Raw genomic sequence first — 88,236 nt, 5'->3', positions numbered from 1 at the left:
ATACAAGCAAAAACTTTCTCACTGGCTGTCACCCTTGCTGGAACCGGGTGAAGATGTTTATCAGCTTTCGGGTAACGATCTCGCGCTGCGACTGAATACAGAATCGCACCAGGAACGCATTACCGCACTGGATAGTCATCTCAAGCAATTTCGTTTCTTTTGGGATGGGATGCCGATGCAACCGCAGATTGGCGTCAGTTACTGCTATGTGCGCTCGCCAGTGAATCATATCTACCTGCTGCTGGGAGAGCTAAATACGGTCGCCGAACTTTCCATCGTGACCAACGCCCCGGAAAATATGCAGCGTTGCGGGGCAATGTATTTGCAACGCGAATTGAAAGATAAAGTCGCGATGATGAATCGACTACAGCAGGCGCTGGAACACAACCATTTTTTCCTGATGGCCCAGCCGATTACCGGTATGCGTGGTGATGTTTACCATGAAATTCTTCTGCGCATGAAAGGTGAGAATGATGAACTGATCGGCCCCGATAGCTTCTTGCCGGTCGCGCACGAATTTGGTTTATCGTCGAGTATCGACATGTGGGTCATTGAGCATACGCTGCAATTTATGGCTGAAAACAGAGCGAAGATGCCCGCTCACCGTTTTGCTATTAATCTGTCTCCAACCTCGGTATGTCAGGCTCGTTTTCCTGTTGAAGTCAGTCAGTTGCTGGCTAAATATCAGATTGAAGCGTGGCAACTTATTTTTGAAGTCACCGAAAGTAATGCTCTGACCAATGTTAAGCAGGCGCAAATCACCTTGCAGCATCTTCAGGAATTAGGCTGCCAGATTGCGATTGATGATTTCGGCACCGGCTACGCCAGCTATGCACGGCTTAAAAATGTGAATGCCGATCTGCTTAAAATTGACGGCAGCTTTATCCGCAATATTGTGTCAAATAGTCTGGATTATCAGATTGTGGCGTCGATTTGCCATCTGGCGCGAATGAAGAAAATGCGGGTAGTGGCAGAGTACGTTGAAAACGAAGAGATCCGCGAGGCGGTGCTCTCTTTGGGGATCGATTATATGCAGGGTTATCTTATTGGTAAGCCGCAACCGTTAATTGATACGCTGAATGAAATCGAACCCATTCGCGAAAGTGCCTGAATAATGCGGGCCGACATTTCTCGTCGGCCCGCAAAGCATTAAGCGGCGATTTCTGGGGTACTTTCTTCTTCAATTTTCAACCGCCAGCCAGCCACGCCTTCCCAGTATTCTTGCTCCTTTTCCAGATCAAGCAGTACCAGCGCATTCTGACTAAACCAGTCATGCGGGAAACGCAGTGTCCAGTGACTGTCATCAGTAATCAGTGTCAATGTTGGCGGTGTGGTGGTTGCCTGACGTTGATTGTTTAGTAATACGCCAAGGCGCAATAGCTGTATCAGTGGCAGGAACTGTTTCTTCTTAAACAAGGTAAAGCGCGGCAGATCGTCGAGCTTAATCGCTTTACGGTGATAGCGCACTAGTGTCGCCATCATCAGCTGCTGTTCCTGATTAAAACCCGGCAAGTCACTGTTTTGCAGAATATAAGCGGAGTGGCGATGCAAACCGCTGTGGTTGATATTCAACCCGACCTCATGCAGCATGGCGGCCCATCGCAGTAGCGCCTCCAGTTGCGGATGCGCCAGCTTCGGTTGCTGTTCCCGCCACTGTTCGTACATTTGCATAGTGGTATCCAGCACTCGTCGGGCCTGTTCGCTGTCTATGTGATACTGGTTGGCGAGGCTGCTGGCGGTGCGACTACGCACATCCTGATGACGGAAACGTCCTTCCATTTCATACAGTACGCCTTCGCGTAACGCCCCGTCAGAAAGGCGCAGTTCACGGATGGCTAAAGCATCAAACACACCAAATAAAATCGCCAGTCCAGGAACGAAGACTGTTTTCCGCTCTTCGGAAAGACCCGGTAAACTCAGCGATGCGAAATTACGGTGACGTAAAATTTCTTTTACCAGTTTTTCCAGACGTTCCGGGGTAATTATCCCGTCTTTCTCGCCCATTTCCATTAACACTTCATGGGCGGCTTTTATGGTACCGGAAGCGCCCATTGCAACGTTCCAGCCCTGAATACGGAATTGCCAGGTTAAAGTTTCCAGTTTTTGTGCTGCCGCCATGCGAGCGCGCTGAAAATTCTCTTTATTGATGACCCCGCCAGGAAAATAAAGCTGGGCAAAGCTGACACAACCCATCCGGCGGCTTTCAACGAGAATAGGTTCGAAATTTTCACCAATCACCAGTTCCGTAGATCCGCCGCCAATATCAATAACCAGTTTGCGACCTTTTTCCGGTTGGGTATGTTCCACGCCCATAAAAATCAGACGGGCTTCTTCATTACCGGAAATAATTTCAATCGGGTAGGGAATGACCTTTTCCGCGCGTTTCAGAAAGTCAGTGGCGTTCAGCGCCTGACGCAGCGTATGGGTGCCGACTATACAGACGCTGGCAGGAGAAAACCCTTGTAGCCGTTCGGCAAACAGCGACAGACAGTTCAAACCGCGCGTCATTGCCTCTTCACTCAACATATTATCTGGCCCCAGGCCGTCCGCCAGATGCACCCGCTGTTTCAGGCGGCCAATAATCTGCATGGCACCATCTACCACACGGGCTATGACCATGTGAAAACTGTTTGAACCAAGATCGACCGCAGCAAACTCCTGCGGACGAGGGGATTTATCGTGTATTGGCATAGGGTTATTCAGGTTGTTCGAGTGATTTGATGTAGTCGTAAATCGCCAACTGCGCCCGTACTTTGCGGCGATTGCCGCGGGGAACGTAGCGATTACTGAGTTCTTTATCGATATAACGTGCTTTGACCGTATCGCTGAACAATATGTCGATGATGTCCAGCACCCGCTGCTTCAGGCGCGGATCGAGCAGCGGTGTCGCCACTTCAATACGATAATCAATATTGCGCGTCATCCAGTCGGCGGAAGAAAGGTAGACCTTTTTATCGCTGCCATTTTCAAAAATATAAACCCGGTCATGTTCAAGGTAACGGTCAACAATACTGATGGCACGAATGTTGTCGCTAATGCCTTCCAGATTGGGGATCAGCGAACACATTCCGCGAACCAGCAGATTAACCGGTACGCCGGAGCTGGAGGCCGCATACAGACGATCAACCAGGCCTTTATCGACAAGGTTATTTAGCTTCAGGGTGATACCACTGGGCAGCCCTTGCTGCGCGTTGGCGATTTCGCGGTCTACCATTTCATATAACAGACGGCGAGAGTTTTGCGGTGACACCATTAAATAATCAAATGTCACCGGGCGGTATGGGTTTTCAATAAAGTTAAATACCCGCCGTACTTCGTTGGTGATACGCGCATCTGCGGTCAGCAACGAATAGTCAGTATAAAGACGCGCGGTTTTTTCGTTAAAGTTCCCGGTCCCGATGTGTGCGTAACGGACCACTTCACCGTTTTCTTTACGTGAAATCAGGAACAGTTTGGCGTGAATTTTCAGCCCCGGCGCAGAGAAGATAACGTGCACGCCTGCTTCGGTCAGGCGCTTCGCCCAGTGAATGTTGGCTTCTTCGTCGAAACGCGCCTGTAACTCAACCACCACAGTGACTTTCTTACCGTTATGTGCGGCGTGGATCATCGAGTCGATGATGCGTGAATCTTTCGCCACGCGGTAAATGTTAATTTTAATCGCCAGTACGCTCGGGTCGAACGAAGCCTGACGCAGCAGTTCCAGCACATGCTCAAAGGTGTGATAAGGATAATAGAGCAACACATCGCGTTCGCGAATGGCATCAAAACCATTGCGGAACTGGGCTTTATCAAACCAAATATGGCGTAAACGCGGCAGTGGTTTGTTCACCAGATTGGCTTTGCCGACATTGGGGAAATTAATAAAGTCTTTAAAATTATGATAACGACCGCCGGGGACGATGGAGTCGTAGCGGGAAATAGTCAGTTTTTCGCGTAACACTTCAACCAGCGCATTGGGCATATCGCGCTGATAAACAAAACGCACCGGCTCAGCAGTTAAACGCTGCTTGAGACTGGAAGACATCAACTCCATCAGGCTGGCTTCCATCTCATGCACTAAATCGTATTCGGCATCGCGGGTCATCTTCATTGAATAGGCATTCAGCGCGTCATAATCAAAGAAGCCTTTGAAAATATCATCAAGGCAGTAACGCAGAATATTATCCAGAAGAATCATCGGCTTGCGTCGACGCGGCGCTTCTGGCGGTAAATTCACAAAGCGCGGCACTTTATCTGATGGGATCTCCAGCAGCGCGTAACGGATGCTATCGCTACGGATAATTTCCACCGCCAGATAGGTGTAATCATCTTTCAGGAACTGCACTAAGTCAGTGTCAGGATTGATTAAAATCGGCGTAATGTGCTGACGCAGATACTGCTTAAAATAATGACGCAGCCAGTTTTGTTGATTGACGGAGAGCTGGCGTTCATTAATCAGGAAGATCTGGTTGCGCGCCATCTCCAGCAATAGCTCGTTGTAGAGGCCGTCGAATTCCTGATCGGCTTTCAGCACCCGGGACTGAATTTTGCCCAGTAAATGGCGGGAATGAGCGTTGGAGCCTTGTTCTTCGCTAATAATGATGCGTCGCTTCAGTTCAGCGAAGCGGACTTTATAGAACTCATCAAGGTTATTGGAATAGATCCCCAGGAAACGCATCCTTTCAATCAGCGGGTTAGATTTGTCCGCCGCTTCCTGAAGCACGCGTTCATTGAACGATAACCAACTGAGCTCTTTTTCGATGTATAGCTTTTCCTGACCCATTACCACTTTTACTCCGTTTTATTCACGGGACACTGCTTGGATATTATGGCGAGCAATATTGGCAGATGTCCAACTATGCCAGAAAAGGGGGAAAAAAACTGCTGGAGCTTGCGATTTACAGGTGAATTGAAAAACGCCAGCGGCAGAGCTGGCGCTTTAACTACGGGGGCATTACTCGTCGGCAGCGTAGCCCTGCGGCGGCAGACGTTGACCATCCAGCCACGCGGCGTTTTCGTGCATTTTCAGACGACCATCGGCAAACCAGCTAATCACCAGTGGATAAATAGCGTGTTCCTGGGTTTGCACGCGGGCGGTGATGTCATCTTCCGTATCACCAGCAAATACCGGGACTTTCGCCTGTAAAATAACCGGGCCACCGTCCAGTTCATCGGTGACGAAATGCACCGATGTACCGTGCTCTTCATCGCCATTTTCCAGCGCCTGACGATGGGTGTGTAATCCGGGATATTTCGGCAGCAGAGAAGGGTGAATGTTCAGCAAACGCCCGGCATAGTGGGAGACAAACGCCGGGCTGAGAATGCGCATAAAACCAGCCAGCACGACCACATCGGGTGCGTACATGTCGATTTCATGAATCAACTCCCGGTCATAGGCTTCACGACTGTCAAACGCGCTGGCGATGAGCGTATGCGTTGCAATACCCGCCTGGCGGGCGCGTTCAAGGCCGAACGCGTCGGCCTTATTGCTGAAAACTGCCCGTACGGTGCCTTTAATTTTGTTGGTTTTACAGGCGTCAATAATTGCCTGTAAATTACTTCCGTTGCCGGAAATAAGCACCACAATATTCATTATTCGATAACCACGCGTTGTTCGGAATCAGAGGCTTTGATGATACCGATTTTCCACGCGTTTTCACCGTTGGCATTTAGCAGGGCGAGGGCTTTGTCCACTTCCGGAGCAGGCAGGGCGATAATCATCCCGACGCCGCAGTTGAAGGTGCGATACATTTCATGGCGCTCAACGTTACCTGCCGTTTGCAGCCAGTTGAACACTTCCGGCCACTGCCAGGAAGATTCATCAATCACTGCCTGGGTATTATCTGGCAATACGCGCGGAATGTTTTCCCAGAAGCCGCCGCCGGTCAGGTGCGCAATGGCATGCACATCGACCTTTTCAATCAACTCCAGCACTGACTTCACGTAAATGCGGGTCGGTGCCAGCAGATGATCGGCTAATGGCTTACCATCAAGTTCGGTGGTTTGCGGATCACAACCGCTGACTTCAAGAATTTTGCGCACCAGCGAATAGCCGTTCGAGTGCGGACCGCTGGAACCGAGTGCAATCAGCACATCGCCGTCGCTGACTTTAGAGCCGTCGATGATTTCTGATTTTTCTACCACGCCCACGCAGAAACCCGCGACATCGTAATCTTCACCGTGATACATCCCCGGCATTTCTGCCGTTTCGCCACCCACCAGAGAACAGCCCGATTGCAGACAACCTTCTGCGATGCCGCTGATCACCGCTGAAGCGGTATCAACATCCAGTTTTCCGGTTGCGTAATAGTCGAGGAAAAACAGCGGTTCCGCACCTTGCACCACCAGGTCATTAACGCACATGGCGACCAGATCAATACCAATGGTGTCGTGACGTTTTAAGTCCATTGCCAGACGCAGCTTGGTACCTACGCCGTCAGTGCCGGAAACCAGCACGGGTTCACGATATTTTTGCGGCAATGCACACAGCGCACCGAAGCCGCCCAGACCGCCCATCACTTCCGGACGACGCGTTTTCTTCACTACGCCTTTGATTCTTCCAACCAGAGCATTACCCGCGTCAATATCAACACCGGCATCTTTGTAGCTAAGAGAGGTTTTATCGGTCACTGCTTGGGTCCCCACGCGTTACTTGCGGTAGAAAAATAAAATTCGGCGCAATTCTAACAGGGAAGGCAAACGTTTGCGAGACTGTTTTACACAACCTTTTTGCACGTCTTTTCCCCGGGCGCGCGGCGAAAGAAGACTTGTGCCAGGGCAAAGGTTAGTTTTCGGATGGAATAATCTTCTTTCATAACCATTTGAATATAAAATAACTTTATCTCAAACTGTTATCATTTTGACTAAAGTCAACGAAAATAATATTGCCGCCTTGAAGAAAGGAGGTATAATCCGTCGATTTTTTTTGTGGCTGCCCCTCAAAGGAGAAAGAGTATGAAGATCGTGGAAGTCAAACACCCACTCGTCAAACACAAGCTGGGACTGATGCGTGAGCAAGATATCAGCACCAAGCGCTTTCGCGAACTCGCTTCCGAAGTGGGTAGCCTGCTGACTTACGAAGCGACCGCCGACCTCGAAACGGAAAAAGTAACTATCGAAGGCTGGAACGGCCCGGTAGAAATCGACCAGATCAAAGGTAAGAAAATTACCGTTGTGCCAATTCTGCGTGCGGGTCTTGGTATGATGGACGGTGTGCTGGAAAACGTTCCGAGCGCGCGCATCAGCGTTGTCGGTATGTACCGTAATGAAGAAACGCTGGAGCCGGTACCGTACTTCCAGAAACTGGTTTCTAACATCGATGAGCGTATGGCGCTGATCGTTGACCCAATGCTGGCAACCGGTGGTTCCGTTATCGCGACCATCGACCTGCTGAAAAAAGCGGGCTGCAGCAGCATCAAAGTTCTGGTGCTGGTCGCTGCGCCAGAAGGTATCGCTGCGCTGGAAAAAGCGCACCCGGACGTCGAACTGTATACTGCATCGATTGACCAGGGACTGAACGAGCACGGATACATTATTCCGGGCCTCGGCGATGCCGGTGACAAAATCTTTGGTACGAAATAAAGAATAAAAATAATTAAAGCCGACTTTAAGAGTCGGCTTTTTTTTGAGTAAAGCGCCTATAACACATAATACAGAGGATAATACTATGACGCGCCGTGCTATCGGGGTGAGTGAAAGACCGCCACTTTTACAGACAATCCCGCTTAGTTTGCAACATTTGTTCGCCATGTTTGGTGCAACCGTCCTGGTGCCCGTCTTATTTCATATTAACCCGGCGACTGTACTGTTATTTAACGGTATTGGAACGCAGCTGTATCTCTTCATCTGTAAAGGGAAAATTCCGGCTTATCTTGGTTCCAGCTTTGCCTTTATTTCACCGGTATTGTTACTGTTGCCGTTAGGGTATGAAGTCGCGCTGGGCGGCTTTATTATGTGCGGCGTGCTGTTCTGCCTGGTTTCTTTTATCGTGAAGAAAGCGGGGACCGGCTGGTTGGACGTGCTGTTTCCACCTGCGGCAATGGGCGCAATCGTTGCCGTCATCGGTCTGGAGCTGGCGGGCGTAGCTGCCGGTATGGCGGGTTTACTCCCGGCTGAAGGGCAAACGCCAAACTCCAAAACCATCATCATCTCTATTACCACCCTGGCGGTCACGGTTTTAGGTTCCGTGCTGTTTCGTGGTTTCCTGGCAATTATCCCGATTTTAATTGGCGTGCTGGTGGGGTACGCGCTCTCTTTCGCAATGGGAATTGTCGATACCACGCCGATTATTAATGCTCACTGGTTTGCACTGCCAACCCTCTATACGCCGCGCTTCGAGTGGTTTGCCATTCTGACTATTCTGCCAGCGGCGTTAGTGGTTATTGCCGAACACGTAGGGCACCTGGTAGTAACGGCTAATATCGTCAAAAAAGATCTGCTGCGCGATCCAGGTCTGCACCGTTCGATGTTTGCTAACGGCCTGTCGACCGTGATCTCCGGCTTCTTTGGCTCTACGCCAAATACCACTTACGGAGAAAACATTGGCGTGATGGCGATCACCCGTGTTTACAGTACTTGGGTTATCGGCGGGGCGGCGATTTTCGCTATCCTGCTTTCCTGCGTCGGTAAACTGGCTGCCGCTATCCAGATGATCCCATTGCCGGTGATGGGCGGCGTTTCGCTGCTGCTTTATGGTGTCATTGGTGCTTCCGGTATTCGTGTTTTGATCGAATCGAAAGTGGATTACAACAAAGCACAGAACCTGATCCTGACTTCCGTGATTTTGATCATCGGCGTCAGTGGCGCGAAGGTAAACATCGGCGCGGCGGAGTTAAAAGGTATGGCGCTGGCGACCATCGTCGGTATCGGCTTAAGTTTGATTTTCAAACTGATCAGTGTGCTGCGCCCTGAAGAAGTGGTGCTGGACGCAGAAGACGCGGATATAACAGACAAATAATGTACCGACCGGGCAGTGTTGCTGCCCGGTTCAAACATCATGGGATTCTGTGGTAAACTTCTCGCGATTTTGTGAAATCCTGGTTGAGGTATCTCTGAACACACCGGCACAGCTCTCTTTGCCACTTTATCTTCCTGACGACGAAACCTTTGCAAGTTTCTGGCCGGGGGATAACTCCTCTTTACTGGCCGCGCTGCAAAACGTGCTGCGTCAGGAACATAGCGGTTACATCTATCTCTGGGCACGCGAAGGCGCGGGGCGCAGCCATCTGCTGCACGCGGCTTGCGCGGAATTGTCGCAGCGTGGCGATGCGGTGGGCTATGTCCCGCTGGATAAACGCACCTGGTTTGTTCCGGAAGTGCTCGACGGTATGGAGCATTTGTCGCTGGTCTGTATCGACAACATTGAGTGTATTGCAGGCGATGAGTTGTGGGAGATGGCGATTTTCGATCTCTACAATCGAATTCTGGAATCGGGCAAAACACGGTTGTTGATCACCGGCGATCGTCCACCGCGGCAGTTGAATCTGGGATTACCGGATCTCGCGTCGCGTCTCGACTGGGGGCAGATCTACAAATTGCAGCCACTTTCTGATGAAGATAAGTTGCAGGCGCTACAGTTACGCGCGCGTTTGCGTGGTTTTGAACTGCCGGAAGATGTGGGGCGTTTCTTGCTGAAGCGGCTCGACAGAGAAATGCGCACGCTATTTATGACGTTGGATCAGTTGGATCGTGCGTCGATTACCGCGCAACGTAAGCTGACCATTCCGTTTGTGAAAGAAATTCTGAAGTTGTAGATAAGGTGTTTATTGTCGGATGCGGCGCGAACGCCTGACCTACGCGAAGTTAATCCATAGTATTCGTAGGCCGGATAAGACGTGGCAAGCGTCGCATCCGGCAATGTGCTTCAACTAGCGATGGAGCACATCTTAACCCACGATTTCCAGTACCTGCTCCGGTGGACGACCAATCCGCGCTTTGCCATTCGCGACCACAATCGGGCGCTCCATCAGCTTCGGATTATCCACCATTGCCTGAATCAGCGCCTCTTCGCTAAGCGAACTGTCAGCCAGGTTTAGTTCTTTATAAAGATCCTCTTTCTGGCGCATCAATTCACGGGCGCTATTCATCCCCAGCATTTTCAGCAAATCGCGCAGCGTTGCCGCATCGGCGGGTGTCTCAAGGTAGAGCACCACTTCTGGCTCCACGCCGTTTTCTTTCAGCAGGTTCAGCGTTTCCCGGCTCTTTGAACAGCGTGGGTTATGGTAGATTTTTACCTGTTTGGTCATTGTTCTTCCTTTAATGCGAATTACATCTTGGTATAAGGCTTAAAGCGTTCCTGCAGCTGGCGCAACTGGTCGATGCGCGCATCGTAACGCGCTTGTTGCAGGCTGCCTAATTTCACCTGCGAACTGGCGCTACTCAACAGCGAAATGGCCTGATCGAGTCGTCCGGCGAGCGCATAACCTTCTGCTCGCGCAGCCAGCTCCTGATCGCGGTTATTTAGCGCGGCTTCCGCCTGTGCCAGCAAATCCCAGCCGTTGCTGTCATCTTTATTATTAAAGGTGTAGCGATTCAGAATATTGGCCGCTTCTTGTGGTTGACCGCCTTGCAGATAAGCGTTCGCCAGGTTGAGCTGCAACACCGGATTGGTGCGTAAATCGCGGGCATTTTTCAGGCGATTGATTGCCTCATTGGCTTTGTTTTGCCCAAGATCGATATCGGTAGCCAGATCGAGATACCATGCGTTGCTAGGTTCTGCCGCCAGTAACGGTTGCAGCGTTTTACGCGCCTCGTCGTATTTATTGGCTTCCATCGCCTGTAAAGCACGACCATATTGCGCCGCTCGTTGCTGACGAACGTTTCCTTTCGCCCATTCATCCAGCAAATCACTGGTGAGCTGGTTACGTCCGGAATTATACATCCCCAGTGTGCGCGCTTTCGCCAGATAGAAATCTTCCGACGACTGCACCACCATCGGGCGCATCTGATTAGCACGGTTGCGGGCATCTGCCAGACGACTTTCCGGCAACGGGTGAGTCAATAAAATTTCCGGCGGGCGCGAGGAGTAACGCGCCTGATCGAGCAATTTTTCCAGGAAGGTCGGCATCGCCTGTGGATCGAATCCCGAGCGTTGCAGCACCTGAATACCAATGCGGTCCGCTTCCTGTTCATTTTGCTGGGTGAAACTGATCATCCCCTGGCGCGTTCCCGCCAGTGTACCGGTCAGCGCCGCCATCCCCGCCTGCGGACTGGCCATCGCCAGTAAAATAGAACCTAACGCGCCGACCCAGGTCAGCGGCGCGCTGCGTTGTTGATCTTCCATCGCTCGCGCCAGGTGACGTTGGGTGACGTGGGAGATTTCGTGCGCCATAACTGAAGCCAGTTGACTTTCGTTATCGGAATAACGGAACAGGGCAGAGTGCAGCACCACGTTGCCGCCAAAGAAAGCAAAGGCGTTAATTTCGTCGTTGTTGATCAGAAAAAAATGAAACGGTGTCTTAACCGAATTGGCATGCGAAACCAGACGCATCCCCAGCGAATTAATATATTGCGTTAACAGCGGGTCATTAATTAACGGCGCGCTGCCGCGTAGCTGGCGGACATAATAGTCGCCCATCTGCATTTCCTGACCAATGGAAAGCGTGCTTCCTGCGGAGGTTCCCATATCCGGCAAGGTGTCTGCGCTGTCGGCAAACGCCGGGGCTACCTGACCAATGGTCATAGCAGCAATGAGGGTTGCAACCAGGTTTTTTTTCAACTGCCTGAACATAACCTCTATCCTGTATTTCTGAAGATAGTCATTTGACCGATACTGTGAAATATCGTTCCCACCTCGCCGCCTTTGAGTGTAACGGCGAAGATTAGCCCACTCAAATGACTTTTCAGTTTCCTGAATCCGTCATAAAAAGCGAAGTCTTTTTTGTGACATTTCGATACAATTGCGGATCGCAATCCCGCTCTTGAGGTTCAGGGAAGGTCTTTATGCTCGAAATGTTGATGCAATGGTATCGCCGCCGTTTTAGCGACCCGGAAGCGATTGCCTTGCTGGTTATTTTAGTTGCCGGATTTGGCATTATCTTTTTCTTTAGTGGCCTGCTTGCTCCGTTGCTGGTGGCTATTGTGCTGGCTTATTTGCTGGAATGGCCAACCGTGCGCCTGCAATCTATTGGCTGCTCCCGCCGCTGGGCGACGTCGATTGTATTGGTGGTTTTTGTCGGTATATTGCTACTGATGGCGTTCGTGGTACTGCCTATCGCCTGGCAACAGGGCATCTACTTAATCCGCGATATGCCGGGGATGCTCAATAAGCTTTCTGACTTTGCCGCCACGTTGCCGCGCCGCTATCCGGCGTTAATGGACGCGGGCATTATTGATGCAATGGCCGAAAATATGCGCAGTCGGATGCTGACCATGGGCGATTCGGTGGTGAAAATTTCCCTCGCCTCGCTGGTCGGTTTGCTGACCATAGCCGTCTATCTGGTGCTGGTGCCATTGATGGTCTTCTTCCTGCTGAAAGACAAAGAGCAGATGCTGAACGCCGTTCGCCGGGTGCTGCCGCGTAACCGTGGGCTGGCAGGACAGGTGTGGAAGGAGATGAATCAACAAATCACCAACTATATCCGCGGCAAAGTGCTGGAGATGATCGTGGTGGGGATCGCCACCTGGCTGGGGTTCTTGCTCTTCGGGCTGAACTATTCGCTGCTGCTGGCAGTGCTGGTCGGCTTCTCGGTTCTTATTCCGTACATTGGCGCATTTGTGGTGACCATTCCGGTGGTTGGCGTGGCGCTATTCCAGTTTGGCGCAGGTACTGAATTCTGGAGCTGCTTCGCGGTGTATCTGATTATTCAGGCGCTGGACGGCAACCTGCTAGTACCGGTGTTGTTCTCCGAAGCGGTTAACCTGCATCCGCTGGTGATTATTTTATCGGTGGTGATCTTCGGTGGTTTGTGGGGATTCTGGGGCGTATTCTTCGCCATTCCATTGGCGACGCTGATCAAAGCCGTGATCCACGCCTGGCCCGATGGGCAAATCGCGCAAGAATAATCTTCAGCCCGACGAACTGTTTCGCCGGGCTGATTTTTCAGGATTCCTGACGTAAATAAATAGCCCGATAACAAATACTCACCAGCACTACACCGCCGATAATATTACCCAGCATCACCGGGAGCAGATTGGCGGTAATAAAATGGCTGACCGTCAGTGCCGGAAAATTGTCTGCGCTACTGTGCGCCAGTTGCCAGAAGGAGGTAGGGGCGAAATGGCGAATGGCAATGGCGAACGGAATCACAAACAAATTGGCGATACAGTGCTCAAAGCCACTGGCGACAAACAGGGTGATGGGCAAAATCATGGCGACGATTTTGTCGCATAACGAACGTCCGCAATAACTCATCCACAGCGCCAGGCAAACCATCAGATTGCACATAATGCCGAGGCTGACAGATTCAGTAAATGTATGATGCATTTTGCCCTCGGCGCAGTGTAAAATCGCGACTCCCCACATCGCGTTTTCACTCATCACCAGCCCGGAAAACCAGATTAACAAACTGAAACAGGCAATACCTGCCAGATTACCGCAGGCCACCAGAAGTGCGTTAATCAGCCAAGTTCGCCAACTAATAACGCCCCGACTTTTTGCCATTACCGTCATTACCGACGAGGTGAACAGGCTGGTGCCGCAAACCGCCAGCAAAATAAAGCCAAGTGTAAAGCAAAGGCCGCCCACCAGATGGGTTAATGCCTATGAAGACGGGGCATCGGCGATAACGGAAAGGTAAAAAGTAAATCCGATCGCCATAAACACGCCAGCGGACATCGCCATTAAAAAGACCGACACTTTACTGCGGGCAATTTTATGGGCGGCAATCCGTTCAGCGATTGCCGCTTTTCTGGCGCTCAACTGCAAGTCGAAAGAGAGTTTGTTTCTCATGCATACTCCTGCAAAAGCAGATTACAACACCTCGCGAACCGAGATTCCCAGACGCTGCATTCGTGACAGCAGCGTGGTGCGCTTCATCCCTAATCGTGTCGCCGCGCCACGGGGCCCGGCAACAATGCCATTGGTTTCTCGCAATACCTGAACAATGCGCTGACGTTCTTCTTCGTCATTCTCTGGCGTCGTCGGGTGCAGCAACTGCGCCATTGAACTGCGAAGCGCTGAATCTTCATTTAGCGTCGGCAGTAAACGGCTTTGTCGGACATTAAGATGTAAATTCAGACTGTTACCGCGAGTCAGCAGTACCGCTCGCTCAATCACGTTTTCCAGCTCGCGCACGTTGCCCGGCCAGTCCCACGACATCAACTGGCGTAGCGCCTCGGTCGGGATGGCGTCAATTGAACGATTCATATGGCGCGCCATTTTTTGCGTGAAATGCTTTGCTAAAAGAGGGATATCTTCCGGACGGTCGCGCAGCGGAGGCAATTCCAGTGGGAAGACATTCAGGCGATAAAAGAGATCGCTGCGAAACTGGCGATCTTCAACCATTTGCCACAAATCACGGTTGGTGGCGGCAATGACTCTGACATTTACCGGGATCGTTCTACTCCCGCCGAGACGCTCAATCTCCCGTTCCTGCAATACGCGCAGCAGTTTAGGCTGAAGTTCTAACGGCAGATCGCCAATTTCATCGAGAAACAACGTGCCGCCATCGGCAATTTCAAAACGACCACGATGGGTATTAATCGCACCAGTAAACGCCCCTTTGTCATGACCGAATAACTCACTTTCCAGAAGACTGGCGGGGATGGCAGCGCAGTTGATTTTGACCAGCGGCTTGTCGTGTCGCGGGCTAAGTTGATGGATCGCTCTGGCGATCACCTCTTTGCCGGTTCCGGTTTCACCGCAAATCAACACCGTACTGTCGCTCTTCGCCACAATATCTACCTGCTGGAGCAGGTCTTCCATTGCCTGGCTTTGATAGATAATGTCACCGACGCCCAGATTCGAAAGGAGCTGCTCGCTAAGCTGGTGGTTTTCTTGCTGCAAACTTTCCTGCAAATCGGTCATTCTACGGCAGGCATCGGCATTGCCAACGGCAATAGCGATGCGATCGGCTATGTGTTGTAGTAGCTGGCAGTTTTCCTCACTAAAGAGAGTGGAAGAGGTATGCGCCAGCAACAATGCACCCGGTGTATGGTTGCCAAAGGTAAGCGGTATAAGGAGCGCAGATTCGCAGCCGTTAGATGCAAGTAAGAGTAATAACGGGTCGCGTTGCCAGAGAAACAGATCATCTGCACGGTGCGTCAAGGTCGGTTGTCGGGTTTGTAGCGTTTGTGTCAGCAATACACTGTCGCCAGGCATATTGTGTGGCAGACACGCACAATGTGAGGCAGAAAGATCGCTGCACCACAGGCTGAACTTCTCGTTCTTTCGATGATCGCCCAGTACCATACTGACTGAAGCCAGACCGAAAAAATGATGGATCTCACGAGCGACGTCAGCGATCAGATCGTCGAGATCAAGATGTGACAGCACTGCATTAGTGATATCCACCAGTACCCGATGATGATCGCGATCTTTCTCCAGCAAACGCAGCGCCACCTGCTGTTCTTCATCATTGAGCCATGATTGCAGAACCGGGGTGATAATGCGTGCCAGCCAGTTAAACAGTGTGCAATCCTGGGGAGTAAAACGGCTGCCGTGGGTACGAATAAAGCGTAGCTCCGCCATTCCACTACTGCCGAGAAGGACGGCGTGACGCGAATAATCGACCATCTCGCCCTGATACTCTGTTGTTGCCGTCACATCGCTGCCATCATCATGGTAGCGGTAATAGAAGTTGCTTTTGAGAACATGCAGTTCAATAAGTTGTACCGGGCTGAACGGCGGCGGCAGCGGGATGAAGGCGCGTAATAAAGACGCCTTGCCGTGTTTCTGCGCTAACCGCTCCGCGAGCATTCCGTTTACCGCTTCAATTGTTATTCCTTGCGGCGGGGCAAACATCGCTTCGTCTGACATAGCCATCAACAGTCCTTATTAATGAGAAATCCTTCTCACGCAATTTTTCTGGCCATCAGATAGATAGCCGGTTCCAGCACAATTTCATCCAACAGATGAATGAATTGAATGCTACGCGCTTGCCACACAGACGTCGCGTCATCTGCCAGTGGTGCGAATGCCCGGGTCAACAGGGCGGTGTGGCTGGCGTCAATAACAATCTCACCAAAAGTCATCACCCCCAGCATCTTACGTCGGGCTTGCTCCTCTTCGACCAGTGCAAGCCAATCTTCGTATTCCGTCAGTGGGCAGCGGAAGGCGACATTCAGACAATCAATCACGCCAACGTGATGACCGATAGCCAGCGAGTAATACATTACCTGAGAGCTGTGTTCCGGCATCTCGTCGCTACTGGCGACAAACTTTTTTCGCAGCGTCCAGAAAACAATTTCCCCGCACTCTTCAGTCATGTAACCCCCGGAGTACGCGAAAGAGTTGCTGAACGATACTATTGAGACGTGGATCGTCGGCATCGCGCAACCAGGTGTTAACCCGATTTCCTGTAGGATCGTCGCTTAAATGGCGCAGGAGCCGATCGCAAATTTCTCGCCCCTGACGATAGCCCGCCAGCCGCCGCGCTTCTCGCTCAATGGCGATACGCTGTGATGGCGGGATCTGCGGCCACAACGGTTGCATAGTCACCCCGGTGGGATCGCGATAATCCACCGCGTGAATCTTCTGTTGCAGCAAACCGAGCGCCACGGCGAAACCGTGAATGGTGGCGGCCGGTGTTGGCGGGCAGCCGGGGATCCAAACATCAATGGGGACAATGGTGTCGCTGCCGCCCCAGACGCTGTAGAGATCGTGGAAAATACCGCCGCCGACACCGCACGCGCCGTAGGAAACACAGATTTTATGATCGGGGGCAGACTCATACGCCCGAAGTGCAGGCATACGCATCGCTCGGGTGACTGCGCCAGTAAATAACAAAATATCGGCGTGACGCGGTGATGAAACAACCTTAATGCCAAAACGTTCTGCGTCGAATACGGGGGTGATGGCAGCAAAAATTTCGATTTCACAGGCGTTGCAGCCGCCGCAATCGATGCGATAAACGTAAGCCGAGCGACGGATATCCTGTAGCAAATGCCGCTTCATCTTTTGCGTTTGCTCGTCCAGCGTGATGGGCTGGCTGACATATTGCGTAAGCACTGGACTCATAGCTGCTCCTTAGCCACCAGCGGTACATCTGTATCGTCGTTGATCAGCGTCGCGCGTTGTTTGCACTCCGGGTAGACGCTCGCTTGCGCCCATAACATTTCGCGGTTTTGTGGCGCATTTTGTTGCTGTGCCAACAATTCAGCAGCCAGTGCGACGGTTTTTTGCGGGGCAAACGGTCGTTCGCAACGGCTGCAACGTTGTAGATGGAACGTCGCGTGGGTATAGAGATCGGCTTTATGGGTGACGCTCAGTTCAAAGTTATTGGTAAGCTGGATGGCTCTGGTCGGGCACACTTCTTCACAACGTCCGCAGTAAATACAACGCCCCAGATAGAGCTGCCAGGTGCGCGAATTTTGCTGGTCGTCGGTCTGGATAGTCAGCGCATTTGCCGGACAAGCACAGGCGCAGGCACCGCAGGCAATACATTGGCTGGGCATCAGGTCCGGTTTCCCGCGAAAGCCTGGGCTGACCTCCAGTGGCGCGAAGGGATATTTCACCGTCGCGGTTCCGGCGCGCATAATAGTTTTCAGTAACTTCAGCATCTTCTGTCCTTACTTCAGCGGCGAACGGTTACGATCAATGCCGTAGCGTTCGATCTCTTTATACGGCACGGTTTTTGACTGGCGCTTGCGCACATCTACCAGCGTCACACGGTCGGTACAGGAGTAGCAGGGATCAAGGCTACCGATAATCAGCGGTGCGTCAGAAACGGTATTGCCGCGCAGCATGTAACGCAACACCGGCCAGTTGGCGTAGGTGGCGGCACGACAGCGCCAGCGGAACAATTTTTGGTTATCACCGAGCATGCTCCAGTGCACGTCTTCACCGCGTGGCGCTTCAACAAAGCCCAGCGCGAATGCGTGAGGTTTATAGCTAAAGCCTTCGGTCAGCAGTGGGGTATCCGGCATGTTGTCGAGGGCAAATTCCAGCATTGCCAGCGAATCAAACGTCTCTTTGACACGGACCATCACGCGGGAGAAAACATCGCCGCCGGTAAAGGTAAACAGTGTTTTTGGAATATTGCCGTAGTCGGCGTAGGGGTGATCAAAGCGCAAATCACGGGCAAAACCACTGCGCGGATCAGCGGCCCTACAGGGCTATAATCACGGGCGATTTGTCGGTCGAGAATGCCAATGCCCTGAGTGCGTTGTTCCATATTCGGCGTAGCAAGCAGCATCTCTACCAGCTCCGACACGTCGGCGCGCATCTCGCGCACCAGTTTCAGCGTTTGCAGACGTTGCTCTTTGAGAATATCGCGGCGAACACCACCAATCAGATTCAGACCGTAGGTTTTACGCGACCCGGTCAGCAATTCCGCCATCGTCATCGACTGTTCCCGCACGCGGAAAAATTGCATAAAGCCGGTATCAAAACCAACAAAATGGCAGGAGAGGCCAAGGTTGAGCAAATGACTGTGTAGCCGCTCGACTTCCAGCAGAATCGAGCGAATAGTATGTGCTCGTTGCGGCACCTCAATCCCCAGTGCATTTTCAACCGAGTTGGTATAGGCCACACTGTGGGCAAAACCGCAAATCCCACACACGCGGTCCGATAAGAAGGTCACTTTGTTGTAGCCCATCCGCGTTTCTGCCAGTTTCTCCATGCCGCGATGGACATAAAACAGGCGGTAATCAGCATCGACAATTTGCTCGCCATCCACAAACAAGCGGAAGTGACCCGGTTCATAGGAGGTGATATGCAGCGGGCCGACAGGGAGCACCCGCGCATCGCTGTTGCCCTCATTGATAAACGCATACGTTTCGGAATCTGTCGTCGGTTCAGGGCGCAGTCGATAATCCATCGCATCTTTGCGCAGCGGATGCATATCTTCCGGCCAGTCATCGGGCAACACCAGGCGACGCTGATCCGGCAGGCCAACCGGAATCAGCCCGTACATATCGCGAATTTCTCGCTCGCCCCAGACCGCGGCAGGGACGCGCGGTGTGACTGACGGAAACTCCCGACTGTCGGCATCGACCAGTGCCTTCACCACGATCCAGCATTTTTCGGCCCCTTCCATTGAAAGGGCATAATAAACCGCGTAATGACCGTTAAGTGTCCGCTCGTCGTTGCCAAACAGGACTGGAAGCCAGCCATCATGTTGATAATAAAGATAATGTACAACGTCAGGCAGCAGATTGATTTTCACCGTAATGGTGACCTGTTCAGGCGTTTGTCGCTCTTCATCCAGCACCGCGCCGGGGAACTGCGTTTTCAGGGCGGCGAGAATCGCTTCGCCACGATTTGACGATGAATTAACGTTCACTGTGTTTCTCCGAAACAGATGCGGTGCCTGAAGGCAAAAAATCATGCCAGGTGCTACGTTGTGCAGGCAGGTCGTGCGTCCCTGAGAGGACTATAGTGGAAGCGCCCGCCAGGATCCTGATGACAGGTTGTGGAATATGCGTTCCCATCGCCAGCATCATGACCAGCAGAATCACCATTGGCGAGGTGGTCAACCAGCCGAGATCACCCCGGTTAACGGCCTGCGGCGGTTTCGCCATTAACACCCGCGCAGCCATCCGTACCAGGCCCGCCAGTACCAGCGTTAACAGCAATAACAGCAGGACGATAATCAGCAGGTGATTACGTGCCAGTCCTGCGGTAACGGTCATAAATTCGCTAAGAAAAATGTTGAAGGGCGGCATCCCTGCCAGCGCCAGCGCACCGCCGCCAAACAGCACGGCGGTAAATGGCATGATTTTGAGCATCCCACAGACGACGTTGAGATCGCGCGTGCCGTACTTGAGCAGTACATTGCCGGAACCGCAGAACAGCAGCGTTTTTGCCAGACTGTGGTTTAAGGTGTGCAGCAGCGCGGCAAAAATTCCCAGCGGCCCGCCAATGCCTAGCGCCACCGCGACCAGCCCCATGTTCTCCACGCTGGAGTACGCCAGCAGACGCTTAATGTCCCGCTGTACCAGAATGAAAAATGCCGCCACGGCAACCGACAACATGCCGAAGATGAGCAACAACCGGTTGGGGAAATCGCTGCCGATGGCCTGGCAAATAATGATGTAATAGCGAATCAGCACCAACAGCGCGCAGTTCAGCAATACGGCGGAGAGCAGGGCGCTGACCGGACTCGGCGCTTCACTGTGAGCATCCGGCAGCCAGGCGTGCATGGGAAATAGCCCGGTTTTGGTACCAAAGCCAATTAGCACAAACACAAAGGCCAACAGCATTAATGTTGGGTCAAGCAAGGACGATTGCTTAAGAACCTCGCTCCAGAATATCGCCATTTCTGCCTGCGGCATAACGCTGGCGGCGTTGGCGTATACCAGCACGGTACCGAACAGACCAAAAGCGACACCAACAGTACAAATAATGATGTACTTCCATGCTGATTCCAGCGATGAACGCTGACCGTAAATGCCTACCAGAAACGCCGAGCTTAAGGTGGTGGCTTCGATCGCCGCCCACATCACAATCAGGTTATTGCTGGTAACAACCAGCAGCATGGTGAACAAAAACAGATGGAAGAAACCGTAGTAATCGCACAGTGTAACGGGTGAAAGCTCGCCGTGTGCCACTTCATGACGCATGTAGCCAATCGAGTAAACACCGGTGAGAAAGCCAATCACACCAAGAATGGCGAGGAACAAACCGCCCAGACCATCAATATGAAGCCACAGTCCCGCAGCGAATATTTCTCCTGCATCAGCGGCAGTTTGGACCACCCAGAGTGCCAAAATCAGCAGCAGTGTGATCCCTAAGCTATGTAATACAGTCACCGTACAAGTCGCAGAGAGCCCCCGTTTCCGGCAGGCAAAACAGAGCAGCGAAAAAAGCAGCGGCGTGAGCAGGAGTAAAGCGAACATCACAGAATAACTCATCTCATTATCCCTTCAGCGCGGTCAAGTTGTTCACGTCCAGCGTGCCGTGGGTACGCCATATTTTTCTTGCCAGTAACACCATCACAATGACGGCGAAGATGGCGTCGGTAGCGATACCTATTTCCACCAGTTCCGGTGCTCGCCAGGCAAGAAGCGCCAGCACCAGATGGGAGCCGTTTTCCATCAGGCAGTAACCAAAAATTTGCCGCAGGATATTGCGCTGGCTGACAATGCACAGCAGGCCAAGCAGAAAATGACCTAACGCTACCGCCAGCGCCGGTTTCAGCCCGGTAGCCATCGGTAGCTTCACGGGCTGAACGACAAATGCGCAAAGCAGGACAATTAACGCCGCGAGCAGTGCCATCATTGCCGGACCGAATAACGCTTTTTCCGGGATGTTCTGGGGAATATTTCGTGCAGCGTAAGTCATGATTAACGGTACCAGCAGCACTTTGGTGATAAAGGCGCTGGCGGACCAGATCAGCAGTTGCTCTGCGGCGAACAGGCACGAGAGAGTGGCGAAAATAGACACCAGCACCAGCGACTGGCAGGCGTAAAATCCGCATGACAGGCGATAGCTTTTGACGCTAATCACAAACAGCGATGTCAGCATCATCAGTCCCGCCAGATTATTTACGATCATAGAACCGGTCATTCATCATCTCCTTACTGCAACTAGGTCGCGGCGATTACGCTGGAAATCAGCGACATCACAATCAGTACAATCAACACCAGGCGCATTGACCCTGGCAGCGGTGCGGCATCGGCGACGGCCTCGCTCGGTTTGCCCGGCACGACGCGACCAAACCAGCGAATAAACCAGGCGAAACTGGCGACCGATTCAATCATCAGCAGAATCATGGCGGGCAGCAGGATCCAGTACTCCACTGACAACGCAAAACCGGCGGCAAACAGCGGGAATTTACTGAAGAAGCCGTTGAACGGCGGCACACCGGTAATTGCCAGCGCTGCCACGCAGAAACCCACGCCTGGCAACGGCAGGGTGTGCAATACGCCACGCAGACGCGGCAACAAGCGCGTGCCGCAGCTGTAACTCAGCGCACCTGCTACAAGGAAAAACAGGCTTTTAGCGAACGCGTGGTTGACGATGTAGGCGATGCTACCCTCCAGCGCCAGCCGCGAGCCGAAGATGGAGAGCGACAAGCCGAAGAACATCCAGCCAAGTTGAGTGATGGTCGACCAGGCCAGCAACCGCTTCATATCCTGCTGTGGCAAATACATCAGAAAGCCATAAAGAATGGTGACCAGTGCCATGACCATGCCAACACCGCCAATCACATGCGGGATATTGCCGCCGTCGATAATGGCGCGGGCAAAAATGTAAACGCCCACTTTCACCATCGATGCGGCGTGGAGATAGGCGCTGATCGGTGTTGGCGCTTCCATTGCGTCCGGTAGCCACGCTTGCATCGGTAGCTGGGCCGATTTCCCCCACGCGGCAAACAGGATGCCGCCATAAACCAGATAACGTGCGTCGCCATGTAACTCGCTCATCGCGCTAAGCACAAACGTTCCGGTCTGCAAAAACAGCGTGGCGGCGGCAAGATACAACCCCAACGAACCGATATGGGTGATAAGCAACGCTTTTAGTGCTGAACGCTGCGCTTTATCGCTCTGGTAATAACTGATCAACGCCCAGGAGCAGCCGCCCGTAATTTCAAAAAACAACAACTGACCGAGCAGCGTCGAGGAGAGTACCAGTCCCGCCATCGCGCCGATAAACACCAGCAAAAATGCGTAATAACGATTCGTGCCGTTATGCGGGTGTTCGCGATTTTTATCCGCCAGATAACCCGTGGAGTAGATCGTGACCAGCAAACCGAGAAACACCACCACAAACAGAATCAGCGTACTCACGCGATCAATGACCAGGCCAAACAATGCCACATCTCCCACGTTGACCAACGTCAACGTGACGGCAACTTTATCGGCCTGATAAAACGCGGAGATCAGCGACAACATGCACAGCGTGGTCAGCGCGGCGAACAAAACCCCCCATTCGGCGGCCCGACGTTGTGGCGAAAACGAAACGACCAGTGCGCCGATAAAAGGCAGCATTAACGTCGTCAGAGCAAGATTTTCCATATTCCGTCAGTGCTCCTTACAGACCGGTTAACCAGAAGACCCATGCAAGCGCAGCAAGGCTGAAGCCAAGCCAGGTCACATGGTGAATGAGTAAAAAACGCCCGCGTGCCAGCGTGTTTTCTGCGATTGAGGCCAGTACAAAAATCAGCAAAACCTTGAGCAGCGTAACGACAAGTGAAGTCAGCAGGCAGGCGAGAGAAAGTTCTTGCGCGCGCCCAAAGGGCAGAAACAGGGCCACAAACAGTGCTGCCATCACGACCTGTTTCAGCCCCAGCCCCCATTTCGCTAGCGCCAGCCCGGCACCGGAATATTCGGTCAGCGGGCCTTCCTGTAATTCCTGTTCTGCTTCAGCAACATCAAAGGGAATTTTTCCCATCTCAATGAAGCAGGCAAAACCACAGGCCAGTAACGCCAGTACGGTGGTTAGCGGCGAGTTCCAGCCCATCGCCAGCGTATTGCTGATCATCTCGATATGCGTGGAACCTGCTATCAGCGCCAATACCAGCAGTGAGAGAATAAGCATTGGTTCGACCAGAATGCCGAGCGTCAACTCGCGACTGGCACCGACTCCCGCAAACGGACTTCCGGTATCCAGCCCGGAAAGAGCAAAGAAAAAACGAAACAGGGCAGGAAGATAGATAAGGGTGATCAGATCGCCGCCGCCCGCAAAAGGGGAAACGGTAATAAATAGTGGTAAGGCCATCGCCAGCACCAGCATGCTGCTGATTAATACCCACGGCATCAGGCGGAACATCAGACCTGAAGATGTCGGCGCAACTTCCTGGCGTTTAAACAGTTTGTGGATATCGCGATAATCCTGCCAGATCCCCGGCCCGCGGCGGGAGTGCATACGCGCGCGTATCTGCCGGGAAATACCCGTAAAAAGTGGGGTTAGCATCAGCAGAATCACGGCCTGTGCTAACGCAAAAATGACCAGATATCCGTCGCAAAGAGTTTGTCTCATGGTGATTTCCTTAGACGGCAATAGCGATTAGCAGCACAACCAGTGCGGCGACCACATACAGGCAATAGAGACGAAAGTCGCCGCTTTGCAGATGCTGTATTTCTTTGACCAGCCGTTGGGTGGCGCTCACGATGGGGCGGATCACCCGCTCATCCCAGAAGGGTTCTGTGCTCTGAGCCCTGGCGGTGACGTGCGCAAGACCTTTATTTAGCCTCAGCGTAGGGTCGAGCTGTTGTCGTAGACGAAATAACGCAGAGAAGACCACACGCAGCGGCTGCATCACGCCATTGCCTGACGGAGCCATCGCGTTTTCCCAGCCGTAGCCGCATGCCCAGGCATCTCCTGTGCGACGAAACGCTGCGCGGCGCGAACGACACCACAGCCAGTAAAGGCCAGGCAGCAAAGGCATCGCCAGTAGTAACAGCAACAGTAATGAAGGAGTGACCCGTGTATGAAACGTGCCGGGTACAAGTGCTATTCCGCTGGCGACAGTGACGGGAGGGGTATTGGTAAACGCATGGGCAATATGCATTATCTTCGGTGCCAGCCAACTGGCACTAAGCGCAATTAATACGCAGAGTGCCGCGAGCAGTAGCATGGCGACGATCATCGTATTTGGCACTTCCTGTGCCTCTTCAGCGTGTGTACTGCGCGGCGCACCACAGAAAGTAATACCGTACATTTTGACGAAGCACATTACTGCCAGCCCACCAGTGACTGCCAGCATTACCATAGCAATAGGACCCGCAAGTTGTAGCGCTACGGCTTCCACACGACTTAGTGAGAACAGCGACTGCCAGGTGTACCATTCGCTGATAAAACCATTCAGCGGAGGAATGGCTGATATCGCGAGGCAACCAATCAGGCATGCTGCGGCTGTCCACGGCATCCGTTTCGCCAGTGCCCCCATTTTTTCCATGTCGTGGGTATGCAAACGCGAAATAATCGCGTCCGCGCCGAGAAATAGCAGCCCTTTGAACAGCGCATGGTTGAGCAGATGAAACAGTGCGCCGAGCAGTCCAACCACGGTGAGCAGCGGGTCGTGCAGTGACAGACCGTCTATCGCCACACCGACTGCCAGCAAAATAATGCCGACGTTTTCGACGGTACTCCAGGCCAGCAGCCGTTTGATATCCTGTTCCGCCAGCGCATATAGCACGCCCAGGAGCGCGGAGATTGCGCCGATCGCCATCACCAGAATGCCCCACAACAGAGGCAAACCCGTTTGCGCCAGCAGATCCATCGCTACTTTCAGGATGCCGAAAATACCGATTTTGACCATTACGCCAGACATCAACGCCGAAGCGTGCGATGGTGCGGCAGGGTGAGCGCGCGGCAACCAGCTGTGCAACGGCATCATCCCGGCTTTCGCGCCAAAACCGAAAAAGGCCAGCAGAAACACCGCCGACGCCAGCCCCGGAGAAAGTGAAAGCGTGCGAAACTGGCAAAATCGAGGCTGCCGCTTTCGCGCCCCATCAGCAAGAAGGCGATCATAATCAGCACCGATCCGGCGTGGGCGATAAAAAAGTAGAGCATGCCAGCGTTGATCGACGTTTTATCCTGCCTGGCAATGACCAGAAACCAGGAAGACAGCGACATCATTTCAAACAGCACGATGAACCAAAAAGCGTTGTCCATCACCAGCAGGGCAACCATCGATGCGATGAAAAGATTCATAAAGAAGCCCATCGCCGCCGCGCCTTTGCCCTCGTATTCGCGCATATAAGTCAATGAATAGAGCGAACAAACCACCACCAGCAAGGAGATAACCAGCACCATAAATGCCGAGAGGCTATCCATTCGCAGGGTTAAATCGGCAAAGTCAAAAGGGGTGGCAAAATGGGCGACTAAAGTTACACCAGCATGTAATTGCGTAATTCCGCTGATGATGCCAATCACGCCGCCCACCAGCGATGTGATGCCGGAAAGCTTAATAGCCAGTCTGTCCAGACCGAGTAAAAACAGCGAAGCCAGACTGGCAAACAGATAGAGGATCAGCGACCAGGTTAATAATTGCAGGGCATCCATTAGTGTTGCTCCTGAGTGAGGGAAAGGGGATCCTCCCCGCCATTGGCAAACCAGCTTGCGGCAAGGCGCTGTTTTTCTTTCATCTGACGTTGCAGGCTATCGTCGGTGATCAGCCGTAACGCCTGATTCGGGCAAGCGCGAACGCAGGCCGGACCTTCTGGCAAGAAATCACACAGGTCGCATTTCACCGCGACGGTCTGGACACCCGGTTCCCAGCGCAGCAACGCATGTTGGGGCGGCACGTTTTCTTCGCCGTCTTTGAGTGAGCCTTCAGCCTGAAAAACATATTGCGCATGGGCATTCACCGGACGGCTTCCTGAAGCGCTGATTGCGCCAAATGGGCAGACCACGGCGCAAAGCTTGCAGCCAATACAGAGGCTTTCGTTGAGTTGGATCGCATCATCCCTCTGAGAGATGGCATTGACCGGGCAGACCTGCAGGCAAGGGGCTTCCTCACAGTGATGACACACGACAGGGGCAGTGATTGTTGACGTCTTCGCCAGGGCCAGGCGCGGGTGTTGCTGTAAACTTTGCGTTTTATGCACGTCCGAACAGGCAGCGAGACAGGTATTACATCCTGTACACCACAGTGGTTCGGCCACCACAAAGCGGTTCATGTCGGCTCCTTGAAAATGATATGAAACATTGCATTTCATATTGCATAAAGGATGCCATTCTGATTAACTCAATCTATTCAATAAGTTATGAATTAACTGGATTCTGAACGGTACAAAAATGATGGTCATTAACGTTCAGCAAAAAATGGATTCGACACCCGTGTCGCAGGGGAAAGCGAGAATGTGATCTTGATCACGAGAAGTGAGGTATGCTGGCCGCAAGCGCAGCCAGCACGGAATGGAGCAAAGTAATCAGGCGTGTTCTTTCAGCCAGTTCAGCACAACGTCGTGGTGATTGCTGGTTTTGAAATCGTCAAAGACATGTTCGATTTTGCCATCAGCGTCAATCAGGAAGCTGATGCGATGAATACCATCGTAGGTTTTGCCCATGAAGGACTTTTCACCCCAGACGCCGAATTGTTCGCACACCTGGTGGTCCTCATCAGACAGGAGCGTAAAGTTAAGCAGCTCTTTTTCCGCAAAACGGGAGAGTTTTTCGGGTTTATCGGTGCTGATACCCAGCACATCAACGCCCGCTTTTTTCAACTCATCCATGTTATCGCGTAAGCCGCAGGCCTGTACGGTACAGCCGGGGGTCATGGCTTTCGGGTAGAAATAAACCAGAACACGCTGTCCCTGGAAGTCGGTCAAATTAACTTGTTCTCCGTCTTGATCCGGCAAGCTAAATTTCGGTGCGATATCACCGGCTTTCAGTGGATTCATTACTTAACTCCATCCTGTTCATCATGTTGGGAATAATTGACGACGTTAATACTGCCTTGTGCATTGAGTTCTGTACATAGGGCTTTGAACGCTTGCTCAATATTTGCTGCGTCCGCAGATGCGGGGCTGTGGGCGGTTATCTGAATATGCAACTGCGCAGCCCGTTCATTTTCAGCAGGTTGTGTGCGCGACACCAGCTCCGCAATGTTCATATGATGCGCGTCGAAAAGTGCTGTGAAGCGTTCAATTAAATGCGGGGAGTCTGCAACATCGACCTGAACCCAGACAGATGCTGGCATTGGCGGACGCGGACGCGCCGTCGTGCGCTTCATCACGATTAAAAGATCCAGTTCGGCACCTTTCAACGGTAACGTTGATTCAATCAGAGTGATGGCATTCCATGAACCGGAAAGCAGCATGATAAACGTGAACTCTTCTCCCAGCATCGCCAGGCGACTGTCTTCAATATTACAGCCGCAACTACTGACATTACGGGTGATGGTGTTCACAATTCCAGGGCGATCGGCACCCAACGCAGTGATCACCAGATAATGTTGCGATGACAGTGTCAAACTGGTTATTCCTTTAAGGGGTGAGTTGTTCTTAAGGAAAGCATAAAAAAATCATGCATACAACAATCAGAACGGTTCTGTCTGCTTGCTTTTAATGCCATACCAAACGTACCATTGAGACACTTGTTTGCACAGAGGATGGCCCATGTTCACGGGAAGTATTGTCGCGATTGTTACTCCGATGGATGAAAAAGGTAATGTCTGTCGGGCTAGCTTGAAAAAACTGATTGATTATCATGTCGCCAGCGGTACTTCGGCGATCGTTTCTGTTGGCACCACTGGCGAGTCCGCTACCTTAAATCATGACGAACATGCTGATGTGGTGATGATGACGCTGGATCTGGCTGATGGGCGCATTCCGGTAATTGCCGGGACCGGCGCTAACGCTACTGCGGAAGCCATTAGCCTGACGCAGCGCTTCAATGACAGTGGTATCGTCGGCTGCCTGACGGTAACCCCTTACTACAATCGTCCGTCGCAAGAAGGTTTGTATCAGCATTTCAAAGCCATCGCTGAGCATACTGACCTGCCGCAAATTCTGTATAATGTGCCGTCCCGTACTGGCTGCGATCTGCTCCCGGAAACGGTGGGCCGTCTGGCGAAAGTAAAAAATATTATCGGAATCAAAGAGGCAACAGGGAACTTAACGCGTGTAAACCAGCTCAAAGAGCTGGTTTCAGATGATTTTGTTCTGCTGAGCGGCGATGATGCGAGCGCGCTGGACTTCATGCAATTGGGCGGTCATGGGGTTATTTCCGTTACGGCTAACGTCGCAGCGCGTGATATGGCCCAGATGTGCAAACTGGCAGCAGAAGGGCATTTTGCCGAGGCACGCGTTATTAATCAGCGTCTGATGCCATTACACAACAAACTATTTGTCGAACCCAATCCAATCCCGGTGAAATGGGCATGTAAGGAACTGGGTCTTGTGGCGACCGATACGCTGCGCCTGCCAATGACACCAATCACCGACAGTGGTCGTGAGACGGTCAGAGCGGCGCTTAAGCATGCCGGTTTGCTGTAAAGTTTAGGGAGATTTGATGGCTTACTCTGTTCAAAAGTCGCGCCTGGCAAAGGTTGCGGGTGTTTCGCTTGTTTTATTACTCGCTGCCTGTAGTTCTGACTCACGCTATAAGCGTCAGGTCAGTGGTGATGAAGCCTACCTGGAAGCGGCACCGCTTGCGGAGCTTCATGCCCCGGCTGGAATGATTTTGCCGGTGACCTCCGGTGATTATGCAATCCCGGTGACCAACGGTAGTGGTGCTGTCGGTAAGGCGCTGGACATTCGTCCACCAGCCCAGCCGCTGGCACTGGTTTCTGGCGCGCGTACCCAGTTCACGGGCGATACCGCTTCATTGCTGGTGGAAAATGGTCGTGGCAATACTCTGTGGCCGCAGGTGGTTAGCGTGCTGCAGGCGAAAAACTACACCATCACCCAACGTGATGATGCTGGTCAGACACTGACCACCGATTGGGTACAATGGAACCGTCTGGACGAAGACGAGCAGTATCGTGGTCGTTATCAAATCTCTGTTAAGCCGCAGGGTTATCAGCAGGCGGTTACGGTTAAACTGCTGAACCTGGAACAGGCGGGCAAACCGGTTGCAGACGCGGCTTCCATGCAGCGTTACAGCACGGAGATGATGAACGTTATTTCCGCCGGTCTGGATAAATCTGCCACTGACGCCGCGAACGCTGCGCAAAATCGTGCCTCCACCACTATGGACGTACAAAGTGCAGCTGATGACACCGGTTTACCAATGCTGGTCGTACGCGGGCCGTTCAATGTGGTTTGGCAACGTCTGCCAGCGGCGCTGGAAAAAGTGGGCATGAAAGTGACCGACAGCACCCGTTCGCAGGGCAACATGGCCGTAACTTATAAGCCGCTGTCTGACAGCGACTGGCAGGAACTGGGCGCGAGCGATCCAGGCCTGGCATCCGGTGACTATAAACTGCAGGTTGGCGATTTAGATAACCGCAGCAGCCTACAGTTCATCGATCCGAAAGGTCATACTCTGACTCAGGGGCAGAACGACGCGCTGGTAGCTGTCTTCCAGGCTGCGTTTAGCAAGTAAAAATACAGGGCTGGAATCATCCGGCCCTTTTTTCTGATATGATACGCAAACGTGTGCGTCGGCAGGAAAACGCGATTTTAGCGGTAATTCGCACGAAATTTGTTTGTCGGACGTAGTTCGGATAAGGCGTTCACGCCGCATCCGACAAAATATCCGGCACACCAGACAGCAAAAGATTTTAAAACGTTAATTCACACCCAGGAGTGATAAAGATGCAAAAGCAAGCTGAGTTGTATCGTGGTAAAGCGAAAACCGTATACAGCACGGAAAACCCGGACCTGTTGGTGCTCGAATTCCGCAATGATACGTCAGCAGGGGATGGCGCGTGCATTGAGCAGTTTGATCGCAAAGGTATGGTGAACAACAAGTTCAACTACTTCATTATGAGCAAACTGGCTGAAGCGGGTATCCCGACTCAAATGGAGCGTCTGCTCTCCGATACCGAATGTCTGGTGAAAAAGCTGGATATGGTGCCGGTTGAGTGTGTCGTGCGTAACCGTGCTGCTGGCTCTCTGGTGAAACGTCTTGGAATCGAAGAAGGTATTGAGCTGAACCCGCCGCTGTTCGATCTGTTCCTGAAAAACGATGCCATGCACGATCCGATGGTCAACGAATCTTACTGCGAAACCTTTGGCTGGGTGAGCAAAGAGAACCTGGCGCGTATGAAAGAGCTGACCTACAAAGCGAACGACGTGCTGAAAAAACTGTTCGATGATGCTGGTCTGATTCTGGTCGACTTCAAGCTGGAGTTTGGTCTGTACAAAGGTGAAGTGGTACTGGGCGATGAGTTCTCCCCGGACGGCAGCCGCCTGTGGGACAAAGAAACACTGGAGAAAATGGACAAAGACCGTTTCCGCCAGAGCCTCGGTGGCCTGATCGAAGCCTATGAAGCCGTCGCCCGCCGCCTGGGTGTACAGCTGGACTGATTTTTCTGTTCATCATCTTGCCGTGCAGCTGGCACGGCAAGACAACCGCTCTCGGAATATATGCATTGAACGCTCATTCCTCCGCCATTTCATCCCGCTTTCCTGTGGTAATCTTCCTCTGAACCACCTACGATCATTTCTATAATGAATATATTGTTGAGGTATCTATGCGTTGGCAAGGGCGACGTGAAAGTGACAATGTTGAAGACAGGCGCAACAGCTCTGGCGGTCCGTCAATGGGCGGTCCCGGTTTCCGTCTGCCGAGCGGTAAAGGCGGGCTGATTTTACTGATAGTCGTGCTGGTTGCAGGCTACTATGGCGTTGATTTAACCGGGTTGATGACCGGGCAGCCGGTTTCTCAACAACAATCAACGCGGTCAATTAGCCCTAATGAAGACGAAGCCGCAAAATTCACCTCGGTGATTCTGGCAACCACGGAAGACACCTGGGGACAACAGTTCGAAAAGATGGGTAAGACCTATCAGCAACCGAAGCTGGTCATGTACCGTGGAATGACGCGCACCGGCTGCGGGGCGGGCCAGTCCATTATGGGGCCGTTCTATTGCCCGGCGGATGGCACAGTTTATATCGATCTCTCCTTCTATGATGACATGAAAGACAAACTTGGCGCGGATGGCGATTTTGCCCAGGGGTACGTTATCGCCCATGAAGTCGGTCATCATGTGCAGAAACTGTTAGGCATCGAGCCGAAAGTTCGTCAACTGCAACAAAACGCGACGCAGGCGGAAGTAAACCGCTTATCTGTGCGTATGGAACTCCAGGCCGACTGTTTTGCCGGTGTCTGGGGGCATAGTATGCAGCAGCAAGGCGTTCTGGAAACTGGCGATCTGGAAGAGGCGCTGAATGCGGTGCAGGCCATCGGCGATGACCGTTTACAACAGCAAAGTCAGGGGCGAGTAGTACCAGACAGTTTCACACATGGCACTTCTCAGCAACGCTACAGCTGGTTTAAACGTGGTTTCGACAGCGGCGATCCGGCACAATGCAATACTTTTGGTAAAAGCATTTAATTTCCGGGGCAGGGATGGCTGAACTGACTGCGCTTTACACATTAACAGCGCAAATGAAACGTGAAGGGATCTGCCGCTTGCTGGTGTTGAGCGGGGAAGAGGGTTGGTGTTTTGATCATGCTCTTAAGTTGCGTGATGCCTTACCTGGCGACTGGCTGTGGATTTCGCCGCAGCTAGATGCTGAAAACCACTGTTCACCCTCGGCGCTACAAACTTTACTTGGGCGCGAGTTCCGGCATGCGGTATTCGACGCCCGCCACGGCTTTGATGCCGCTGCCTTTGCAGCACTTAGCGGAACGTTGAAAGCGGGAAGCTGGCTGGTTTTGTTACTCCCTGTATGGGAAGAGTGGGAAAACCAACCTGATGCCGACTCGCTGCGCTGGAGTGATTGCCCTGACCCTATTGCGACGCCGCATTTTGTCCAGCATCTCAAACGCGTACTTACGGCGGATAACGACGCTATCCTCTGGCGGCAAAACCAGCCGTTCTCGTTGGCGCATTTTACTCCCCGTACTGACTGGCACCCCGCGACCGGCGCACCACAACCAGAACAACAGCAACTCTTACAGCAGCTACTGACCATGCCGCCGGGCGTGGCAGCGGTAACGGCTGCGCGTGGGCGCGGTAAGTCGGCGTTGGCAGGGCAACTTATTTCTCGTATTGCGGGCAGTGCGATTGTCACCGCGCCCGCAAAAGCGGCAACGGATGTACTGGCACAATTTGCGGGCGAGAAGTTTCGCTTTATTGCACCGGATGCCTTGTTAGCCAGCGATGAGCAAGCCGACTGGCTGGTGGTCGACGAAGCCGCAGCCATACCTGCGCCGTTGTTGCATCAACTGGTATCGCGTTTTCCTCGAACGTTGTTAACCACTACGGTGCAGGGCTACGAAGGTACCGGACGTGGTTTTTTGCTGAAATTTTGCGCTCGCTTTCCGCATTTACAGCGTTTTGAACTGCAACAGCCGATCCGCTGGGCACAGGGATGCCCGCTGGAAAAAATGGTTAGTGAGGCACTGGTTTTTAACGATGAAAACTTCACCCATACACCACAAGGCAATATCGTCATTTCCGCATTTGAACAAACGTTATGGCGAAGCGAGCCAGAAACGCCGTTAAAGGTTTATCAGTTATTGTCTGGTGCGCACTACCGGACCTCGCCGCTGGATTTACGCCGGATGATGGATGCACCAGGGCAACATTTTTTACAGGCGGCTGGCGAAAACGAGATTGCCGGGGCGTTGTGGCTGGTGGATGAGGGCGGATTATCTCAAGAACTCAGTCAGGCGGTATGGGCAGGTTTTCGTCGCCCGCGGGGTAATCTGGTGGCCCAGTCGCTGGCGGCGCACGGCAGCAATCCACTGGCGGCGACATTGCGCGGAAGGCGGGTTAGCCGGATAGCAGTTCATCCGGCTCGTCAGCGGGAAGGCACAGGGCGGCAACTTATTGCTGGAGCTTTGCAATATACGCATGACCTCGACTATCTTTCGGTGAGTTTTGGTTACACTGGGGAGTTATGGCGTTTCTGGCAACGCTGCGGTTTTGTGCTGGTGCGGATGGGTAATCATCGGGAAGCCAGCAGCGGTTGCTATACGGCGATGGCGCTGTTACCGATGAGTGATGCGGGTAAACAGCTGGCTGAACGTGAGCATTACCGTTTACGTCGCGATGCGCAAGCTCTCGCGCAGTGGAATGGCGAAATGCTTCCTGTTGATCCACTAAACGATGCCATCCTTTCTGACGACGACTGGCTTGAACTGGCCGGTTTTGCTTTCGCTCATCGTCCGCTATTAACATCGTTAGGTTGCTTATTGCGTCTGCTACAAACCAGTGAACTGGCATTACCGGCGCTGCGTGGGCGTTTACAGAAAAACGCCAGTGACGCTCAGTTATGTACCACACTTAAACTTTCAGGCCGCAAGATGTTACTGGTTCGCCAGCGGGAAGAGGCCGCGCAGGCGCTGTTCGCACTTAATGAGGTTCGCACTGAGCGTCTGCGCGATCGCATAACGCAATGGCAATTTTTTCACTGACTCCTTCAATTTTCTCCCATGGTCATTGTGAGTCAGCGGCGTAAAATTAATGACATCAGTTAAGGAGTTCGCCATGAAACATGACCATTTTGTTGTTCAAAGCCCGGATAAACCTGCACAACAGTTGTTACTGCTTTTCCACGGTGTCGGGGATAACCCGGTGGCAATGGGGGAAATAGGCAGCTGGTTTGCACCGCTGTTTCCTGATGCGCTGGTGGTGAGTGTCGGTGGCGCGGAGCCGAGCGGTAATCCGGCGGGGCGTCAGTGGTTTTCAGTGCAGGGTATTACGGAAGATAATCGCCAGGCGCGTGTGGATGCCATCATGCCGACGTTTATTGAAACGGTACGCTACTGGCAGAAACAGAGCGGAGTAGGGGCTAACGCCACGGCGCTAATTGGTTTCTCACAAGGCGCGATTATGGCGCTGGAGAGCATTAAAGCCGAACCGGGCCTTGCTTCGCGCGTCATTGCCTTTAACGGACGCTATGCGAGCCTGCCGGAGACCGCGTCTACAGCCACGACAATTCACTTGATTCATGGTGGTGAAGATCCGGTTATCGATCTGGCGCATGCAGTTGCGGCGCAGGAAGCGTTAATCAGTGCCGGTGGTGACGTGACGCTGGATATCGTGGAGGATTTAGGCCATGCGATCGACAATCGCAGTATGCAATTTGCCCTGGATCACTTGCGTTATACCATTCCGAAACATTATTTCGACCAAGCGCTAAGTGGCGGTAAGCCTGGCGATGATGATGTGATTGAAATGATGTAAAAGACAGATTACCTGGCCTGATAAGACGCGTGAGCGTCGCATCAGGCATCGTTCACCATTGCCGGATGCGGCGTTAACGCCTTATCCGGCCTACGGTTGAGCACTCAGCTTACTTCTTCGGTTGATCCTTTTTCGGCCAGTCGTCGTCATCGTCCCACTTATCGTTGAAATCACGATGCGGGGGAAGCTCCGGCTTGTTGGCGAGAAATTTCTTATGGTCGACGCGCTTGAGATCTTTAATCACGTTCAGCAGGACGCCTACCAAAAAGACAATCACCAGAATCCACCAATATTTAGCCAGCCAGTCCATGCTTATTTCCTCTTGCAGAACCACTCATCACGCGACGAGCTGTTCCATGATACGTTGATACATACGGGCAAGTAGCTGCAGGTCGGCAGCGTTCACACATTCATTAATTTTATGAATAGTGGCATTGACCGGCCCGAGTTCCACCACCTGCGCCCCCATGCGAGCAATAAAGCGCCCGTCGGACGTTCCGCCTGTGGTCAGTAGCTGCGGTTTAATTTCATTATAGTGCTCAACCGCGTTAACGACCGCATCCACCAGTTTACCGCGCGTGGTCAAAAATGGCTGCCCGGAAAGCCACCAATCCACCGTATAGCGCAGTTGATGTTTTTCAAGCAGGGCAAGTACCTGCGCTTTGATCATCTCATCAGTCAGTTCGGTGCTGAAGCGGAAGTTAAACTGCACAAACAGTTCACCCGGAATAACATTGTTACTGCCCGTTCCCGCCTGAATATTGGCAATCTGCATACTGGTCGCCGGGAAGAATTCATTGCCCTGATCCCACTCAATAGCCACTAATTCATTAAGGAAAGGTGCTGCGCGATGTACCGGATTGTCAGCCAGATGTGGGTAGGCAACATGCCCCTGAACGCCATGAATGGTGAGGTTGCAGGTTAACGATCCGCGACGACCATTTTTCACCACATCACCTACCACTTCGATACTCGACGGTTCGCCGACCAGGCAGTAATCGAGACGCTCATTACGTGCCATTAACGCCTCGACGACTTTTACCGTACCGTTGTGGGCACTGGCTTCTTCATCAGAAGTGATCAGAAATGCCAGTCGCCCCGTATGGTTGGGATGTTGTGCGACAAAACGTTCTGCTGCTACCACCATCGCCGCCAGCGAGCCTTTCATATCTGCCGCACCGCGCCCGAATAACATGCCGTCACGAATGGTGGGTTCAAACGGCGGATTGATCCAACGATCGGCGTCGCCAGGCGGCACCACGTCGGTATGCCCGGCAAAGGCTAACGTTTCACCTTGCCCACGCCATGCCCAAAAATTCTGCGTATCGGCAAAATCCATGCGTTCAACGGTAAAACCGATCGCCTGCAAACGTTCAATCAACAAAGCCTGACATCCTGCGTCATCAGGACTCAGGGAAGGGCGGCGAATAAGCTGTTGTGTCAGCTCAATAACCGGGCACGACATAGACTACACCTCATGGAAAAATTGCTGATAACTGGAATCACTGAAACCCAGCAGCATAGGCTTACCAGGCGCGCAGAGCAATGGACGTTTGATAATTGCAGGCATTTCAGTCATTAATGCCGCCGCAGAGGCCGCATCGGTGATTTTATTGCGGGTAGTTTCGTCCAGTTTACGCCAGGTTGTACCACGGGTGTTGAGTAACGCTTCCCAGCCTAATTCGTTGATAAAACCGTTCAATAATTCGCTGTCCAGCCCATCGACGCGGTAATCATGAAAACGATAGTCGATGTTATTGGCTTCCAGCCAACGGCGAGCCTTTTTAATGGTGTCACAATTTTTGATGCCGTAAAGTGTAACCATAATGAATCCTTTTTCGATTTATGAGAATAAATACTCATTTAAGGGTGAAAACATTTTGCCTGCAAATGATTATCAGAAAATATAACATTATCGAAGTATTCAAATTAACAACTATTAAATAATATTAAACATTTTTAACGTAAACATTAAGAACATTCATCTTGTTATCTGTCTGTATTTTAACCAGAATTAAATCAGTATTAGATGCCGTATGAATATCTCGAAATGTTGCTGTGTATCACATACAAATTATCACCGCAGGACCATAGTATTTACATAAGGTTTGTCCCCCGGAGGTAGTCATCGCAGCAATCGAGTAAATTAGCTTCACCACGGTATATTGTTTCCGTAGAATACCCATAATTATAAGAGAGGTTGTTATGATTGAACGTGAACTGGGGAACTGGAAAGACTTTATCGAAGTTATGCTTCGTAAGTAATTCCTGAGACAAAGTATAAACAGCAAGAACCCGCTGAGCAGGTTCTTAATCGGAAAGTTGAAAAAGGCGACACATTGGCATGTCGCCTTTTTTATTGCTTATTCCGGGCGCGGCTTCAGCGGGAAGCGGCGGCGCACCAGCACAAAGAACAGCGGCACGAAGTAAATAGCCAGAATAGTAGCTGAAATCATCCCGCCCATTACGCCAGTACCCACCGCATGCTGACCACCGGAACCGGCACCCGTGCTGGTTGCCATTGGCAATACGCCGAAGATAAATGCCAGCGAGGTCATCAGAATCGGGCGTAAACGCTGACGGCAGGCGTGGAGCGTCGCTTCAAACAGGTCGTGGCCTTTTTGGTTCATCTCGTTAGCAAACTCGACGATCAGGATGGCGTTTTTCGCCGATAAACCAATGACCGTTAACAGGCCCACCTGGAAGTAAACGTCGTTTTCCAGCCCGCGCATCCTGGTTGCCAGCAGCGCGCCGATTACCCCCAGAGGCACGACCAGCATTACCGAGAACGGTACCGACCAGCTTTCATACAATGCCGCCAGACACAGGAATACCACCAGCAAGGAAATGGCGTACAGCGCCGGAGCCTGCGCGCCGGAAAGCCGCTCCTGATACGACATCGCCGTCCATTCCAGACCAAAGCCGTTTGGCAGCTGCTTCACTAACGATTCCATAATATCCATCGCCGTACCGGTACTGACCCCCGGTGCGGCTTCCCCAACAATCTCAACCGCAGAATAACCGTTATAGCGTTCCAGACGCGGCGAGCCTGTTTCCCAGCGTGAGGTCGCGAAAGCAGAGAAGGGCACCATGCCGCCATCTTTATTTCGGACATACCAGAGATTGATGTCATCTGGCAGCATGCGATACGGCGCAGCTGCCTGCACATAGACTTTCTTCACGCGACCGCGATCCATAAAGTCATTCACATAGCTCGAACCCCAGGCGGTTTGCAGTGTGTCGTTAATATCGTCGATATCAACGCCCAGCGCCTGAGCTTTACGCTGGTCGATATCAATCTGCAACTGCGGACTGTCATCGAGGCCGTTATGGCGCACACGGGTTAGCTCCGGGTTTTCCGCCGCCAGCGCCAGCAACTGATTACGTGCTGCCATCAGCGCATCGTGACCCGCTCCAGCGTGGTCCTGCAACTCCATATCAAAACCTGCAGAACTACCAAGACCGCTAATTGCTGGTGGGCTGCTGGCGATAACGCGAGCTTCTTTAATTTGGTTAAACGCCTTCGTTGCACGCTCGATAATGGCAAACGAGGTGCCGGTCTTACTGTCGCGTTCGCTCCAGTCTTTCAGGCGGATAAACATTCTCGCCACGTTTTGCCCGTTACCCCCAGGGCCAGAACCAACGGTGGCAAACACCGACATGATGTTGTCTTTTTCATGGGTGAAGTAATATTTCTCGATTTGCTCAACGACTTTCAGGGTCTGTTGTTGGGTTGAACCGCTGGGCAATTGTACCGAGGTAGTAAACATGCCCCGGTCTTCCAGCGGTAAGAACGACGTCGGCAAACGCAGGAACAGGAACACCATGCCGCCAAGCAGCAGGACATAAATCACAATCCAGCGTAGGCTACGGTGGAGAATTTTCGCCACCCCTTTTTCGTAGCGTTCGGCGTTGCGGTTAAACATCTGGTTAAACCAGGCAAAAAAACCTTTTTGCCCGTGATGCTCACCTTTTTTCAGTGGCTTAAGTAGCGTGGCACACAGAGCCGGAGTGAGGATCATCGCTACCAGTACTGACAGCACCATCGCCGCAACAATGGTAATAGAGAACTGGCGATAGATGGCACCGGTGGTGCCGCCGAAGAAGGCCATTGGTACAAATACCGCCGAAAGCACCATCGCAATCCCGACCAGTGCCCCCTGGATCTGCCCCATCGATTTACGTGTGGCTTCGCGAGGAGTGAGTCCTTCCTCACTCATAATACGTTCGACGTTTTCCACCACCACGATGGCGTCATCCACCAGCAGACCGATCGCCAGCACCATCGCGAACATGGTTAAGGTGTTGACGCTGTAACCGAAGGCGTAAAGTACGGAGAAGGTTCCCATCAACACCACCGGCACGGCGATAGTGGGTATCAGCGTGGCGCGGAAGTTTTGCAGGAACAGATATATAACGAGGAAAACCAGAGCGATAGCTTCCAGCAGCGTTTTCACTACGTCTTCAATGGAGGCTTTAACAAACGAGGTGGTTTCATACGCCACCTTGTATTCCAGTCCGTGCGGGAAATACTGCGCCAGCTCGTCGAGACGATTGAGCACCAGCTCCGCTGTCGCCATTTCGTTTGCGCCGGAGGCCAGTTTTACCCCCAACCCGGAGGCTGGCTTACCATTGAAGCGGCTAAGATAATCGTATTTCTCCGCCCCCATTTCGACGGTGGCGACATCGCCCAGCCTTACCTCTGAGCCGTCCTGATTCACCCGCAAGGTGATATCGCGGAACTGTTCTGGTGTTTGCAGCAGTGACTGGGCGTTAATGGTGGCGTTGAGCGCCTGCTTATCGACGGAAGGTGTACCACCAAGTTGCCCAACCGCAATCTGCGCGTTCTGTGACTCAATGGCATCAGTGACATCTTTAGCCGTCATCTGGAAACTGTTGAGTTTCGCCGGGTCCAGCCAGATACGCATGGAATATTGCGAACCATAGGCATCGATATCCCCGACGCCATTCACGCGGCTTAACGGGTCCTGAATATTACTGGCAACATAATCAGCAATATCCTGTTTATCCATCGAGCCATCGGTAGAGACGAAGGCAATGGTCAGAATGTTGGTATCGCCGGTTTTACGCACCGTCACGCCCTGATTTTGCACCGCCTGCGGTAACTTTCGCATGGCTGATTGCAGCTGGTTTTGTACTTGCTGCACGGCTTCGTCCGGATCGGTGCCTGCTTTAAAACTTAAAGTGACAGATGCCTGACCGGTGCCACTGCTCTGAGATGACATATACATCAGATTATCGAGGCCGGTCATATTTTGCTCGATAACCTGGGTCACGGTGTTTTCCAGCGTCTGGGCCGATGCGCCGGGATAGTTAGCGGTCACTCGCACATTCGGTGGCGCGAGATCGGGGTATTGTTCAACGGGCAATGAAAAAATCGCCAGGGTACCTGTCAGACACAACAGGATTGCCAGCACCCAGGCAAAAATGGGGCGATCAATAAAGAAATTCGCCATTAAAAGAGGACCTCGTGTTTCTGCGTATTGTTGTAGGCTTGACTTGCTTCACTGTAGCGGCAAGGTACGAGCCAATCGTGGAGAAAAAAAGGAGTTAATGTAAATTATCATGAGATTGCTGACACACTCGCTTACAGGTCAATATGGGCACGTTTTTCCCTCTCGCCTTTAAAGGGAGAGGGCCGGTGTGAGGGTAATTATTTACACCTCAGCCGGCGTGTTCCCCTTCCCCTCACCCTCTGCGGAGCGAAAGCTAATACTCACTAACGTGCCGCCGCCGGAAGGTTGTGAAAAAGTCAGCGTCCCGCCCAGCCGTTCCGCGCGTTCGCGCATGATATTCAGTCCATAATGACCTTCGGGTTCTTTCGGTTCACCGATACCAATCCCGTTATCACGGATATAAACCGTGTGATTGCCGTCCGGCGCGGTGACGCAACTGATGGCGATTTCGCTAGCGTTGGCGTGCTTCATCGCATTCAGCACCGCTTCGCGAATAATTTGCAACAAATGCACCTGCATTTGCGCATCCAGTGCCAGGGTTGGCAGACGGCAGTCGAGGGTCAGTTTAGCGCTGGTTTGATTTTGTAACGTATCCAGCATTTCCCTCAACGCGGAGGGGAGATCCGCCTGCTGCAGCGTCAGGCGGAAAGTAGTCAACAGCTCGCGTAACTGCCGATAAGCATCATTCAACGCCTGGGAAAAATCGGCCATGATACTTTGTGCGGTGGCGTTATCTTCCGGTATCGAACGCTTCAGTAACGTCAACTGGATACGTAAGTAAGAAAGCACCTGAGCCAGCGAGTCGTGCAATTCGCGGGCGATGGTCGCACGTTCTTCCATCAACAATAACTGCTGAAAATGCTTCTGCGCCTGATTAAAGTATAAACCGCGTCCCAGCATCGATGAAACACTGTTAAGCAGCGGTTCTGATGATGAAACGTGACTATTTTGCCAGTGCAGTTCGCCGTAAACCGTCTCTTGCATTGTCACCGGTAAAATCTGCATTGGCAGCTCAGGGTTTGGCTTCCCTTCGCTAATCCGCCAGTTATCCCCAACGTTCAGCTCCAGATATTCAGCTGCTTCATTGTCGCGAACAATCTGCAAAATATGGCGGAAACAATGCACATCAATCTGGCTGGTGTTCAGCGCCTGGGAACACTGCACTGATACAACACCTCCAGACGACGCTTGGCCTCGTGGAGATCGCGGGTCTTTTCTTCTACTGACGCCTCCAGCGAAAGGTACAATTTATGCAGCTCGCTCGACATTTGGTTAAAGGTTTTTGCAAGCAGACCAAGCTCATTCGGCAGACTGGTATCCAGCGGCGGCGAGTCGAACTGCCCGTGTTCAATACGCTGACTGGCGGTAACCAGCTGATTCAGCGGGGCAACCACCTGATGGCGTATGCGGCGCAAAGTAAAAAAGACCAGCGTGAAAATACCGATACCGCCAGCCAGGGAAATCGCCACCACCAGCAGCATTTTGCGTTCAGCGTAGTGCTGTAAAGCCAGCACGAACAGGTCTATCTGATTAACATAATTATTAATATTGGCCTGATACCACGGCAAATCGCCCTTGCTGAGCCGATTATTCATCTCCAGCCAGTTGGCATTCAGATGCGCATAGCGAGTTTTTACTGCTTCTGGCACATACCAGACGTTGAGGTTGGTTAATACCGGTGAATGCAGTGCCTGCTGAAACAACTGGCGATGTGCATTGAGTTGTGGACTGCCACTTTGCAAGTCGTAGCCCAGGCGGTAACTCTGCATACGCAGCGATCCGGCAATATTGATAGCCTCAGCGTCGCGCAAACTGCTCGCCAGAGTTAGCAGAGCGATACCCGTGGAAAGAATCGACAGCAGCACAATGTAAAAAAAGGCCCGGGCCAGACTGGCCGAGACGGGTCGTTTAACAATCACACGCGTCTTCTCCACAAAAAATCATTAATGTTCCAGTTCGCTGAAACGCAATTTAGTCAGTGATGGGATTATTTGATCTGCCACAGTTTATAGCGAAATAGTTACTTATTCTGGGCACATGAACATTGCCGGTTCCCCTGTAAGTCGGGTAATAACAAAACTCATATAAAGAATAAGGTTTTTACAACCAAAAAAGAAGGTCGTTATGAATCGTTTTATTATGGCCAACAGTCAGCAATGTCTGGGTTGTCATGCTTGTGAAATCGCCTGTGTCATGGCTCACAATGATGAGCAACATGTCCTGAGCCAACACCATTTTCATCCCCGAATTACGGTTATCAAACATCAGCAGCAACGTAGTGCAGTGACCTGTCACCATTGTGAAGATGCGCCCTGCGCCCGTAGCTGCCCTAATGGCGCAATCAGCCACGTTGATGACAGCATTCAGGTCAATCAGCAAAAGTGTATTGGCTGTAAATCCTGCGTGGTGGCCTGTCCGTTTGGTACGATGCAAATCGTCCTGACACCCGTCGCGGCAGGAAAAGTAAAAGCCACGGCGCATAAATGCGACCTTTGTGCAGGGCGCGAAAACGGTCCTGCCTGTGTCGAGAATTGCCCGGCGGACGCGCTGCAACTGGTCACTGACGTCGCACTCTCCGGCATGGCGAAATCCCGCCGCTTGCGCACCGCACGTCAGGAGCATCAACCGTGGCATGCCAGTACCGCTGCACAAGAAATGCCGGTAATGAGTAAAGTCGAACAAATGCAGGCAACGCCCGCGCGTGGCGAGCCGGATAAACTGGCGATTGAAGCGCGCAAAACCGGTTTTGATGAAATTTATCTGCCATTTCGCGCCGACCAGGCACAACGGGAAGCCTCGCGCTGCCTTAAGTTCGGCGAGCACAGCGTTTGTGAATGGACCTGCCCGCTGCATAACCATATTCCGCAGTGGATTGAACTGGTGAAAGCCGGAAACATCGACGCCGCCGTCGAGCTTTCTCACCAGACCAACACCCTGCCGGAAATTACCGGACGCGTTTGTCCGCAAGACCGTTTGTGTGAAGGTGCCTGTACTATTCGCGATGAGCACGGCGCGGTAACTATCGGCAACATTGAACGCTATATTTCAGATCAGGCGTTGGCGAAAGGTTGGCGTCCTGACTTAAGTCATGTCACCAAAGTGGACAAGCGGGTGGCGATTATCGGGGCAGGTCCGGCAGGGCTGGCCTGTGCGGATGTTCTGACCCGCAATGGCGTGGCGGTGACGGTGTACGATCGCCATCCAGAAATCGGTGGCTTGCTCACTTTCGGCATTCCTTCTTTCAAACTGGATAAATCCCTGCAGGCACGCCGTCGGGAAATCTTCAGCGCGATGGGGATTCACTTCGAACTCAATTGTGAAGTGGGTAAAGATGTCTCTTTGGATTCGCTTTTGGAACAATACGACGCGGTCTTCGTTGGCGTAGGCACTTACCGTTCCATGAAAGCGGGTTTACCCAATGAAGATGCGCCGGGCGTTTATGACGCGCTGCCGTTCCTCATTGCCAACACTAAACAGGTGATGGGGCTCGAAGAGCTACCGGAAGAGCCGTTTATCAATACCGCCGGACTTAACGTCGTGGTACTGGGCGGCGGCGACACCGCGATGGACTGTGTGCGTACTGCGCTGCGCCACGGCGCGAGTAACGTCACCTGCGCTTATCGTCGTGATGAAGCTAACATGCCAGGCTCGAAGAAAGAGGTGAAGAACGCCCGCGAAGAGGGGGCCAACTTCGAATTTAACGTCCAGCCGGTGGCGCTTGAGCTGAATGAGCAAGGTCACGTTTGCGGAATTCGTTTCCTGCGCACGCGTCTTGGCGAGCCGGATGCCCAGGGGCGTCGGCGACCTGTACCGATTGAGGGCAGTGAATTTGTCATGCCAGCCGATGCGGTGATTATGGCGTTTGGCTTCAATCCACACGGGATGCCGTGGCTGGAGTCGCACGGTGTAACGGTAGACAAATGGGGCCGCATCATCGCGGATGTGGAAAGCCAGTACAGTTACCAGACCACCAATCCGAAAATCTTCGCCGGTGGCGACGCCGTGCGTGGTGCGGATCTGGTGGTTACCGCAATGGCAGAAGGACGTCATGCGGCACAGGGGATTATTGACTGGCTGGGGGTAAAATCAGTCAAATCTCACTGATAGCCTGCGCAGACAAACCCGGCTTCACAGCGTAATATAATTGTTCATTTCGCGCTGTGGAGTCGGTATGACGCAACAAATCACCCTCATTAAAGACAAAATTCTCTCCGATAACTATTTCACCCTGCACAACATTACTTACGATCTCACGCGCAAAGATGGCGAAGTTATCCGCCATAAACGTGAAGTTTACGATCGCGGTAATGGTGCGACGATCCTCCTGTACAACGCGAAGAAAAAGAGCGTGGTTCTGATTCGTCAGTTCCGTGTCGCTACCTGGGTTAATGGCAATGAAAGCGGGCAGCTGATTGAAACCTGCGCCGGGCTGCTGGATAACGATGAACCGGAAGTGTGCATTCGTAAAGAAGCGATTGAAGAGACGGGCTATGAAGTGGGCGAAGTGCGCAAATTATTTGAACTGTATATGTCGCCTGGCGGTGTGACTGAGCTAATCCACTTTTTTATCGCCGAATACAGTGACAATCAGCGCGCTAACGCCGGTGGCGGTGTTGAAGATGAAGATATTGAAGTGCTCGAGCTGCCGTTCAGCCAGGCGCTGGAGATGATCAAAACCGGCGAGATACGTGACGGTAAGACGGTGTTATTGCTTAACTATTTGCAAATGTCACATTTAATGGACTGAAAAATAGCAATAATATTTCGTTGTTTATTATTGGCTCAATCCGACAAATCCGATTGAGCCGCGCTACCTGCGCAACGAAGATACGACTTGTGCTGTTTGTTTGAACTTCTGGGGTCGTACCGTCCATGCGCTATCGCATTTTCCTTCTCTTTTTTTTCGCTTTGTTGCCGACGTCTTTTGTGTGGGCGGCACCAGCGCAACGGGCGTTTTCCGACTGGCAGGTCACCTGTAATAATCAAAATTTTTGTGTGGCGCGCAATACGGGCGATCATAATGGACTGGTGATGACCCTGAGCCGCAGCGCTGGGGCGCATACCGATGCCGTTTTACGTATTGAGCGCGGTGGGTTGAAGTCGCCGGATGCGTCTGAAGGGGAGATAGCGCCACGGCTGCTATTAGATGGTGAGCCGTTGGCATTAAGTGGTGACAAGTGGCGGATTTCACCATGGTTATTAGTAACCGATGATACGGCAACCATCACCGCGTTTTTGCAGATAATTCAGGAAGGGAAGGCGATCACCTTACGCGACGGCAATCAGACCATTTCTCTGAGCGGCTTAAAAGCGGCGTTGTTGTTTATTGATGCTCAGCAAAAGCGCGTTGGCAGTGAAACCGCGTGGATCAAGAAAGGGGACGAACCGCCTCTCAGCGTACCGCCCGCGCCTGCGCTGAAAGAGGTCGCGGTGGTTAACCCAACGCCGACGCCACTCTCACTCGAAGAACGTAACGATTTGCTGGATTATGGAAACTGGCGGATGAATGGTCTGCGCTGCTCGCTTGATCCGTTACGTCGTGAGGTGAATGTCACTGCGCTGACCGATGATAAAGCACTGATGATGATTAGCGGTGAGGCAGGGGCCTATAACACCATTGATTTGGCATGGATTGTTTCGCGTAAAAAGCCGCTAGCCTCGCGCCCGGTTCGGTTGCGTTTGCCGTTCAACAACGGTCAGGAGACGAATGAACTGGAACTGATGAACGCAACATTTGATGAGAAATCGCGTGAACTGGTGACCTTAGCGAAAGGGCGCGGATTAAGCGATTGTGGCATTCAGGCGCGCTGGCGCTTTGACGGTCAGCGTTTTCGCCTGGTGCGTTACGCCGCAGAACCCACCTGCGATAACTGGCATGGGCCAGACGCCAGGCCCACGTTGTGGATCACCCGTTAAACAAAATCGCAGATGCGGCCCTAAAAAGCGCACGGACCGTCCCCTCGCCCTTTTGGGGAGAGGGTTAGGGTGAGGGGAACATACAGCATCCGGCGATCACCATCAGGCACCTTTCACTCCCAGCACCTTATGCGCTTTTGCCACAATATTCTCGGCGGTAAAGCCAAAGAACGGGAACAGCTTATCCGCCGGAGCAGATTCCCCGTAACCCGTCATCCCGACAATTGCCCCTTTCAGACCAACATACTTGTACCAGTAATCGGCAATACCTGCTTCCACCGCCACGCGAGCCGCAACGTTAGAAGGCAACACCGACTCCCGATATTCCTCATCCTGGGCGTCGAAAATATCGGTCGAGGGCAGGGAAACTACGCGTACATTGCGACCTTCTCCTGCTAATTTCTCTGCCGTTTGCAGGGTAATTTCCATCTCTGAACCGGTGGCAATCAGAATAATATCTGGCTTACCGCCGCTGTCTTTCAGCACATAACCGCCACGAGCAATCTCTTTAACCTGATCCGGCGTACGTTCCACCTGGGCCAGATTCTGCCTTGAGAGGATCAGTGCCGTCGGTCCGTTGTGGCGCTCAACCGCCAGCTTCCAGCCCACCGCCGCTTCCACCTGATCGCACGGTCGCCAGGTGCTGAAATTTGGCGTTAAGCGCAGGCTGGCCAGTTGCTCAACAGCCTGGTGCGTCGGACCATCTTCGCCCAGGCCAATTGAGTCGTGGGTATAAACCATAATCTGCCGCGCTTTCATCAGTGCCGCCATCCGCGCGGCGTTACGGGCGTATTCAACAAACATCAGGAACGTCGCGGTATACGGCACAAAGCCGCCGTGGTGCGCGATGCCGTTGGCGATAGCGGTCATGCCAAATTCACGCACCCCGTAGTGAATGTAGTTGCCCGCCGGATCTTCCTTCAGCGAAACAGAACCTTTCCAGATGGTCAGGTTGCTGGGAGCCAGATCCGCCGAACCGCCGAGCAACTCAGGCAGCATCGGCCCGTAAGCGTTAAGCGTATTTTGCGAAGCCTTACGGGTAGCGATTTTCGCCGGATTTGCCTGTAACTCATTGATATATTTCTGAGTCGTTTTCTCCCAGTCCTTCGGTAAACCACCGCTCATCCGTCGGGTAAACTCTTCTGCCAGTTGCGGATGAGCCTTTTTATAGGCGGCAAACTTCTCATTCCAGCTCTGCTGCGCTTTTTCGCCTTTTTCACGGGCATCCCAGGCGTGATAAATCTCTTTAGGGATCTCAAATGGCGGATGGTGCCAGCCCAGTTTTTGCCGTGCCAGCGCCACTTCTTCTTCCCCCAGTGGTGCGCCGTGCGCCTCTTCCTTACCTGCTTTATTCGGCGAACCAAAGCCAATCACCGAACGGCAGATAATCAGCGACGGCTTATCTTTCACGCTTTGCGCTTCAAGGATCGCTTCCTTCACCGCCTGCGGATCGTGACCGTCGATTTCATGGATCACATGCCAGTGATAGGCTTCAAAACGTTTTGCCGTATCGTCGGTAAACCAGCCTTCTGTTTCACCGTCGATGGAAATACCGTTGTGATCGTAAAAACCAATCAGCTTGCCTAGTCCCAGCGTGCCTGCCAGCGAACAGACTTCGTGGGAAATACCTTCCATCAGGCAGCCGTCGCCCATAAACACATAGGTGAAGTGATCGACGATCTCATGGTCTGGCTGGTTAAACTGCGCCGCCAGTGTACGCTCTGCTATCGCCAGCCCGACGGCGTTCGCCAAACCTTGTCCAAGCGGGCCGGTGGTGGTTTCAACGCCTGGCGTATAGCCAATCTCCGGGTGGCCTGGGGTTTTCGAATGCAACTGACGGAAGTTCTTCAGTTCTTCCAGCGGCAGGTCGTAACCGGTCAGATGTAGCAAACTGTAGAGCAGCATCGACGCGTGACCGTTGGAAAGAATAAAGCGGTCGCGATCATACCAGGTTGGGTCGGTAGGATTATGTTTAAGAAAATCGTTCCACAGCACTTCGGCAATATCAGCCATGCCCATCGGCGCGCCGGGATGACCAGAATTGGCTTTTTGTACCGCATCCATACTGAGTGCGCGAATCGCATTGGCAAGGTCTTTTCGGGACATATAACACTCCGTGGCTGGTTTATAGTTTGGCGGTAAGAAGATCTTCCAGTTTGCGTTGATCAACAGCGAACAGACGAATGCCTTCAGACAGTTTTTCTACCGCCATCGCATCCTGATTGTGCTCCCAACGGAACTCCGCTTCGCTCATGGGTGCTGGGCGTGGGAACGTCTGAGAAGGCGGGATTAATTTACGTACCACTGGAGAAACTTTTTCCTGCAGCTCCTTCAGCAAATTCGGTGCGATAGTCAGTCGATCGCAGCCGGTTAAGGCGAGGATTTGTTCGGTGCGACGGAAGCTCGCGCCCATCACAATGGTTTCATAGTGGTGTTGCTTATAGTAGTCGTAGATATTGCGCACCGATTTAACTCCCGGATCTTCTTCCACCACATACGGGTCCATCGGCTTGCGTGCCTGATACCAGTCATAAATACGCCCTACAAACGGCGAAATCAGAAAAACGCCTGCTTCCGCACAGGCCCGCGCCTGGGCAAAAGAAAACAGCAGCGTCAGGTTGCAGTTAATACCTTCTTTTTCCAGCTCTTCGGCCGCGCGAATTCCTTCCCAGGTCGAAGCCAGTTTGATCAAAATGCGTGATTTCTCAACGCCTTGTTGCTGATACAAGTCCACCAGATGGCGCGCCTTCTCAATACTCTTTTCTTTATCAAAAGAGAGGCGTGCATCAACTTCTGTTGACACGCAACCGGGTACGATTTTGAGAATTTCAGCACCGAAATTGACCGCCAGTTTGTCACACGCTGCGACCACCTGTTGTTCCTGGGTCTTGCCATTTTTTTTACCCCAGGCGATAGCATCGTCTATTAAATGCTCATATTGTGATAATCCGGCAGCCTTGAGTAACAGCGAAGGATTGGTGGTGGCATCCTGGGGATGATAATGGCGAATGGACTCAATATCGCCGCTGTCTGCCACGACAGTGGTGAACTGTTTGATGCCGTCTAACTCGTTCATAGGAAATACTCCTTGAAAAGTAAAGTGTTAGATGAGTGCGTTAATTCACACTTCTGAGAAATTTCGCTAAACGCATCAAAAAAGCATAGCAGACAGGCATGGTATTGCTGGATTAAGCAGGTAACATCAGTGTTATAGGATTATTACCAAAACATTATATTAATGGTGAGAGTTTGGACTTGCTCAAAGTCTGTAGACTCCGGCAGGGTAATAATGTGCGCCACGTTGTGGGCAGGGGCTGTTGCCCACACACTTTATTTGTGAACGTTACGTGAAAGGAACAACCAAATGGATGACCAGTTAAAACAAAGTGCACTTGATTTCCATGAATTTCCAGTTCCAGGGAAAATCCAGGTTTCTCCAACCAAGCCTCTGGCAACGCAGCGCGATCTGGCGCTGGCCTACTCACCAGGCGTTGCCGCACCTTGTCTTGAAATCGAAAAAGACCCGCTAAAAGCCTACAAATATACCGCGCGCGGTAACCTGGTTGCGGTGATCTCTAACGGTACGGCGGTGCTGGGGTTAGGCAACATTGGCGCGCTGGCAGGCAAACCGGTGATGGAAGGCAAGGGCGTTCTATTTAAGAAATTCGCTGGGATTGATGTATTTGACATTGAAGTTGATGAACTCGACCCGGACAAATTTATTGAAGTTGTCGCCGCGCTCGAACCGACCTTCGGCGGCATCAACCTCGAAGACATTAAAGCGCCAGAATGTTTCTATATTGAACAGAAACTGCGCGAGCGGATGAATATTCCGGTATTCCACGACGATCAGCACGGCACGGCAATCATCAGCACTGCCGCCATCCTCAACGGCTTGCGCGTGGTGGAGAAAAACATCTCCGACGTGCGGATGGTGGTTTCCGGCGCGGGTGCCGCAGCAATCGCCTGTATGAACCTGCTGGTAGCGCTGGGGCTGCAAAAACATAACATCGTGGTTTGCGATTCAAAAGGCGTTATCTATCAGGGCCGTGAGCCAAATATGGCGGAAACCAAAGCCGCATATGCGGTGGTGGATGACGGCAAACATACCCTCGATGATGTGATTGAAGGTGCGGATATTTTCCTGGGCTGTTCCGGCCCGAAAGTGCTGACCCAGGAAATGGTGAAGAAAATGGCTCGGGCACCAATGATCCTGGCGCTGGCGAACCCGGAACCGGAAATTCTGCCGCCGCTGGCGAAAGAAGTGCGTCCGGATGCCATCATCTGTACCGGCCGTTCCGACTACCCGAACCAGGTGAACAACGTTCTTTGCTTCCCGTTCATCTTCCGTGGCGCGCTGGACGTTGGCGCAACCGCCATCAACGAAGAGATGAAACTGGCGGCGGTACGCGCGATTGCAGAACTGGCCCATGCAGAACAGAGTGAAGTGGTGGCTTCAGCGTATGGCGTTCAGGATCTGAGCTTTGGTCCGGAATACATCATTCCAAAACCGTTTGATCCGCGCTTGATCGTTAAGATCGCTCCTGCGGTCGCAAAAGCGGCGATGGAGTCGGGCGTGGCGACGCGTCCGATTGCTGATTTCGATGTCTACATCGACAAGCTGACTGAGTTCGTTTACAAAACCAACCTGTTTATGAAGCCGATTTTCTCCCAGGCTCGCAAAGCGCCGAAGCGCGTAGTTCTGCCGGAAGGGGAAGAGGCGCGCGTTCTGCATGCGACTCAGGAACTGGTAACGCTGGGACTGGCGAAACCGATCCTTATCGGTCGTCCGAACGTGATCGAAATGCGCATTCAGAAACTGGGCTTGCAGATCAAAGCGGGCGTTGATTTTGAAATCGTCAATAACGAATCCGATCCGCGCTTTAAAGAGTACTGGACCGAATACTTCCAGATCATGAAGCGTCGCGGTGTCACTCAGGAACAGGCGCAGCGTGCGCTGATCAGTAACCCGACAGTGATCGGCGCGATCATGGTTCAGCGTGGGGAAGCCGATGCAATGATCTGCGGTACGGTGGGCGATTATCATGAACATTTTAGCGTGGTGAAAAATGTCTTTGGTTATCGCGATGGCGTTCACACCGCAGGTGCAATGAACGCGCTGCTGCTGCCGAGTGGTAACACCTTTATTGCCGATACCTACGTCAATGACGAACCAGACGCAGAAGAGCTGGCGGAGATCACCTTGATGGCGGCAGAAACTGTCCGTCGTTTTGGTATTGAGCCGCGCGTTGCTCTGTTGTCGCACTCCAACTTTGGTTCTTCTGACTGCCCGTCGTCGAGCAAAATGCGTCAGGCGCTGGAACTGGTCAGGGATCGTGCGCCAGATCTGATGATTGATGGTGAAATGCACGGCGATGCAGCGCTGGTGGAAGCGATTCGCAACGACCGTATGCCGGACAGCCCTTTGAAAGGTTCTGCCAATATTCTGGTGATGCCGAACATGGAAGCTGCCCGCATTAGTTACAACTTACTGCGCGTTTCCAGCTCGGAAGGTGTGACTGTCGGTCCGGTGCTGATGGGCGTGGCGAAACCGGTTCACGTGTTAACGCCGATCGCATCGGTGCGTCGTATCGTCAATATGGTGGCGCTGGCCGTGGTTGAAGCGCAAACCCAACCGCTGTAATTCATTCTTAACTCTCACGCTTACCCTGAATATTCAGGGTAAGCGGTTTTCCTGAAATATATTAGCAAAGCTTATTACTGAGTTTGCGAATAATAAAAAAATCAGTATATAAAATATCTCGATATTATTTTATTTATATTCATGCGTCGCATATGAAAGTTTATTCATAACAGTAAATATCTCTCCATTCTTAGTGATCTACCTCACCTTTTAAACGCGCTTGCCGAATTTTGTTATTTACTCTGACGAAAAATTGTCACGATACACGAAAGTTTTTCACAGGCGGCGACTCATGGATAAAGAACGCATCATTCAGGAATTTGTGCCCGGCAAACAGGTCACACTGGCGCATCTCATCGCGCATCCCGGTGAGGAACTGGCGAAGAAAATCGGCGTTCCGGATGCGGGCGCAATTGGCATTATGACGCTAACTCCCGGCGAAACGGCGATGATCGCCGGTGATTTAGCGCTGAAAGCCGCTGATGTGCATATCGGTTTTCTCGACCGCTTCAGCGGTGCATTGGTGATTTATGGCTCGGTGGGCGCAGTAGAAGAAGCGTTATCACAAACCGTCAGCGGTTTAGGTCGCTTATTAAATTATACGCTTTGTGAAATGACCAAAAGTTAATACGAGGCATTCATGAAACGAATTGCGTTTGTGGGTAGCGTCGGGGCAGGAAAAACAACGTTATTTAATGCGTTGCAGGGGAATTATATCCTCGCCAGAAAAACACAGACCGTGGAATTTAATGATAAGGGCGATATTGATACGCCGGGTGAATATTTTAGCCATCCCCGCTGGTATCACGCCTTAATTACCACGCTACAGGATGTAGACATGCTGATCTATGTCCATGGCGCAAATGACCCGGAAAGTCGGTTGCCTGCCGGGTTGCTGGATATTGGCGTCAGCAAACGGCAAATCGCCGTCATCAGTAAAACGGACATGCCAGATGCTGACGTCGCCGCAACGCGAAAGTTATTGCTTGAGACGGGTTTCGAAGAGCCGATTTTCGAGCTAAACAGCCACGACCCGCAAAGCGTGCAGCAACTGGTGGATTATCTGGCATCTCTCACCAAACAGGAGGAAGCAGGTGAAAAAACTCATCACAGCGAATGATATTCGTGAAGCACACGCGCGCGGCGAACAGGCAATGTCCGTGGTTCTGCGCGCCAGCATTATTACCCCGGAAGCCCGTGAAGTGGCGGATCTACTGGGTTTTACCATCACCGAATGTGATGAATCGATCCCGGTAACGGCGTCCGTGCCCGCCAGCGTGCCAGCCGACAAAACCGAAAGCCAGCGCATCCGCGAAACCATCATTGCCCAGCTGCCGGAAGGCCAGTTTACCGAAAGCCTGGTCGCACAGCTGATGGAAAAAGTGATGAAGGAAAAACAGTCGCTGGGCGATTTTGTCGTCGCCAGCGCCGGGCCGCACCTCGAATCCGTGATCGCCGGTCACGGAGCCGGGGCGCAAACCCTTTCTGAACAACGGCTGTGTCGGGTACTGAATATCGATATCGGCGGTGGCACCGCGAACTACGCCCTGTTCGATGCCGGAAAAATCAGCGGCACTGCCTGTCTCAACGTCGGTGGTCGCCTGCTGGAAACCGACAGCCAGGGGCGCGTGGTTTACGCTCATAAACCGGGGCAGATGATTGTGGATGAGTGCTTCGGTGCAGGCACTGACGCCCGTTCGCTGACCGGCGCGCAGCTGGTGCAGGTTACCCGGCGGATGGCGGCGCTGATTGTCGAAGTGATTGACGGAACGCTTTCGCCGCTCGCGCAGGCATTGATGCAAACCGGTTTGCTGCCCGCAGGTGTTACGCCCGAAATCATTACGCTTTCTGGAGGCGTGGGCGAATGTTATCGCCACCAGCCCGCCGACCCGTTCTGTTTTGCCGATATTGGCCCACTTCTGGCAACGGCGCTGCATGACCATCCGCGCCTGCGTGAGATGAATGTGCAGTTTCCGGCGCAAACCGTACGCGCCACGGTGATTGGCGCGGGTGCACATACCCTTTCGCTCTCTGGCAGCACAATCTGGCTGGAGGGCGTACAACTGCCGCTGCGCAATTTGCCGGTGGCGATCCCGATTGATGAAACGGATCTGGTGAGTGCCTGGCAACAGGCGCTGCTTCAGCTGGATCTTGATCCCAAAACTGACGTGTACGTGCTGGCGCTTCCCGCCTCGCTGCCTGTGCGTTACGCCGCGGTACTGACGGTCATCAACGCGCTGGTCGATTTCGTCGCGCGTTTTCCGAATCCGCATCCCCTGCTGGTGGTGGCCGGGCAGGACTTTGGTAAAGCTCTGGGCATGTTGTTGCGCCCACAGCTACAACAACTCCCGTTGGCAGTCATTGACGAAGTGATTGTCCGCGCGGGGGACTATATCGACATTGGTACGCCTCTTTTTGGCGGATCGGTTGTGCCGGTGACGGTGAAATCACTCGCATTTCCTTCCTGAGGGAACGACTTATGAAACTAAAGACCACATTGTTCGGCAATGTATATCAGTTTAAGGATGTAAAAGAGGTGCTGGCTAAAGCCAACGAACTGCGTTCGGGGGATGTGCTGGCGGGCGTTGCAGCGGCAAGCTCACAGGAGCGCGTGGCGGCAAAGCAGGTGTTGTCGGAAATGACCGTAGCGGACATCCGCAATAATCCGGTGATTGCCTATGAAGATGACTGCGTGACGCGGCTGATTCAGGACGACGTTAACGAAACGGCCTACAACCAGATTAAAAACTGGAGCATCAGCGAACTGCGTGAGTATGTGCTGAGCGATGAAACCAGCGTGGACGACATTGCCTTTACCCGCAAAGGGCTGACCTCGGAAGTGGTCGCGGCGGTAGCGAAGATTTGCTCCAACGCGGACCTGATCTACGGCGCGAAGAAAATGCCGGTAATCAAAAAGGCCAATACCACCATCGGTATTCCGGGCACCTTTAGCGCCCGTTTGCAGCCGAACGATACCCGTGACGACGTGCAAAGTATCGCTGCGCAAATCTATGAAGGGCTTTCCTTCGGGGTGGGCGATGCGGTGATCGGCGTTAACCCGGTAACTGACGACGTGGAAAACTTAAGCCGCGTGCTGGATACCATTTATGGCGTGATCGACAAATTCAACATCCCAACTCAGGGCTGCGTACTGGCGCACGTCACCACCCAGATCGAAGCGATTCGTCGCGGCGCGCCTGGCGGACTGATTTTCCAGAGTATCTGTGGCAGCGAAAAAGGGCTGAAAGAGTTTGGCGTGGAACTGGCGATGCTCGACGAAGCGCGCGCAGTGGGCGCAGAGTTCAATCGTATCGCCGGGGAAAACTGCCTCTACTTCGAAACCGGACAAGGCTCTGCGCTATCCGCTGGCGCTAACTTCGGCGCTGACCAGGTGACGATGGAAGCACGTAACTATGGGCTGGCGCGTCATTACGATCCGTTTATCGTCAACACCGTGGTCGGCTTTATTGGGCCGGAGTATCTCTACAACGACCGCCAGATTATCCGTGCTGGCTTAGAAGATCACTTTATGGGCAAGCTGAGCGGCATCTCTATGGGCTGTGACTGCTGCTACACCAACCACGCTGACTCTGACCAGAACCTCAACGAAAACCTGATGATCCTGCTCGCCACCGCAGGCTGCAACTACATCATGGGGATGCCGCTGGGTGATGACATCATGCTCAACTACCAGACCACCGCATTCCACGATACCGCCACTGTGCGTCAGTTACTCAACCTGCGCCCGTCACCAGAGTTTGAACGCTGGCTGGAAAGCATGGGCATTATGGCAAACGGTCGCCTGACCAAACGGGCGGGCGATCCGTCACTGTTCTTCTGATGACGCGGAGATAACACATCATGGATCAAAAACAGATTGAAGAAATTGTACGCAGCGTGATGGCGTCAATGGGACAAGCGGCCCCCGCGCCGTCAGAAGCAAAGTGCGCCACCACCAACTGTGCGGCACCGGTGACCTCGGAAAGCTGTGCGCTGGATTTAGGTTCCGCTGAAGCAAAAGCGTGGATTGGTGTTGAAAACCCGCATCGCGCAGACGTATTAACAGAACTGCACCGCAGCACCGTGGCCCGCGTTTGTACCGGTCGTGCCGGTCCGCGTCCACGTACTCAGGCGCTGCTGCGTTTCTTGGCCGATCACTCTCGTTCGAAAGATGCCGTACTGAAAGAAGTGCCGGAAGAGTGGGTGAAAGCGCAGGGCTTGCTGGAAGTACGCTCTGAAATTAGCGACAAAAATCTCTACCTGACTCGCCCGGATATGGGCCGCCGCCTGTGTGCAGAAGCTGTTGAAGCGCTGAAAGCACAGTGTGTTGCTAATCCGGACGTACAGGTCGTTATTTCTGATGGCCTGTCAACTGATGCCATCACCGTCAACTACGAAGAGATCCTGCCGCCGCTGATGGCGGGCCTGAAACAGGCCGGGCTGAAAGTCGGCACGCCATTCTTTGTTCGTTATGGTCGCGTGAAGATTGAAGATCAGATCGGTGAGATCCTCGGCGCGAAAGTGGTGATCCTGCTGGTGGGGGAACGTCCGGGGTTAGGGCAGTCAGAAAGCCTCTCCTGCTACGCCGTTTACTCGCCGCGTATGGCGACCACCGTTGAGGCCGATCGCACCTGTATCTCTAACATTCACCAGGGCGGCACGCCGCCGGTTGAAGCCGCAGCCGTCATTGTGGATTTGGCGAAACGTATGCTGGAGCAGAAAGCATCCGGCATCAACATGACCCGATAAGGAGGCATCATGCCAGCTTTAGATTTGATTCGACCGTCGGTAACCGCCATGCGGGTGATTGCCTCCGTTAACGCTGAATTTGCGCGTGAACTAAAATTGCCGCCGCATATTCGTAGCCTCGGGCTGATTTCTGCCGATTCTGACGACGTAACCTACATTGCGGCTGACGAAGCGACCAAACAAGCGATGGTCGAAGTGGTATATGGTCGCTCGCTGTATGCGGGAGCGGCACACGGCCCGTCACCGACTGCCGGTGAAGTGCTGATTATGCTTGGTGGGCCAAACCCGGCGGAAGTGCGTGCCGGTCTGGATGCGATGGTTGCACATATTGAAAATGGCGCAGCTTTCCAGTGGGCCAATGACGCAGAAAACACCGCCTTCCTGGCGCATGTGGTTTCGCGTACCGGTTCTTATCTTTCATCAACCGCCGGGATCACGCTTGGCGATCCGATGGCGTATCTGGTGGCACCGCCGCTGGAAGCGACCTACGGCATTGATGCCGCGTTGAAATCTGCCGACGTACAGCTGGTGACCTACGTCCCGCCACCGTCTGAAACCAACTACTCGGCAGCATTTTTAACCGGTAGCCAGGCCGCGTGTAAAGCAGCCTGTAACGCCTTTACCGATGCAGTGCTGGAAATCGCGCGTAATCCAATCCAGCGTGCGTAACGGAGGTTGCCGATGATCAATGCACTGGGATTGCTGGAAGTGGACGGCATGGTCGCCGCGATAGATGCAGCGGATGCCATGCTCAAAGCAGCTAACGTTCGTCTGCTCAGTCACGAAGTGCTTGACCCTGGTCGCTTAACGCTGGTGGTGGAAGGCGATCTGGCGGCGTGTCGTGCGGCGCTGGACGCAGGTTGTGCTGCCGCGATGCGTACCGGGCGTGTCATCAGCCGTAAGGAGATCGGTCGGCCAGACGATGACACCCAGTGGCTGGTTACTGGCTTTAACCGCCAGCCGAAGCAACCCGTAAAGGAACCCGACGCGCCAGTTATCGTCGCGGAATCTGCTGACGAGTTGTTGGCGCTGTTAACATCAGTATGTCAGGGAATGACGGCAGGAGAAGTGGCCGCCCACTTTGGCTGGCCGCTGGAAAAAGCCAGAAATGCGCTCGAACAGCTCTTTTCTGCCGGGACGTTACGTAAACGCAGTAGTCGTTATCGTCTCAAGCCCCATTAACCTGTCGGAGGTGCCGGGTGTCCTACAACACCCGGCATTAACATCATGAAAAAGACCCGTACAGCCAATTTGCACCATCTTTATCATGAACCCTTACCCGAAAACCTGAAGCTCACGCCGAAGGTCGAAGTGGATAATGTTCATCAACGACAGACAACGGATGTCTATGAACATGCTTTGACGATTACCGCCTGGCAGCAGATTTACGATCAGCTGCATCCGGGCAAGTTTCATGGTGAATTTACGGAAATTCTACTCGATGATATTCAGGTTTTTCGTGAATACACCGGTCTGGCGCTGCGTCAGTCGTGCCTGGTCTGGCCGAACTCGTTCTGGTTTGGCATTCCGGCGACGCGCGGTGAGCAGGGATTTATCGGTTCGCAATGTCTGGGAAGCGCAGAAATAGCGACGCGCCCCGGTGGAACCGAGTTTGAATTAAGTACGCCGGACGATTATACGATCCTGGGCGTAGTGCTGTCTGAAGATGTCATCACCTGTCAGGCTAACTTTTTGCACAATCCGGATCGGGTATTACATATGCTGCGTAGCCAGTCGGCGCTGGAAGTGAAAGAGCAGCATAAAGCCGCGCTGTGGGGCTTTGTCCAACAGGCGCTGGCGACGTTTTGCGAGAACCCGGAAAATCTCCATCAGCCTGCAGTGCGAAAAGTGCTGGGGGATAATTTGCTAATGGCGATGGGGGCGATGCTGGAAGAAGCGCAACCAATGGTGACGGCGGAAAGCATCAGTCATCAGAGTTACCGTCGGTTGCTTTCCCGCGCCCGTGAATATGTGCTGGAAAACATGTCCGAACCGGTGACGGTGCTGGATTTGTGTAATCAACTGCATGTCAGTCGCCGCACGCTACAAAACGCGTTTCACGCTATTTTAGGCATTGGCCCAAACGCGTGGCTGAAACGCATTCGCCTGAACGCCGTACGCCGCGAACTGATAAGCCCGTGGTCGCAAAGCACAACGGTAAAAGACGCCGCCATGCAGTGGGGATTCTGGCATCTGGGGCAATTTGCCACGGATTACCAGCAGCTGTTTGCCGAGAAGCCGTCGTTGACGTTGCATCAGCGGATGCGGGAATGGGGGTGAGGGAGTTACACCCAATCTCTGACCTTAATAAACTCACTTAACGCCGCTTCTGGGCTGCCATCTTTTGGCTGATAATCATACTCCCAGCGTACCAGTGGCGGCATTGACATCAGGATCGACTCGGTGCGCCCGCCAGTTTGCAGGCCAAACAGCGTGCCGCGATCCCAGACCAGATTGAACTCGACATAACGACCGCGACGGTAGAGCTGAAAATTGCGCTCGCGCTCGCCGTAGGCCATCGCTTTACGTCGCTCTACAATTGGTAAATAAGCGTCGGTGTAGCCTTTGCCTACCGCCTGCATAAAGGCAAAACAGTGGTCGAAATCTGGCGTGTTCAGATCATCAAAGAACAGCCCGCCAATGCCGCGCTGTTCGTTGCGATGTTTGAGGTAGAAGTAATCGTCGCACCACTTTTTGTAACGGGGATAAACGTCTTCACCAAATGGCAGGCACAGGTCACGGGCGGTGCGGTGCCAGTGAATGGCGTCTTCTTCAAAACCATAGAAAGGGGTTAAATCGAAGCCGCCGCCAAACCACCAAACGGGCTCTGCACCCGGTTTTTCGGCAATAAAAAAACGCACATTCGCGTGGCTGGTGGGAACATACGGGTTATGCGGATGCACTACCAGTGAAACGCCCATCGCCTCGAAACTGCGCCCGGCAAGTTCCGGGCGATGAGCGGTGGCGGAAGCAGGCATCGCCTCACCGTGGACGTGAGAAAAGTTGACGCCCGCCTGTTCGAAAACACCACCATTACGCAACACCCGACTGCGCCCGCCGCCGCCAGCTTCGCGCTGCCAACTATCTTCGACAAATTCTGCGCCATCGACGGCGGTCAGCTGCTGACAAATCGTATCCTGAAGGTTGAGCAGAAACTGTTTAACCTGGTGTGCGTCGGGTTTCATAACTTATCGCTTTTTCGAATGTGCTTTCTGGTTGTCGAACCAGTGGAAATAACTGATCACGCCTTCAGCAATCGCTGTGGCGATTTTCTGACGAAACGCCGCCGTGCCTAACAGCCGCTCTTCTTCCGGGTTGGTGATAAACGAGGTTTCCACCAGCACCGAAGGAACCGACGGCGATTTCAACACCACAAACGCGGCTTGTTCGGTGTTGCGGCTGTGCAGTTTATGCACCGGCTTAATCTTTTTCAGAATATGCGAGCCAAGCGTCAGGCTGTTTTTAATAGTATCGGTTTGCACCAGATCAAACAGTACTTGCTGCAATAGGTGATCCTTGTCAGTCGCCTTTTTACCGGCAACTTCATCGGCGCGGTTTTCGCGTTCAGACAGGTATTTCGCCATTGCGCTACTTGCCCCACGGTTAGAGAGGGCAAATACCGAAGCACCGGCAGCTTTCGGGTTGGTAAAGCCATCGGCATGAATTGACATAAACAGATCTGCGCCATGTTTATGGGCGATTTCAACGCGATCGTAAAGTGGGATAAACGTATCGCCAGAACGCGTTAAACGCGCATCAATCCCATGATTACGCAAAATGGAACGGACGTTTTTAGCAATCGCCAGCACCACATGTTTTTCTTTCGAACCGTTGCGTCCGATCGCTCCGGTATCAATTCCGCCGTGGCCTGGATCGAGAACAACGACACGTTTGCCGCCAGATTTTTTGGCTTTCGGCTTGCTGTGTCCGTTGCTGGTTTTTAAAGGTTCGTCTTTGGCAATGGCTTGCGACATTCCTGACAACGTCAGGGCAGCTAAACCGGCTTTCAGCACCTGGCGGCGCGAAGTGAGTGTTTTTAGTGGTTTAAAAGTGCTCATACGGCCTGAGTTGTAATAATAAAGTTCCAGATGTTATATCGTATCGCGTAATCCGTTACGACGGTTTGCTGTTGAGAATTGTTTTACTTTTCATTTCAATAGTTGACAACTCCCCATTATGCCACTTTTTCAACCGATTTTCGTCAGATATTGGCTAATTCGACCGTTCACGCCATAATCAGCCTTTTAACCCGCAAAAAGGTAACGAATACCATGGAGATACGCGTATTTCGCCAGGAAGATTTCGAAGAGGTCATCACCCTTTGGGAGCGTTGCGACTTGCTGCGTCCGTGGAACGATCCGGAAATGGACATCGAGCGTAAGATGAACCATGACGTCAGTTTGTTTTTGGTCGCTGAGGTAAACGGTGAAGTGGTCGGAACGGTGATGGGCGGTTATGACGGGCATCGCGGGTCTGCTTATTATCTTGGCGTGCATCCAGAGTTTCGTGGGCGTGGAATTGCCAATGCGTTGCTTAACCGGCTGGAGAAAAAGCTGATTGCTCGCGGCTGCCCGAAAATTCAGATCAACGTGCCGGAAGATAACGACATGGTGCTCGGAATGTATGAACGCCTGGGATATGAACACGCCGACGTGCTGAGTCTGGGTAAGCGTTTGATTGAAGATGAAGAGTACTGAGTTCCATCCTGTCCATTATGATGCGCACGGACGCCTGCGTTTACCCTTGCTCTTCTGGCTTGTGCTATTGCTTCAGGCGCGAACCTGGGTGCTGTTTGTCATTGCCGGTGCGTCGCGCGAGCAGGGTACTGCGCTGCTAAATCTGTTTTATCCCGATCACGATAATTTCTGGCTGGGGCTGATTCCCGGTATTCCGGCGGTGCTGGCGTTTTTGTTGAGCAGTCGGCGGGCTTCGTTTCCTCGCACCTGGCATGTGCTCTATTTTCTGTTGCTGTTGGCGCAGGTGGTTTTACTTTGCTGGCAACCGTGGCTGTGGCTGAACGGTGAATCCGTTAGCGGTATCGGTCTGGCGCTGGTAGTGGCGGATATTGTGGCGTTAATCTGGCTGCTGACCAATCGACGTTTACGCGCTTGTTTTAATGAAGAAAAAGAATAACGGCACTTTTTGGTGAATTTGCACTCCAAGCAACGTTATTGAATAACCAAAGGAAGTGACATGAAATCGCTGCGTTTAATGTTATGCGCTATGCCGTTGATGCTGACCGGCTGTTCCACGATGTCGTCAGTTAACTGGTCTGCCGCTAACCCGTGGAACTGGTTTGGATCGTCCACCAAAGTGAGCGAGCAGGGCGTGGGTGAATTAACGGCGTCCACACCACTGCAAGAACAAGCCATTGCTGATGCGCTTGATGGCGATTATCGCCTGCGCAGCGGAATGAAAACCGCGAACGGCAACGTGGTGCGCTTTTTTGAAGTGATGAAAGGCGACAACGTGGCGATGGTGATTAACGGCGATCAAGGCACGATCAGTCGCATTGACGTGCTGGATAGCGATATTCCTGCTGACACCGGTGTTAAAATCGGTACACCGTTTAGCGACCTTTACAGCAAAGCATTTGGCAATTGCCAAAAAGCTGATGGTGATGATAATCGTGCCGTCGAATGTAAAGCCGAAGGCAGTCAACATATTAGCTACCAGTTCAGCGGGGAATGGCGTGGTCCTGAAGGGTTAATGCCTTCGGACGATACCCTGAAAAACTGGAAAGTCAGTAAAATTATCTGGCGGCGTTAATTTGCGTCTGAACAAACCGCCGTCGCGAAAAAACACGTAAAATAGCGCTCAACAATGCCACGGATTGCGTGGCATTCTTATTTTCAGGAGGAACAATGTCTCAGGTTCAGAGTGGCATTTTGCCAGAACATTGCCGCGCGGCGATTTGGATCGAAGCCAACGTGAAAGGGGAAGTTGACGCCCTGCGTGCGGCCAGTAAAACATTTGCCGACAAACTGGCAACTTTTGAAGCGAAATTCCCGGACGCGCATCTTGGTGCGGTGGTTGCCTTTGGTAACAACACCTGGCGCGCTCTGAGCGGCGGCGTTGGGGCAGAAGAGCTGAAAGATTTTCCGGGCTACGGTAAAGGCCTTGCGCCGACGACCCAGTTCGATGTGTTGATCCACATTCTTTCTCTGCGTCACGACGTAAACTTCTCTGTCGCTCAGGCGGCGATGGAAGCCTTTGGTGACTGCATTGAAGTGAAAGAAGAGATCCACGGCTTCCGTTGGGTGGAAGAGCGTGACCTGAGCGGCTTTGTTGACGGTACAGAAAACCCGGCGGGTGAAGAGACGCGCCGCGAAGTGGCGGTTATCAAAGACGGCGTGGATGCCGGCGGCAGCTATGTGTTTGTGCAGCGTTGGGAGCACAACCTGAAGCAGCTCAACCGGATGAGCGTTCACGATCAGGATATGATGATCGGGCGCACCAAAGAGGCCAACGAAGAGATTGACGGCGACGAACGTCCGGAAACCTCTCACCTCACCCGCGTTGATCTGAAAGAAGATGGCAAAGGGCTGAAGATTGTTCGCCAGAGCCTGCCGTACGGCACCGCCAGTGGCACTCACGGTCTGTACTTCTGCGCCTACTGCGCGCGTCTGCATAACATTGAGCAGCAACTGCTGAGCATGTTTGGCGATACCGATGGCAAACGTGATGCGATGTTGCGTTTCACCAAACCGGTAACCGGCGGCTATTATTTCGCACCGTCGCTGGACAAGTTGATGGCGCTGTAAGCGTTTCTGATTCATTGATTAAAGGCCAGGCAGTAACATTACTGACTGGCCTTTTTATTACTGCTTTAACGCCGCATATACTTGATCAACTACCTTCTGTCAGAACAGGGTATTTTGCGGCGCTGACGCTACAACTAACAGCCAGCAGAGAAAGATAGAGCATTGTCCGTTTCATAATATCAGTCCAGATTGACGTTACGGCAGCCAAAGAGCGTGGTGAAAATAAACCCGCAAACCCATGCCACCAGAATCCCGCCAGCATAAACCGCCATTGCCGGAAGGATGCCTTGTGCGGAAGTCATCAGCGGCAGCGCCACCAGACCAGACGGCCCAAAGGCGCTGTTTAAGCCCATCGGCAGACCCCACCAGGCTATCAATCCGATAAACAAACCGCCCGCCGCGCCGCCTAAACAGGCGGTAACAAACGGCTTCATGCGGGGCAGGGTGACACCGTAAATCAGCGGTTCACCAACGCCCAGCAGGCCGGGAATAATCGCCCCGCGTACCTGACTGCGTAGCGCACTGTGCGGTTGCGCCCGCCAGTAGAGTGCCAGCGCCGCGCCCACCTGGCCCGCGCCTGCCATTGAAAGGATGGGAAATAAGCTGTTGAATCCCTGGCTGTCCATTAACGCGAGGTAAACAGGAATAAAGCCCTGATGCACGCCAAATACCACGGCGATCAGGAACAGCCCGGCTAAAACCGCACAACCGAACGGATTACTGTTCAGGTGCATAAACAGCCATGACATACCTTCGAATAACCAGCCACCCAGCGGCATAATGATCAGGTACGCAAGCGTAGCGGTGATCAGCAGGGTGATTAACGAGGTCAGCAGCATGTCGAGATCGTCCGGCATAAAGCGGCGCACCATGCCTTCAATGCGGGCGCAGGCCCACGCGGCAATCAGCACGCCGATAATATTGCCGCGCGGATCGATGGGCAGACCAAAGAAATCGTGAAAACCGGCGTAGTAACCGGTGGTTGCAGCGGGGTTATAACCGAGCAAAAAGAGTGCGGCAATAATTGCGCCATTGACGCCCGTGCCGCCATGCCTGGGCGGCGTTATAGCCCACCAGAATCACTAGGAAGGTGAACAAACCTTTGCTGAACACCTTCATAAAATTCAGCGCGTCGGGTAGCGTGCCCTGAGCATCTGCCGGAACGTGCATCACCGTGGCAATTAACGTCGCTATCCCCAGCAGCAGACCGGCGGCAATAAAACCGGGGATCAGCGGCGTGAAGATGGTGGCGAATTTGGCGAGAAATTGTTGCACGCCGGAGGTTTGTTTGGCTTTTAACTGACGTTTGTTCTGGGCGGCGATTTCTGCGGCATCCTGTACCGGTGCCTCGCCCAGCAGCTCGCTCATCGCTTTTGCGGCACGATGCGCTTTACCAGGCCCAAAAACGACCTGCACCTGGTCGCTGGTCAAAATGACGCCCTTCACGCCTTCCAGCGTTTTGATATTGGGATCAACCAGTGAACTGTCATGTACACCCAGACGCAGGCGCGTCATACAGTTACCACAACTGGCGATATTTCCCGGTCCGCCGACACGGGTAAGAATGGTGTTCAGAAGTTCACTGCTGATCTCTTTGGCCATGGGTTATTCCTTGTCTAAAACCTGACGAATAAAGCCGCCGTGTTGATCCAGGCGTTTTTTAGCTTCTGCGGCATCGAGATTTTTCAGCACCATCACAATGGCCGTTTTACAGTTGCGCTCGCAGGCAATTAACGCCGCTTCCGCTTGTTCGGCATTACATCCGGTGGCGTTTTTAACGATATTGACCTGGCGCACATGCAGTTTTTCGTTGGTGGCGACCACATCGACCATCAGGTTGCCGAACACTTTGCCGGATTTAATCATCAGCCCGGTGGAAAGCATATTGAGCACCAGTTTCTGCGCTGTACCTGCTTTCATCCGCGAAGAACCGGTAACAACTTCGGCACCTACAATCGGTGTAATGGCAAACTCAGCGGTGGTTGAAACGGCGCTCCCCGGATTACAGGAAATTCCCACTGTGCGGCAGCCGAGCTGGCGTGCGTATTCCAGTCCGGCAATCACATACGGCGTGCGACCGCTGGCAGCAATGCCAACCACCACATCCTGTGCCGTTAAATTAATATTTTTCAGATCGTTAACACCACCTTCCCGGCTATCTTCAGCGCCTTCCACCGCGTGCTGAATGGCATATTCGCCTCCAGCAATCAAACCAACCACCAGACCCGGTTTCACGCCGTAGGTGGGCGGACATTCGCTGGCATCCAGAATCCCCAGACGACCGGATGTTCCCGCACCGAGATAAATCAGACGACCGCCGCCGCTGACCTGGGCGTGGATAACATCGATCGCCGCGGCGATATCCGGCAGGACGCGATCAACGGCAAGCGGTACGGTTTTATCTTCATCGTTGATAATCCGGCACATTTCCAGCGTCGATACGCGGTCAATTTCAGCCGAGGCGGTGTTCGAGCCTTCAGTAATCATCTTTTCTAGTTGCATCGGTGGTGACCTTACTATTTACGATCAAATAATTGCAGATGTATGGAATCATATATCCCGAATTGACAGACTTAAAGGAATCATTGAGTCTACACTCGCAGAGTGTGAAGAGCGTCATAAGAACTTAAGCGGAATTTTTGCTGCCAGCCCAGGAGAGTGGAAGATGTTGTACCTGACGAAAATACGCAATGCGGAAAGTGTATTTACCGGGAACGAGCAAAAAATTGCTGACTTTCTGCGGGCCAGAGTGAGCGAGCTGAAATCCGTCTCTTCACGGCAGATGGCGAAACAGCTCGGTATCAGCCAGTCGAGCATTGTGAAATTTGCCCAGAAGCTCGGCGCGCAAGGATTTACTGAATTGCGTATGGCGTTAATTGGCGAATACAGTGCCAGCCGGGAGAAAACGAATGCCACGGCGCTGCACCTGCACAGTTCGATTACCAGTGATGATTCGCTGGAAGTGATTGCCCGCAAACTGAATCGCGAAAAAGAGCTGGCGCTGGAGCAAACCTGTGCGTTGTTCGACTACGCGCGGCTGCAAAAAATCATTGAGGTCATCAGTAAAGCACCGTTTATCCAGATAACGGGCCTGGGCGGATCGGCGCTGGTGGGGCGCGATCTGTCGTTCAAACTGATGAAAATTGGCTATCGCGTGGCCTGCGAAGCCGACACGCACGTACAAGCCACCGTTTCCCAGGCGTTGAAAAAAGGCGATGTACAAATCGCTATCTCTTACAGCGGCAGTAAAAAAGAGATTGTCTTGTGCGCAGAAGCGGCACGAAAGCAGGGGGCAACGGTGATTGCCATTACTTCTCTGGCTGACTCTCCGCTGCGGCGGCTGGCGCATTTCACGCTCGATACCGTTTCCGGTGAAACCGAATGGCGTAGCTCGTCGATGTCTACCCGCACGGCGCAAAATTCTGTTACCGATTTACTGTTTGTTGGTCTTGTGCAACTCAATGATGTGGCGTCATTGAAAATGATTCAGCGCAGCAGTGAGCTAACACAACGCCTGAAATGATGCATAAAGCAGCGACTGGATTGAGATTTTCCTGAATTAGTGGGCTGATCCGCAGCAATATTTTGTTTATCCTGTATTTTCAGAGGGAATGGAGTGTAACGCTCTGTATTAACAAGGAGAGCATTAAAATGGGTAAACTCACGGGCAAGACAGCACTGATTACGGGCGCATTGCAGGGAATTGGCGAAGGAATTGCCAGAACTTTTGCACGTCATGGCGCGAACCTAATCTTGCTGGATATCTCCCCTGAGATCGAAAAGCTAGCGGACGAACTGTGTGGTCGTGGTCATCGCTGTACGGCGGTTGTCGCCGATGTGCGTGACCCGGCGTCGGTAGCCGCAGCTATCAAACGCGCGAAGGAAAAAGAAGGGCGCATTGATATCCTAGTGAATAACGCAGGCGTTTGTCGTCTGGGCAGTTTCCTCGATATGAGCGATGAAGATCGCGATTTCCATATTGATATCAATATTAAAGGCGTATGGAACGTCACGAAGGCGGTGCTGCCGGAGATGATTGCGCGCAAAGATGGTCGCATTGTGATGATGTCTTCAGTCACTGGTGATATGGTGGCCGATCCTGGCGAAACGGCGTATGCCTTAACGAAAGTGGCGATTGTTGGCCTGACTAAATCGCTGGCGGTGGAGTACACGCAATCAGGTATTCGCGTTAACGCCATCTGCCCGGGATACGTCCGCACGCCAATGGCGGAAAGCATTGCCCGCCAGTCGAACCCGGAAGATCCAGAATCGGTGCTGACTGAAATGGCAAAAGCAATCCCGCTGTGTCGCCTCGCCGATCCGCTGGAAGTCGGCGAACTGGCGGCCTTCCTCGCATCGGATGAATCCAGCTATTTAACCGGTACACAGAATGTGATTGATGGCGGCAGCACACTGCCGGAGACGGTTAGCGTCGGTATCTGATTCACCTCTGTTTCCTCCCTGCATGTGTGGGGAGGATTTCGTCTTGAACTAAGTTCACCAGGCTATTTCATTTGTCATTTTGGCCCCGGGCAGTGCTCGAAATCCTCACGTACTATGTGTACGCTCCGGTTTCTCCGCGCTGTCCGTGTCCAAACTGCCTGCAACAATTACGCCTGTTGAACCAAGTTCTTATTCCCTTTTTAACTTCCAAATCACCAAACGGTATATAAAACCGTTACTCCTTTCACGTCCGTTATAAATATGATGGCTATTAGAAAGTCATTAAATTTATAAGGGTGCGCAATGGCCGTTAACTTACTGAAAAAGAACTCACTCGCGCTGGTCGCTTCTCTGCTGCTGGCGGGCCATGTACAGGCAACGGAACTGCTGAACAGTTCTTATGACGTCTCCCGCGAGCTGTTTGCCGCCCTGAATCCGCCGTTTGAACAGCAATGGGCAAAAGATAACGGCGGCGACAAACTGACGATAAAACAATCTCATGCCGGGTCATCAAAACAGGCGCTGGCGATTTTGCAGGGCTTAAAAGCAGACGTTGTCACTTATAACCAGGTGACCGACGTACAAATCCTGCACGACAAAGGCAAGCTGATCCCGGCTGACTGGCAGTCGCGCCTGCCGAATAATAGCTCGCCGTTCTACTCCACCATGGGCTTCCTGGTGCGTAAGGGCAACCCGAAGAATATCCACGACTGGAACGACCTGGTGCGCTCCGACGTGAAGCTGATTTTCCCGAACCCGAAAACGTCGGGTAACGCGCGTTATACCTATCTGGCGGCATGGGGCGCAGCGGATAAAGCTGACGGTGGCGATAAAGCCAAAACCGAACAGTTTATGACCCAGTTCCTGAAAAACGTTGAAGTGTTCGATACCGGCGGTCGTGGCGCAACCACCACTTTTGCCGAGCGTGGCTTGGGCGATGTGCTGATTAGCTTTGAATCGGAAGTGAACAACATCCGTAAACAGTATGAAGCACAGGGCTTTGAAGTGGTGATCCCGAAAACCAATATTCTGGCGGAATTCCCGGTGGCGTGGGTCGATAAAAATGTGCAGGCCAACGGTACGGAAAAAGCCGCAAAAGCCTACCTGAACTGGCTCTACAGCCCACAGGCGCAGACCATCATCACCGACTATTACTACCGTGTGAATAACCCGGAAGTCATGGACAAACTGAAAGATAAATTCCCGCAGACCGAACTGTTCCGCGTGGAAGACAAATTTGGCTCATGGCCGGAAGTGATGAAAACCCACTTCACCAGCGGCGGCGAGTTAGACAAGCTGTTAGCGGCGGGGCGTAAGTAATGTTTGCAGTTTCTTCAAGACGCGTGCTGCCGGGCTTTACTTTAAGCCTTGGCACCAGTCTGCTGTTTGTGTGCCTGATATTGCTGCTGCCGCTCTCTGCGCTGGTGATGCAGCTTTCTGAGATGAGCTGGGCGCAGTACTGGGAGGTGATCACCAACCCGCAGGTGGTCGCGGCCTACAAAGTGACGCTGCTGTCGGCGTTTGTGGCATCGATTTTTAACGGCGTTTTCGGTCTGCTGATGGCGTGGATTTTAACACGTTATCGCTTTCCGGGCCGCACGCTGCTTGATGCGCTGATGGATTTACCCTTTGCGCTGCCAACGGCAGTCGCCGGTTTAACGCTGGCCTCGCTCTTTTCCGTAAACGGTTTTTACGGTGAATGGCTGGCGAAGTTTGATATCAAAGTCACCTATACCTGGCTTGGTATTGCGGTGGCGATGGCCTTTACCAGCATTCCGTTTGTGGTGCGTACCGTGCAGCCGGTGCTGGAAGAGTTAGGCCCGGAATATGAAGAAGCGGCGGAAACGCTTGGTGCAACGCGCTGGCAGAGTTTCTGCAAAGTGGTGCTGCCGGAGCTTTCTCCGGCGCTGGTGGCGGGCGTGGCGCTGTCGTTTACCCGTAGTCTTGGTGAATTTGGCGCGGTGATTTTTATCGCCGGAAATATCGCGTGGAAGACGGAAGTGACGTCGCTGATGATTTTTGTGCGCTTACAGGAGTTTGATTACCCGGCAGCGAGCGCGATTGCTTCGGTGATCCTCGCGGCATCTCTGCTGCTGCTGTTCTCAATTAACACTCTGCAAAGTCGCTTTGGTCGGCGTGTGGTAGGTCATTAATGGCGGAAGTTACCCAATTGAAGCGTTATGACGCGCGCCCGATTAACTGGGGCAAATGGTTTCTGATTGGCATCGGGATGTTGGTTTCGGCGTTCATCCTGCTGGTGCCGATGATTTACATCTTCGTGCAGGCATTCAGCAAGGGGCTGATGCCGGTTTTACAGAATCTGGCCGATCCGGACATGCTGCACGCCATCTGGCTGACGGTGATGATCGCGCTGATTGCCGTACCGGTAAACCTGGTGTTCGGCATTCTGCTGGCCTGGCTGGTGACGCGCTTTAACTTCCCGGGACGCCAGTTACTGCTGACGCTACTGGACATTCCGTTTGCCGTATCGCCGGTGGTTGCCGGTCTGGTGTATCTGCTGTTCTACGGCTCCAACGGCCCGCTCGGCGGCTGGCTGGATGAACATAATCTGCAAATTATGTTCTCCTGGCCCGGAATGGTGCTGGTCACCATCTTTGTGACGTGTCCGTTTGTGGTGCGCGAGCTGGTGCCGGTGATGTTAAGCCAGGGCAGCCAGGAAGACGAAGCGGCGATTTTGCTTGGCGCGTCCGGCTGGCAGATGTTCCGTCGCGTCACATTGCCGAATATTCGCTGGGCGCTGCTTTACGGCGTGGTGCTGACCAACGCCCGCGCGATTGGCGAGTTTGGTGCAGTGTCGGTGGTTTCCGGCTCGATTCGCGGCGAAACACTTTCGCTGCCGTTACAGATTGAATTGTTGGAGCAGGACTACAACACCGTCGGCTCCTTTACCGCCGCCGCGCTGTTGACGCTGATGGCGATTATCACCCTGTTTTTAAAGAGTATGTTGCAGTGGCGCCTGGAGAATCAGGAAAAACGCGCGCAGCAGGAGGAGCATCATGAGCATTGAGATTGCCAATATCAAGAAGTCTTTTGGTCGCACCCAGGTGCTGAACGATATCTCACTGGATATTCCTTCTGGTCAGATGGTCGCGTTGCTGGGGCCGTCCGGTTCCGGGAAAACCACGCTGCTGCGGATTATCGCCGGGCTGGAGCATCAAACCAGCGGGCATATTCGCTTCCACGGCACCGACGTGAGTCGCCTGCACGCGCGCGATCGTAAAGTCGGTTTCGTGTTCCAGCATTACGCGCTGTTCCGCCATATGACGGTATTCGACAATATCACTTTTGGCCTGACGGTGCTGCCGCGTCGCGAGCGCCCGAATGCCGCAGCCATCAAAGCGAAAGTGACAAAATTGCTGGAAATGGTCCAGCTTGCGCATCTGGCGGATCGTTATCCGGCGCAGCTTTCCGGCGGCCAGAAACAGCGTGTGGCGCTGGCGCGCGCGCTGGCTGTAGAACCGCAAATTCTGCTGCTTGATGAACCGTTTGGCGCGCTGGATGCGCAGGTGCGTAAAGAGCTGCGTCGCTGGCTGCGTCAACTGCATGAAGAGCTGAAATTCACCAGCGTGTTTGTGACCCACGACCAGGAAGAGGCGACCGAAGTAGCCGATCGTGTAGTGGTGATGAGTCAGGGGAATATTGAACAGGCTGATGCGCCAAATCAGGTATGGCGCGAACCAGCGACCCGTTTTGTACTCGAATTTATGGGCGAAGTGAACCGCCTGCAGGGAACCATTCGCGGCGGGCAGTTCCATGTTGGCGCGCATCGCTGGCCGCTGGGCTACACACCTGCGTATCAGGGTCCGGTGGATCTCTTCCTGCGCCCGTGGGAAGTGGATATCAGCCGCCGTACCAGTCTCGATTCGCCGCTGCCGGTACAGGTACTGGAAGCCAGCCCGAAAGGTCACTACACCCAATTAGTGGTGCAGCCGCTGGGGTGGTACAACGAACCGCTGACGGTCGTGATGCATGGCGACGATGCCCCGCAGCGTGGCGAGCGTTTATTCGTTGGTCTGCAACATGCGCGACTGTATAACGGCGACGAGCGTATTGAAACCCGCGATGAGGAACTTGCTCTCGCACAAAGCGCCTGATAGGTTGAGTGAATGTTAAACGCCCGGAGGCGCTTCCCGCGATCCGGGCTTTTTAATGGCAAGGTTTGTAACCTGTAGGCCTGATAAGACGCGCAAGCGTCGCATCAGGCAACACCACGTATGGATAGAGATCGTGAGTACATTAGAACAAACAATAGGCAATACGCCTCTGGTGAAGTTGCAGCGAATGGGGCCGGATAACGGCAGTGAAGTGTGGTTAAAACTGGAAGGCAATAACCCGGCAGGTTCGGTGAAAGATCGTGCGGCACTTTCGATGATCGTCGAGGCGGAAAAGCGCGGGGAAATTAAACCGGGTGATGTCTTAATCGAAGCCACCAGTGGTAACACCGGCATTGCGCTGGCAATGATTGCCGCGCTGAAAGGCTATCGCATGAAATTGCTGATGCCCGACAACATGAGCCAGGAACGCCGTGCGGCGATGCGTGCTTATGGTGCGGAACTGATTCTTGTCACCAAAGAGCAGGGCATGGAAGGTGCGCGCGATCTGGCGCTGGAGATGGCGAATCGTGGCGAAGGAAAGCTGCTCGATCAGTTCAATAATCCCGATAACCCTTATGCGCATTACACCACCACCGGGCCGGAAATCTGGCAGCAAACCGGCGGGCGCATCACTCATTTTGTCTCCAGCATGGGGACGACCGGCACTATCACCGGCGTTTCACGCTTTATGCGCGAACAATCCAAACCGGTGACCATTGTTGGCCTGCAACCGGAAGAAGGCAGCAGTATTCCGGGCATTCGCCGCTGGCCTGCGGAATATCTGCCGGGGATTTTCAACGCTGCGCTGGTGGATGAGGTGCTGGATATTCATCAGCGCAATGCGGAAAACACCATGCGCGAACTGGCGGTGCGGGAAGGAATATTCTGTGGCGTCAGCTCAGGCGGCGCGGTTGCTGGAGCACTGCGGGTGGCAAAAGCTAACCCTGGTGCGGTGGTGGTAGCGATCATCTGCGATCGTGGCGATCGCTACCTCTCCACCGGAGTGTTTGGGGAAGAGCATTTTAGTCAGGGGGCAGGGATTTAAGGATTAATAGCATTGGAGACTGATGACAAACGCAAAACTGCCTGATGCGCTCCGCTTATCAGGCCTACAATGTTTCTGCAATATATTGAATTAGCAATATTTTTATGCCGGATCAGGCGTTTACGCCGCATCCGGCATAAACAAAGTGCACTTTGTCAATAATCTGATTTGTCGGCAGTTGTTGCTGCCGACAAATGCAGTTTTTAATTTTCGTGTGGAAAAGCAGTAAGGTCATCAATCATTTTTTGAAGTATTGGTGAGTCCTGACCGTCACCCCATTGAAGAATTTTTGCGGTAAGCTGATGACGCGCTAGTGCATTGAGTCCCATCTTTTTAAGTTTATGGGAGATTTTACCCATGACTTTGATCTGACCGAATGCAGTCGCGTAGGTAATCATATTGCTCTGGATAGAGCTCATTTCATCGGCTAGTAATTGCGCACGCACATCCTCTTCAAGAATACTGTCCATAGCGATGTATTTCATACCCCACATAGTTTCAATTAACATTTGAGGGAAATCAGCACAGTCCAGAACGGAGGCTATTTTCAAGTTCGTTTAGAGCATCAGCACCTTCATCGCTACCAAAAGGAGATTCTTCATCCCAGCAACACATATAAAGTGGATCAGTAAAATGGCACTGGAAGTTTGGGTGTGACGTTTTAAGATGTAACCCAATCTCTTCATCATCAAAATAGTAGAGATCCATGAAGTTAAAGTCTGGAGTTTCTTGATATCCTTTTTTCATTTTTGCGGCAATCAATTTACTGGCTTCTTTCAGACACTGTTCTTCATTATCGAATTCTTTTGTATGGAATTTACCAATACTACCTACCTTGCCATAGTTGACAGCTAAACTATCCCCCAAAATTTATTCTATTTTTCATCGTGATAAATAAAGCATTTTTTCATGTTACCTCCTGTAAATGCCTTACCAAAGCGGATTAATTTCCTTCCGCAGGCACCGTTTTATCCGTCTGCGCAATTAACGCATGTAAAAAAGGCTGTGCGTTCTCATCGCTCTTACCGGGGATCTTCACGATATACGGCTTCCCGGTAATCGATGACGACGAAGCTACCTTATCAATAAACTGCTCGGCAGTGTCAATGCGGTTACGGGTATTGCCGAGCTTCAGACGCAGGTGGGAAACCGCTTCATCGCAGGTATGTTCATCACCGTTGCGCACAAATATCAAATCCTTTTTCTGTGCTAATCCCTCCAGCATGGCGTTGATGCGGGCTTCTTCATGAACAGTTAACTTCGCGTAAGCGGGGAGTGTCATTAGCAGCGTAATGGCCAGACAAATGATTTTCTTCACTGAATTACCTTATCTTTGTTTTGTAATAGCCGATTTGACTGCCAGAATCAGGTAAAGTTTCGGTTGGAATACGATGAGGATCATCGGCAAGGAGAAAAAATTAAATGAGTAGTTTGTTGTTGTTTAACGATAAGAGTAGGGCGCTGCAGGCGGATATCGTCGCCGTGCAGTCGCAGGTAGTGTACGGAAGCGTAGGCAACAGCATTGCGGTGCCTGCTATAAAACAGAACGGCTTGAATGTCTTTGCCGTGCCGACGGTATTGCTGAGCAATACGCCGCATTATGACACTTTCTACGGTGGTGCGATTCCGGACGAATGGTTTAGCGGCTATTTGCGTGCGCTTCAGGAGCGTGATGCGCTGCGCCAACTTCGTGCTGTAACCACGGGCTATATGGGAACGGCATCGCAAATCAAAATCCTTGCCGAGTGGCTGACTGCGCTACGCAAAGACCATCCTGACCTATTGATCATGGTCGATCCGGTGATTGGCGATATTGATAGCGGAATTTATGTCAAACCTGACCTTCCCGAGGCGTATCGACAATATTTACTGCCGCTGGCGCAGGGAATTACCCCCAATATCTTTGAGCTGGAAATCCTGACCGGTAAAAATTGCCGCGATCTCGACAGTGCCATTGCTGCCGCAAAAAGTCTGCTTTCAGACACATTAAAATGGGTGGTGATTACCAGCGCCTCCGGTAATGAAGAAAATCAGGAGATGCAGGTGGTGGTGGTCAGTGCCGACAGCGTGAATGTCATTTCCCATTCACGGGTAAAAACCGACCTGAAAGGGACTGGCGACCTGTTTTGTGCTCAGCTTATCAGTGGTTTGCTGAAAGGGAAGGCGTTAAACGATGCGGTGCACCGTGCGGGGTTGCGCGTACTGGAAGTGATGCGCTACACCCAGCAGCATGAGAGCGATGAATTGATTTTGCCGCCGCTGGCGGAAACATAAAAAATGGCGCCGATGGGCGCCATTTTTCACTGCGGCAAGAATTACTTCTTGATGCGGATAACCGGGGTTTCACCCACGGTTACGCTACCGGACAGTTTGATCAGTTCTTTGATTTCGTCCATGTTGGAGATAACAACCGGAGTCAGGGTAGACTTGGCTTTCTCTTCCAGCAGCGGCAGATCAAATTCAATGACAGTATCGCCAACTTTCACGCGCTGACCTTCTTCAGCAATACGCTTGAAGCCTTCGCCTTTCAGTTCAACGGTGTCGATACCGAAGTGGACGAACAGTTCAACGCCGCTATCAGATTCGATAGAGAACGCGTGATTGGTTTCAAAGATTTTACCAATGGTACCGTCTACAGGCGCGACCATTTTGTTACCCGTTGGTTTGATAGCAATACCATCACCAACGATTTTTTCCGCAAAAACGACATCCGGCACGTCTTCGATATTGACGATCTCGCCAGAGAGCGGAGCAATGATCTCAATAGTTCCGGTATCCTTTTTGTCGTCGGAAACCAGAGATTTCAGTTTATCGAACAAACCCATGATCTTCTCCTAAGCAGTAAATTGGGCCGCATCTCGTGGATTAGCAGATTGTTTTTTCTTCAATGAACTTGTTAACCAGCGTCATTAACTCGTCCGTTGTCGGTTGAGCAAGAGCCTGCTCTGCTAACACCTTCGCATCTTCGAAGTTCGTGTTACGGATAATCTTCTTAATGCGCGGGATAGAAATGGCGCTCATAGAGAATTCGTCCAGACCCATCCCCAGCAACAGAAGTGTAGCACGTTCATCGCCAGCAAGCTCACCACACATGCCAGTCCATTTGCCTTCAGCATGAGAAGCATCAATAACTTGCTTGATCAAGTTCAGCACGGACGGTGACATTGGCTGGTAAAGGTGTGAAATCATATCATTACCACGGTCAACTGCCAGAGTGTACTGCGTTAAATCATTGGTGCCGATACTAAAGAAATCAACTTCTTTGGCTAAATGACGTGCAATTGTTGCGGCAGCCGGTGTTTCCACCATTACGCCGATTTCAATTGACTCGTCAAACGCTTTACCTTCGTCGCGCAGTTCCTGTTTGTAGATTTCGATCTCTTTGCGCAGTGCACGCACTTCTTCAACAGAGATGATCATCGGGAACATAATGCGCAATTTACCGAAAGCCGAGGCACGCAGGATAGCGCGGAGCTGATCGCGCAGGATCTCTTTACGATCCATCGCGATACGGATAGCGCGCCAGCCGAGGAACGGGTTCTCTTCTTTCGGGAAGTTCATGTATGGCAGCTCTTTGTCGCCGCCGATGTCCATGGTACGAACGATAACCGCCTGCGAGCCACACGCTTCAGCCACTGCTTTGTAAGCAGCAAACTGTTCTTCTTCAGTGGGCAGCGCGTCGCGGTCCATGAACAGGAACTCAGTACGATACAGACCAACGCCTTCAGCGCCGTTACGCTCTGCACCTTCAACGTCACGAACCGTACCAATGTTAGCGCATACTTCTACCTGGTGACCGTCCAGCGTAATAGCTGGCAGATCTTTCAGTTTAGCAAGCTCTGCTTTTTCAGAAGCCACTTGCTCCTGAACAGCGCGCATTTTATCAATAACTTCGTTGGTTGGATTGACGTAAACCTGATTATTTACGGCATCCAGAATCAGATAGTCGTCATTTTTCACCTGAGAGGTGACGCTACCGGTACCCACGATAGCAGGCAGTTCCAGAGAACGCGCCATGATAGAGGTGTGGGAAGTACGGCCACCCGCGTCGGTGATGAAACCCAGCACCTTCTTCAGGTTCAGCTGTGCGGTTTCGGACGGCGTCAGGTCAGCGGCAACCAGAATGACTTCATCCTGAATGGCGCTCAGGTCGATAATCTTCAGGCCCAGGATGTTGCGCAGCAGGCGCTTACCGATATCACGTACGTCAGCCGCACGTTCTTTCAGGTATTCATCATCCAGCTCTTCCAGGGCAGAAGCCTGACCTTCGATAACTTCATGAGCAGCTGCGTCAGCTGTCATGTGTTTATCTTTAATCAGGGCTATGATTTCCTGCTCCAGCTCCTCATCTTCGAGCAGCATAATATGCCCTTCAAAGATGGCTTCTTTTTCTTCACCGAACGTTTCACCAGCTTTCGTTTTGATCGTTTCCAGCTGGGCTGATGCCTTGGCACGACCGCTCAGAAAACGTTCAACTTCCTGATCAACCTGGTCGGCAGAAATTTTTTTCCGGTCAATGACAATTTCGTCTTCTTTCAGAAGCAGAGCTTTACCGAAAGCGATACCCGGAGATGCTAAAATGCCTGAAATCATAACCCTACCTTACTTGTGACTGATTTTTAAAAGAACCCGGGAAATTACTCGAGTTCCGCCATCAGTTTAACCAGATGTTCAACCGCTTTCTGCTCGTCTTCGCCTTCTGCGGAGATAGTCACAACGGTACCTTGAGTCAGGCCCAGAGTCTGCAGTTTAAACAGGCTTTTCGCGCTGGCGCTTTTGCCGTTGGAAGTCACAGTAATTTCAGAAGTGAAGCCCTTAGCTTCTTTTACAAACTGGGCAGCAGGGCGGGTGTGCAGACCGTTCGGAGCGGTAATGGTAACTTCTTGCTGGAACATTGTATTTCCCCAACTTATAGGTTTAGTGTTGTGGAACTAAAGTCTAGCCTGGCGGTTCGACTTTAGCCTGTATTGTTAGCGCCAGTTTTTAACAGACGCGACGCACGAAGAGCGCAATACAGTCCATTGCTGGCGGGTGTTGACCGCTGATGTTTCGTACGTCATTAAACATTATGCCGCTAAAGGAAGAATTGAACCAAATCATAAAATCGATTCAGCTTTGGCTTTTCCTGTAACGATTAATTTCGCGCATCAAAATAATTAGTCTGGTTAAATACCAGTTCCGACAGGCTGAATCAATGCCAGGAGGGGTGAAAGTTTGAAGCAGGCCACAAAAAAGCACCTAAAAAGGTGCTTTTTTACGCATTTTTAACAAGCTGGCATTACTGTTGCAATTCTTTCTCAGTGAAGAGATCGGCAAACAATGCGGTGCTTAAATAACGCTCACCCGATGATGGTAGAATAACCACAATATTCTTGTTGGTAAAGCTTTCATCTTCTTGTAGTTTCAACGCTGCGGCAACAGCTGCTCCAGAAGAGATACCTGCAAGAATACCTTCTTCTTCCATTAGACGACGGGCGGTAGAAATGGCTTCTTCATTGGTGATGCCAATGACTTTATCGACCAGCTTGAGATCGAGGTTAGCCGGGATAAAACCAGCGCCAATACCCTGAATTTTATGCGGGCCAGGTTTAATCTCTTCACCTGCCAGCACCTGGGCGATAACTGGAGAATCGGTTGGCTCAACGGCGACAGAGATAAGATCGGTCTTGCCTTTGGTGCCTTTAATGTAGCGGCTGACGCCAGTCAGCGTACCGCCAGTCCCAACGCCAGCAATAAATACATCAACCTGACCGTCGGTATCTTCCCAGATCTCCGGACCGGTGGTTTTTTCGTGAATTTCAGGGTTTGCCGGATTGCTGAATTGTTGCAGCAGCAGGTATTTCTCTGGATTGCTGGCGACAATTTCTTCTGCTTTTTGGATTGCGCCTTTCATGCCTTTAGCACCTTCCGTCAGCACCAGGTTTGCACCTAACGCTTTCAGCAGCTTGCGGCGTTCAATACTCATGGTTTCTGGCATGGTCAGGGTGAGTTTGTAACCGCGAGCGGCAGCTACATAGGCCAGTGCAATCCCGGTATTACCGCTGGTCGGTTCAACCAGTTCAACGCCTGGTTTCAGCACGCCGCGCTTTTCGGCATCCCAAATCATGTTGGCACCGATACGGCACTTAACGCTGAAGCTGGGGTTACGAGATTCCACCTTCGCCAGAATGCGTCCGTTACCGATGCGATTCAGGCGAACCAGCGGCGTGTGACCGATAGTCAGCGAGTTATCTTCAAAAATCTTACTCATGGCCTGTCCTTAACTGTATGAAATTGGGATACAACAGGTAGCATACCCGCTCAGAGAATATGCGGAAGTAAGGATTTAGCATATCTATATACAGAAGGGAAATAATGACATGCAAGATGGAATAAGGGGCGGCATAAGCCACCCCTGTTTCACACAAACGGTTTACAAAATAACCGGTAGATTGTTACCGCCACATCGCGTGTTTATCGCGATAGCAATCGACCCACATCGCCGTCGCGCCACAAACGGCAACGGGCATGATGAACAGATTAAGCAGCGGGATCATCGTAAACAGGCTGGTTAAAGCACCAAACTGCATATTGGTGATTTTGTGTGTGCGCAGGGCGGTGCGCATCTCTTTAAACGGCACTTTGTGGTTATCGAAGGGGTAATCGCAATACTGGATGGCTAACATCCAGGCGCTAAACAGGAACCACAGTACCGGCGCGACGGTTTGCCCAATACCAGGGATGAAGTAAAGAATTAGTAATACAATTGCGCGCGGCAGATACCAGGCAAATTTTTGCCATTCGCGTTTCATGATTCGCGGCACATCTTTCATGATACCGAAAATCCCGGTATCTGGCGGTGTAGCGCCAGTCAATCGTGCTTCCAGTTGTTCAGCCAATAAACCGTTAAACGGAGCGGCAATCCAGTTAGCAATCGTGGAGAAGAAATAGCCAAACACTAACAGCACAGAGATGACAGCCAGAGGCCACAACAGATAACTCAGCCATTGTAGCCAGTCCGGAACGTAACTCATGAAAGTCGGGATCCAGACATCGAGCTGTGTAAAGAGCCACCAGAATGCGCCCCCCATCAACAAAATATTGACCAGCAGCGGTAAAATAACGAAACGCCGAATCCCAGGTTGCGAGACGAGCTTCCAGCCTTGCGCAAAATAGTAAAAACCGCTGCGTGGGGCAGATGTGAATGATGAAACCATAATCAGGATGAGCTCCTTTTGACCAATCCCAGGAAAATTCTGCGTATTTTACCGGGTAATTGCGCAATGGACAGTTAGGATATGTTCGAAAAAACAGCAAAAAGCACGATTTCATCTATCTTTGTGCTGTGAAAGTTAATAGTGCACTTGCACTTGAGGTAATCGGCAAATACTCTTAGTGAGTAAATGTTTGCCGTGGTGGCAAGGTGTTAGAACAACAGAGAATATAATGATGCAGGATTTGCGTCTGATATTAATCATTGTTGGCGCGATCGCCATAATCGCTTTACTGGTACATGGTTTCTGGACCAGCCGTAAAGAACGATCTTCTATGTTCCGCGATCGGCCATTAAAACGAATGAAGTCAACACGTGACGACGATTCTTATGACGAGGATGTCGAAGATGATGAGGGCGTTGGTGAGGTTCGTGTTCACCGCGTGAATCATGCCCCGGCTAACGCTCAGGAGCATGAGGCTGCTCGTCCGTCGCCGCAACACCAGTACCAACCGCCTTATGCGTCTGCGCAGCCGCGTCAACCGGTCCAGCAGCCGCCTGAAGCGCAGGTACCGCCGCAACATGCTCCGCGTCCAGCGCAGCCGGTGCAGCAGCCTGCCTATCAGCCGTTGCAGCAGCCAGTTTCGCCACAGGTCGCGCCAGCGCCGCAGCCTGTGCATTCAGCACCGCAACCGGCACAACAGGCTTTCCAGCCTGCAGAACCCGTAGCGGCACCACAGCCTGAGCCTGTAGCGGAACCGGCTCCAGTTATGGATAAACCGAAGCGCAAAGAAGCGGTGATTATCATGAACGTCGCGGCGCATCACGGTAGCGAGCTAAACGGTGAACTGCTTCTTAACAGCATTCAACAAGCGGGCTTCATTTTTGGCGATATGAATATTTACCATCGTCATCTTAGCCCGGATGGCAGCGGCCCGGCGTTATTCAGCCTGGCGAATATGGTGAAACCGGGAACCTTTGATCCTGAAATGAAGGATTTCACTACTCCGGGTGTCACTATCTTTATGCAGGTACCGTCTTACGGTGACGAGCTGCAGAACTTCAAGCTGATGCTGCAATCTGCGCAGCATATTGCCGATGAAGTGGGCGGTGTCGTGCTTGACGATCAGCGCCGTATGATGACTCCGCAGAAATTGCGCGAGTATCAGGACATCATCCGCGAAGTCAAAGACGCCAACGCCTGATACACTTAAGGCAAATTAACTCCTCTTCGAACCCCCGCTTGTCGGGGGTTTTTAGCATTGATGGTGCGATATGGAATCAATCGAACAACAACTGACAGAACTGCGAACGACGCTTTGCCATCATGAATATCTTTATCATGTGATGGATGCGCCGGAAATTCCCGACGCTGAATACGACAGGCTGATGCGCGAACTGCGCGAGCTGGAAACCAAACATCCAGAACTGATTACGCCTGATTCGCCTACCCAACGTGTAGGTGCTGCGCCGCTGGCAGCTTTCAGCCAGATACGCCATGAAGTACCAATGCTGTCACTGGATAACGTTTTTGATGAAGAAAGCTTTCTTGCTTTCAACAAACGTGTGCAGGACCGTCTGAAAAACAACGAGAAAGTCACCTGGTGCTGTGAGCTGAAGCTGGATGGCCTTGCCGTCAGTATTCTGTATGAAAATGGCGTTTTAGTCAGTGCCGCGACCCGTGGCGATGGCACCACCGGGGAAGATATCACGTCTAATGTGCGTACTATTCGCGCCATTCCGCTGAAGCTGCACGGAGAGAATATCCCGGCGCGTCTGGAAGTGCGTGGTGAAGTGTTCCTGCCGCAGGCGGGGTTCGAAAAGATTAACGAAGATGCGCGACGCACGGGCGGGAAAGTTTTTGCTAACCCACGTAATGCGGCAGCTGGTTCACTGCGTCAGCTTGATCCGCGTATTACAGCGAAGCGACCGCTCACTTTTTTCTGCTATGGCGTTGGTGTTCTGGAAGGTGGCGAGCTGCCGGATACTCATCTTGGCCGTTTACTGCAATTTAAAAAGTGGGGGTTGCCGGTCAGCGATCGGGTAACGCTTTGTGAATCGGCGGAAGAAGTGCTGGCGTTCTATCACAAAGTGGAAGAAGACCGCCCGACGCTGGGCTTTGATATCGACGGCGTGGTGATTAAGGTCAACTCACTGGAACAGCAGGAGCAGCTTGGCTTTGTCGCGCGTGCCCCGCGCTGGGCGGTAGCGTTTAAATTCCCGGCGCAGGAGCAGATGACCTTTGTGCGTGACGTCGAGTTTCAGGTTGGGCGTACTGGCGCGATTACGCCTGTTGCGCGTCTGGAACCTGTCCATGTTGCTGGCGTGCTGGTGAGTAACGCAACCTTGCACAATGCGGATGAAATTGAACGTCTTGGTTTACGCATTGGCGATAAAGTGGTGATTCGCCGCGCTGGCGACGTGATCCCGCAGGTGGTTAACGTCGTGCTTTCTGAACGCCCGGAAGATACCCGTGAGGTTGTATTCCCGACGCATTGTCCGGTATGTGGTTCTGACGTTGAGCGTGTGGAAGGTGAAGCGGTTGCCCGCTGTACCGGTGGCCTGATTTGCGGTGCGCAGCGTAAAGAGTCGCTGAAACACTTTGTTTCCCGCCGTGCGATGGATGTTGACGGAATGGGCGACAAAATCATCGATCAGCTGGTTGAAAAAGAATATGTCCATACTCCGGCAGATCTGTTCAAACTCACCGCAGGCAAACTGACCGGACTGGAGCGTATGGGGCCAAAATTGGCACAAAACGTGGTTAACGCGCTGGAAAAAGCGAAAGAAACCACCTTTGCTCGCTTCCTCTATGCACTTGGCATCCGTGAAGTCGGCGAGGCCACCGCAGCAGGTCTGGCGGCATATTTCGGCACGCTGGAAGCGCTGGAAGCCGCTTCGATTGAAGAGCTGCAAAAGGTGCCTGATGTTGGCATTGTCGTTGCATCCCACGTTCACAACTTCTTTGCCGAAGAAAGCAACCGCAATGTCATCAGCGAGCTGTTGGCGGAAGGTGTTCACTGGCCTGCGCCGATCGTTATCAACGCGGAAGAGATTGACAGCCCGTTTGCTGGTAAAACCGTGGTGCTTACGGGCAGCTTAAGCCAGATGTCGCGTGATGACGCTAAAGCTCGACTGGTCGAACTGGGCGCGAAAGTCGCGGGCAGCGTGTCGAAGAAAACCGATCTGGTGATAGCGGGTGAAGCTGCAGGATCTAAACTGGCGAAGGCGCAGGAACTGGGCATTGAAGTCATCGACGAAGCGGAAATGCTGCGTTTGCTGGGTAGCTGAGATGGAAAAAGAGCAGCTGATTGAAATAGCCAATACGATAATGCCGTTTGGCAAATACAAAGGGCGTCGCTTAATTGACCTGCCGGAGGAGTATCTGCTGTGGTTTGCCCGCAAAGATGAGTTCCCGGCAGGGAAGCTCGGTGAGCTAATGCAAATCACGCTGCTGATTAAAACCGAGGGGCTGACGCAACTGGTCCAGCCCCTGAAGCGTCCGCTTTAAGCTTTATCGGCGCTGCTTTCCTGCTGCGCCTGTAACTGTTCGGTCTGGCGTTTGTATCGACGCGCCAGCACCGCACAGACCATCAATTGGATCTGATGGAAAATCATCAGGGGCAGCACCATCATACCGATCACCGATGTGGGGAACAGAATGTTTGCCATCGGGATGCCATTTGCCAGACTCTTTTTCGAACCACAAAAGACGATAGTAATTTCATCTGCCTTATTGAAGCCCAGTCGGCGTGCCATAAAGACGTTAACTACAATCACGATAGCCAGAAGAACGCAGCTGACCACCACGATAAACAGCAATGATCCCCAGCCAACTTTATGCCAGATACCATTAACGACGGCTTCGCTGAACGCTGTATAAACCACCAACAGAATGGACGTCTGGTCAGTTTTCGCAATCCATTTTTTATTGCGCGACACCCAGTCACCAATCCACGGCCGGGAAAGATGCCCCAACACAAACGGCAGCAGCAGTTGCAGCATAATTTTACCGACCTGCTCAAGGCTGCCCCTTGCACCGTGAACATTCATCACCAGACCAACCAGCAATGGTGAAAGGAAAATCCCCAGCAGGCTGGATGCTGACGCAGAACAAACCGCCGCCGCGACGTTACCGCCCGCCATTGACGTGAAGGCGATTGCAGACTGCACGGTAGCCGGGAGAATGCACAAGTAGAGAAAACCGGAGTAGAGCATCGGGTCGACATTTACCGGTTTCCACCAGGCAAACAGTACACCCAGAATCGGAAACAGCACGAAGGTGCTGCACATTACCCACAAATGCAGTCGCCAGTGACCACCGCCAGCAATAATCGCCTCACGCGACAACTTCGCGCCGTGCATAAAGAACAGCAGGGCAATAGCTGCGGTGGTCAGATTTTCAAAGAAGGGGACGAAATCGCCTCTGGCCGGAAAGAAAGAGGCCAGCAACACCACCGTGATCAGGGTTAAGGTGAAAGGATCGAGGATACGAAAAAGTTTCATAAAGACTCCAGATGATCGATGGTTCTATTGTGCTTCTTCCAGTTTGAGAAATAAAATTGATTTATTGCATCCATTCATGAAGAAAACAGATGAATTATTCTTTAAAACAATTAAAGGTTTTCGTCACAGTAGCGCAGGAGAAAAGTTTTAGTCGTGCAGGAGAGCGTATCGGCTTGAGCCAGTCGGCAGTAAGTCACAGTGTGAAGGAGCTGGAAAATCATACTGGTGTTCGCCTGCTGGACAGAACCACGCGTGAAGTGGTGCTTACAGATGCAGGGCAGCAGTTGGCTTTGCGTCTTGAGCGACTGCTGGATGAACTTAACAGCACGTTGCGCGATACCGGGCGTATGGGGCAACAACTGAGCGGAAAAGTTCGGGTCGCTGCCAGCCAGACCATTTCCGCGCATCTTATTCCGCAATGCATTGCTGAAAGCCATCGCCGCTATCCAGATATTCAGTTTGTCCTGCATGATCGTCCGCAGCAGTGGGTGATGGAAAGTATTCGCTAGGGAGATGTCGACTTTGGCATCGTCATCGATCCAGGCCCAGTGGGCGATCTGCAATGTGAAGCGATTCTTTCCGAGCCTTTCTTTCTGCTTTGCCATCGCGATAGCGCTTTGGCCGTGGAAGATTATGTACCTTGGCAGGCATTACAGGGAGCGAAATTGGTGTTGCAGGATTACGCGTCAGGCAGCCGACCGCTGATTGACGCAGCGCTGGCGCGCAATGGTATTCAGGCGAATATTGTGCAGGAGATTGGACATCCGGCGACGCTGTTCCCGATGGTAGCCGCAGGCATCGGCATCAGTATTCTTCCTGCACTGGCGCTACCATTGCCTGAAGGTAGCCCACTGGTGGTTAAGCGCATTACGCCGGTGGTTGAACGCCAGTTGATGCTGGTGCGCAGGAAGAACCGTTCACTTTCCACCGCCGCTGAAGCGTTATGGGACGTGGTACGAGACTAGGGCAATGCGCTAATGGCTGGTCGGGAAGGGGATCCGTTGTATCAGATATAGATATCGATATGAGTCGTTTTTTCAACAGGATTTAGAAGGGATACATTCAGAGACAAACGCTGCTCTTTCTCCTGCGCCTTTTCTGCCTGCTGTTTCTGCAACTGCGCCAGTTGTGTTTCCAGTAGGGTGATTTGCTGTTGAATCAATTCGGCCTGTTTTTGCTTGTCTTCAGCACTGCCGCTAGTGTCTACAATCTCTTTAATTTGTTGAGTGAGTTTGATGATTTGCTGACTTATCCGCGCGATTTGTGAAGCAACATCGCTACCTTGTGATGCCCTGTTACTACTCTGTGTTTGTATGGAAGGAATTGAAGTTGAAGAGATAGTGGCCATTGTTCAGTCCTCGTCACTGTACGAGGTAATATCGGTAGAAGAACAAGGAACTTGAGAAGAAAAATCAATCTTACAAATCGCAGATAGCAAAAAAGCGCCTTTAGGGCGCTTTTTTGCATTGGTGGGTCGTGCAGGATGACTCGCTTCGCTCGCCCTTCGGGCCGTCGCCGCGAGCGGCTCCGTTGTTTCGCTGCGCTCAACTCAAACCTGCTGCAGGTTCGAATCTTTGAGTATCGCAGATAGCAAAAAAGCGCCTTTAGGGCGCTTTTTTACATTGGTGGGTCGTGCAGGATTCGAACCTGCGACCAATTGATTAAAAGTCAACTGCTCTACCAACTGAGCTAACGACCCGAAGTGGTGGGTGATGACGGGATCGAACCGCCGACCCCCTCCTTGTAAGGGAGGTGCTCTCCCAGCTGAGCTAATCACCCACTTCTCAATTTCTTGCTACACGGCGGAGACTACATAAAGTAGTTGGTGGGTGATGACGGGATCGAACCGCCGACCCCCTCCTTGTAAGGGAGGTGCTCTCCCAGCTGAGCTAATCACCCCCGCTGTGTGGAGTCGCATTATAGGGAGAGTTCAAAATGAGTCAACGCATTTTCTAAAGAAATTGTTCGTTCGTCGTAAATTTAAGCAAGATGATCGCAAAACAGACCGTGTTGCGCAATTTGTCAACGAAAACAATAATGCGTAAGGTAGAAACCCGAACTACATTGAGGAATCAGGCGGGAGTGATAGAATATCGCCCACTCAATTTTTCCAGGATTTGCCGGTTGTCGGCATCTTTCTAAACGTAAGGCCATTTCATGAAAATCAAAACTCGCTTCGCGCCAAGCCCAACAGGCTATCTGCACGTTGGCGGCGCGCGTACTGCTCTTTACTCCTGGCTTTTTGCACGTAACCACGGCGGTGAGTTCGTGCTGCGTATTGAAGACACCGATCTTGAGCGTTCCACGCCGGAAGCTATCGAAGCCATTATGGATGGCATGAACTGGCTGAGCCTGGAGTGGGATGAAGGTCCGTACTACCAGACCAAACGTTTTGATCGCTACAACGCGGTGATCGATCAGATGCTGGAAGAGGGCACTGCTTATAAATGCTATTGCTCTAAAGAGCGCCTGGAAGCGCTGCGCGAAGAGCAAATGGCGAAAGGTGAGAAGCCGCGTTATGACGGTCGCTGCCGCCACAGCCATGAGCATCATGCTGATGATGAACCGTGTGTTGTACGTTTTGCTAACCCGCAGGAAGGTTCTGTTGTTTTTGACGATCAGATCCGTGGTCCGATCGAGTTCAGCAACCAGGAACTGGACGATCTTATTATCCGCCGTACCGATGGTTCCCCAACCTATAACTTCTGTGTGGTTGTCGATGACTGGGATATGGAAATCACCCACGTTATCCGTGGCGAAGACCATATCAACAACACGCCGCGCCAGATCAACATTCTTAAGGCCCTGAAAGCGCTGGTGCCGGTTTACGCGCACGTTTCTATGATCAATGGCGATGACGGTAAAAAACTGTCCAAACGTCATGGGGCAGTCAGCGTAATGCAGTATCGTGATGACGGTTATTTGCCAGAAGCACTGCTGAACTATCTGGTGCGTCTGGGCTGGTCCCACGGCGATCAGGAAATATTCACTCGTGAAGAGATGATCAAATACTTCACTTTGAATGCCGTCAGCAAATCTGCCAGTGCGTTCAACACCGACAAGCTGCTGTGGCTGAACCATCACTACATTAACGCGCTGCCGCCGGAGTATGTTGCTACTCACTTACAGTGGCACATTGAGCAGGAAAATATCGATACCCGTAACGGCCCGCAGCTGGCTGATCTGGTGAAACTGCTGGGCGAACGTTGCAAGACGCTGAAAGAGATGGCACAGAGCTGCCGTTATTTCTACGAAGATTTTGCTGAGTTCGATGCCGATGCGGCGAAAAAACATCTGCGTCCGGTAGCGCGTCAGCCGCTGGAAGTGGTTCGTGACAAACTGGCCGCGATTACTGGCTGGACCGCTGAAAACGTTCATCACGCTATTCAGGCGACGGCGGATGAGCTGGAAGTGGGTATGGGTAAAGTTGGTATGCCGCTGCGTGTCGCCGTAACCGGTGCGGGGCAGTCTCCAGCACTGGATGTTACCGTTCACGCAATTGGTAAGACCCGCAGTATCGAGCGTATCAACAAAGCGCTGGATTTTATTGCTGAACGCGAAAATCAGCAGTAATTAGCGTGTAAAAAGATAAACGGCAGGAGATAATATC

At 52.3% G+C, this 88,236-nt stretch carries 73 protein-coding genes, 3 tRNA genes, 1 other RNA gene and 9 pseudogenes; 41 read left to right on the top strand and 45 right to left on the bottom strand.

The window, feature by feature from the left end; all coding sequences use genetic code 11:
• A pseudogene (gene pdeF, locus ACUU1M_RS01425) lies at positions 1 to 1,111 on the top strand (cyclic-guanylate-specific phosphodiesterase PdeF); the annotation flags it as partial.
• A gap of 38 nt (positions 1,112 to 1,149) precedes the next feature.
• On the opposite strand, the gene ppx reads toward pdeF, so the two are convergent.
• The 4 genes from ppx to purM all read right to left on the bottom strand — a co-directional run bounded on the left by ppx (position 1,150) and on the right by purM (position 6,609).
• Complete coding sequence (gene ppx, locus ACUU1M_RS01420; protein WP_001121356.1) at positions 1,150 to 2,691, bottom strand: exopolyphosphatase; 1,542 nt, start codon at positions 2,689 to 2,691, stop codon at positions 1,150 to 1,152.
• 4 nt (positions 2,692 to 2,695) lie between these two features.
• The gene (gene ppk1, locus ACUU1M_RS01415) at positions 2,696 to 4,762 is read right to left on the bottom strand and encodes a polyphosphate kinase 1 (RefSeq protein WP_000529562.1); all 2,067 of its coding nucleotides are present in this window, start codon (positions 4,760 to 4,762) and stop codon (positions 2,696 to 2,698) included.
• Between the two features lie 171 nt (positions 4,763 to 4,933).
• The gene (purN, locus tag ACUU1M_RS01410) at positions 4,934 to 5,572 is read right to left on the bottom strand and encodes a phosphoribosylglycinamide formyltransferase (RefSeq protein ID WP_001028614.1); all 639 of its coding nucleotides are present in this window, start codon (positions 5,570 to 5,572) and stop codon (positions 4,934 to 4,936) included.
• Complete coding sequence (gene purM / locus ACUU1M_RS01405; protein WP_001295474.1) at positions 5,572 to 6,609, bottom strand: phosphoribosylformylglycinamidine cyclo-ligase; 1,038 nt, start codon at positions 6,607 to 6,609, stop codon at positions 5,572 to 5,574. The genes purN and purM overlap by 1 nt, the downstream gene beginning before the upstream one ends.
• Before the next feature lie 324 nt (positions 6,610 to 6,933).
• Here purM and upp point away from each other — a divergent pair, with 324 nt between their 5' ends.
• From upp to ACUU1M_RS01390, 3 genes are all read left to right on the top strand, one after another.
• The gene (upp, locus tag ACUU1M_RS01400) at positions 6,934 to 7,560 is read left to right on the top strand and encodes a uracil phosphoribosyltransferase (RefSeq protein WP_001295473.1); all 627 of its coding nucleotides are present in this window, start codon (positions 6,934 to 6,936) and stop codon (positions 7,558 to 7,560) included.
• Between the two features lie 85 nt (positions 7,561 to 7,645).
• A complete protein-coding gene (gene uraA / locus ACUU1M_RS01395; RefSeq protein WP_024260870.1) occupies positions 7,646 to 8,935 on the top strand; it encodes a uracil permease in 1,290 nt (429 codons plus the stop codon).
• 94 nt (positions 8,936 to 9,029) lie between these two features.
• On the top strand, positions 9,030 to 9,731 hold the full coding sequence (locus ACUU1M_RS01390; RefSeq protein ID WP_001307333.1) for a DnaA inactivator Hda: 702 nt from the start codon (positions 9,030 to 9,032) through the stop codon (positions 9,729 to 9,731).
• 132 nt (positions 9,732 to 9,863) lie between these two features.
• Here ACUU1M_RS01390 and arsC read toward each other — a convergent pair whose 3' ends face one another.
• Both arsC and bepA read right to left on the bottom strand, forming a co-directional pair.
• The gene (gene arsC, locus ACUU1M_RS01385) at positions 9,864 to 10,223 is read right to left on the bottom strand and encodes an arsenate reductase (glutaredoxin) (protein WP_000166449.1); all 360 of its coding nucleotides are present in this window, start codon (positions 10,221 to 10,223) and stop codon (positions 9,864 to 9,866) included.
• A 20-nt stretch (positions 10,224 to 10,243) separates the two neighbouring features.
• A complete protein-coding gene (bepA, locus tag ACUU1M_RS01380; RefSeq protein ID WP_061892896.1) occupies positions 10,244 to 11,707 on the bottom strand; it encodes a beta-barrel assembly-enhancing protease in 1,464 nt (487 codons plus the stop codon).
• Positions 11,708 to 11,919: 212 nt separating this feature from the next.
• Here bepA and ACUU1M_RS01375 point away from each other — a divergent pair, with 212 nt between their 5' ends.
• Positions 11,920 to 12,981, top strand: coding sequence for an AI-2E family transporter (locus tag ACUU1M_RS01375; RefSeq protein WP_000892044.1), 1,062 nt, complete (start codon positions 11,920 to 11,922; stop codon positions 12,979 to 12,981).
• 37 nt (positions 12,982 to 13,018) lie between these two features.
• Here the strand turns inward: ACUU1M_RS01375 and focB are convergent.
• The 14 genes and pseudogenes from focB to ACUU1M_RS01305 form a co-directional block, all read right to left on the bottom strand.
• Positions 13,019 to 13,867, bottom strand: a pseudogene (gene focB / locus ACUU1M_RS01370) (formate transporter FocB).
• 21 nt (positions 13,868 to 13,888) lie between these two features.
• On the bottom strand, positions 13,889 to 15,901 hold the full coding sequence (gene hyfR / locus ACUU1M_RS01365; protein WP_001251532.1) for a DNA-binding transcriptional regulator HyfR: 2,013 nt from the start codon (positions 15,899 to 15,901) through the stop codon (positions 13,889 to 13,891).
• 29 nt (positions 15,902 to 15,930) lie between these two features.
• Positions 15,931 to 16,344 carry a hydrogenase 4 assembly chaperone HyfJ gene (gene hyfJ / locus ACUU1M_RS01360; protein ID WP_000133937.1) on the bottom strand — a complete coding sequence of 138 codons (414 nt, stop codon included), beginning with the start codon at positions 16,342 to 16,344 and terminating at the stop codon, positions 15,931 to 15,933.
• The gene (hyfI, locus tag ACUU1M_RS01355) at positions 16,337 to 17,095 is read right to left on the bottom strand and encodes a hydrogenase 4 catalytic subunit HyfI (protein WP_000075574.1); all 759 of its coding nucleotides are present in this window, start codon (positions 17,093 to 17,095) and stop codon (positions 16,337 to 16,339) included. Before hyfI ends, hyfJ begins: the two co-directional genes overlap by 8 nt.
• Positions 17,092 to 17,637: a hydrogenase 4 subunit H gene (gene hyfH / locus ACUU1M_RS01350; protein WP_000916052.1), complete on the bottom strand. Its 546-nt coding sequence runs from the start codon at positions 17,635 to 17,637 to the stop codon at positions 17,092 to 17,094. Before hyfH ends, hyfI begins: the two co-directional genes overlap by 4 nt.
• Positions 17,638 to 17,646: 9 nt before the next feature.
• Positions 17,647 to 19,361 (bottom strand): annotated as a pseudogene (gene hyfG, locus ACUU1M_RS01345) (hydrogenase 4 catalytic subunit HyfG).
• Positions 19,351 to 20,931: a hydrogenase 4 subunit F gene (hyfF, locus tag ACUU1M_RS01340; RefSeq protein WP_000122552.1), complete on the bottom strand. Its 1,581-nt coding sequence runs from the start codon at positions 20,929 to 20,931 to the stop codon at positions 19,351 to 19,353. Before hyfF ends, hyfG begins: the two are co-directional and overlap by 11 nt.
• A gap of 4 nt (positions 20,932 to 20,935) precedes the next feature.
• Entirely contained in the window at positions 20,936 to 21,586 is a 651-nt protein-coding gene (hyfE, locus tag ACUU1M_RS01335; protein ID WP_000147987.1) for a hydrogenase 4 membrane subunit, read from the bottom strand.
• A gap of 20 nt (positions 21,587 to 21,606) precedes the next feature.
• On the bottom strand, positions 21,607 to 23,037 hold the full coding sequence (gene hyfD / locus ACUU1M_RS01330; protein ID WP_199882171.1) for a hydrogenase 4 subunit HyfD: 1,431 nt from the start codon (positions 23,035 to 23,037) through the stop codon (positions 21,607 to 21,609).
• Positions 23,038 to 23,053: 16 nt separating this feature from the next.
• Positions 23,054 to 24,001, bottom strand: a complete 948-nt coding sequence (gene hyfC / locus ACUU1M_RS01325) for a hydrogenase 4 subunit HyfC (protein ID WP_134799651.1) — start codon at positions 23,999 to 24,001, stop codon at positions 23,054 to 23,056.
• 10 nt (positions 24,002 to 24,011) lie between these two features.
• Positions 24,012 to 26,029, bottom strand: a pseudogene (gene hyfB, locus ACUU1M_RS01320) (hydrogenase 4 subunit B).
• Positions 26,029 to 26,646: a hydrogenase 4 subunit HyfA gene (gene hyfA, locus ACUU1M_RS01315; RefSeq protein ID WP_005076269.1), complete on the bottom strand. Its 618-nt coding sequence runs from the start codon at positions 26,644 to 26,646 to the stop codon at positions 26,029 to 26,031. The pseudogene hyfB and the gene hyfA overlap by 1 nt, the downstream one beginning before the upstream one ends.
• A 252-nt stretch (positions 26,647 to 26,898) precedes the next feature.
• Positions 26,899 to 27,369, bottom strand: a complete 471-nt coding sequence (gene bcp, locus ACUU1M_RS01310; RefSeq protein ID WP_001068682.1) for a thioredoxin-dependent thiol peroxidase — start codon at positions 27,367 to 27,369, stop codon at positions 26,899 to 26,901.
• Entirely contained in the window at positions 27,369 to 27,941 is a 573-nt protein-coding gene (locus tag ACUU1M_RS01305; protein WP_000176196.1) for a glycine cleavage system transcriptional repressor, read from the bottom strand. The genes bcp and ACUU1M_RS01305 overlap by 1 nt, the downstream gene beginning before the upstream one ends.
• A 145-nt stretch (positions 27,942 to 28,086) precedes the next feature.
• Between ACUU1M_RS01305 and dapA the strand changes: the two genes are divergently transcribed.
• The 6 genes from dapA (at position 28,087) to ypfH (ending at position 34,775) form a co-directional block, all read left to right on the top strand.
• On the top strand, positions 28,087 to 28,965 hold the full coding sequence (gene dapA, locus ACUU1M_RS01300; RefSeq protein WP_005080278.1) for a 4-hydroxy-tetrahydrodipicolinate synthase: 879 nt from the start codon (positions 28,087 to 28,089) through the stop codon (positions 28,963 to 28,965).
• 16 nt (positions 28,966 to 28,981) lie between these two features.
• Positions 28,982 to 30,016 carry an outer membrane protein assembly factor BamC gene (bamC, locus tag ACUU1M_RS01295; RefSeq protein ID WP_005076259.1) on the top strand — a complete coding sequence of 345 codons (1,035 nt, stop codon included), beginning with the start codon at positions 28,982 to 28,984 and terminating at the stop codon, positions 30,014 to 30,016.
• Between the two features lie 212 nt (positions 30,017 to 30,228).
• Complete coding sequence (purC, locus tag ACUU1M_RS01290; RefSeq protein ID WP_005076254.1) at positions 30,229 to 30,942, top strand: phosphoribosylaminoimidazolesuccinocarboxamide synthase; 714 nt, start codon at positions 30,229 to 30,231, stop codon at positions 30,940 to 30,942.
• A 167-nt stretch (positions 30,943 to 31,109) separates the two neighbouring features.
• Positions 31,110 to 31,973: a KPN_02809 family neutral zinc metallopeptidase gene (gene ypfJ, locus ACUU1M_RS01285; RefSeq protein ID WP_001267499.1), complete on the top strand. Its 864-nt coding sequence runs from the start codon at positions 31,110 to 31,112 to the stop codon at positions 31,971 to 31,973.
• A 14-nt stretch (positions 31,974 to 31,987) separates the two neighbouring features.
• Positions 31,988 to 34,003, top strand: coding sequence for a tRNA cytosine(34) acetyltransferase TmcA (gene tmcA, locus ACUU1M_RS01280; protein ID WP_000829380.1), 2,016 nt, complete (start codon positions 31,988 to 31,990; stop codon positions 34,001 to 34,003).
• Positions 34,004 to 34,076: 73 nt separating this feature from the next.
• Positions 34,077 to 34,775 carry an esterase gene (gene ypfH, locus ACUU1M_RS01275; protein WP_000679818.1) on the top strand — a complete coding sequence of 233 codons (699 nt, stop codon included), beginning with the start codon at positions 34,077 to 34,079 and terminating at the stop codon, positions 34,773 to 34,775.
• A 109-nt stretch (positions 34,776 to 34,884) separates the two neighbouring features.
• On the opposite strand, the gene ACUU1M_RS01270 is transcribed toward ypfH, so the two are convergent.
• The 3 genes from ACUU1M_RS01270 to ACUU1M_RS01260 are packed head-to-tail and all read right to left on the bottom strand — an operon-like array spanning position 34,885 to position 36,600.
• Positions 34,885 to 35,085: a YpfN family protein gene (locus ACUU1M_RS01270; protein WP_000383836.1), complete on the bottom strand. Its 201-nt coding sequence runs from the start codon at positions 35,083 to 35,085 to the stop codon at positions 34,885 to 34,887.
• Positions 35,086 to 35,112: 27 nt separating this feature from the next.
• Positions 35,113 to 36,240, bottom strand: a complete 1,128-nt coding sequence (gene dapE / locus ACUU1M_RS01265; RefSeq protein ID WP_001277804.1) for a succinyl-diaminopimelate desuccinylase — start codon at positions 36,238 to 36,240, stop codon at positions 35,113 to 35,115.
• 3 nt (positions 36,241 to 36,243) lie between these two features.
• Positions 36,244 to 36,600 (bottom strand): ArsC family reductase, encoded by a 357-nt coding sequence (locus ACUU1M_RS01260; RefSeq protein ID WP_000258247.1) that lies wholly within the window; start codon positions 36,598 to 36,600, stop codon positions 36,244 to 36,246.
• A gap of 380 nt (positions 36,601 to 36,980) precedes the next feature.
• Between ACUU1M_RS01260 and ypfM the strand changes: the two genes are divergently transcribed.
• Positions 36,981 to 37,040, top strand: a complete 60-nt coding sequence (gene ypfM, locus ACUU1M_RS01255) for a protein YpfM (RefSeq protein WP_001386977.1) — start codon at positions 36,981 to 36,983, stop codon at positions 37,038 to 37,040.
• Positions 37,041 to 37,138: 98 nt separating this feature from the next.
• Here ypfM and acrD read toward each other — a convergent pair whose 3' ends face one another.
• Complete coding sequence (gene acrD, locus ACUU1M_RS01250) at positions 37,139 to 40,252, bottom strand: multidrug efflux RND transporter permease AcrD (protein ID WP_001273117.1); 3,114 nt, start codon at positions 40,250 to 40,252, stop codon at positions 37,139 to 37,141.
• A gap of 201 nt (positions 40,253 to 40,453) precedes the next feature.
• A pseudogene (gene narQ, locus ACUU1M_RS01245) lies at positions 40,454 to 42,171 on the bottom strand (nitrate/nitrite two-component system sensor histidine kinase NarQ).
• 205 nt (positions 42,172 to 42,376) lie between these two features.
• Between narQ and aegA the strand changes: the two are divergent.
• The 3 genes from aegA (at position 42,377) to ACUU1M_RS01230 (ending at position 46,168) form a co-directional block, all read left to right on the top strand.
• Positions 42,377 to 44,356, top strand: a complete 1,980-nt coding sequence (gene aegA, locus ACUU1M_RS01240; RefSeq protein ID WP_001078888.1) for a formate-dependent uric acid utilization protein AegA — start codon at positions 42,377 to 42,379, stop codon at positions 44,354 to 44,356.
• 67 nt (positions 44,357 to 44,423) lie between these two features.
• Positions 44,424 to 44,999 (top strand): GDP-mannose pyrophosphatase NudK, encoded by a 576-nt coding sequence (gene nudK, locus ACUU1M_RS01235; protein ID WP_001325569.1) that lies wholly within the window; start codon positions 44,424 to 44,426, stop codon positions 44,997 to 44,999.
• A 125-nt stretch (positions 45,000 to 45,124) separates the two neighbouring features.
• A complete protein-coding gene (locus ACUU1M_RS01230; protein ID WP_152028843.1) occupies positions 45,125 to 46,168 on the top strand; it encodes a DUF1176 domain-containing protein in 1,044 nt (347 codons plus the stop codon).
• 102 nt (positions 46,169 to 46,270) lie between these two features.
• On the opposite strand, the gene tkt is transcribed toward ACUU1M_RS01230, so the two are convergent.
• Positions 46,271 to 48,274 carry a transketolase gene (gene tkt, locus ACUU1M_RS01225; RefSeq protein ID WP_000087264.1) on the bottom strand — a complete coding sequence of 668 codons (2,004 nt, stop codon included), beginning with the start codon at positions 48,272 to 48,274 and terminating at the stop codon, positions 46,271 to 46,273.
• Between the two features lie 19 nt (positions 48,275 to 48,293).
• Positions 48,294 to 49,244 (bottom strand): transaldolase, encoded by a 951-nt coding sequence (gene tal / locus ACUU1M_RS01220; RefSeq protein WP_001003698.1) that lies wholly within the window; start codon positions 49,242 to 49,244, stop codon positions 48,294 to 48,296.
• 288 nt (positions 49,245 to 49,532) lie between these two features.
• Here tal and maeB point away from each other — a divergent pair, with 288 nt between their 5' ends.
• The 9 genes from maeB (at position 49,533) to eutR (ending at position 58,841) form a co-directional block, all read left to right on the top strand.
• The gene (gene maeB, locus ACUU1M_RS01215) at positions 49,533 to 51,812 is read left to right on the top strand and encodes an NADP-dependent oxaloacetate-decarboxylating malate dehydrogenase (RefSeq protein ID WP_000342627.1); all 2,280 of its coding nucleotides are present in this window, start codon (positions 49,533 to 49,535) and stop codon (positions 51,810 to 51,812) included.
• Positions 51,813 to 52,104: 292 nt separating this feature from the next.
• Positions 52,105 to 52,440: an ethanolamine utilization microcompartment protein EutS gene (gene eutS / locus ACUU1M_RS01210; protein WP_000356956.1), complete on the top strand. Its 336-nt coding sequence runs from the start codon at positions 52,105 to 52,107 to the stop codon at positions 52,438 to 52,440.
• Between the two features lie 12 nt (positions 52,441 to 52,452).
• Positions 52,453 to 52,932, top strand: a complete 480-nt coding sequence (eutP, locus tag ACUU1M_RS01205) for an ethanolamine utilization acetate kinase EutP (protein ID WP_000820759.1) — start codon at positions 52,453 to 52,455, stop codon at positions 52,930 to 52,932.
• Positions 52,907 to 54,280, top strand: a complete 1,374-nt coding sequence (gene eutA, locus ACUU1M_RS01200) for an ethanolamine ammonia-lyase reactivating factor EutA (RefSeq protein ID WP_000733910.1) — start codon at positions 52,907 to 52,909, stop codon at positions 54,278 to 54,280. Before eutP ends, eutA begins: the two co-directional genes overlap by 26 nt.
• 11 nt (positions 54,281 to 54,291) lie before the next feature.
• Positions 54,292 to 55,653, top strand: coding sequence for an ethanolamine ammonia-lyase subunit alpha (gene eutB / locus ACUU1M_RS01195; RefSeq protein WP_000769969.1), 1,362 nt, complete (start codon positions 54,292 to 54,294; stop codon positions 55,651 to 55,653).
• Positions 55,654 to 55,673: 20 nt separating this feature from the next.
• Positions 55,674 to 56,561: an ethanolamine ammonia-lyase subunit beta gene (eutC, locus tag ACUU1M_RS01190; protein WP_000372314.1), complete on the top strand. Its 888-nt coding sequence runs from the start codon at positions 55,674 to 55,676 to the stop codon at positions 56,559 to 56,561.
• Between the two features lie 9 nt (positions 56,562 to 56,570).
• A complete protein-coding gene (gene eutL / locus ACUU1M_RS01185) occupies positions 56,571 to 57,230 on the top strand; it encodes an ethanolamine utilization microcompartment protein EutL (RefSeq protein ID WP_001111038.1) in 660 nt (219 codons plus the stop codon).
• 12 nt (positions 57,231 to 57,242) lie between these two features.
• Positions 57,243 to 57,743, top strand: coding sequence for an ethanolamine utilization microcompartment protein EutK (gene eutK, locus ACUU1M_RS01180; RefSeq protein WP_005047162.1), 501 nt, complete (start codon positions 57,243 to 57,245; stop codon positions 57,741 to 57,743).
• A 45-nt stretch (positions 57,744 to 57,788) separates the two neighbouring features.
• Entirely contained in the window at positions 57,789 to 58,841 is a 1,053-nt protein-coding gene (gene eutR / locus ACUU1M_RS01175) for an HTH-type transcriptional regulator EutR (RefSeq protein ID WP_000753686.1), read from the top strand.
• A gap of 5 nt (positions 58,842 to 58,846) precedes the next feature.
• Here eutR and hemF read toward each other — a convergent pair whose 3' ends face one another.
• The gene (hemF, locus tag ACUU1M_RS01170) at positions 58,847 to 59,746 is read right to left on the bottom strand and encodes an oxygen-dependent coproporphyrinogen oxidase (RefSeq protein WP_000801367.1); all 900 of its coding nucleotides are present in this window, start codon (positions 59,744 to 59,746) and stop codon (positions 58,847 to 58,849) included.
• 3 nt (positions 59,747 to 59,749) lie between these two features.
• Positions 59,750 to 60,619 (bottom strand): N-acetylmuramoyl-L-alanine amidase AmiA, encoded by an 870-nt coding sequence (gene amiA, locus ACUU1M_RS01165; RefSeq protein WP_000102891.1) that lies wholly within the window; start codon positions 60,617 to 60,619, stop codon positions 59,750 to 59,752.
• Between the two features lie 213 nt (positions 60,620 to 60,832).
• Between amiA and ACUU1M_RS01160 the strand changes: the two genes are divergently transcribed.
• The 4 genes from ACUU1M_RS01160 (at position 60,833) to yfeX (ending at position 63,325) form a co-directional block, all read left to right on the top strand.
• Positions 60,833 to 61,258: a GNAT family acetyltransferase gene (locus ACUU1M_RS01160; protein WP_000406000.1), complete on the top strand. Its 426-nt coding sequence runs from the start codon at positions 60,833 to 60,835 to the stop codon at positions 61,256 to 61,258.
• Complete coding sequence (locus ACUU1M_RS01155; RefSeq protein WP_024260795.1) at positions 61,245 to 61,694, top strand: DUF2919 domain-containing protein; 450 nt, start codon at positions 61,245 to 61,247, stop codon at positions 61,692 to 61,694. The genes ACUU1M_RS01160 and ACUU1M_RS01155 overlap by 14 nt, the downstream gene beginning before the upstream one ends.
• A gap of 60 nt (positions 61,695 to 61,754) precedes the next feature.
• Entirely contained in the window at positions 61,755 to 62,330 is a 576-nt protein-coding gene (locus ACUU1M_RS01150) for an RpoE-regulated lipoprotein (protein ID WP_000838944.1), read from the top strand.
• A gap of 95 nt (positions 62,331 to 62,425) precedes the next feature.
• Positions 62,426 to 63,325, top strand: coding sequence for a porphyrinogen peroxidase (gene yfeX / locus ACUU1M_RS01145; protein ID WP_005076213.1), 900 nt, complete (start codon positions 62,426 to 62,428; stop codon positions 63,323 to 63,325).
• A gap of 88 nt (positions 63,326 to 63,413) precedes the next feature.
• Here yfeX and ACUU1M_RS01140 read toward each other — a convergent pair.
• The 3 genes and pseudogenes from ACUU1M_RS01140 to murQ form a co-directional block, all read right to left on the bottom strand.
• Positions 63,414 to 63,500 (bottom strand): annotated as a pseudogene (locus ACUU1M_RS01140) (hypothetical protein); the annotation flags it as partial.
• Positions 63,501 to 63,504: 4 nt separating this feature from the next.
• Positions 63,505 to 64,927, bottom strand: a pseudogene (gene murP / locus ACUU1M_RS01135) (PTS N-acetylmuramic acid transporter subunit IIBC).
• 3 nt (positions 64,928 to 64,930) lie between these two features.
• On the bottom strand, positions 64,931 to 65,827 hold the full coding sequence (murQ, locus tag ACUU1M_RS01130) for an N-acetylmuramic acid 6-phosphate etherase (protein WP_001175640.1): 897 nt from the start codon (positions 65,825 to 65,827) through the stop codon (positions 64,931 to 64,933).
• A gap of 163 nt (positions 65,828 to 65,990) precedes the next feature.
• On the opposite strand from murQ, the gene murR reads away from it, so the two are divergent.
• From murR to cysM, 7 genes are all read left to right on the top strand, one after another.
• A complete protein-coding gene (gene murR / locus ACUU1M_RS01125; RefSeq protein ID WP_000966463.1) occupies positions 65,991 to 66,848 on the top strand; it encodes an HTH-type transcriptional regulator MurR in 858 nt (285 codons plus the stop codon).
• A 128-nt stretch (positions 66,849 to 66,976) separates the two neighbouring features.
• Positions 66,977 to 67,768 carry an SDR family oxidoreductase UcpA gene (ucpA, locus tag ACUU1M_RS01120; RefSeq protein WP_000517445.1) on the top strand — a complete coding sequence of 264 codons (792 nt, stop codon included), beginning with the start codon at positions 66,977 to 66,979 and terminating at the stop codon, positions 67,766 to 67,768.
• Between the two features lie 303 nt (positions 67,769 to 68,071).
• The gene (cysP, locus tag ACUU1M_RS01115; RefSeq protein ID WP_000290222.1) at positions 68,072 to 69,088 is read left to right on the top strand and encodes a thiosulfate/sulfate ABC transporter substrate-binding protein CysP; all 1,017 of its coding nucleotides are present in this window, start codon (positions 68,072 to 68,074) and stop codon (positions 69,086 to 69,088) included.
• The gene (gene cysT / locus ACUU1M_RS01110; RefSeq protein ID WP_000458420.1) at positions 69,088 to 69,921 is read left to right on the top strand and encodes a sulfate/thiosulfate ABC transporter permease CysT; all 834 of its coding nucleotides are present in this window, start codon (positions 69,088 to 69,090) and stop codon (positions 69,919 to 69,921) included. The genes cysP and cysT overlap by 1 nt, the downstream gene beginning before the upstream one ends.
• A complete protein-coding gene (cysW, locus tag ACUU1M_RS01105; protein WP_000852686.1) occupies positions 69,921 to 70,796 on the top strand; it encodes a sulfate/thiosulfate ABC transporter permease CysW in 876 nt (291 codons plus the stop codon). The genes cysT and cysW overlap by 1 nt, the downstream gene beginning before the upstream one ends.
• The gene (cysA, locus tag ACUU1M_RS01100; protein ID WP_000021054.1) at positions 70,786 to 71,883 is read left to right on the top strand and encodes a sulfate/thiosulfate ABC transporter ATP-binding protein CysA; all 1,098 of its coding nucleotides are present in this window, start codon (positions 70,786 to 70,788) and stop codon (positions 71,881 to 71,883) included. Before cysW ends, cysA begins: the two co-directional genes overlap by 11 nt.
• Before the next feature lie 133 nt (positions 71,884 to 72,016).
• Positions 72,017 to 72,928 carry a cysteine synthase B gene (cysM, locus tag ACUU1M_RS01095; RefSeq protein ID WP_005076194.1) on the top strand — a complete coding sequence of 304 codons (912 nt, stop codon included), beginning with the start codon at positions 72,017 to 72,019 and terminating at the stop codon, positions 72,926 to 72,928.
• A gap of 203 nt (positions 72,929 to 73,131) precedes the next feature.
• Here the strand turns inward: cysM and ACUU1M_RS01090 are convergent.
• Positions 73,132 to 73,839 (bottom strand): annotated as a pseudogene (locus ACUU1M_RS01090) (WGR domain-containing protein).
• A gap of 32 nt (positions 73,840 to 73,871) precedes the next feature.
• Entirely contained in the window at positions 73,872 to 74,246 is a 375-nt protein-coding gene (locus ACUU1M_RS01085; RefSeq protein WP_000719924.1) for a YfeK family protein, read from the bottom strand.
• Positions 74,247 to 74,350: 104 nt separating this feature from the next.
• On the opposite strand from ACUU1M_RS01085, the gene pdxK reads away from it, so the two are divergent.
• Complete coding sequence (gene pdxK / locus ACUU1M_RS01080) at positions 74,351 to 75,202, top strand: pyridoxine/pyridoxal/pyridoxamine kinase (protein ID WP_000096661.1); 852 nt, start codon at positions 74,351 to 74,353, stop codon at positions 75,200 to 75,202.
• A 41-nt stretch (positions 75,203 to 75,243) separates the two neighbouring features.
• Here pdxK and crr read toward each other — a convergent pair whose 3' ends face one another.
• The 5 genes from crr to cysZ all read right to left on the bottom strand — a co-directional run bounded on the left by crr (position 75,244) and on the right by cysZ (position 80,124).
• Positions 75,244 to 75,753 (bottom strand): PTS glucose transporter subunit IIA, encoded by a 510-nt coding sequence (gene crr, locus ACUU1M_RS01075; protein WP_000522247.1) that lies wholly within the window; start codon positions 75,751 to 75,753, stop codon positions 75,244 to 75,246.
• Positions 75,754 to 75,793: 40 nt separating this feature from the next.
• A complete protein-coding gene (ptsI, locus tag ACUU1M_RS01070) occupies positions 75,794 to 77,521 on the bottom strand; it encodes a phosphoenolpyruvate-protein phosphotransferase PtsI (RefSeq protein ID WP_000623136.1) in 1,728 nt (575 codons plus the stop codon).
• Between the two features lie 44 nt (positions 77,522 to 77,565).
• Entirely contained in the window at positions 77,566 to 77,823 is a 258-nt protein-coding gene (gene ptsH, locus ACUU1M_RS01065; RefSeq protein ID WP_000487600.1) for a phosphocarrier protein Hpr, read from the bottom strand.
• A gap of 383 nt (positions 77,824 to 78,206) precedes the next feature.
• Positions 78,207 to 79,178 (bottom strand): cysteine synthase A, encoded by a 972-nt coding sequence (cysK, locus tag ACUU1M_RS01060; protein ID WP_000034406.1) that lies wholly within the window; start codon positions 79,176 to 79,178, stop codon positions 78,207 to 78,209.
• A gap of 184 nt (positions 79,179 to 79,362) precedes the next feature.
• Positions 79,363 to 80,124, bottom strand: coding sequence for a sulfate transporter CysZ (cysZ, locus tag ACUU1M_RS01055; protein WP_152028842.1), 762 nt, complete (start codon positions 80,122 to 80,124; stop codon positions 79,363 to 79,365).
• Between the two features lie 229 nt (positions 80,125 to 80,353).
• Here cysZ and zipA point away from each other — a divergent pair, with 229 nt between their 5' ends.
• From zipA to ACUU1M_RS01040, 3 genes are all read left to right on the top strand, one after another.
• The gene (gene zipA, locus ACUU1M_RS01050; protein WP_152028841.1) at positions 80,354 to 81,325 is read left to right on the top strand and encodes a cell division protein ZipA; all 972 of its coding nucleotides are present in this window, start codon (positions 80,354 to 80,356) and stop codon (positions 81,323 to 81,325) included.
• Positions 81,326 to 81,395: 70 nt separating this feature from the next.
• Positions 81,396 to 83,411, top strand: a complete 2,016-nt coding sequence (ligA, locus tag ACUU1M_RS01045) for an NAD-dependent DNA ligase LigA (RefSeq protein WP_000443651.1) — start codon at positions 81,396 to 81,398, stop codon at positions 83,409 to 83,411.
• Between the two features lies 1 nt (position 83,412).
• Positions 83,413 to 83,631, top strand: coding sequence for a DUF3820 family protein (locus tag ACUU1M_RS01040; RefSeq protein WP_000410201.1), 219 nt, complete (start codon positions 83,413 to 83,415; stop codon positions 83,629 to 83,631).
• Here the strand turns inward: ACUU1M_RS01040 and ACUU1M_RS01035 are convergent.
• On the bottom strand, positions 83,628 to 84,626 hold the full coding sequence (locus ACUU1M_RS01035) for a bile acid:sodium symporter family protein (protein ID WP_000765613.1): 999 nt from the start codon (positions 84,624 to 84,626) through the stop codon (positions 83,628 to 83,630). The genes ACUU1M_RS01040 and ACUU1M_RS01035 overlap by 4 nt on opposite strands.
• Positions 84,627 to 84,715: 89 nt before the next feature.
• Between ACUU1M_RS01035 and ACUU1M_RS01030 the strand changes: the two are divergent.
• A pseudogene (locus tag ACUU1M_RS01030) lies at positions 84,716 to 85,591 on the top strand (LysR family transcriptional regulator).
• Between the two features lie 41 nt (positions 85,592 to 85,632).
• On the opposite strand, the gene ACUU1M_RS01025 reads toward ACUU1M_RS01030, so the two are convergent.
• From ACUU1M_RS01025 to ACUU1M_RS01005, 5 genes are all read right to left on the bottom strand, one after another.
• The gene (locus ACUU1M_RS01025; protein WP_000201413.1) at positions 85,633 to 85,974 is read right to left on the bottom strand and encodes a FlxA-like family protein; all 342 of its coding nucleotides are present in this window, start codon (positions 85,972 to 85,974) and stop codon (positions 85,633 to 85,635) included.
• A gap of 119 nt (positions 85,975 to 86,093) precedes the next feature.
• Positions 86,094 to 86,219: non-coding RNA, RtT sRNA (locus ACUU1M_RS01020), on the bottom strand.
• Positions 86,220 to 86,249: 30 nt separating this feature from the next.
• Positions 86,250 to 86,325 (bottom strand) — tRNA-Lys (locus tag ACUU1M_RS01015).
• A 4-nt stretch (positions 86,326 to 86,329) separates the two neighbouring features.
• A tRNA-Val gene (locus ACUU1M_RS01010) sits at positions 86,330 to 86,405 on the bottom strand.
• 44 nt (positions 86,406 to 86,449) lie between these two features.
• Positions 86,450 to 86,525 (bottom strand) — tRNA-Val (locus ACUU1M_RS01005).
• Between the two features lie 258 nt (positions 86,526 to 86,783).
• Between ACUU1M_RS01005 and gltX the strand changes: the two genes are divergently transcribed.
• Positions 86,784 to 88,199, top strand: a complete 1,416-nt coding sequence (gltX, locus tag ACUU1M_RS01000) for a glutamate--tRNA ligase (RefSeq protein ID WP_000695651.1) — start codon at positions 86,784 to 86,786, stop codon at positions 88,197 to 88,199.
• Positions 88,200 to 88,236 lie beyond the last annotated feature (37 nt).

The sequence above is a fragment of the Shigella sp. SIG6 genome (genome assembly GCF_053555815.1).
Note: the sequence above shows the minus strand (reverse complement) of the source record. Positions and strands in the feature narration are given on the sequence as shown.

Excerpts from the sequence above, each read along its gene's own strand:
- ppx (WP_001121356.1), bottom strand. The coding sequence starts at position 2,691 with ATGCCAATACACGATAAATCCCCTCGTCCGCAGGAGTTTGCTGCGGTC.
- ppk1 (WP_000529562.1), bottom strand. The coding sequence starts at position 4,762 with ATGGGTCAGGAAAAGCTATACATCGAAAAAGAGCTCAGTTGGTTATCG.
- purN (WP_001028614.1), bottom strand. The coding sequence starts at position 5,572 with ATGAATATTGTGGTGCTTATTTCCGGCAACGGAAGTAATTTACAGGCA.
- upp (WP_001295473.1), top strand. The coding sequence starts at position 6,934 with ATGAAGATCGTGGAAGTCAAACACCCACTCGTCAAACACAAGCTGGGA.
- uraA (WP_024260870.1), top strand. The coding sequence starts at position 7,646 with ATGACGCGCCGTGCTATCGGGGTGAGTGAAAGACCGCCACTTTTACAG.
- arsC (WP_000166449.1), bottom strand. The coding sequence starts at position 10,223 with ATGACCAAACAGGTAAAAATCTACCATAACCCACGCTGTTCAAAGAGC.
- bepA (WP_061892896.1), bottom strand. The coding sequence starts at position 11,707 with ATGTTCAGGCAGTTGAAAAAAAACCTGGTTGCAACCCTCATTGCTGCT.
- ACUU1M_RS01375 (WP_000892044.1), top strand. The coding sequence starts at position 11,920 with ATGCTCGAAATGTTGATGCAATGGTATCGCCGCCGTTTTAGCGACCCG.
- hyfR (WP_001251532.1), bottom strand. The coding sequence starts at position 15,901 with ATGGCTATGTCAGACGAAGCGATGTTTGCCCCGCCGCAAGGAATAACA.
- hyfJ (WP_000133937.1), bottom strand. The coding sequence starts at position 16,344 with ATGACTGAAGAGTGCGGGGAAATTGTTTTCTGGACGCTGCGAAAAAAG.
- hyfI (WP_000075574.1), bottom strand. The coding sequence starts at position 17,095 with ATGAGTCCAGTGCTTACGCAATATGTCAGCCAGCCCATCACGCTGGAC.
- hyfH (WP_000916052.1), bottom strand. The coding sequence starts at position 17,637 with ATGCTGAAGTTACTGAAAACTATTATGCGCGCCGGAACCGCGACGGTG.
- hyfF (WP_000122552.1), bottom strand. The coding sequence starts at position 20,931 with ATGAGTTATTCTGTGATGTTCGCTTTACTCCTGCTCACGCCGCTGCTT.
- hyfE (WP_000147987.1), bottom strand. The coding sequence starts at position 21,586 with ATGACCGGTTCTATGATCGTAAATAATCTGGCGGGACTGATGATGCTG.
- hyfD (WP_199882171.1), bottom strand. The coding sequence starts at position 23,037 with ATGGAAAATCTTGCTCTGACGACGTTAATGCTGCCTTTTATCGGCGCA.
- hyfC (WP_134799651.1), bottom strand. The coding sequence starts at position 24,001 with ATGAGACAAACTCTTTGCGACGGATATCTGGTCATTTTTGCGTTAGCA.
- hyfA (WP_005076269.1), bottom strand. The coding sequence starts at position 26,646 with ATGAACCGCTTTGTGGTGGCCGAACCACTGTGGTGTACAGGATGTAAT.
- bcp (WP_001068682.1), bottom strand. The coding sequence starts at position 27,369 with ATGAATCCACTGAAAGCCGGTGATATCGCACCGAAATTTAGCTTGCCG.
- dapA (WP_005080278.1), top strand. The coding sequence starts at position 28,087 with ATGTTCACGGGAAGTATTGTCGCGATTGTTACTCCGATGGATGAAAAA.
- bamC (WP_005076259.1), top strand. The coding sequence starts at position 28,982 with ATGGCTTACTCTGTTCAAAAGTCGCGCCTGGCAAAGGTTGCGGGTGTT.
- purC (WP_005076254.1), top strand. The coding sequence starts at position 30,229 with ATGCAAAAGCAAGCTGAGTTGTATCGTGGTAAAGCGAAAACCGTATAC.
- ypfJ (WP_001267499.1), top strand. The coding sequence starts at position 31,110 with ATGCGTTGGCAAGGGCGACGTGAAAGTGACAATGTTGAAGACAGGCGC.
- tmcA (WP_000829380.1), top strand. The coding sequence starts at position 31,988 with ATGGCTGAACTGACTGCGCTTTACACATTAACAGCGCAAATGAAACGT.
- ypfH (WP_000679818.1), top strand. The coding sequence starts at position 34,077 with ATGAAACATGACCATTTTGTTGTTCAAAGCCCGGATAAACCTGCACAA.
- ACUU1M_RS01270 (WP_000383836.1), bottom strand. The coding sequence starts at position 35,085 with ATGGACTGGCTGGCTAAATATTGGTGGATTCTGGTGATTGTCTTTTTG.
- dapE (WP_001277804.1), bottom strand. The coding sequence starts at position 36,240 with ATGTCGTGCCCGGTTATTGAGCTGACACAACAGCTTATTCGCCGCCCT.
- ACUU1M_RS01260 (WP_000258247.1), bottom strand. The coding sequence starts at position 36,600 with ATGGTTACACTTTACGGCATCAAAAATTGTGACACCATTAAAAAGGCT.
- acrD (WP_001273117.1), bottom strand. The coding sequence starts at position 40,252 with ATGGCGAATTTCTTTATTGATCGCCCCATTTTTGCCTGGGTGCTGGCA.
- aegA (WP_001078888.1), top strand. The coding sequence starts at position 42,377 with ATGAATCGTTTTATTATGGCCAACAGTCAGCAATGTCTGGGTTGTCAT.
- nudK (WP_001325569.1), top strand. The coding sequence starts at position 44,424 with ATGACGCAACAAATCACCCTCATTAAAGACAAAATTCTCTCCGATAAC.
- ACUU1M_RS01230 (WP_152028843.1), top strand. The coding sequence starts at position 45,125 with ATGCGCTATCGCATTTTCCTTCTCTTTTTTTTCGCTTTGTTGCCGACG.
- tkt (WP_000087264.1), bottom strand. The coding sequence starts at position 48,274 with ATGTCCCGAAAAGACCTTGCCAATGCGATTCGCGCACTCAGTATGGAT.
- tal (WP_001003698.1), bottom strand. The coding sequence starts at position 49,244 with ATGAACGAGTTAGACGGCATCAAACAGTTCACCACTGTCGTGGCAGAC.
- maeB (WP_000342627.1), top strand. The coding sequence starts at position 49,533 with ATGGATGACCAGTTAAAACAAAGTGCACTTGATTTCCATGAATTTCCA.
- eutS (WP_000356956.1), top strand. The coding sequence starts at position 52,105 with ATGGATAAAGAACGCATCATTCAGGAATTTGTGCCCGGCAAACAGGTC.
- eutP (WP_000820759.1), top strand. The coding sequence starts at position 52,453 with ATGAAACGAATTGCGTTTGTGGGTAGCGTCGGGGCAGGAAAAACAACG.
- eutB (WP_000769969.1), top strand. The coding sequence starts at position 54,292 with ATGAAACTAAAGACCACATTGTTCGGCAATGTATATCAGTTTAAGGAT.
- eutC (WP_000372314.1), top strand. The coding sequence starts at position 55,674 with ATGGATCAAAAACAGATTGAAGAAATTGTACGCAGCGTGATGGCGTCA.
- eutL (WP_001111038.1), top strand. The coding sequence starts at position 56,571 with ATGCCAGCTTTAGATTTGATTCGACCGTCGGTAACCGCCATGCGGGTG.
- eutK (WP_005047162.1), top strand. The coding sequence starts at position 57,243 with ATGATCAATGCACTGGGATTGCTGGAAGTGGACGGCATGGTCGCCGCG.
- eutR (WP_000753686.1), top strand. The coding sequence starts at position 57,789 with ATGAAAAAGACCCGTACAGCCAATTTGCACCATCTTTATCATGAACCC.
- hemF (WP_000801367.1), bottom strand. The coding sequence starts at position 59,746 with ATGAAACCCGACGCACACCAGGTTAAACAGTTTCTGCTCAACCTTCAG.
- amiA (WP_000102891.1), bottom strand. The coding sequence starts at position 60,619 with ATGAGCACTTTTAAACCACTAAAAACACTCACTTCGCGCCGCCAGGTG.
- ACUU1M_RS01160 (WP_000406000.1), top strand. The coding sequence starts at position 60,833 with ATGGAGATACGCGTATTTCGCCAGGAAGATTTCGAAGAGGTCATCACC.
- ACUU1M_RS01155 (WP_024260795.1), top strand. The coding sequence starts at position 61,245 with ATGAAGAGTACTGAGTTCCATCCTGTCCATTATGATGCGCACGGACGC.
- ACUU1M_RS01150 (WP_000838944.1), top strand. The coding sequence starts at position 61,755 with ATGAAATCGCTGCGTTTAATGTTATGCGCTATGCCGTTGATGCTGACC.
- yfeX (WP_005076213.1), top strand. The coding sequence starts at position 62,426 with ATGTCTCAGGTTCAGAGTGGCATTTTGCCAGAACATTGCCGCGCGGCG.
- murQ (WP_001175640.1), bottom strand. The coding sequence starts at position 65,827 with ATGCAACTAGAAAAGATGATTACTGAAGGCTCGAACACCGCCTCGGCT.
- murR (WP_000966463.1), top strand. The coding sequence starts at position 65,991 with ATGTTGTACCTGACGAAAATACGCAATGCGGAAAGTGTATTTACCGGG.
- ucpA (WP_000517445.1), top strand. The coding sequence starts at position 66,977 with ATGGGTAAACTCACGGGCAAGACAGCACTGATTACGGGCGCATTGCAG.
- cysP (WP_000290222.1), top strand. The coding sequence starts at position 68,072 with ATGGCCGTTAACTTACTGAAAAAGAACTCACTCGCGCTGGTCGCTTCT.
- cysT (WP_000458420.1), top strand. The coding sequence starts at position 69,088 with ATGTTTGCAGTTTCTTCAAGACGCGTGCTGCCGGGCTTTACTTTAAGC.
- cysW (WP_000852686.1), top strand. The coding sequence starts at position 69,921 with ATGGCGGAAGTTACCCAATTGAAGCGTTATGACGCGCGCCCGATTAAC.
- cysA (WP_000021054.1), top strand. The coding sequence starts at position 70,786 with ATGAGCATTGAGATTGCCAATATCAAGAAGTCTTTTGGTCGCACCCAG.
- pdxK (WP_000096661.1), top strand. The coding sequence starts at position 74,351 with ATGAGTAGTTTGTTGTTGTTTAACGATAAGAGTAGGGCGCTGCAGGCG.
- crr (WP_000522247.1), bottom strand. The coding sequence starts at position 75,753 with ATGGGTTTGTTCGATAAACTGAAATCTCTGGTTTCCGACGACAAAAAG.
- ptsI (WP_000623136.1), bottom strand. The coding sequence starts at position 77,521 with ATGATTTCAGGCATTTTAGCATCTCCGGGTATCGCTTTCGGTAAAGCT.
- ptsH (WP_000487600.1), bottom strand. The coding sequence starts at position 77,823 with ATGTTCCAGCAAGAAGTTACCATTACCGCTCCGAACGGTCTGCACACC.
- cysK (WP_000034406.1), bottom strand. The coding sequence starts at position 79,178 with ATGAGTAAGATTTTTGAAGATAACTCGCTGACTATCGGTCACACGCCG.
- cysZ (WP_152028842.1), bottom strand. The coding sequence starts at position 80,124 with ATGGTTTCATCATTCACATCTGCCCCACGCAGCGGTTTTTACTATTTT.
- zipA (WP_152028841.1), top strand. The coding sequence starts at position 80,354 with ATGATGCAGGATTTGCGTCTGATATTAATCATTGTTGGCGCGATCGCC.
- ligA (WP_000443651.1), top strand. The coding sequence starts at position 81,396 with ATGGAATCAATCGAACAACAACTGACAGAACTGCGAACGACGCTTTGC.
- ACUU1M_RS01040 (WP_000410201.1), top strand. The coding sequence starts at position 83,413 with ATGGAAAAAGAGCAGCTGATTGAAATAGCCAATACGATAATGCCGTTT.
- ACUU1M_RS01035 (WP_000765613.1), bottom strand. The coding sequence starts at position 84,626 with ATGAAACTTTTTCGTATCCTCGATCCTTTCACCTTAACCCTGATCACG.
- ACUU1M_RS01025 (WP_000201413.1), bottom strand. The coding sequence starts at position 85,974 with ATGGCCACTATCTCTTCAACTTCAATTCCTTCCATACAAACACAGAGT.
- gltX (WP_000695651.1), top strand. The coding sequence starts at position 86,784 with ATGAAAATCAAAACTCGCTTCGCGCCAAGCCCAACAGGCTATCTGCAC.